Source organism: Rhodosalinus sp. 5P4 (genome assembly GCF_041365695.1).
GTDB lineage: Bacteria > Pseudomonadota > Alphaproteobacteria > Rhodobacterales > Rhodobacteraceae > Rhodosalinus.
Map to the genome: position 1 here is coordinate 109091 of NZ_JBGFSJ010000003.1, position 111182 is coordinate 220272.

110 protein-coding genes and 1 tRNA gene (2 of these 111 running past the window's edge) are annotated in these 111182 nt (G+C 69.2%); 58 read left to right on the top strand and 53 right to left on the bottom strand.

All coding sequences use genetic code 11. The features are described 5' to 3' along the window. Positions 1-281, bottom strand: the 5' end (the start) of a protein-coding gene (gene hemB, locus AB6A69_RS06140) for a porphobilinogen synthase (RefSeq protein WP_371060119.1). Its footprint begins 721 nt before the window's first position; only the first 281 of its 1002 coding nucleotides appear in the window; it begins with the start codon at positions 279-281; its stop codon lies beyond the left edge, outside the window. Positions 282-472: 191 nt separating this feature from the next. Here hemB and AB6A69_RS06145 point away from each other — a divergent pair, with 191 nt between their 5' ends. Continuing rightward, positions 473-964 (top strand): component of SufBCD complex, encoded by a 492-nt coding sequence (locus AB6A69_RS06145; RefSeq protein WP_371038985.1) that lies wholly within the window; start codon positions 473-475, stop codon positions 962-964. 60 nt (positions 965-1024) lie between these two features. Then, a complete protein-coding gene (gene mfd, locus AB6A69_RS06150) occupies positions 1025-4510 on the top strand; it encodes a transcription-repair coupling factor (protein ID WP_371060120.1) in 3486 nt (1161 codons plus the stop codon). Positions 4511-4606: 96 nt separating this feature from the next. Here the strand turns inward: mfd and AB6A69_RS06155 are convergent, their stop codons facing one another. Further along, the gene (locus tag AB6A69_RS06155) at positions 4607-5014 is read right to left on the bottom strand and encodes a hypothetical protein (protein WP_371038983.1); all 408 of its coding nucleotides are present in this window, start codon (positions 5012-5014) and stop codon (positions 4607-4609) included. Continuing rightward, complete coding sequence (locus AB6A69_RS06160) at positions 5014-5667, bottom strand: alpha/beta hydrolase (protein WP_371038982.1); 654 nt, start codon at positions 5665-5667, stop codon at positions 5014-5016. Before AB6A69_RS06160 ends, AB6A69_RS06155 begins: the two co-directional genes overlap by 1 nt. Positions 5668-5822: 155 nt before the next feature. Between AB6A69_RS06160 and AB6A69_RS06165 the strand changes: the two genes are divergently transcribed. The 9 genes from AB6A69_RS06165 (at position 5823) to AB6A69_RS06205 (ending at position 13689) form a co-directional block, all read left to right on the top strand. Further along, entirely contained in the window at positions 5823-6281 is a 459-nt protein-coding gene (locus tag AB6A69_RS06165; RefSeq protein ID WP_371038981.1) for an Rrf2 family transcriptional regulator, read from the top strand. After that, a complete protein-coding gene (locus AB6A69_RS06170; RefSeq protein WP_371060121.1) occupies positions 6278-7321 on the top strand; it encodes a cysteine desulfurase family protein in 1044 nt (347 codons plus the stop codon). Before AB6A69_RS06165 ends, AB6A69_RS06170 begins: the two co-directional genes overlap by 4 nt. 23 nt (positions 7322-7344) lie before the next feature. After that, positions 7345-8868: a Fe-S cluster assembly protein SufB gene (gene sufB / locus AB6A69_RS06175; RefSeq protein WP_371055500.1), complete on the top strand. Its 1524-nt coding sequence runs from the start codon at positions 7345-7347 to the stop codon at positions 8866-8868. A 73-nt stretch (positions 8869-8941) separates the two neighbouring features. Then, positions 8942-9253: a heavy metal-binding domain-containing protein gene (locus AB6A69_RS06180; protein ID WP_371038978.1), complete on the top strand. Its 312-nt coding sequence runs from the start codon at positions 8942-8944 to the stop codon at positions 9251-9253. A 106-nt stretch (positions 9254-9359) separates the two neighbouring features. Beyond that, positions 9360-10118: a Fe-S cluster assembly ATPase SufC gene (gene sufC / locus AB6A69_RS06185; RefSeq protein ID WP_371038977.1), complete on the top strand. Its 759-nt coding sequence runs from the start codon at positions 9360-9362 to the stop codon at positions 10116-10118. Next, complete coding sequence (gene sufD, locus AB6A69_RS06190; protein WP_371060122.1) at positions 10118-11401, top strand: Fe-S cluster assembly protein SufD; 1284 nt, start codon at positions 10118-10120, stop codon at positions 11399-11401. Before sufC ends, sufD begins: the two co-directional genes overlap by 1 nt. Next, the gene (locus AB6A69_RS06195; protein WP_371060123.1) at positions 11401-11889 is read left to right on the top strand and encodes a YIP1 family protein; all 489 of its coding nucleotides are present in this window, start codon (positions 11401-11403) and stop codon (positions 11887-11889) included. The genes sufD and AB6A69_RS06195 overlap by 1 nt, the downstream gene beginning before the upstream one ends. Then, the gene (locus AB6A69_RS06200) at positions 11886-12476 is read left to right on the top strand and encodes a YIP1 family protein (protein WP_371055497.1); all 591 of its coding nucleotides are present in this window, start codon (positions 11886-11888) and stop codon (positions 12474-12476) included. The genes AB6A69_RS06195 and AB6A69_RS06200 overlap by 4 nt, the downstream gene beginning before the upstream one ends. Further along, a complete protein-coding gene (locus tag AB6A69_RS06205) occupies positions 12469-13689 on the top strand; it encodes a cysteine desulfurase (RefSeq protein WP_371060124.1) in 1221 nt (406 codons plus the stop codon). The genes AB6A69_RS06200 and AB6A69_RS06205 overlap by 8 nt, the downstream gene beginning before the upstream one ends. A 9-nt stretch (positions 13690-13698) precedes the next feature. Here the strand turns inward: AB6A69_RS06205 and AB6A69_RS06210 are convergent, their stop codons facing one another. Beyond that, complete coding sequence (locus tag AB6A69_RS06210) at positions 13699-15204, bottom strand: fused MFS/spermidine synthase (protein ID WP_371060125.1); 1506 nt, start codon at positions 15202-15204, stop codon at positions 13699-13701. Between the two features lie 142 nt (positions 15205-15346). Here AB6A69_RS06210 and AB6A69_RS06215 point away from each other — a divergent pair. Then, a tRNA-Arg gene (locus AB6A69_RS06215) sits at positions 15347-15423 on the top strand. An 87-nt stretch (positions 15424-15510) separates the two neighbouring features. On the opposite strand, the gene AB6A69_RS06220 is transcribed toward AB6A69_RS06215, so the two are convergent. The 4 genes from AB6A69_RS06220 to AB6A69_RS06235 all read right to left on the bottom strand — a co-directional run bounded on the left by AB6A69_RS06220 (position 15511) and on the right by AB6A69_RS06235 (position 19125). Further along, on the bottom strand, positions 15511-16248 hold the full coding sequence (locus tag AB6A69_RS06220) for a glutamine amidotransferase (RefSeq protein ID WP_371060126.1): 738 nt from the start codon (positions 16246-16248) through the stop codon (positions 15511-15513). Positions 16249-16312: 64 nt separating this feature from the next. Further along, on the bottom strand, positions 16313-17536 hold the full coding sequence (locus tag AB6A69_RS06225) for a CoA transferase (RefSeq protein ID WP_371060127.1): 1224 nt from the start codon (positions 17534-17536) through the stop codon (positions 16313-16315). Position 17537: 1 nt separating this feature from the next. Beyond that, positions 17538-18395: a MaoC family dehydratase N-terminal domain-containing protein gene (locus tag AB6A69_RS06230; RefSeq protein WP_371060128.1), complete on the bottom strand. Its 858-nt coding sequence runs from the start codon at positions 18393-18395 to the stop codon at positions 17538-17540. A gap of 160 nt (positions 18396-18555) precedes the next feature. Beyond that, entirely contained in the window at positions 18556-19125 is a 570-nt protein-coding gene (locus AB6A69_RS06235) for a YcbK family protein (RefSeq protein WP_371038969.1), read from the bottom strand. A 358-nt stretch (positions 19126-19483) separates the two neighbouring features. Here AB6A69_RS06235 and AB6A69_RS06240 point away from each other — a divergent pair, with 358 nt between their 5' ends. Genes AB6A69_RS06240 through AB6A69_RS06255 form a run of 4 tightly spaced genes read left to right on the top strand, consistent with a single transcriptional unit; the run spans position 19484 to position 23736 of the window. Further along, positions 19484-21094 (top strand): murein L,D-transpeptidase, encoded by a 1611-nt coding sequence (locus tag AB6A69_RS06240; protein WP_371060129.1) that lies wholly within the window; start codon positions 19484-19486, stop codon positions 21092-21094. Positions 21095-21121: 27 nt separating this feature from the next. Next, complete coding sequence (gene lpxD / locus AB6A69_RS06245; RefSeq protein ID WP_371060130.1) at positions 21122-22213, top strand: UDP-3-O-(3-hydroxymyristoyl)glucosamine N-acyltransferase; 1092 nt, start codon at positions 21122-21124, stop codon at positions 22211-22213. 31 nt (positions 22214-22244) lie between these two features. Continuing rightward, complete coding sequence (locus tag AB6A69_RS06250; protein ID WP_371038966.1) at positions 22245-22508, top strand: acyl carrier protein; 264 nt, start codon at positions 22245-22247, stop codon at positions 22506-22508. Positions 22509-22527: 19 nt separating this feature from the next. Next, positions 22528-23736: a beta-ketoacyl synthase gene (locus AB6A69_RS06255; RefSeq protein ID WP_371060131.1), complete on the top strand. Its 1209-nt coding sequence runs from the start codon at positions 22528-22530 to the stop codon at positions 23734-23736. A 160-nt stretch (positions 23737-23896) separates the two neighbouring features. On the opposite strand, the gene mnmA is transcribed toward AB6A69_RS06255, so the two are convergent. Next, a complete protein-coding gene (gene mnmA, locus AB6A69_RS06260) occupies positions 23897-25042 on the bottom strand; it encodes a tRNA 2-thiouridine(34) synthase MnmA (RefSeq protein ID WP_371060132.1) in 1146 nt (381 codons plus the stop codon). A 119-nt stretch (positions 25043-25161) separates the two neighbouring features. Here mnmA and AB6A69_RS06265 point away from each other — a divergent pair, with 119 nt between their 5' ends. The 5 genes from AB6A69_RS06265 to AB6A69_RS06285 all read left to right on the top strand — a co-directional run bounded on the left by AB6A69_RS06265 (position 25162) and on the right by AB6A69_RS06285 (position 30922). Continuing rightward, positions 25162-25440 (top strand): DUF1153 domain-containing protein, encoded by a 279-nt coding sequence (locus AB6A69_RS06265; RefSeq protein WP_371038963.1) that lies wholly within the window; start codon positions 25162-25164, stop codon positions 25438-25440. A gap of 95 nt (positions 25441-25535) precedes the next feature. After that, positions 25536-26258, top strand: a complete 723-nt coding sequence (gene ctrA / locus AB6A69_RS06270) for a response regulator transcription factor CtrA (RefSeq protein WP_371060133.1) — start codon at positions 25536-25538, stop codon at positions 26256-26258. Positions 26259-26333: 75 nt separating this feature from the next. Further along, the gene (gene ligA / locus AB6A69_RS06275) at positions 26334-28610 is read left to right on the top strand and encodes an NAD-dependent DNA ligase LigA (protein ID WP_371060134.1); all 2277 of its coding nucleotides are present in this window, start codon (positions 26334-26336) and stop codon (positions 28608-28610) included. Next, entirely contained in the window at positions 28607-30697 is a 2091-nt protein-coding gene (gene recG, locus AB6A69_RS06280) for an ATP-dependent DNA helicase RecG (RefSeq protein ID WP_371060135.1), read from the top strand. Before ligA ends, recG begins: the two co-directional genes overlap by 4 nt. A gap of 102 nt (positions 30698-30799) precedes the next feature. Further along, positions 30800-30922 carry a hypothetical protein gene (locus AB6A69_RS06285; RefSeq protein ID WP_371038959.1) on the top strand — a complete coding sequence of 41 codons (123 nt, stop codon included), beginning with the start codon at positions 30800-30802 and terminating at the stop codon, positions 30920-30922. Between the two features lie 197 nt (positions 30923-31119). Here the strand turns inward: AB6A69_RS06285 and AB6A69_RS06290 are convergent, their stop codons facing one another. Beyond that, positions 31120-31572: an iron-sulfur cluster assembly scaffold protein gene (locus AB6A69_RS06290; protein WP_371038958.1), complete on the bottom strand. Its 453-nt coding sequence runs from the start codon at positions 31570-31572 to the stop codon at positions 31120-31122. 67 nt (positions 31573-31639) lie between these two features. On the opposite strand from AB6A69_RS06290, the gene hisI reads away from it, so the two are divergent. Next, complete coding sequence (hisI, locus tag AB6A69_RS06295; RefSeq protein WP_371038957.1) at positions 31640-31999, top strand: phosphoribosyl-AMP cyclohydrolase; 360 nt, start codon at positions 31640-31642, stop codon at positions 31997-31999. Positions 32000-32010: 11 nt separating this feature from the next. On the opposite strand, the gene gluQRS is transcribed toward hisI, so the two are convergent. The 4 genes from gluQRS to AB6A69_RS06315 are packed head-to-tail and all read right to left on the bottom strand — an operon-like array spanning position 32011 to position 35726. Continuing rightward, the gene (gluQRS, locus tag AB6A69_RS06300; protein ID WP_371060136.1) at positions 32011-32901 is read right to left on the bottom strand and encodes a tRNA glutamyl-Q(34) synthetase GluQRS; all 891 of its coding nucleotides are present in this window, start codon (positions 32899-32901) and stop codon (positions 32011-32013) included. Further along, complete coding sequence (locus AB6A69_RS06305; protein WP_371060137.1) at positions 32898-33512, bottom strand: class I SAM-dependent methyltransferase; 615 nt, start codon at positions 33510-33512, stop codon at positions 32898-32900. The genes gluQRS and AB6A69_RS06305 overlap by 4 nt, the downstream gene beginning before the upstream one ends. Positions 33513-33534: 22 nt before the next feature. After that, a complete protein-coding gene (gene trmFO, locus AB6A69_RS06310) occupies positions 33535-34890 on the bottom strand; it encodes a methylenetetrahydrofolate--tRNA-(uracil(54)-C(5))-methyltransferase (FADH(2)-oxidizing) TrmFO (protein ID WP_371060138.1) in 1356 nt (451 codons plus the stop codon). Between the two features lie 50 nt (positions 34891-34940). After that, positions 34941-35726, bottom strand: a complete 786-nt coding sequence (locus AB6A69_RS06315) for an enoyl-CoA hydratase (protein WP_371038953.1) — start codon at positions 35724-35726, stop codon at positions 34941-34943. A gap of 57 nt (positions 35727-35783) precedes the next feature. On the opposite strand from AB6A69_RS06315, the gene AB6A69_RS06320 reads away from it, so the two are divergent. After that, positions 35784-36221: a PaaI family thioesterase gene (locus AB6A69_RS06320; protein ID WP_371060139.1), complete on the top strand. Its 438-nt coding sequence runs from the start codon at positions 35784-35786 to the stop codon at positions 36219-36221. Positions 36222-36320: 99 nt separating this feature from the next. Here the strand turns inward: AB6A69_RS06320 and speE are convergent, their stop codons facing one another. Both speE and speD read right to left on the bottom strand, forming a co-directional pair. Next, on the bottom strand, positions 36321-37166 hold the full coding sequence (gene speE, locus AB6A69_RS06325) for a polyamine aminopropyltransferase (protein ID WP_371060140.1): 846 nt from the start codon (positions 37164-37166) through the stop codon (positions 36321-36323). Then, positions 37163-37684, bottom strand: a complete 522-nt coding sequence (speD, locus tag AB6A69_RS06330; RefSeq protein WP_371060141.1) for an adenosylmethionine decarboxylase — start codon at positions 37682-37684, stop codon at positions 37163-37165. The genes speE and speD overlap by 4 nt, the downstream gene beginning before the upstream one ends. 247 nt (positions 37685-37931) lie before the next feature. Between speD and AB6A69_RS06335 the strand changes: the two genes are divergently transcribed. From AB6A69_RS06335 to rpsI, 3 genes are all read left to right on the top strand, one after another. Further along, the gene (locus tag AB6A69_RS06335; protein ID WP_371055480.1) at positions 37932-38918 is read left to right on the top strand and encodes an SLAC1 anion channel family protein; all 987 of its coding nucleotides are present in this window, start codon (positions 37932-37934) and stop codon (positions 38916-38918) included. 180 nt (positions 38919-39098) lie between these two features. Continuing rightward, on the top strand, positions 39099-39563 hold the full coding sequence (gene rplM, locus AB6A69_RS06340; RefSeq protein ID WP_371038948.1) for a 50S ribosomal protein L13: 465 nt from the start codon (positions 39099-39101) through the stop codon (positions 39561-39563). Continuing rightward, positions 39563-40051, top strand: a complete 489-nt coding sequence (gene rpsI, locus AB6A69_RS06345; protein WP_371055479.1) for a 30S ribosomal protein S9 — start codon at positions 39563-39565, stop codon at positions 40049-40051. The genes rplM and rpsI overlap by 1 nt, the downstream gene beginning before the upstream one ends. 157 nt (positions 40052-40208) lie before the next feature. Here the strand turns inward: rpsI and AB6A69_RS06350 are convergent, their stop codons facing one another. From AB6A69_RS06350 to guaA, 8 genes are all read right to left on the bottom strand, one after another. After that, positions 40209-40826 carry a TetR/AcrR family transcriptional regulator gene (locus AB6A69_RS06350; protein ID WP_371060142.1) on the bottom strand — a complete coding sequence of 206 codons (618 nt, stop codon included), beginning with the start codon at positions 40824-40826 and terminating at the stop codon, positions 40209-40211. Then, positions 40819-41688: a polyphosphate kinase 2 gene (gene ppk2 / locus AB6A69_RS06355; RefSeq protein WP_371055531.1), complete on the bottom strand. Its 870-nt coding sequence runs from the start codon at positions 41686-41688 to the stop codon at positions 40819-40821. Before ppk2 ends, AB6A69_RS06350 begins: the two co-directional genes overlap by 8 nt. 47 nt (positions 41689-41735) lie before the next feature. Continuing rightward, positions 41736-42698, bottom strand: a complete 963-nt coding sequence (locus AB6A69_RS06360; RefSeq protein ID WP_371060143.1) for an alpha/beta fold hydrolase — start codon at positions 42696-42698, stop codon at positions 41736-41738. Beyond that, positions 42695-43648, bottom strand: a complete 954-nt coding sequence (gene metA, locus AB6A69_RS06365) for a homoserine O-succinyltransferase (protein ID WP_371060144.1) — start codon at positions 43646-43648, stop codon at positions 42695-42697. Before metA ends, AB6A69_RS06360 begins: the two co-directional genes overlap by 4 nt. A 38-nt stretch (positions 43649-43686) precedes the next feature. After that, entirely contained in the window at positions 43687-44550 is an 864-nt protein-coding gene (locus AB6A69_RS06370; protein WP_371060145.1) for an ATPase, read from the bottom strand. A gap of 124 nt (positions 44551-44674) precedes the next feature. Beyond that, on the bottom strand, positions 44675-45796 hold the full coding sequence (locus AB6A69_RS06375) for an OmpP1/FadL family transporter (RefSeq protein WP_371060146.1): 1122 nt from the start codon (positions 45794-45796) through the stop codon (positions 44675-44677). A gap of 165 nt (positions 45797-45961) precedes the next feature. After that, positions 45962-46813, bottom strand: a complete 852-nt coding sequence (locus tag AB6A69_RS06380) for a DMT family transporter (protein WP_371060147.1) — start codon at positions 46811-46813, stop codon at positions 45962-45964. Between the two features lie 115 nt (positions 46814-46928). After that, positions 46929-48491 carry a glutamine-hydrolyzing GMP synthase gene (guaA, locus tag AB6A69_RS06385; RefSeq protein WP_371060148.1) on the bottom strand — a complete coding sequence of 521 codons (1563 nt, stop codon included), beginning with the start codon at positions 48489-48491 and terminating at the stop codon, positions 46929-46931. Positions 48492-48655: 164 nt separating this feature from the next. Here guaA and AB6A69_RS06390 point away from each other — a divergent pair, with 164 nt between their 5' ends. Then, positions 48656-50203 (top strand): trimethylamine methyltransferase family protein, encoded by a 1548-nt coding sequence (locus tag AB6A69_RS06390; RefSeq protein ID WP_371055474.1) that lies wholly within the window; start codon positions 48656-48658, stop codon positions 50201-50203. Here the strand turns inward: AB6A69_RS06390 and AB6A69_RS06395 are convergent. Beyond that, a complete protein-coding gene (locus tag AB6A69_RS06395) occupies positions 50196-50489 on the bottom strand; it encodes a DUF6477 family protein (RefSeq protein WP_371055473.1) in 294 nt (97 codons plus the stop codon). The two genes, AB6A69_RS06390 and AB6A69_RS06395, sit on opposite strands and share 8 nt — an antisense overlap. Before the next feature lie 290 nt (positions 50490-50779). Between AB6A69_RS06395 and AB6A69_RS06400 the strand changes: the two genes are divergently transcribed. Continuing rightward, complete coding sequence (locus AB6A69_RS06400; RefSeq protein ID WP_371038937.1) at positions 50780-51772, top strand: DUF6456 domain-containing protein; 993 nt, start codon at positions 50780-50782, stop codon at positions 51770-51772. Between the two features lie 81 nt (positions 51773-51853). Continuing rightward, complete coding sequence (gene lipA, locus AB6A69_RS06405) at positions 51854-52810, top strand: lipoyl synthase (protein ID WP_371038936.1); 957 nt, start codon at positions 51854-51856, stop codon at positions 52808-52810. A 22-nt stretch (positions 52811-52832) separates the two neighbouring features. Here lipA and AB6A69_RS06410 read toward each other — a convergent pair whose 3' ends face one another. The 4 genes from AB6A69_RS06410 to hpt all read right to left on the bottom strand — a co-directional run bounded on the left by AB6A69_RS06410 (position 52833) and on the right by hpt (position 55024). Continuing rightward, positions 52833-53723, bottom strand: a complete 891-nt coding sequence (locus tag AB6A69_RS06410; RefSeq protein WP_371060149.1) for a c-type cytochrome — start codon at positions 53721-53723, stop codon at positions 52833-52835. A gap of 9 nt (positions 53724-53732) precedes the next feature. Continuing rightward, positions 53733-54194: a cytochrome c gene (locus tag AB6A69_RS06415; protein ID WP_371038934.1), complete on the bottom strand. Its 462-nt coding sequence runs from the start codon at positions 54192-54194 to the stop codon at positions 53733-53735. A gap of 108 nt (positions 54195-54302) precedes the next feature. After that, positions 54303-54428 carry a hypothetical protein gene (locus AB6A69_RS06420; RefSeq protein WP_371060150.1) on the bottom strand — a complete coding sequence of 42 codons (126 nt, stop codon included), beginning with the start codon at positions 54426-54428 and terminating at the stop codon, positions 54303-54305. Between the two features lie 59 nt (positions 54429-54487). Then, the gene (gene hpt / locus AB6A69_RS06425) at positions 54488-55024 is read right to left on the bottom strand and encodes a hypoxanthine phosphoribosyltransferase (protein ID WP_371055469.1); all 537 of its coding nucleotides are present in this window, start codon (positions 55022-55024) and stop codon (positions 54488-54490) included. Between the two features lie 74 nt (positions 55025-55098). Between hpt and AB6A69_RS06430 the strand changes: the two genes are divergently transcribed. Continuing rightward, positions 55099-55581, top strand: coding sequence for a type II toxin-antitoxin system RatA family toxin (locus AB6A69_RS06430; RefSeq protein WP_371060151.1), 483 nt, complete (start codon positions 55099-55101; stop codon positions 55579-55581). 2 nt (positions 55582-55583) lie between these two features. Here the strand turns inward: AB6A69_RS06430 and AB6A69_RS06435 are convergent, their stop codons facing one another. Genes AB6A69_RS06435 through AB6A69_RS06445 form a run of 3 tightly spaced genes read right to left on the bottom strand, consistent with a single transcriptional unit; the run spans position 55584 to position 57669 of the window. After that, positions 55584-56063, bottom strand: a complete 480-nt coding sequence (locus AB6A69_RS06435) for a CinA family protein (protein WP_371060152.1) — start codon at positions 56061-56063, stop codon at positions 55584-55586. Beyond that, positions 56060-56551 carry a phosphatidylglycerophosphatase A gene (locus AB6A69_RS06440; protein WP_371060153.1) on the bottom strand — a complete coding sequence of 164 codons (492 nt, stop codon included), beginning with the start codon at positions 56549-56551 and terminating at the stop codon, positions 56060-56062. The genes AB6A69_RS06435 and AB6A69_RS06440 overlap by 4 nt, the downstream gene beginning before the upstream one ends. Then, on the bottom strand, positions 56548-57669 hold the full coding sequence (locus AB6A69_RS06445; RefSeq protein WP_371060154.1) for a bifunctional 2-C-methyl-D-erythritol 4-phosphate cytidylyltransferase/2-C-methyl-D-erythritol 2,4-cyclodiphosphate synthase: 1122 nt from the start codon (positions 57667-57669) through the stop codon (positions 56548-56550). Before AB6A69_RS06445 ends, AB6A69_RS06440 begins: the two co-directional genes overlap by 4 nt. 179 nt (positions 57670-57848) lie before the next feature. Between AB6A69_RS06445 and dusB the strand changes: the two genes are divergently transcribed. The 5 genes from dusB (at position 57849) to AB6A69_RS06470 (ending at position 65098) form a co-directional block, all read left to right on the top strand. Then, entirely contained in the window at positions 57849-58829 is a 981-nt protein-coding gene (gene dusB, locus AB6A69_RS06450; RefSeq protein WP_371060155.1) for a tRNA dihydrouridine synthase DusB, read from the top strand. Next, complete coding sequence (locus AB6A69_RS06455) at positions 58826-59902, top strand: nitrogen regulation protein NR(II) (protein WP_371055464.1); 1077 nt, start codon at positions 58826-58828, stop codon at positions 59900-59902. The genes dusB and AB6A69_RS06455 overlap by 4 nt, the downstream gene beginning before the upstream one ends. Further along, entirely contained in the window at positions 59902-61275 is a 1374-nt protein-coding gene (locus tag AB6A69_RS06460; RefSeq protein WP_371060156.1) for a response regulator, read from the top strand. Before AB6A69_RS06455 ends, AB6A69_RS06460 begins: the two co-directional genes overlap by 1 nt. A gap of 63 nt (positions 61276-61338) precedes the next feature. Then, positions 61339-63633 (top strand): ATP-binding protein, encoded by a 2295-nt coding sequence (locus AB6A69_RS06465; RefSeq protein ID WP_371060157.1) that lies wholly within the window; start codon positions 61339-61341, stop codon positions 63631-63633. A 16-nt stretch (positions 63634-63649) separates the two neighbouring features. After that, on the top strand, positions 63650-65098 hold the full coding sequence (locus tag AB6A69_RS06470) for a sigma-54-dependent transcriptional regulator (protein ID WP_371038450.1): 1449 nt from the start codon (positions 63650-63652) through the stop codon (positions 65096-65098). A gap of 39 nt (positions 65099-65137) precedes the next feature. On the opposite strand, the gene AB6A69_RS06475 is transcribed toward AB6A69_RS06470, so the two are convergent. The 4 genes from AB6A69_RS06475 to AB6A69_RS06490 form a co-directional block, all read right to left on the bottom strand. Then, positions 65138-66451 (bottom strand): HlyC/CorC family transporter, encoded by a 1314-nt coding sequence (locus tag AB6A69_RS06475; protein WP_371038449.1) that lies wholly within the window; start codon positions 66449-66451, stop codon positions 65138-65140. 69 nt (positions 66452-66520) lie between these two features. Further along, complete coding sequence (locus AB6A69_RS06480) at positions 66521-67471, bottom strand: site-specific tyrosine recombinase XerD (RefSeq protein WP_371060158.1); 951 nt, start codon at positions 67469-67471, stop codon at positions 66521-66523. Then, positions 67468-69003: a hypothetical protein gene (locus AB6A69_RS06485; protein ID WP_371060159.1), complete on the bottom strand. Its 1536-nt coding sequence runs from the start codon at positions 69001-69003 to the stop codon at positions 67468-67470. Before AB6A69_RS06485 ends, AB6A69_RS06480 begins: the two co-directional genes overlap by 4 nt. Then, the gene (locus AB6A69_RS06490; protein ID WP_371060367.1) at positions 68993-69181 is read right to left on the bottom strand and encodes a hypothetical protein; all 189 of its coding nucleotides are present in this window, start codon (positions 69179-69181) and stop codon (positions 68993-68995) included. The genes AB6A69_RS06485 and AB6A69_RS06490 overlap by 11 nt, the downstream gene beginning before the upstream one ends. A 78-nt stretch (positions 69182-69259) precedes the next feature. On the opposite strand from AB6A69_RS06490, the gene AB6A69_RS06495 reads away from it, so the two are divergent. Together AB6A69_RS06495 and aroB are read left to right on the top strand one after the other, a co-directional pair. Then, positions 69260-69808, top strand: coding sequence for a shikimate kinase (locus AB6A69_RS06495; protein ID WP_371060160.1), 549 nt, complete (start codon positions 69260-69262; stop codon positions 69806-69808). Further along, positions 69805-70935, top strand: a complete 1131-nt coding sequence (aroB, locus tag AB6A69_RS06500) for a 3-dehydroquinate synthase (RefSeq protein ID WP_371060161.1) — start codon at positions 69805-69807, stop codon at positions 70933-70935. Before AB6A69_RS06495 ends, aroB begins: the two co-directional genes overlap by 4 nt. Here the strand turns inward: aroB and AB6A69_RS06505 are convergent. The 3 genes from AB6A69_RS06505 to ssb form a co-directional block, all read right to left on the bottom strand. Then, a complete protein-coding gene (locus AB6A69_RS06505; protein ID WP_371060162.1) occupies positions 70932-71378 on the bottom strand; it encodes a cupin domain-containing protein in 447 nt (148 codons plus the stop codon). The genes aroB and AB6A69_RS06505 overlap by 4 nt on opposite strands. A gap of 154 nt (positions 71379-71532) precedes the next feature. Continuing rightward, entirely contained in the window at positions 71533-72615 is a 1083-nt protein-coding gene (locus tag AB6A69_RS06510; protein ID WP_371060163.1) for a site-2 protease family protein, read from the bottom strand. Between the two features lie 58 nt (positions 72616-72673). Continuing rightward, positions 72674-73162 (bottom strand): single-stranded DNA-binding protein, encoded by a 489-nt coding sequence (gene ssb, locus AB6A69_RS06515; protein WP_371038442.1) that lies wholly within the window; start codon positions 73160-73162, stop codon positions 72674-72676. Between the two features lie 222 nt (positions 73163-73384). Here ssb and AB6A69_RS06520 point away from each other — a divergent pair, with 222 nt between their 5' ends. Continuing rightward, positions 73385-73978, top strand: coding sequence for a lytic transglycosylase domain-containing protein (locus tag AB6A69_RS06520; RefSeq protein WP_371060164.1), 594 nt, complete (start codon positions 73385-73387; stop codon positions 73976-73978). Between the two features lie 49 nt (positions 73979-74027). Here the strand turns inward: AB6A69_RS06520 and AB6A69_RS06525 are convergent, their stop codons facing one another. The 6 genes from AB6A69_RS06525 to miaA form a co-directional block, all read right to left on the bottom strand. After that, complete coding sequence (locus AB6A69_RS06525; protein ID WP_371060165.1) at positions 74028-76112, bottom strand: dipeptide ABC transporter ATP-binding protein; 2085 nt, start codon at positions 76110-76112, stop codon at positions 74028-74030. Positions 76113-76223: 111 nt separating this feature from the next. Beyond that, positions 76224-77693, bottom strand: a complete 1470-nt coding sequence (locus AB6A69_RS06530; protein WP_371060166.1) for an ABC transporter permease — start codon at positions 77691-77693, stop codon at positions 76224-76226. A 16-nt stretch (positions 77694-77709) separates the two neighbouring features. Further along, complete coding sequence (locus AB6A69_RS06535) at positions 77710-78774, bottom strand: ABC transporter permease (RefSeq protein WP_371038438.1); 1065 nt, start codon at positions 78772-78774, stop codon at positions 77710-77712. Positions 78775-78905: 131 nt separating this feature from the next. Continuing rightward, positions 78906-80573 (bottom strand): ABC transporter substrate-binding protein, encoded by a 1668-nt coding sequence (locus tag AB6A69_RS06540; RefSeq protein WP_371060167.1) that lies wholly within the window; start codon positions 80571-80573, stop codon positions 78906-78908. A gap of 232 nt (positions 80574-80805) precedes the next feature. Beyond that, the gene (locus AB6A69_RS06545; RefSeq protein WP_371038436.1) at positions 80806-81672 is read right to left on the bottom strand and encodes a helix-turn-helix domain-containing protein; all 867 of its coding nucleotides are present in this window, start codon (positions 81670-81672) and stop codon (positions 80806-80808) included. Between the two features lie 96 nt (positions 81673-81768). Next, the gene (gene miaA / locus AB6A69_RS06550; protein WP_371060357.1) at positions 81769-82653 is read right to left on the bottom strand and encodes a tRNA (adenosine(37)-N6)-dimethylallyltransferase MiaA; all 885 of its coding nucleotides are present in this window, start codon (positions 82651-82653) and stop codon (positions 81769-81771) included. 117 nt (positions 82654-82770) lie between these two features. On the opposite strand from miaA, the gene pyrH reads away from it, so the two are divergent. From pyrH to lpxB, 13 genes are all read left to right on the top strand, one after another. Next, positions 82771-83499, top strand: coding sequence for a UMP kinase (gene pyrH, locus AB6A69_RS06555; protein ID WP_371038434.1), 729 nt, complete (start codon positions 82771-82773; stop codon positions 83497-83499). A gap of 113 nt (positions 83500-83612) precedes the next feature. Then, on the top strand, positions 83613-84179 hold the full coding sequence (gene frr / locus AB6A69_RS06560; RefSeq protein ID WP_371038433.1) for a ribosome recycling factor: 567 nt from the start codon (positions 83613-83615) through the stop codon (positions 84177-84179). A gap of 13 nt (positions 84180-84192) precedes the next feature. Then, a complete protein-coding gene (uppS, locus tag AB6A69_RS06565) occupies positions 84193-84927 on the top strand; it encodes a polyprenyl diphosphate synthase (RefSeq protein ID WP_371060168.1) in 735 nt (244 codons plus the stop codon). Continuing rightward, on the top strand, positions 84924-85718 hold the full coding sequence (locus AB6A69_RS06570) for a phosphatidate cytidylyltransferase (protein WP_371060169.1): 795 nt from the start codon (positions 84924-84926) through the stop codon (positions 85716-85718). The genes uppS and AB6A69_RS06570 overlap by 4 nt, the downstream gene beginning before the upstream one ends. Continuing rightward, the gene (gene dxr / locus AB6A69_RS06575) at positions 85718-86890 is read left to right on the top strand and encodes a 1-deoxy-D-xylulose-5-phosphate reductoisomerase (protein WP_371060170.1); all 1173 of its coding nucleotides are present in this window, start codon (positions 85718-85720) and stop codon (positions 86888-86890) included. Before AB6A69_RS06570 ends, dxr begins: the two co-directional genes overlap by 1 nt. Before the next feature lie 10 nt (positions 86891-86900). Then, the gene (gene rseP / locus AB6A69_RS06580; RefSeq protein ID WP_371060171.1) at positions 86901-88244 is read left to right on the top strand and encodes an RIP metalloprotease RseP; all 1344 of its coding nucleotides are present in this window, start codon (positions 86901-86903) and stop codon (positions 88242-88244) included. A 108-nt stretch (positions 88245-88352) separates the two neighbouring features. Next, positions 88353-88478: a hypothetical protein gene (locus AB6A69_RS06585; protein WP_371060172.1), complete on the top strand. Its 126-nt coding sequence runs from the start codon at positions 88353-88355 to the stop codon at positions 88476-88478. Positions 88479-88648: 170 nt separating this feature from the next. Continuing rightward, positions 88649-91000: an outer membrane protein assembly factor BamA gene (gene bamA / locus AB6A69_RS06590; protein WP_371060173.1), complete on the top strand. Its 2352-nt coding sequence runs from the start codon at positions 88649-88651 to the stop codon at positions 90998-91000. A gap of 4 nt (positions 91001-91004) precedes the next feature. Then, positions 91005-91664 (top strand): OmpH family outer membrane protein, encoded by a 660-nt coding sequence (locus tag AB6A69_RS06595; RefSeq protein WP_371060174.1) that lies wholly within the window; start codon positions 91005-91007, stop codon positions 91662-91664. A 61-nt stretch (positions 91665-91725) separates the two neighbouring features. Then, complete coding sequence (gene fabZ, locus AB6A69_RS06600; RefSeq protein WP_371038425.1) at positions 91726-92193, top strand: 3-hydroxyacyl-ACP dehydratase FabZ; 468 nt, start codon at positions 91726-91728, stop codon at positions 92191-92193. Then, positions 92193-92990, top strand: a complete 798-nt coding sequence (gene lpxA, locus AB6A69_RS06605) for an acyl-ACP--UDP-N-acetylglucosamine O-acyltransferase (protein ID WP_371055448.1) — start codon at positions 92193-92195, stop codon at positions 92988-92990. The genes fabZ and lpxA overlap by 1 nt, the downstream gene beginning before the upstream one ends. Before the next feature lie 12 nt (positions 92991-93002). Beyond that, on the top strand, positions 93003-93908 hold the full coding sequence (locus tag AB6A69_RS06610) for an LpxI family protein (RefSeq protein ID WP_371060175.1): 906 nt from the start codon (positions 93003-93005) through the stop codon (positions 93906-93908). Continuing rightward, positions 93908-95062 carry a lipid-A-disaccharide synthase gene (gene lpxB / locus AB6A69_RS06615; protein WP_371060176.1) on the top strand — a complete coding sequence of 385 codons (1155 nt, stop codon included), beginning with the start codon at positions 93908-93910 and terminating at the stop codon, positions 95060-95062. Before AB6A69_RS06610 ends, lpxB begins: the two co-directional genes overlap by 1 nt. A gap of 23 nt (positions 95063-95085) precedes the next feature. On the opposite strand, the gene AB6A69_RS06620 is transcribed toward lpxB, so the two are convergent. Beyond that, positions 95086-95673, bottom strand: a complete 588-nt coding sequence (locus AB6A69_RS06620) for an invasion associated locus B family protein (protein WP_371060177.1) — start codon at positions 95671-95673, stop codon at positions 95086-95088. Positions 95674-96091: 418 nt separating this feature from the next. Here AB6A69_RS06620 and AB6A69_RS06625 point away from each other — a divergent pair, with 418 nt between their 5' ends. Further along, positions 96092-97639 (top strand): helicase HerA-like domain-containing protein, encoded by a 1548-nt coding sequence (locus tag AB6A69_RS06625; RefSeq protein WP_371060178.1) that lies wholly within the window; start codon positions 96092-96094, stop codon positions 97637-97639. Between the two features lie 164 nt (positions 97640-97803). Next, positions 97804-99462: an ABC transporter substrate-binding protein gene (locus AB6A69_RS06630; protein WP_371060179.1), complete on the top strand. Its 1659-nt coding sequence runs from the start codon at positions 97804-97806 to the stop codon at positions 99460-99462. Between the two features lie 71 nt (positions 99463-99533). Here AB6A69_RS06630 and AB6A69_RS06635 read toward each other — a convergent pair whose 3' ends face one another. The 5 genes from AB6A69_RS06635 to AB6A69_RS06655 all read right to left on the bottom strand — a co-directional run bounded on the left by AB6A69_RS06635 (position 99534) and on the right by AB6A69_RS06655 (position 104745). Next, positions 99534-100838 (bottom strand): branched-chain amino acid ABC transporter permease, encoded by a 1305-nt coding sequence (locus tag AB6A69_RS06635; RefSeq protein ID WP_371060180.1) that lies wholly within the window; start codon positions 100836-100838, stop codon positions 99534-99536. Next, a complete protein-coding gene (locus tag AB6A69_RS06640; RefSeq protein WP_371060181.1) occupies positions 100835-101845 on the bottom strand; it encodes a branched-chain amino acid ABC transporter permease in 1011 nt (336 codons plus the stop codon). Before AB6A69_RS06640 ends, AB6A69_RS06635 begins: the two co-directional genes overlap by 4 nt. Positions 101846-101848: 3 nt before the next feature. Beyond that, positions 101849-102673, bottom strand: a complete 825-nt coding sequence (locus AB6A69_RS06645; protein WP_371060182.1) for an ABC transporter ATP-binding protein — start codon at positions 102671-102673, stop codon at positions 101849-101851. Continuing rightward, on the bottom strand, positions 102670-103458 hold the full coding sequence (locus AB6A69_RS06650) for an ABC transporter ATP-binding protein (protein ID WP_371055440.1): 789 nt from the start codon (positions 103456-103458) through the stop codon (positions 102670-102672). Before AB6A69_RS06650 ends, AB6A69_RS06645 begins: the two co-directional genes overlap by 4 nt. A gap of 102 nt (positions 103459-103560) precedes the next feature. After that, positions 103561-104745, bottom strand: a complete 1185-nt coding sequence (locus AB6A69_RS06655; protein WP_371055439.1) for an ABC transporter substrate-binding protein — start codon at positions 104743-104745, stop codon at positions 103561-103563. 156 nt (positions 104746-104901) lie between these two features. Here AB6A69_RS06655 and AB6A69_RS06660 point away from each other — a divergent pair, with 156 nt between their 5' ends. Beyond that, positions 104902-106014, top strand: coding sequence for a PQQ-dependent sugar dehydrogenase (locus AB6A69_RS06660; protein ID WP_371060183.1), 1113 nt, complete (start codon positions 104902-104904; stop codon positions 106012-106014). 40 nt (positions 106015-106054) lie between these two features. Here AB6A69_RS06660 and AB6A69_RS06665 read toward each other — a convergent pair whose 3' ends face one another. Then, positions 106055-107059, bottom strand: coding sequence for a GlxA family transcriptional regulator (locus tag AB6A69_RS06665; protein ID WP_371038412.1), 1005 nt, complete (start codon positions 107057-107059; stop codon positions 106055-106057). Positions 107060-107232: 173 nt separating this feature from the next. Between AB6A69_RS06665 and AB6A69_RS06670 the strand changes: the two genes are divergently transcribed. Then, a complete protein-coding gene (locus AB6A69_RS06670) occupies positions 107233-108600 on the top strand; it encodes a class II 3-deoxy-7-phosphoheptulonate synthase (RefSeq protein WP_371060184.1) in 1368 nt (455 codons plus the stop codon). 31 nt (positions 108601-108631) lie between these two features. Here the strand turns inward: AB6A69_RS06670 and AB6A69_RS06675 are convergent, their stop codons facing one another. After that, positions 108632-109357 carry a PAS domain-containing protein gene (locus AB6A69_RS06675; protein WP_371060185.1) on the bottom strand — a complete coding sequence of 242 codons (726 nt, stop codon included), beginning with the start codon at positions 109355-109357 and terminating at the stop codon, positions 108632-108634. A 220-nt stretch (positions 109358-109577) separates the two neighbouring features. On the opposite strand from AB6A69_RS06675, the gene AB6A69_RS06680 reads away from it, so the two are divergent. The 3 genes in view from AB6A69_RS06680 to AB6A69_RS06690 are tightly spaced (at most 5 nt apart) and all read left to right on the top strand, a layout consistent with a single transcriptional unit that may run on beyond the window. Beyond that, a complete protein-coding gene (locus AB6A69_RS06680) occupies positions 109578-110468 on the top strand; it encodes a YicC/YloC family endoribonuclease (RefSeq protein WP_371060186.1) in 891 nt (296 codons plus the stop codon). Positions 110469-110473: 5 nt separating this feature from the next. Continuing rightward, on the top strand, positions 110474-111115 hold the full coding sequence (gene gmk / locus AB6A69_RS06685) for a guanylate kinase (RefSeq protein WP_371038408.1): 642 nt from the start codon (positions 110474-110476) through the stop codon (positions 111113-111115). Next, positions 111112-111182: the 5' end (the start) of a gamma carbonic anhydrase family protein gene (locus AB6A69_RS06690; RefSeq protein WP_371060187.1), read on the top strand. It continues 451 nt past the right edge of the window; only the first 71 of its 522 coding nucleotides appear in the window; the start codon lies at positions 111112-111114; its stop codon lies off the right edge, out of view. The genes gmk and AB6A69_RS06690 overlap by 4 nt, the downstream gene beginning before the upstream one ends.

Here is a 111182-nt window from a genome sequence, read left to right on the forward strand (position 1 = left end):
TTCGTCTTCCTGTCCGGGTCGGTGTAGGGAAAAAGGCAGATCGCGGGGATGCCCAGCGCGTGTGCCTCCGCCGCCGCCTCCACCACCCGGTCCACGCTGCGCCGGAAGACGCCGGGCATAGATGGCACCTCTTCCTCCACGCCCTCGCCATCGCGCAGGAAGACCGGCCAGATGAGATCGTCGGCCGTGAGCGTCGTCTCCCGCGTCAGCGCGCGGGTCGCGGCGCGGGCCCGGCTGCGACGGAAACGCGTGGCGGGGAAGGGGGCCTGGATGGGCTGCATGGGCGGGCCTTTCGGAACGGGAACCTCCCCGCGGGTGTACCGCGCAGGCCGCGCTTGTCCAGCCCCCCCCTCGCGCGTCCTGCGCCCGGGCTATGGGCAAGCGCCGCGTGGCAGGTTAAGGGGGCTTCACGACGAACGACGCGGGGCCCGACGCTGTGGATTGGCATCTTGTGGTTTTCGAAGTGATCGACATGCGATCGTTCTCGAACCTGTGGTACTGGATCGCGCTTGCGGTGGTCTGGTCCTCGGCCAGTCACTGGGTGCTGGGCGTGCCCTTCGACATGGTTGCCCGTGCCCGTCGCCATGGCGGCCGGGCTGAGGCAGACCTGCACGACCTGGTGCGCATCAACTGCGACCGGATGCTCCACATCGTGCATGTGGCGGGTCTGTGGCTCACGATGCTCGTCTTCTTCCTGCTCACCGGGCTGATCGTGATGGGCTTCGGTTACGGGATCGAGTTCGCCCAGGCCACGTTCCTTCTGGTGACGCCGCTGGGGTTCGTCTGGCTTCTGGGCCTGCGGGCCGCAGGCCAGATCCGGCGGGACGGCCTGAAGGGAGAGGCGCTGCGCCGCAAGCTGCGCGTCCTGCGTTTCTGGACGCAGGTGATCGGCCTGCTGTCGATCTTCGTCACCTCGCTCTGGGGCATGTATCAGAATATCGCGATCGGTGCCTTGCCCTACTGACGGTGGCCCCGGCGCTTGCGTCTTGACGAGGCGATGCGCGCGCGACAGATGAGGCGTCTCATGACAGACCCCCGCACGATCACGATGGGCGGCGCGCCCGAAGGCTACGACGCCAGGCTGCTTCTGCGCGAGGTCGCGCGCGCCGAGGGGCCCGTGATCCATGTCGCGCGCGACGACAAGCGCATGGCCGCCACCGAGGCCGCGCTCGCCTTCTTCGATCCGGGAATTCCGGTGCTGCGCTTTCCGGCCTGGGATTGCCTGCCCTATGACCGGGTGTCGCCCAACCCCGACATCTCGGCCGCGCGGATGGCGACACTCGCCGCGCTCGTGCACGGTGCGCCCTCGCGCTTCGTGCTCTTGACCACGATGAGTTCGGCCACCCAGTTTCTGCCGCCCCGCGAGGTGCTGCGCGAGGCCGCCTTCACCGCGCTGGTCGGCCACCGCCTCGACGAGGCGGCGCTGCGGGGCTTTCTCGCGCGGATGGGTTTCGCGCAGGCGCCCACCGTGACCGAACCGGGCGACTACGCGATCCGCGGCGGCATCATCGACATCTATCCGCCCGGCGAGGGCGGGCCGGTGCGCCTCGACCTCTTCGGCGACGTTCTCGACGGGGCGCGCCGGTTCGACCCGGCAAGCCAGCGGACCACCGAAGCGCTGGAGCGGGTGGAACTCGCCCCAGTCTCCGAGGTGATCCTGGACGAGGCGTCGATCCTGCGGTTCCGCCAGAATTACCGGATCGAGTTCGGCGCGGCGGGCAGCGACGATCCGCTCTACGAGGCGGTGAGCGCGGGGCGCAAGCACCAGGGCGCCGAACACTGGCTGCCGCTGTTCCACGAGAGGCTGGAGACGCTTTTCGACTATCTGCCGTGCGCGCCGGTGACGCTCGACGACCAGACCCGTCCGGCGCACCTGGCGCGATGGGAGGGCATCGTCGACCAGTACGAGGCGCGCCGCGAGGCCATGAGCCAGAAGGGCCGCATCGACACCGTCTACAAGCCCGTCCCGCCGGGAGAGCTCTACCTCGACGAGGCGGCGCTCGACACGGCGCTCGACGACCGGCGGGTGGTGCAGTTCTCCCCGCTTCCGCGGGCGTCCGGCCCGGGCATCGTGGACGCAGGCGGCCGGATCGGGCGTAGCTTCACGCCCGAACGACAAAACGAGAAGGTGAACCTTTTCAGTGTTCTGGCCGATCATATTCGCGCCAAGATGCAGGATGGCCCGGTGCTCGTCGCGTCCTATTCCGAAGGCGCGCGCGAACGGCTTTCCGGGCTTCTGGAGGACGAGGGCCTCGTGGGGGCCGTGCCCGTCACCGACGCCTCGCGCCTTGGCAAGACGGGCCTGCACCTGGCCGTCTGGCCGCTCGAGCAGGGGTTCGAGACGACCGACATGACCGTGATCGCCGAGCAGGACGTGCTGGGCGACAGGCTGATCCGCGCCCCGAAGAAGCGCCGCCGCGCAGAGAATTTCCTGACCGAGGCGCAATCGCTTTCGCCGGGCGATCTGGTGGTCCATGTGGAGCATGGGATCGGGCGCTACATGGGCCTCGAGGTGATCACCGCGGCGGGCGCCGCGCATGAGTGCCTGCGCCTGGAATACGCCGAGGGCGCCAAGCTCTACCTGCCGGTCGAGAACATCGAGCTTCTGAGCCGCTACGGCCACGAGGAAGGGCTTCTCGACAAGCTGGGCGGCGGCGCGTGGCAGGCCAAGAAGGCGCGGCTCAAGGAACGCATCCGCGAGATGGCCGACCGGCTCATCCGCGTGGCGGCCGAGCGTGCGCTGCGCAAGGCGCCGGTGCTCGACCCGCCGCCCCACGCCTGGGAGGAGTTCTCGGCGCGCTTTCCCTACCAGGAAACCGACGACCAGCTTTCCGCCATCGAGGCGGTGCTCGACGACATGACCTCCGGCCATCCGATGGACCGGCTGATCTGCGGCGACGTGGGCTTCGGCAAGACCGAGGTGGCGATGCGCGCGGCCTTCGTGGCGGCCATGTCGGGCGTGCAGGTCGCGGTGATCGCGCCCACCACGCTGCTGGCCCGCCAGCATGCGCAAAGCTTCCGCGAGCGGTTCCGCGGCTTTCCGCTGGAGGTGCGCGCGCTCTCGCGCTTCGTGTCGCAGAAGGACGCGGCCGCCACGCGCGAGGGGCTTGCCAAGGGCACGGTGGACATCGTGGTGGGTACCCACGCCCTGCTGGCCAAGAGCGTGCGGTTCCGGAACCTCGGTCTCCTCGTCATCGACGAGGAGCAGCATTTCGGCGTCTCTCACAAGGAGCGGCTGAAGCAATTGCGCTCGGACGTGCATGTGCTCACGCTCACCGCGACGCCGATCCCGCGCACGCTGCAACTGTCGCTTTCGGGTGTGCGGGATCTCAGCATCATCGGGACCCCGCCCGTCGACCGGCTGGCGATTCGCACCTATGTGAGCGAGTTCGACGCGGTGACGGTGCGCGAGGCGCTTCTGCGCGAGCATTACCGCGGCGGGCAAAGCTTCTTCGTGGTGCCGCGCATCAAGGACCTGCCCGAGATGGAGGCGTTCCTTCAGGAGCAGGTGCCGGAGGTAAGCTACGTCATAGCCCACGGCCAGATGGCCGCCGGCGAGCTCGACGACCGGATGAACGCCTTCTACGACGGCAAGTACGACGTGCTGCTGGCCACCACGATCGTGGAATCCGGCCTCGACATCCCCACGGCCAACACGATGGTGGTGTGGCGCGCGGACCTCTTCGGACTCGCGCAGCTCTACCAGATCCGGGGGCGGGTGGGGCGTGCCAAGACGCGCGCCTATGCCTACCTCACCACCAAGCCGCGCGCGCCGCTCACGCCCGCCGCGGAGAAGCGACTGAGGGTGCTGGGCAGCCTCGACACGCTCGGCGCGGGCTTCACGCTGGCAAGCCAGGATCTCGACATCCGCGGCGCGGGCAATCTTCTGGGCGAAGAGCAGTCCGGGCAGATGCGCGATGTGGGCTACGAACTCTACCAGACCATGCTGGAGGAGGCGATCGCCAAGATCCGCGCGGGCGAGATGGAAGGCCTTTCGGAGGCCGATGAGCAATGGGCGCCGCAGATCAACCTCGGCGTTCCGGTCCTCATTCCGGAGGATTACGTGCCGGACCTCGACGTGCGGCTGGGGCTTTATCGGCGTCTGTCGTCGCTCACGACCAAGGTGGAGCTCGAAGGCTTCGCCGCCGAGTTGATCGACCGCTTCGGCAAATTGCCGAAGGAGGTGAACACGCTTCTGCTGGTGGTGCGGATCAAGGCGATGTGCAAGCGCGCGGGCATCGCGAAGCTGGACGGCGGGCCCAAGGGCGCGACGATCCAGTTCCACAACGACAAGTTCGCCAACCCCGAAGGGCTGGTGGAATTCATCAAGGCGCAGGACGGCCTGGCGAAGGTCCGCGACAACAAGATCGTGGTCCGGCGCGACTGGGCAAGAGAGGCCGACAAGATACGCGGCGCCTTCGCGATCGCGCGCGATCTGGCGGAAAAGGTCGCGGAAAAGAAGAAAGCCGCCAAGGCGCAAGCTTCTGCGGCGCGGTCCGAAAGCGCCTGAGGCGTGGCCCCGGGCAGGCGTGATCCACAGGATCTTCCTCTTCTTTGCAGCGCGTGGGTGCGGCGCCGCGCCACGCGGCCGGCCGACTGTTCCGGTCTAGCGGTCGCCGTCGGTTTTCGGCCGCGGCGTTGCGGGCGGGCGCGGGATGCGCGGCCCCGACCGCCGCGTGTCCGCGCGCTTGGGCGCCGGGGCCGGGGCGGGGCCTGGCGCCGAGCTGCCCTTGGTCGCGGGCGTGGCGCCACTTTCCGCGCTGCCGTCCTTCGGGGCGGGCGCGGGCGTCGCGCCCTCGGCGCGCCGGCGCGCCACGGCCTTTTCGAGCACGCGCCGCGCGCGGCGTTCCGCGATGCGCACGCGCACCGATGTCATGAATGCCTCCTCCGTCGTGGTGGAGGATTGGCCAAGCGCCTTGGCGACCTCGTCGATGACCGTGTCGTCGCCCAGCTCTTCGGCCGCCGCGATCACGTCGCGCGCCAGCGCGTCGGCGAGATCCTCGGCGACGCCCATCAGCGCGTCGTTTCCGTCAGCCGGCGTTTCACGTAGCCGGTCACGGTGTCTATCATGCTGTCCATGTGCGGGCCCTCGAAGAAGTGGCCCGCGCCTTCGATCTCTTCGTGGGTGATGGTGATGCCCTTCTGGTCCTTGAGCTTCGCGACCAGCGCGGCGGTGTCGGCAGGCGGGGCCACGCGGTCGGCCGAGCCGTTGATGATGAGGCCCGAGGACGGGCAGGGCGCGAGGAACGAGAAATCGTACATGTTGGCCGGCGGCGAGACCGAGACGAAGCCCGTGATCTCGGGGCGGCGCATCAGAAGCTGCATCCCGATCCAGGCGCCGAAGGAGAAGCCCGCGACCCAGCAATGCTTGGAGTTCGCGTTCAGCGACTGAAGGTAGTCAAGCGCGGAGGCCGCGTCGGACAGCTCTCCCACGCCCTGGTCGTACTCGCCCTGGCTGCGGCCCACGCCGCGAAAGTTGAAGCGCAGGACGGTGAAACCCATGCGATGGAACGCGTAGTGAAGGTTGTAGACGACCTTGTTGTTCATCGTGCCCCCGAACTGCGGGTGCGGGTGCAGCATGATCGCGATGGGCGCGTCGCGTTCCTTCTGCGGATGGTAGCGGCCTTCCAGGCGGCCCTCCGGTCCTGCGAAAATCACCTCGGGCATGTCGGGAAGACTCCTTGCGATGCGGGAATTGTTGACGAATTCCCTCGCATACTTTAGAACTGTTCTAAGCCTATGATGCTGGGCATGGCTTCGGGCTGGCGGTCAGTTAAGCGCTGGCGCGCATCAGGTCAACATTGTCGCAGGGGCGCAATCCAGTGAAACTCTCCACGAAGGGGCGCTACGCCATGGTCGCGCTGACCGACATCGCGCTGCAGCCGCAAGGCGAGCTCGTGTCCCTCGGCGACATATCACGGCGGCAGTCGATCTCGCTTCCCTATCTCGAGCAGCTTTTCGTGAAGCTTCGGCGCGCCGGTCTCGTCGAGTCGGTGCGCGGCCCGGGGGGCGGCTACAGGCTGGCCCGCCCGGCGACGGAGATCACCGTGGTGGACGTGCTGCAGGCCGTGGACGAGACGGTGGACGCCATGCACAAGGGCGCCGGCGCCAAGGGCGGGCTGTCCGGCAGCCGGGCGCAGTCGCTGACGAACCGGCTCTGGGAAAGCCTGTCGGCGCAGGTCTACGTCTTCCTGCACCAGACGCGGCTTTCCGACGTCGTGGAGAACGCGCTGGCCCCGTGCCCCGCGGTGCCGGACATCTTCGCGCTGGTGGACGAATGATCCGGGCCTTCCTCGACTGGAACGCCACCGCGCCGCTGCGCCCCGAGGCCCGCGCCGCGATGATCGCGGTGATGGAGGTGACGGGCAACCCGTCCTCGGTGCACGCCGAAGGCCGCGCGGCGAAGGCGCTGCTGGAGCGGGCCCGCGCGCAGGTGGCCGCGGCCTTCGGGGCCGAGGGCGCGGACATCGTGTTCACCTCGGGCGCGACGGAGGCCGCGGCGCTGGCCTGTGCCGGGCGCGGCCTCGTGGCGGGCGACGTGGAGCATGACGCCGTCGCGGCCTGGGTCGATCCCGTCCTGCCGGTGGATGGCGCAGGGCAGGTCGCGGTCGAGAATCCCGGGCGCACCGCCCTGCAACTCGCCAATTCCGAGACCGGCGTGGTGCAGGATCTGCCCCGGGGGATCGCCGTGAGCGACATGACCCAGGCCTTCGGCAAGCTTCCCGTGGCGTTCAACTGGACGGGCGCGGAGATGGCGCTCGCCTCGGCGCACAAGCTGGGCGGGCCCAAGGGCGTGGGCGCGCTCTTTCTGCGGCAGGGCCTCGACGTGGGCGCGCAGATGCGCGGCGGCGGGCAGGAGATGGGGCGCCGGTCCGGCACGGAGAACCTGATCGGGATCGCGGGGTTCGGCGCCGCCGCCGAGGCGGCCGCGCGCGATCTGGCCGACGGTGTCTGGGACCGGGTCGCAGAACTTAGAAATATTCTAGAAAACGCTCTTGCTGCCCATTCAAGCGAGATTATTTTTGTCGGGAACTCGGGGCCGCGGCTGCCCAACACCAGTTGTTTCGCCGTGCCCGGATGGAAGGGCGAGACGCAGGTGATGCAGATGGATCTGGCGGGCTTCGCGGTATCGGCCGGGTCCGCGTGTTCTAGCGGCAAGGTCCGCGCGAGCCGCGTGCTCCGGACGATGGGATACGACGACGCCGTGGCCGGCGGCGCGCTGCGCGTCAGTCTCGGCCCGGATACGACAGAAGAGGATATCCTGCGCTTCGCCGAGGCGTGGGGACGACAGCACCGGAAGTTTCGCGCCCGCGCGGCGTGAGCCATCAAGGACAGGAGACCGTCATGGCCGCACTGGACAATGCCGAAGTGAAGGAAGGCGTGGACCGCGAGACCGTCGAGGCCGTTCGCGAGGTCGGCGGCAAGTACAAGTATGGCTGGGAAACCGAGATCGAGATGGATTTCGCGCCGAAGGGTCTGACGTCCGACATCGTGCGCCTGATCTCGGAGAAGAACGAAGAGCCCGGCTGGATGACGGAATGGCGGCTTCAGGCCTACGAGCGCTGGCTGGAGATGAAGGAGCCCTCCTGGGCGTTCATCGACTATCCCGACATCGACTTCCAGAACCAGTATTACTATGCCCGGCCGAAGAGCATGGCGGAGAAGCCCAAGTCGCTGGACGACGTGGACCCGAAGCTTCTGGCCACCTATGAAAAGCTCGGCATCCCGCTCAAGGAGCAGATGATCCTCGCGGGGGTCGAGGGCGCCGAAGAGGCACCTGCCGAGGGCCGCAAGGTCGCCGTGGACGCCGTTTTCGACAGCGTGAGCGTGGGCACCACCTTCCAGGCGGAGCTGAAGAAGGCAGGCGTGATCTTCTGCTCGATCTCCGAGGCCATCAAGGAGCATCCGGATCTCGTGAAGAAATATCTGGGGTCGGTCGTGCCGGTCTCGGACAATTTCTACGCCACGCTGAACTCGGCCGTCTTCTCCGACGGCTCCTTCGTCTACATTCCGCCGGGCGTGCGCTGCCCGATGGAACTCAGCACCTATTTCCGCATCAACGCCGAGAACACGGGCCAGTTCGAGCGGACGCTCATCATCGCCGACAAGGGCTCCTATGTCAGCTACCTCGAGGGCTGCACCGCGCCCCAGCGCGACGAGTCGCAGCTTCACGCCGCGGTGGTCGAGATCATCGCCGAGGAGGACGCGGAGGTGAAATACTCCACGGTCCAGAACTGGTACCCGGGCGACGAGGACGGCAAGGGCGGCATCTACAACTTCGTGACGAAGCGCGCCGACTGCCGCGGCGACCGCTCCAAGGTGATGTGGACGCAGGTCGAGACCGGCTCCTCGGTGACGTGGAAGTATCCCTCCTGCATCCTGCGGGGCGACGACAGCCAGGGCGAGTTCTACTCGATCGCGATCACGAACAACCACCAGCAGGCCGACACCGGCACGAAGATGGTGCACCTGGGCAAGAACACCCGCTCGCGGATCGTGTCCAAGGGCATCTCGGCGGGGCATGCGCAGAACACCTATCGCGGCCTCGTCTCGATGCACCCCAAGGCCAAGAACAGCCGGAACTACACCCAGTGCGACAGCCTGCTCATCGGCAACAAGTGCGGTGCGCACACGGTTCCCTACATCGAGGTGAAGAACAACTCATCCCGGGTGGAGCACGAGGCCACCACCTCCAAGGTGGACGACGACCAGATGTTCTACTGCCGCCAGCGCGGCATGGACGAGGAGGAAGCCGTGGCGCTCATCGTCAACGGGTTCGCCAAGGAGGTGCTGCAGGCCCTTCCGATGGAGTTCGCGATGGAGGCGCAGCAGCTCGTGGCCATCTCGCTCGAAGGGTCGGTTGGGTGAGCCGAAAGGGATCGACGGGGCCCGGGCGGGGCGCGCGGACGCGCCCCGCCGTCTCCGGCAGGAGCGGCGCGGCATGATCGTGACCACCACGAACAGCGTCGAGGGTTACCAGATCGCCCGATACCACGGCATCGTCACCGGCGAGGCGATCCTCGGCGCGAATGTCTTCCGGGACGTTTTCGCCGGGATCACCGACATCATCGGCGGCCGCTCGGGCGCCTATGAGGCGAGCCTTGCCGAGGCGCGGGAGACCGCGCTGCGGGAGATGGAGGATCGCGCCGCGGCCAAGGGGGCCGATGCCGTGGTCGGCGTCGATATCGATTACGAGGTCATCAATTCCATGCTGATGGTGTCGGCCTCGGGCACGGCGGTAAAGCTGGGCTGAGCACGAAACGGCCCGATCGGCCTTGTCGCGCGTCGGGCGCGCGACGCGAGCGGCTATAGGGCGAGGAAAGAGGATCGGCGCGCAAGCCGACGGAAAGGAAGAGAGAATGCTTGAAATCCGAAATCTTCACGCGCGCCTCGAGGACGAAGAGGCGAAAGAGATCCTGAAGGGCGTGGACCTGACCGTCGAGGCGGGCAAGGTGCACGCGATCATGGGGCCCAACGGGTCGGGCAAGTCGACGCTGTCCTACGTGCTGGCCGGCCGCGACGGCTACGAGGTGACCGAGGGCAGCGCGACGCTTCTGGGCGAGGACATTCTCGGGATGGAGCCCGAGGAGCGCGCCGCCGTCGGCCTTTTCCTCGCCTTCCAGTATCCCGTGGAGATCCCGGGCGTCGGCAACATGACCTTCCTGCGTACCGCGGTGAACGCCCAGCGCAAGGCCCGCGGCGAGGAGGAGATGAGTTCCACCGATTTCCTCAAGCTCATCCGCGAGAAGGCCAAGGAGCTCGACATCGACGCCGAGATGCTGAAGCGGCCCGTCAACATGGGCTTCTCGGGCGGCGAGAAGAAGCGCAACGAGATCCTGCAGATGGCGATGCTCGAGCCCAAGATGTGCATCCTCGACGAGACCGATTCGGGCCTCGACGTCGATGCCATGAAGCTCGTCGCCCAGGGCGTGAACGCGCTGCGCGACGCGGGGCGCGGCTTCCTCGTCATCACGCACTACCAGCGTCTTCTCGACCATATCGTGCCCGACGTGGTGCACATCATGTCGAACGGCCGCATCGTGAAGACCGGCGGGCCCGATCTCGCGCTCGAGGTCGAGAAGAACGGCTACACCGATCTGCTGAGCGAGGTGGCGTGATGGCGCTTGCGCAACCCAAGACCGATCCGACCGAAGCGCGGCTGGCCGCGCTCGACGTGCCCGCGGGCGGCTGGAGTGCGGCCGCGCGCTCCGACGCGCTCGCGCGGGTGCGCGAGATGGGCCTGCCGGGGCGGCGCGACGAATACTGGAAGTTCACCCGCCCCGACACGCTAGTGGCCCCCGAGGCCCCCGAGGCCGCGCTTTTCGACGCCGGCGAACCGCCGATGTTCGACGCCTTCGACCGGCTGAAGATCGTTTTCGTCGATGGCGCGTTCGACGCCGAGGCCTCTGACGATCTCGCGCTCGAGGGCATCGAGATCGAGCGGCTGGCCGCGGCCGGTGTGGCGGACATTCACTGGGCGCAGGGCCTTTACGGCGCGCTCGAGGCGCGGGGCCATGCGCCGGTGCCGCGCCCGCTCGCCGCGCTGAACACCGCCGTGGCGCGCGACGGGCTCCTGATCCGGGTGACGGGCAAGCCCTCCAAGCCCGTCAGTCTGATCTACCACCACCGCGACACGGCATCGGACGCCTATCTGCATCATGTCGTCCGGGTGGAAGAGGGGGCCGAACTCACGCTGCTGGAAAACGGGCCGGCGGCGGCTCGGTTCAACAAGGTGCTCGAGGTGGATGTGGCCGATACCGGCGCGTTCCACCATGTTCGCGCACAGGGCCGCGACCACGAGCGTCGCACCGCCACCCACACCTTCGCGCGGCTGGGCCGGGAAAGCGTCTTCAAGACCTTCACGCTCACGGTGAACGGGGTGATGACCCGCAACGAGACGGTGGTCGAGCTGACCGGCGACGACGCCGTGGCCCATGTGGCGGGCGCCGCGGTGGGCGATGGCGATTTCCACGGCGACAACACGGTCTTCGTCACCCATGACGCGCGGAATTGCGAAAGCCGCCAGGTCTTCAAGTACGTTCTGCGGAACGGCGCCACCGGCGTCTTCCAGGGCAAGATCCTAGTGAAGGCCGATGCGCAGAAGACCGACGGCTACCAGATCAGCCAGTCGCTGCTTCTGGACGACGACAGCCAGTTTCTCGCCAAGCCCGAGCTCGAGATCTATGCCGACGACGTGGCCTGTTCGCACGGGTCCACCTCGGGGGCGATCGACGAGGACGCGCTTTTCTACCTGCGCGCCCGTGGCGTGCCGGAGGGCGAGGCCACCGACATGCTGACCCTCGCCTTCCTCGCCGAGGCGGTGGATGAGATCGAGGACCGTGCCCTCGCCGACGACATCGTGGCGCGTCTTGAAGGCTGGTTCGCCCGGCGCAGGGACTGATGGCGGTCACGAGCGACATCGCGGCCACCTACCGACGGGGGCCGGCCGCGGTGATGCGCCGGCTTCTGGACATGGGGCCGAACGAGGGCAGGGCGCTCGCGATCCTGATCGCCGCGTGCCTTGTCGTCTTCGTCTCCCAGTGGCCGCCGCTCGCGCGGCAGGCGCATTTCGAGGGAAGGGACGTGCAGCCGCTTCTCGGCGGGGCTCTGATGGCGTGGCTGTTCGTCGCGCCGCTCTTGCTCTACGGGCTGGCCGCGCTCTCTCACATTGTGGCGCGGGCGCTTGGCGGGCGCGGCGGATGGTTCGGGGCGCGGCTTGCGCTTTTCTGGTCCCTGATGGCGTCTTCGCCGCTCATCCTGCTGCACGGGCTCGTGAAGGGGTTCGTCGGCGAAGGACCGGGCTTGCAGATCGTGGGGCTGTTATGGTTTCTCGCTTTCACATGGTTCTGGATCGCCGGCCTCAGAGAGGCGGAGAAAGGCCCCGCATGACCACGGCCGCGCTCTGGCAGCTGGCCCTCGACACGATCCGGGACCCGCGCGAGGCGGGACGGCGAATCCTTGCGATGGAGGTGCCGTCCGACGCGTTGTGGATGGCGCTCGCCCTCGCGGTCGTGCTCAATGCCGGGCTCTTCGGGCTTTCGAACGAGCTTGCCCCGCCGCCGCCCGATGTTCCGGTGGGAACGGTGTCACCGGTGGCGTTCGCGCTTTTCCTCTTCACGGGGGTGCTGGCCACGGTTTTCGCGGTCTATCGTGTGGGCCGCGCGCTTGGTGGAGAGGCAAGCTTTCACGGCACGATGGCGCTTCTCGTGTGGTTGCAGTTCCTGCGCGTGCTGGTGCAGGCCGCGCTTCTGGTGCTGGTGCCGCTCGTGCCCGTGCTCGCCGCGATCGTGGTGATCGCGGCGGCGGTGATCGGGTTCTGGATCCTGCTGAATTTCATCGACGTGGCCCATGGCTACGACAACATCTTCAAGTCGCTCGGAGTGCTCGTGCTCAGCGTGCTGGCCATGGCTTTCGGCCTGTCGCTTCTGCTCGCGCTCTTCGGCGGCTCCTTCCTCGGAGTGTCAGGCAATGTATGACGTGTCCGCCATCCGCACCGAGTTCCCGATCCTCTCGCGGGAGGTGAACGGCAAGCCGCTCGTCTACCTCGACAACGGGGCCTCGGCGCAGAAGCCGCGCTGCGTGATCGACGCGGTGACGGAGGCCTACAGCCACGAATACGCCAACGTGCACCGGGGCCTGCACTATCTCTCGAACCTCGCCACCGAGAAATACGAGGGCGTGCGCGGCATCGTGGCGCGCTTCCTCGGCGCGCCCTCGGAGGACGAGATCGTGCTGAACTCCGGCACCACCGAGGGCATCAACCTCGTGGCCTATGGCTGGGCCATGCCGCGCATGGAGGCGGGCGACGAGATCGTTCTTTCGGTGATGGAGCATCACGCCAACATCGTGCCGTGGCACTTCCTGCGCGAACGGCAAGGCGTCGTGCTGAAATGGGTGGACGTGGACTCCACCGGCGCGCTCGACCCGCAGGCGGTGATCGACGCGATCGGGCCCCGCACCAAGCTCGTGGCGGTGACGCACCTGTCGAACGTGCTCGGCACCCGCGTGGACGTCAAAAGCATCTGCGAAGGCGCCCGCGAAAAGGGCGTGCCCGTGCTCGTCGACGGCAGCCAGGGCGCGGTCCACATGCAGGTGAATGTTTCCGACATTGGCTGCGACTTCTACGCGATCACCGGCCACAAGCTCTACGGGCCCTCGGGCTCGGGCGCGATCTACATCCGCCGCGAGCGGATGGAAGAGATGCGCCCCTTCATCGGCGGCGGCGACATGATCCGCGAGGTTCACAAGGACGAGGTGATCTACAACGATCCCCCGATGAAGTTCGAGGCGGGCACGCCCGGGATCGTCCAGCAGATCGGCCTCGGCGTGGCGCTCGAATGGCTGATGGAACTGGGAATGGACAATATCGCCGCGCATGAGGACCGGCTGCGCGACTACACCCGCGCGCGGCTCGACGGGCTCAACTGGCTTCACCAGCAGGGCACGACGCGCGACAAGGCGGCGATCTTTTCCTTCACGCTGGAAGGCGCGGCCCACGCGCACGACATCTCGACCATTCTCGACAAGAAGGGCGTGGCCGTTCGCGCGGGTCAGCATTGCACCGGGCCGCTGATGGATTTCCTTGGAATTCCGGCGACCTGCCGGGCGAGCTTCGGGCTTTACAACACCGAGGAGGAGGCCGACGCGCTGGTCGATGCGCTGGAGCTGGCCCACGACCTCTTCGCCTGAGCGTGATCCCTAGCCCTCCGGGCTCGCGTCGTGTCCGACAAGCCGGTCGATGGGGGAGTAGTCGTCGGTCAGCACCCCTGCGCCCGTCTCGCGCAGCAGATTATCGAGGAACGCGTCGGACAGGACGGCGAAGCGGGTCGGCGCGGGCGCGGGCACCGTGAAGGCCGAGAAGGCGGAGGGCGCCGCGCCTGCCGCCAGCACGAAAACCCGTCGCTCGCCCGGTGCGGGCGGGGTGGCCTCGGTCCAGATCTCGACCGACGGGAAGACGGCGCGCAGCGTGGCCACGATCGCGGCCAGCGCGTCGAGACGGTGCTCGAAATCCACGACATTCATCAGGTAGACCCCGCCGGGCGTCATGCGCTCGCGGACCAGCTCGAAGAATTCCCGCGTCACGAGATGGGCCGGCACCGCGATGTCGGTGAAGGCATCGCCCACGATCACGTCGTAGCGCGCGGGATCCTCGCGCAGCGCGCGGCGCGCGTCGGCATGAAGGATGCGCGCGCTCTCGGGGTCGAACCAGAAATCGCGCGCCGCGGTGCGGGTCACCGCGGGGTCGATCTCGGCCACGGTGATCGGCCCCGCGGCGCGCGCGGCCCAGGCGCGCGGCACCGAGTAGGAGCCGCCGCCGATGAAGAAGCTCGAGAATTCCCGGCCCTCCATGCGCCCCCGCGCGATGCGGTCGAGCATTGCGGTGTACTCGGTGAACATCACCAGCGGCGCGTCGCGCGCGCTGATGCCGTGGGCCAGGTGGTCGAGCACCATCAGGTTCACGGGGCGGGCGGCGTCGGCGGCGATATCCACGGTGCGGATGCAGTAATACTGGCTTTCCGTGTCGCAGACGGCGGCGCGCGCGAGGCCGGTCGCGGCCAGCGCCACGGCCGCGGCGCCGGCGAGGGTGGAGCCCGCGCCGGGACGCACGCGCCCCATCCAGAAGCAGAGCGCGGCGGATCCCACGTAGAAGACCGTGACCACGGCGAGGGTGAGCGTCGAGCCGAGCCAGGCGATGAAGACGAACCCCGCAAGCAGCGTGCCCGCGATCGCGCCGATGGCGCCCGCGGCGAACATCGCGCCGAGCGCGGGGCCGGACCGGTCGCTTTCGCTCACGGCGATCTGCGCGAGCACCGGCGCGGGGATGCCCGCGAAGAGAGACGGCAGGAAGAAGACGGCCGCCGCGAGCGCGGTGATCCCGGCAACCGGGTGGCCGGAGAGCGCCAGCACGGGATCGGCCACGAGCCGCAGCAGCGCGACCGCCGCGCCCGTGGTGAGCGCCGCTGCGATAAGCGCCCAGCCCGTGCGCCGCAACGCCCCGGGCGCCGGGTGCTCGGCGATCCGCCCGCCCCACCAGTGCCCGGCAGAGAACCCTGCGAGCACGACCGCGATGATCGCCGTCCAGGTGTAAAGCGACATGCCGACATAGGGCGCCAGCATCCTCCCGGCGACAATCTCGACCACGAGGCTCGCGGCCGACACCCCGGCCTGCAGGATCACAAGAAGGGACAGCGGCGCACGGATCATCGGCACGAACCTCGTCTTCGGGGGAGTGGCCGACAGTTACGCGGTCGCCGCGCCTCGCGGCAAGGGCAAACCGGTGGGCGGCCCCGGGGGTCAAGTTTGGGTTTGCAGGGCCGCGCGGTTTTGCCTATACGGCTCGTCGCAGGCACCCGTAGCTCAGCTGGATAGAGCGCTGCCCTCCGAAGGCAGAGGCCATAGGTTCGAATCCTATCGGGTGCGCCACCTTTCCCGCCTTTCAGTTTGGCCGGCCCCGGCTCGCGCCTGGCACGACGCGCTGCTTGCGGGCGCTGTCGGCGCGTGCCGCGCGCGTCAGACGCCGTATCGCGCGACGAAGTTCCGCAGTATGCGCTCGGGCCAGGTGACGGCGGCCGCGCGGCAGGCGATGGTCAGGGCATCGGCCTCCTCGGGATGGAAATAGCCGCGCTCGCGGTAGATCCTGATCCTCAGCGCGAACACCTCGCCGTCGGCTTCGGGGTGGAATTGCGTGGCGTAGACGTTGCGGCGGTGCCGGACCATCTGGAACGGGCAGGGGCCCGACGTCACCAGCGCCGCCGCGTCGTTCGGAAGCGCCTCCATCGCTTCCTTGTGGCCCACGAGCGCGGCGAAGCTGTCGGGCAGGCCGTCGAGCAACGGATCGCCCCGCCCGTCGGGCGTCACCTCGCAGGCCACGGCGCCGACCGGCTCTGCGTAAAGACCCTTGCCCACCGGGGCGCCGAGATGCCGGCCGAGGATCCCGATCCCGTAGCAGCAGCCAAGAAAGGGCAGGTCGCGCGCGCAGATCTCCGGCATGAGGCCAAGGACCGCGGCCTCGATCCGCGCCTCGACCGGCGCCTTCTCCTCGGGCGGGTCGCTCACGCAGCCGGGCCCCCCGCCCACGATCACGCCGGCATAATCGTCGAGGTCGAGGTCGGCCGGAAGCGCCTCCTGGTCGAGCCGGACGCGCCGCGCGCGGTCGGGCGCGATCCCGCCCTTGTCGAGGAAGGCGCGGTATTCGTCGTCGGCGACCTCGGTCTCGGGGCGAAGCTGGAGGATCAGGAAGGGTTTCATCGGGCTCTCCTGGCGCGGGGAACGAGAGTGCCGCGTGCCGGTCCGGCAGGCAACCGCATGCCGTTCAGGCGGCGGGCACGGGGCCGCCCACCACGCCCTTGTCGAACAGCCGTCCGATCTCGCCCGAAGAAAGCCCGGCCACATCGGCGAGCACCTCTTCGGTGTGCTGGCCCAGCTGCGGGGCCGGCGCGGGATCCGCGCGCCGTGCGGCCGAGAACGCGAAAGGGCTTTGCGGCGTCAGAAGCTCGCCGATGCCCGGCTGATCGATCCGGGTGAAGAGCGGGTTCTCGGTGGAAAGGTCGGGGTCTTCCTCCATCGCGGTACGGAAATCGCGGAAGACCGACCAGGCGACGCCCGCCTTGTCGAAGGCATCGGCGAAATCGGCCACCTTCCGCGCCGCGAACCAGGGTTCGAGGATCGCGGTGATCTCGTGGCGCGCATGCCAGCGCTCGCCTTCCTGCGACAGGTCGCGGCCGAGTCTCCGGCCGAGCGCGTCCATCTCCTCCGCGGTTCCGGTGACGTCGAGCAGGCCGCGCCACTGGCGCTGCGTCAGCCCGACCACCATCACCCGCCGCCCGCAGGCACAGACGAAGTCCTGCCCGTAGGCCCCGTAAAGCGCGTTGCCCGCCTTTGGCCGGCTCTGGCCGGTCAACTCCGTCTCGCCGAGAATGCCGAGATTGCCGAGCATCGCCGCGGCCACGTCCTTGAGCGCGATCTCCACCTGCTGGCCGCGCCCCGTGCGCAGCCGCGCCCGTTCCGCCGCGAGAAGCCCCGCCACCGCCATGTTGCCCGCGATGCAGTCCCAGGCCGGGAGGACATGTGCGACCGGATCGGTCGAGCCCTCGGGCCCGGTGGCGTCGGGAAAGCCGAGCGACGGGTTGACGGTGTAATCCACCGCCGCGCGCCCGTGGCGGTCGCCGGTGAGCGTCAGCATCACGAGGTCGGCCCGGTGCCGGGACAACGTCTCGTAGTCCATCCAGCCGCGCACCCGGAGATTAGTCAGGAAAAGCCCCGCATCCTCGCCGGGCGCGGTGACGATGCGGGTGATGAGCTCCCGCCCCTCGGGGCTTTTCATGTCGACCGCGACCGAGCGTTTGCCCTTGTTGAGCCCCGCCCAGAAGAGCGAGCGCCCGTTCGGCGCCACCGGCCAGCGCCGCGCGTCGAGCCCGCCCTCCAGCCGGTCGAAGCGGATCACGTCCGCACCCATCTGCGCCAGTGTCATGCCCGCGAGCGGGATGGCGACGAAGGCGGAGCCCTCGACCACCCGCATGCCATTCAGGATCGCCATGTCATTCCTCCCATTCGGCGGTGGCCTGCATCCCCTGGTGGCCGGCGGCCGCCACGGTGCAGAGGCTCAGCCCCGGCGCGTCCTCCCCGCGCCAGGCGCAAAGCCCGATGTCCTCCCCGGCGAACATCGGATGCACGCCGCGAAAGCTGAAACGGTCGGGTGCGCGGCCCGCGACCTCTGTGGCGAGCGCCATGAGGCACATGGCCTGCATGGGCCCGTGCACCACGAGGCCGGGATATTTTTCCACCCCGGTGGCGTAGGGCAGGTCGAAGTGGATGCGGTGCGCGTTGAAGGTCGCGGCGGAGTAGCGGAAAAGCCGCGCCTCGGTCATCGGCACTGTCAGCTTCGCCTCGCATCGCGTTGGGGCCGGGATCTTTTTCGGGGGAGAGAACGCTGTCGGCATCGGCATGTAGACGATGTCCTGCCGCTCTTCCACGGCCAGGCCCGACGGTCCGGAGAGGCGGTGCTCCACCGTGACGAAGATCATCTCGCCGCGCTCGTTCTCGACCTGCCGGATGCGCGCGATGCGCGACTGGCGCCGCACCTCGTCGCCGACGGCGAGCCCGGCGTGGAAGCGCAGCGCCCCGCCTGCCCACATGCGCCGTTCCAGCGTGATGGGCGGCAGGAAGGCCCCGCGCTCGGGGTGGCCGTCGGGGCCGAGGCGGTCCATCGGTGCCGCGGGATGGAAGAGACCCCAGTGCCAGAGCGGGGGCAGCGGCGTGCCGGGGGCGGGATCGGGCGGCGGCGTGCCGGGCAGGTCGGAGAGCGTGCAGGCCATCATCGACACGGCGGCCGGGCTTGCGGTGTCACGGTCTTCGCGCGTGCGCCCGACCCAGGCGTCGTAATCCGGTTCGCTCATCCTGCCGACGCTCCTCCCTTCGTCGTGGCGCCCGGCATAGCGAAGATGATTGGCCTTTCCTACGAATACTTATGTGCACAATTCCGCGGCCGGGCTGCCCCGAAACGAGAAGGGGCGCCCGCTGGCGCCCCTTGCGATACCGGCTTTCGCGTGCGTCGCCTCAGCTGCCCCAACTGCGCACCGGGCCGCAGTCCATGTGCACGAAGTTGGAGCCCGTGTAGCGCCCCACGCCGCCGCCCTTGCAGGCAAGCGCCGCGCGCGACAGCTGGCTGACCGAACGGGAGTTCAGGCGCACGTCCGCCGCTTCCCCGCGCAGGTGGCGCGAATTCTTGGCGACGCCCGATCCGCGCGAGCGCAGCATGGCGTTGGTCTGCGGGCTGCGGTAGCCCGAGATCAGCATGTAGGGTTCGGAGGTGTCCATCATGTTGTGCGCGGCGGCAAGGATGTCGAGCGTGCGAAGGTCGATGGCCTTCACGTCGTTGCTCCGCCAGTCGCGCATGAACAGGTTGATCTCTTCCACGGCGTCGCGGATGTAGTTCCCGTCGATCCAGTAGATCATGTCGATCCGTTCGCCGGTGCGTCCGGAATACATCCGCAGCCGGCGGACGTCGCCGCCGCCGCGCAGGAAGCCCGCCGCGCTGGAATAGGTGGGCGCCGCCGCGACTGCCGTCGCCGCGAAAGCCGCCAGAACGCCGCGCCGCGAGAAAGTGCCGTTCGGTTTTTCCGTCATGTTAAGCCGCCTGTCCGTCGCCTCGTGCCGGGCGCGTCGTTGCGCGCCCGATCTTGCCCAGTTCTTTCCCCAGTAAGGTTCGTATCGCATGGCGGGGATGCGCCACCAAGGGGTGATTCTGGCTAAGCTCTTGTAAACAGGGATTTCGGCAAGTTTTCGCTCAGCCCTTGCGTCAAGCTGCGTCGGCCCGCCCGTGCAAGGCCACGACATCGCAAGGGATTTTTCGTCCGGCCACGCGAATGTGTCTGGACAGGGCGCAGCCATCCCGCATCCTGCGAGCCGGGATCTGCGGCGCGCGCCCGCGGGTCCCGATATGATTGAAGATGCCTGCGATTTCACGACGCGAGGAGCCTCGACGATGACCCTGACCTGCCTTCGCAAACGCCTTGCAGAGGCTGCCCTCGCCGTTCTTCTGGCCGCCGCGCTCCCGGCAGCGGCGGAACCGCTTACCGCCTACAAGCAGGCGCTCGCCGAGACGGCGTCGCGCGACGGCGACCTCGCGGCGGTCTACCGCGCGCGGGATTACGCGCCGATCTGGACGGGCCGCGAAGAGATCCATGCCGCCCGCCGCGCCGCGCTTCTCTCCGCGCTGGAGAACGCGCATCTTCACGCGCTTCCCGCCGCGGCCTACCGCGCCGACGAGGTGCGCGCCCGTCTCGCCGACACGCGGTCGGCGCGCGACCTGGGCGAGATCGAGGCGATGCTGTCGCGGCTGTTCCTCGTCTATGCGCGCGACGTGCAGACAGGCGTCGTCGAGGATCCCTCCGACATCGACCGCGCGATCGTGCGCGACATCGCCCGGCGCGACCGGCAGGAGTTGCTGAACGCGCTCGCCGAAGCGGAGAACCCGCGCGCCTTCTTTCGTGGCCTGCCGCCGCAAAGTGCGGACTACGCGCGCCTGATGAAGGCGCGGATGCAGCTTCTGGGCACCGTCGCGCGGGGCGGCTGGGGGCCGGCCGTGCCCGAGGGCGCGAAGCTCGAACCCGGCGACACCGGGCCCGCGGTGGTCGCGCTGCGCGACCGGCTCGTCGCCATGGGCTACCTCGACCGCACGCCCGCGCGGGACTATACCGCCGCACTCGCCAAGGCCGTCCGCCGCTTCCAGCAGGATCACGGGCTGGAGCCCGACGGCATCGCCGGCCCCTCGACGCTGGAAGAGATCAACGTGCCGCCTGCCCGGCGGCTGAGGTCCGTGGCGGTGGCGATGGAGCGCGAGCGCTGGCTCGACCCCGACCGCGGCGCGCGCCACATCCTGGTGAACCTCACCGATTTCTCGGCGCGCATCGTGGACGATGGCAAGGTCACCTTCGAGACCCGCGCCGTCGTGGGCGCGAGGAACGCCTCCAAGCCGACCCCCGAGTTCTCGGACGCGATGGAGTACATGGTCGTCAACCCGTCCTGGAACGTGCCGCGCTCGATCATGGCGCGCGACTACCTGCCGAGACTGCAGCGCAACCGCAACGCGGCCTCCTACATGCAGCTCGTCGACAGCCGGGGGCGGGTGGTGAGCCGCAGCAGCGTGAACTTCAACGCCTACAGCGCGCAGAGTTTCCCGTTCCGCCTGCGCCAGCCGCCCTCGCCGCGCAATGCGCTGGGGCTGGTGAAGTTCATGTTCCCCAACCCTTACGCCATCTATCTGCACGACACGCCCGACAAGCACCTGTTCGACCGCGAGGTGCGCACCTACTCGAGCGGCTGCGTACGTCTTCAGCAGCCCTTCGAATTCGCCTACGAGCTTCTGTCGCGGCAGACCGACGATCCCCGGGGCCTTTTCCACGCAAGGCTCGACACGGGCAACGAAACGCGGATCGACCTCGAGACGCCGGTGCCCGTGCACCTCGTCTACCGGACGGCCGTGACCACGGCCAAGGGGGGCCTGCAGTTCCGCCGGGACATCTACGGGCGCGACGCGCGGATCTGGGACGCGCTCGCGGCCGCGGGGGTGGCGCTCGGCGCGGCGGAGGGCTAGAGAAGCCGGGCAGGGCCCGGAGGAGTCATGAGCCACACAATTGCCGATATCGCCGCCGCGCTCGGGCTGGAGGCCTTCGGCGATACGGCCATCGCGGTGACCGGGGCGGCGGAGCCCGCGGATGCGGGCCGCTCCGACATCGCCGTCGCCATGAACCCCGCCTATGCGGAGCGCCTTGCCGAAGGCGCGGCGCGGGCCGCGATCCTCTGGTCCGGCGCGGACTGGCAGGCGCTGGGGCTGGAGGCCGCGATCGCCGCCCCGCGTCCGCGGCTCGCGATGGCGGGTCTGACCGCGATACTCGACCGCGGGCAGGGCTATGCCCCCGGCATCCACCCGAGCGCGGTGATCGATCCCTCGGCGGAAATCGGCGCCGAGTGCAGCATCGGCCCGCTTGCCGTCATCGGCCCCGGGGCGCGCATCGGGCGCGGCACGACCGTGGGGCCGCAGGCCTTCGTCGGGGCGGAGGCGGTGCTGGGCGAGGGCTGCGCGCTGCGCGAGGGCGTGCGGATCGGGGCGCGGGTGCGCCTGGGCGCCCGCGTGATCCTGCAGCCGGGCGTGGTGATCGGCGGCGACGGGTTTTCCTTCGTGACGCCCGAGGTTTCCGGCGTGGAGCGCGTGCGGGAGTCCCTCGGCGATCAGGGCGAGATCGCGCCGCAAAGCTGGGTGCGCATTCATTCCCTGGGCGGGGTGAGCATCGGCGACGACGTGGAGATCGGCGCCAACTCCTGCATCGATCGCGGCACGATCCGCGACACCGCCGTCGGCGCGGGCACGAAACTCGACAATCTCGTGCAACTGGGCCACAACGTCGTGATCGGGCGCGACTGCCTGATCTGCGGCCTCGTCGGCGTGGCAGGGTCATCGGTGGTCGGCGACAACGTGGTGCTGGGCGGGCAGACGGGCATCAGCGACAACCTGACCGTGGGCGACGGCGTGATCACCGGCGGGGGCACCAAGGTTCTGTCGAGCATCCCGGCCGGGCGGGTGATGCTTGGCTACCCGGCGACGAAAATGGATGCGCAGATCGAGACCTACAAGGCGCTCCGCCGGCTGCCGCGTCTCGCCCGGGAGGTCGCGGCGCTGAAGAAAGCGGTTTCAAAGCTCGGAGCGAACGACTAGATCGGCGCCGAGCGCAAGGAAGGGGCGTGCCATGAGCGGTGTGCGGGACAAGGTGATCGAGATCATCGCCCAGCAGGCGGTGCTGGAGCCTTCCGACGTGTCGATGGACAGCACGCTCGAGGAGCTCGGGATCGACAGCCTGGGCCTTGTCGAGAGCATCTTCGCGATCGAGGAAGCCTTCGACATCTCCGTCCCCTTCAACGCAAACGATCCCCGGGAAAGCGATTTCGACATCTCGTCGGTGGCCTCCATCGTGGCCGGGATCGAGCGGCTCGTCGCAGAGCAGCACGCGTGAGCGGCCGGGACGGCGCGCGATGAACCGGGTGGTCATCACCGGGGCGGGCACGATCAATCCGCTCGGGCACTCGGTGCCGGAGACGCTCGAGGCCATGCGCGAGGGACGTTGCGGGATCGGCCCGCTCGAGTTCCGCGACGTCGAGCGGCTTTCGATCCGGATCGGCGGGCAGGTGAAGGGGTTCGAGGCGGAGGGGCATTTCAACCGCCAGCAGATGGCGCTTTACGACCGCTTCACGCAATTCACCCTGATCGCCGCGCGCGAGGCGATCGGGCAGGCGGGGCTGGAATTCGCCGGCGAGATCGCGGCGACTGCGGGGGTGGTGCTCGGCACCGCCGGGGGTGGCGTGTCCACCTGGGACGAGAATTACCGCAGCGTCTACGAGGACGGAAAGAACCGCGTGCATCCCTTCGTGGTGCCGAAGCTGATGAACAACGCGGCCGCCTCGCATGTGTCGATGGAATACAATCTGAAGGGGCCTTCCTTCACCGTCTCGACCGCCTGCGCCTCCTCGAACCACGCCATGGCGCTGGCCTTCCAGATGGTGCGGCTCGGCATGAGCAAGGTGATGGTGACCGGCGGCTCCGAATCGATGATGTGTTTTGGCGGCGTGAAGGCGTGGGAAGGCCTGCGCGTGATGAGCCGCGACGCCTGCCGTCCGTTCTCGGCCAACCGCAACGGCATGGTGCAGGGCGAGGGCGCGGGCGTGTTCGTGCTGGAGGAGTACGAGCACGCGCGCGCGCGCGGCGCCGAGATCCTCGCCGAGGTCGTGGGCTTCGCCATGACCTCGGACGCGGCCGACATCGTCATGCCTTCCAAGCAGGGGGCGGCGCGGGCCATGTCGGGGGCGTTGCGCGACGCGCGCGTCCCGTTGGAGAGCGTGGGCTACATCAACGCCCATGGCACCGGCACCGCCGCCAACGACAAGACCGAGTGCGCCGCCGTCGCCGACGTCTTCGGCCCGCACGCCGATCACCTGATGATCTCTTCGACGAAGTCCATGCACGGCCACCTGATCGGCGGCACCGGCGCGGTGGAACTGCTGGCCTGCATCATGGCGCTTCGGGACGGGGTGATCGCGCCCACCATCGGCTACGAGGAGCCCGACCCCGAATGCGCCCTAGACGTGGTGCCCAACGTCGCGCGCGAGGCCGAGGTCGAGGTCGCGGTGTCGAACGCCTTCGCCTTCGGCGGTCTGAACGCCGTGCTGGCGCTGCGCAGGGTGTGACGCCGGCGCGCGCGTGCCGCGCGCATCGTGTCGAGGCGCGTTCCGCGCCGGCGAGGGGCGCTGCCCCTCGCGCTCCCCGGAGTATTTTCACCAAGAAGAAGCAGGAGCGGTGCGTTTTCGATGGTCTGCCGGCACGGCCCGTGCGGCCGGACCCTGCCCGTCAGCGTCCGCGCCAGATCCAGCCGCCGCCCAGCACGCGGGTGCCGCCCGTTTCGTAGAAGACACAGGCCTGGCCGGGGCTCACGCCTTCCTCGGGGGCGAGAAGCTCCACCTCCGCCTCGGTCTCGGAGACCGGGCGCAGGATCGCCTCTGCCGGCGGGCGGGTGGAGCGCACGCGCACGGACACCGCGCGCTCCGCCTCGTCGGTGAAGGCGCCGTCGCCGATCCAGTTCACCTCGCGCACGGGCACCTTGCGGGTGGCGAGCATGGTTTTCGGGCCCACGATCACGCGCCGCCCGTCGACGTCGAGCTTCACGACGTAGAGCGGCTCGTCGAGGCCGCCGATGCCGAGGCCGCGGCGCTGGCCGATCGTGTAGTGGATCACCCCGCGATGTTCGCCGAGGACGCGCCCGTCGGCGTGCACGATCTCCCCGGGCTCCGCCGCGCCGGGGCGGAGCTTCTCGATCACCGCGGCGTAGTCGCCGTTCGGCACGAAGCAGATGTCCTGGCTGTCGGGCTTGTCGGCCACGGGAAGGCCGTAGCGCGCGGCGAGCGCGCGGGTTTCGTCCTTGGAGGTGAGATGCCCGAGCGGGAAGCGCAGATAGCCGAGCTGCTCCCGCGTGGTGGAGAACAGGAAGTAGCTCTGGTCGCGCGCGCCGTCGGCGGCCATGTGAAGCTCGGGCCCGCCGGGGCCGGTCTTGCGCCGGATGTAATGGCCCGTGGCCATGCAGTCGGCGTCGAGGTCCTTCGCGGTCTCCAGCAGGTCGCGGAACTTCACCCGCTCGTTGCAGCGGATGCAGGGCACGGGCGTGGCGCCGGCAAGGTAGCTGTCGGCGAACTCGTCGATCACCGCCTCGCGGAACGTGTTCTCGTAGTCGAGCACGTAGTGCGGGAAGCCCATCGCCTCGGCCACGCGGCGCGCATCGTGGATGTCGCGGCCGGCGCAGCACGCGCCCTTCTTCGCGAGCGCCGCGCCGTGATCGTAGAGCTGCAGCGTCACGCCCACGACGTCGTAGCCGTCCTCGGCGAGGCTGGCGGCCACGACGGAGCTGTCGACGCCGCCGGACATGGCGACGACCACGCGCGTCTCGGCCGGCGCCTTGGGCAGACCGAGGGAGTTCAGCTCTGGGTGACGGTCGAGGGGCATAATGCGCTCCTTTGAAGCCTGCGAAATATAGGAAAATGCGCCGTACTCGCAACCCTCGCGTTTCACCGGCTGTTAAACGCGCCCGCGCGAAGTTAGCCGCGTCAAGGAGAGTGAGGCGGATGTATCTGAAAAAGGTGGATGGCCCGCGAGCCGTGACGCTTCCCGACGGGCGCGTGATGACCCGCGCCGACCTGCCACCCGCCAACACGAGCCGGTGGGTCGCGTCGCGCAAGGCCGCCGTCGTCCGGGGCGTGACCTGTGGGCTGATTTCGCGCGCTGACGCGCTGCGGCGCTATGGCCTCAGCGACGAGGAGTTCGACGGCTGGGTGGCCGCGGTGAAGGAACATGGCGAAAGCGCCCTCAAGGCGACGGCGCTCAGAAAATACAGACAACTTTAGATTGCGGGCGCGCGCGTCATGCTTATGATAACGGTACATTAACCTTTCTTGTTCACGGTGCGTTTCATCCGGAGCGAAGGAATGGAGCCTGGCCGATGCGCGTGTTGCTGGTGGAAGACGATCCGACGACGTCGAAGAGCATCGAGATGATGCTGACCCACGCGAACCTGAACGTCTACTCCACCAACCTGGGCGAGGAGGGCATCGATCTCGCGCGGCTTTACGATTACGATCTCATCTTGCTGGATCTCAACCTGCCGGACATGACCGGCCACGAGGTCCTGCGCCAGCTTCGCACGGCGCGCATCGCCACGCCGATCCTGATCCTGTCGGGCTCCGACGATACCGAGAGCAAGATCAAGGGCTTCGGCTTCGGGGCGGACGACTACATGACGAAACCGTTCCACCGCGACGAGCTCGTGGCGCGCATCCACGCCATCATCCGCCGCTCCAAGGGCCATTCCCAGTCGGTGATCCGGACGGGGAAGGTGGCGGTCAACCTCGACGCCAAGACGGCGGAGGTGGACGGCAAGCCCGTCCACCTGACCGGCAAGGAATACCAGATGCTCGAGCTCCTCTCGCTCCGGAAGGGCACGACGCTTACCAAGGAGATGTTCCTCAATCATCTTTACGGCGGCATGGACGAGCCCGAACTCAAGATCATCGACGTGTTCATCTGCAAGCTGCGCAAGAAGATCGCCGAGGCGACGGGCGGGGCCACCTACATCGAAACGGTGTGGGGGCGGGGCTATGTCCTTCGTGACCCCCAACCCGAGGCCAGTGACGTCGTGGCCCGGTCGTTCGCCGCGAACGCCTGATCGCGCGACGCCCCCACTGGACCGCGCGGGCCTGCGCGCCTATCACTTCTCCCGGATTGCAGTCGGGAGGCGCGGGTGGCCCCGAAAGACCCTGAAGCGACGCCGGTCGAGGCGCTGAGCCGGGACGAGGCCGCGACCGAACTCCAGCGCCTTGCGCAGGCGATCGCGCGGGCGGATGCGGCCTATCACCGCGACGACGCTCCCGAGATCAGTGACGCCGACTACGACGCGCTCAAGCGGCGCAACGCCCGGATCGAGGCGCGTTTTCCCGACCTCAAGCGCCCCGACAGCCCCAGCGAGCGGGTGGGCGCGCCCCCCACCGAAGGCTTCGCCAAGGTCGTTCATTCGGTGCGGATGCTTTCGCTCGCGAATGCCTTCGACGACGAGGAAATCACCGAGTTCGACGCCCGCATCCGGCGCTATCTGGGGCTCGCCGCCGACGCGCCGCTGGCCTACACCGCCGAGCCCAAGATCGATGGGCTGAGCCTTTCGCTGCGCTACGAGGCCGGGGGGCTCGTGCAGGCGGCGACGCGCGGTGACGGCACCGAGGGGGAGGACGTGACCCGCAACGTCCGCACCATCGGCGAGATCCCAGAAAGGCTGGAGGGCGGCCCCGATCTCCTCGAGGTGCGCGGCGAGGTCTACATGGCGCATGCCGATTTCGAGGCGTTGAACGCGCGCCAGGAAGCGGCGGGCCAGAAACGCTTCGCCAATCCGCGGAACGCCGCGGCGGGCAGCCTGCGCCAGCTTGACCCTTCCGTCACCGCCGGCCGCCCGCTCCGCTTCTTCGCCTATGGCTGGGGCGCGCTCTCGGCGCCGCTCGCCGAGACGCAGATGGGCGCGATCGAGCGTCTCTCGGCGCTTGGCTTCCCGACGAACCCTCTCACCGCGCTCTGCGACGGACCCGGCGAGATGCTTGCCCGCTACCGCGAGGTCGAACGGCGCCGCGCCGCGCTTGGCTATGACATCGACGGCGTCGTCTACAAGGTGAACGACCTTGCGCTGCAAGAGCGGCTCGGCTTCCGGTCCACCACGCCCCGCTGGGCCATCGCCCACAAGTTTCCCGCCGAACTCGCCTGGACGCAGCTCGAGGCGATCGACATTCAGGTGGGCCGCACCGGCGCGCTTTCGCCCGTGGCGCGGCTGGTCCCGGTCACGGTGGGCGGGGTCGTCGTGTCAAACGCGACGCTGCACAACGAGGATTACATCGCGGGGCGCGATTCGCAGGGCAACCCGATCCGCGACGGAAAGGACATTCGCGTGGGCGACTGGGTGCAGGTCTACCGCGCCGGCGACGTGATCCCGAAACTGGCGGACGTGGATCTCTCGCGCCGGCCGGAGGGCGCCACCGCCTATGTCTTCCCGACGAGCTGCCCCGAATGCGGCTCGGACGCGATCCGGGAGGAGGGGGATTCGGTGCGCCGCTGCACGGGCGGGCTGATCTGCCCCGCTCAGGCCATCGAGAAGCTGAAGCATTTCGTCTCGCGCGCGGCCTTCGATATCGAGGGGCTGGGCGCGAAGCAGGTGGAGCAGTTCTACCTCCTGGGCTGGATCCGCGAACCCGCGGACATCTTCACCCTCGCCGCGCGCGACGCGGCGGGCGAGAAGGCGCTGGTGGCGCCGCAAGAGGTTCTCGCGGGCCTTCACGACGAAGAGCGCGGCGAAGCGCGGGAGCGCCTCGCCGATGCGCTGGGGCTCGAGGGATTCGACCGCGAGGAGGTCGCACGGACCTTCGAGCGCCGCAGCCGCACGCCCCTCTCCGAGCAACTCGGCTGGGGTGAAAAGAGCGTGAGAAATCTCTTCGATGCCATTGAAGAGCGTCGTGAAATTCCCATCGAACGAATGATTTTCGCGTTGGGCATCCGGCATGTCGGCGAGACGGCGGCACAGCTTCTGGCGCGCCACTATGGCCGCTGGGAGGCGTTCCTTGCGGCCATGGACGCGGCGACGGACCAGGCCGGCCCGGCCTGGGACGATCTGCTGTCCATCGACGGGGTGGGCGCGGTGCTCGCCCGCTCGCTCGTCACCTCCGTGACCCAGGATGCCGAGCGCGCCTCCATCGACCGGCTGGCCCGGGAACTGACCGTGCTGGAGGCGGAGCAGCCCGACACGGAGGGCAGCCCGGTCGCGGGCAAGACCGTCGTCTTCACCGGCACGCTGGAGAAGATGACCCGCGCCGAGGCCAAGGCGCGGGCGGAAAGCCTGGGCGCCAGGGTGTCGGGCTCGGTCTCGGCAAAGACCGATCTTCTGGTTGCCGGCCCGGGCGCGGGCTCCAAGGCGAAGAAGGCCACCGAGCTCGGCGTCGAGATCATCGACGAGGACGATTGGCTGAAGCTGATCGGCGCCGCATGAGCACGCGGCCCGAGCCGCTCTTCCCGCTTTTCGCAGAGCTCGAGTCGCTGGACGGGGTCGGCCCCAAGACCGCCCGGGCCCTGGCGCAGATGGGGGTGGAGCGGCCGCGCGACCTGCTCTTCGCGCTGCCGCACTCGGTGATCGACCGGCGCCGCCGCGACACGGTGCAGGGCGCGGAACTGCCCGCGGTTCTGACGGTCGAGGTGACGGTGGGCACGCATCGCGCGCCGCGCCAGCGCTCGGGCGCCTACCGCGTGCAGGTCGAGGACGCGGCGACGGGCTTTCAGCTCGTCTTCTTCCACGCCCGGCCGGATTACCTGCAACGCGTCCTTCCGCCCGGAAGCCGCCGGATCGTCTCCGGCAAGGTGGAATTGTTCGACGGCATCGCGCAGATGGTCCATCCCGACCACATCCTGCCGCCCGAGGAGGCGGGCGAGATGCCGGAGTTCGAGCCGGTCTATCCGCTCACCGCCGGGGTGACGCAGAAGACGATGGCGCGCGCCGTGCGGGCCGCGCTCGCCCGCGCGCCGGACCTGCCCGAATGGATCGACCCGGTGCAGAAGGCGCGCGCGGCCTGGCCCGGCTGGCGCGACGCGCTCGCCGCCGCCCACGCGCCCGAGGGGCACGTGGATCTCGCGGCCACCGCGCCCGCGCGCGAGCGGCTCGCCTATGACGAGTTCATGGCCCATCAGCTGACCCTCGCGCTGGCCCGGGCGCGGCTGCGGCGCGGCAAGGGGCGGGAGACCCACGGCACCGGAGCCTTGCAGGCGAAGGTTCTGGAAAACCTGGAGTTTCGCCCGACCGCGGCCCAGACCCGCGCGGTCGAGGAGATCGCCGCCGACATGCGCGCGCCGCGGCGGATGAACCGGCTTCTCCAGGGCGACGTGGGCGCGGGCAAGACGCTGGTGGCCTTCCTCGCCCTGCTGATTGCGGTGGAGGCGGGCGGGCAGGGCGTGATGATGGCGCCGACCGAGATCCTCGCCCGCCAGCACCTCGAGGGGCTGCGCCCGCTCGCCGAGGTGGCGGGTGTGCGGCTGGAGATCCTCACCGGGCGGGACAAGGGCGCGACACGCCAGGCGAAGCTCGTCGCGCTCGCCGAGGGCGGGATCGACGTGCTGGTGGGCACCCACGCCGTTTTCCAGAAGGATGTGGCGTTCCACGACCTGCGGCTCGCGATCGTGGACGAGCAGCACCGCTTCGGCGTGCGCCAGCGGCTGGAGCTTGGCCGCAAGGGCGCGCGGGCCGATGTTCTGGTGATGACCGCGACGCCGATCCCGCGCAGCCTGTCGCTGGCGCAGTACGGCGACATGGACATCTCGCTGCTTGACGAGAAGCCGCCGGGCCGCCAGCCGATCCGCACCGCCATGGTTTCCACCGCGCGGGGCGAGGAGGTGGTGGACCATCTGCGCCGCGCCGTGGCCGATGGGCGGCAGGCCTACTGGGTCTGCCCGTTGGTTGAAGAGAGCGAGGCGGTGGACCTCATCGCCGCCGAGGACCGGTTCGGCCGGCTCCGCGCCGCGCTCGGTGAGGGGGTGGTGGGCCTCGTCCACGGGCAGATGCCGCCCGAGGACAAGGACGCGGCGATGGCGCGGTTCCAGTCGGGCGAGACGAAGGTGCTGGTCGCCACCACCGTGATCGAGGTGGGCGTGAACGTGCCCAACGCCACGATCATGGTGATCGAGCGCGCGGAGATCTTCGGCCTTGCCCAGCTTCACCAGCTGCGCGGCCGGGTGGGGCGGGGGAGCGGGGCCTCGACCTGCCTTCTGCTCTACCAGGCGCCGCTTTCGGACTCCGCGGCGCGGCGGCTCACCACGCTGCGCGACACCGAGGACGGCTTCCGGATCGCCCAGGTGGACCTCGAGATGCGCGGGGCGGGCGACCTTATCGGGACGGCGCAATCCGGCCTGCCGCGGTTTCGCGTGGCGGAGGTGGAGCGGCAGGCCGCGCTGATGGCGATCGCCCAGTCCGACGCAAGGCGCCTGCTGGCCGACGACCCGACGCTGGAGACGGCGCGGGGCCAGGCGGCGCGGACGCTTCTGTGGCTGATGGGGCAGGACGAAGCGCTTCGCCTGATCTCCGTGGGCTGATGGCCGCGAGCGGAATGTTCGCGAATGTTCCTAAAAAGTTCTTTACAAGGCGGGTGGGGTGTGAGAACAAAGGGTCAACGAAGCCATGCAGGAGGCACCGCCATGATGACCCAGATCGCCGACATTCTTCGCCGCCAGCCGGCGGCCGTCGTCGAGGACATGGCCGGTGTCGTCGCGCTCGCCGTCATTCTTGTCGGCGCGCTGCACCTGCCGGGGCTCGTCTGATCTGCCTCGCGGTCCGCGAATGAAAGGCTCCCTGCGCATCCTGTCCCCAAAACGCGCGCCTGCCGACTAAATCCAGTCGCGGAAGAGACGCACTCTTCCGGCCAGAGCCTGACCTGTCCCCAAGCACGCGGACTGCACTTCACCGCCGCCTTCCTCATGGAAGCGCGGCGGTTTTTTTAAGGGGGTCGCCTGCGCGCTCAGGCGCAGTGGGCCGCTTCGGCCTGCGCCGCCGCCTCGGCTGCGGCCTCGATCGCGAGAAGGATCGAGGCGTGGCGGTTCTTGTAGTCGCGGGCGGGGCGCAGCACCTCGAACCCGTCGAAGGGCGCGTCCGGCACGGGACCGTCGGATTTCAGCATGGTCCGGAGCGCGTCGCGCGCGGCCTCCAGCTCCGGCCGGCTGCGCCCGATCACCGCCGCGCCCAGCACGGCCGCCGCCGCCTGGCCGAGCGCGCAGGCCTTCACGTCCTGACCGAAATCGGAGACGCGCCCGTCGGTCATGGTCAGGTCCACCGTCACCGTGGAGCCACAGAGCGGCGACCGTTTCCTGACGCTCGCGTCCGGGTGATCGAGCCGCCCCCGGTGCGGAATATCCGCTGCGAGCGCGAGAATGCGCCCGGAATAAAGCTTCATCAGGTCGTCGTCGCCAGCCATGGCCTTCCTCTTCGGCGCTTTCGGAAATAATTAGGTCCCCGCGCCAGAGATGCAAAGGATTTGCGCCATGCCCTTCGATCCCGCGACGCTTCGCTACAACGAGGCCGGCCTCGTTCCCGCCATCGCGCAGGAGGCGCGGACCGGCGAGGTGCTGATGCTGGCCTGGATGACCGCGGAGGCGGTCGCCCGCACGCTCGAGACGGGGCGCGTCACCTACTGGTCGCGCTCCCGCGGAGAATTCTGGGAGAAGGGCGCGACCTCGGGCCATGTGCAGGAATTGGTGGAGATGCGGGTGGATTGCGACCGTGACTGCCTGCTGCTTCTGGTGAACCAGACGGGGCCGGCTTGCCACACGGGGCGGCGAAGCTGCTTCTACACGGCAGTGCGCGACGGGGACGAGGTCGAGATCCTGACGCCGCAAGGCTGAGGGCGCTCAGCTCACGGGCGTCTTTCCGCCAATGCGATCGACGGTTGCAGGCCGACCATCATGCGAATGTCCGCGGGGCTGCGGCCGTCGGCGCGGTAGGTCGCGATGGCGCGCGCGTCGTCGCGCTTGGCGAGGCGGCGGCCGGCCTCGTCGCGGATCAGGCGGTGGTGATGGTAGACCGGCGTGGGCAGCCCGAGAAGCCGCTGGAGGAGCACGTGGATCGCCGTCGCGGGGGCGAGGTCCGCGCCGCGGATCACATGGGTGATCGCCTGGTCCGCGTCGTCGAGCACGACCGAGAGGTGATAGGACGCGCCCATGTCCCGGCGCGCGAGCGCCACGTCGCCGATGCCCGCGATCAGACTCTCGGGGTCGAGGGAAGGCGGCTCCGCAAGGCCCGTTTCCTCGAAGCCGAGCGGGCGCGCCGCGACACCGGCGAGGTCGAGCGCGCGCGCCATGTCGAGGCGCAGCGCCGGGCCTTCGGGCAGCGGTCCCGCGCGCGGCGCGTCGGCTCGGCAGGTGCCCGGATAGACCCGCCCGTCCGGCCCGAGGAGCGGCGCGCCCTCCTGCGGTGCGGCGGCCGCGGCCTCGATGTCGCGCCGGGTGCAGGTGCAGGGGTAGAGAAGCCCGCGCGCCCAGAGATCGCCAAGCGCCGCGCGGTAGCGCGGGATGCGGTCGGACTGGCGCATCACGGGCGCGTCCCACGTGATGCCGAGCCAGCCGAGGTCGTCCTCGATCTGGCGGGCCCAGTGCGCGCGGGCGCGGGCCTGGTCGATGTCGTCGAGGCGCAGCAGGAAGGCGCCGCCCGCCGCGCGCGCACGATCATGGGCCAGCAGCGCGGAATAGGCGTGGCCGAGATGCAGCGGGCCTGTCGGCGATGGGGCGAAACGGGTCCGAAAGCTCACTTTCGTTCAAGCACATAGACGCGGGAGTTGAGATCGCGCGCCGGCAGGTGCGGGCCGTAGTCGCTGACCAGAAGCCGCGCTGCGCCCGTGTCCGTCCACTCGGAGACATGGGCTTCGTAGGATCGATTCTCGAGCGTGTGATCGTTGAAGGAAAACGTGAAGAGCCCCCCGGGCTCTAGCAGCGCCATCAGCCGATCGAAGACCGCCAGCGGCGCCGCGCCCGCCCCGATCACCCCGATGGCCGCCACGGCAGCGTAGCGGCCGCGGCGGTCCGACAGGTCGTCGTCGAATCCGATGCGGTCGAGGCACCTGTAGGCGCCTTTCCCTTGCGCCTCGGCCAGCATCTCGTCGGAGACGTCCACGCCGTCGATCGTCGTGAGGCCCGCCGCCCGCAGCGCCGCGCCCGACAGCCCCGTGCCGCAGCCGAAATCGAGCACCGGCGCGGAGCGGTCGCCCATATGCGCGGCGAGCGCCTTTGCGGTGCGGGCGGGCGTGGCGTAGCCGGCCGAGCCCAGCTCGGTATCGTAACTCGCGGCCCAGTCGTCGTAGAGGGCGCGGGTCTCTTCCATGCCGGAAACGTCGTAGACCTTGTCGAGAAACTTCTCGGGCATGGCGCAAGGATAACCTGCGCGATCAGGCCGCGTCCAGCGCCGTCTGGGTCAGCCAGGCAGTCCAGGCCGCCTTGGCGCGGTCCGTGTAGGCCTTGTAGCGGTCGCGGCGCCCGCGACGTCCGCCCTTCACGCCGTCGAGAGGCCGGAAGAGCCCGAAATTCACGTTCATTGGCTGGAAGCTTTTCGCTTCCGCACCCCCGGTGATGTGGTGCACGAGCGCGCCCACGGCGCTGTCGGGCGGCGCGGCGGGCAGCCGGCGGCCCAGGATTTCCGCAGCGGCGAGCTTCCCCGCGAGAAGCCCCATGGCCGCGGATTCGACGTAGCCCTCCACCCCGGTGATCTGGCCCGCGAAGCGGATGTGGGGCCGCGCACGCAGGCGCAGTTCCGCGTCAAGCAGCGTGGGCGCGTTCAGGAAGGTGTTGCGGTGGATGCCGCCGAGACGCGCGAAGCGGGCGTTTTCCAGGCCTGGAATCATGCGGAATACATCGGTTTGCGCGCCGTACTTCATCTTCGTCTGGAAGCCCACCATGTTGTAGAGTGTGCCCAGCGCATTGTCGCGGCGCAGCTGGACCACCGCCCAGGGCTTCTTTTCGGGCTTGTGCGGATTGGTCAGGCCGACGGGTTTCATCGGCCCGTGGCGCAGCGTCTCGCGCCCGCGCTCGGCCATCACCTCGATGGGCAGGCAGCCGTCGAAATAGCCCGCCGTCTCGCCTTCGTGGAACTCGGTCTTGTCCGCGGCGACGAGCGCGTCGATGAACGCCTCGTAGCGCTCGCGGTCCATCGGGCAGTTGAGATAGGCCTGCCGCTCCTCCTCCGTCTCGCCCTTGTCGTAGCGGGACTGCCGCCAGGCCACCGACATGTCCACCGAATCGGCATGCACGATGGGCGCGATCGCGTCGAAGAAGGCCAGCGCGTCCGCCCCCGTGATCCGCGCGATCGACTGGCCGAGCGCGGAGGATGTCAGCGGCCCGGTCGCCACGATCCAGCGGCCCTCGGGCGGCAGTTCCGTGATCTCGCCCGTGGCGAGCGTGACATTGGGGTGCGCGGCGAGAGCCGCCGTCACGTCCCTGGCGAAGGCATCGCGATCCACGGCGAGCGCGCCGCCCGCGGGCAGGCGGTGGCGGTCGGCCATCGCCATGACGAGACCGCCCGCCTCGCGCATCTCCCAGTGGAGGAGCCCCACGGCGTTCTGCTCGTCATCGTCGGAGCGGAAGGAATTCGAGCACACCATCTCTGCCAGGTGGGCCGTGCGGTGCGCGAATGTGCCGGTCTCGGGGCGCATCTCGTGGATCACCACGGGAACGCCCATTCGGGCGGCCTGCCAGGCGGCCTCTGATCCGGCCATGCCGCCGCCGATGATGTGAAGCGTCTCGGTCATGGGCATCGATCTAGGCGCTCTGGCGCGCGATGTCACGGGGCGCGGATCGTTTACTGCGCCCAGTCCGGCGCGCGCTTTTGCAGGAAGGCGTTGATCCCCTCGTCGGTATCGCGGTCGAGCATGTTCTCCACCATCGCCGCGCCGGTGAAGGCGTAGGCCTCGTCGAGCGGCATCTCGGACTGCGCGTAGAAGCCGCGCTTGCCGATTTTGACCGCGGTGCCGAGCTTGGCCGCCACGGTCCCGGCGAGCGCGGCCGTCTCCTCGGCGAGCGAGTCCTGCGGCACGACGCGGTTGACAAGGCCGAGTTCCCGGGCACGGGTGGCGTCCACGAACTCGCCGGTCACCAGCATCTCGAAGGCGTGTTTCAGCGGCACGTTCCGCGTGAGAGCCACCATCGGCGTCGAGCAGAAGAGCCCGATATTTACTCCGTTCACGCCGAAGCGCGTGCCTTCGGCCGCCACGGCCATGTCGCAGGACGCGACGAGCTGGCAGCCCGCGGCGGTGGCGATGCCGTGGACCTGCGCGATCACCGGCTGGGGCACGTCGCGAATCGTCTGCATCATGCGGCCGCACCGCTCGAAGAGATCGCCGAAATAGCCCGCGCCGCCATCCTCGGACTGGCGGCCGGCCTGCATCTCCTTCAGGTCGTGACCCGCGCAGAAGGCCTTGCCCGCGCCCGAAAGCACCACCGCGCGCACGCCACGATCCTCCTTCAGCGCGTCGAACTCCGCCTGAAGGGCGGCCAGCATCGCGTCGGACAGCGCGTTCAGCCGTTCGGGCGCGTTCATCGTCAGATGCGCGACGGCGTCACGGTCGGTACGATCCAGAAGTGCCATCTTGTCCTCCTCGCCTCTTCGCGGGAACTCTATGCGCCAAAGGGGCAGGAGGAAAGCATGGCGGTCAAGATGGACGCGGGCGCGCTCACGCAGTTTTTGCGCCGCGAGTTCCCGCAGGTGGCGGAGGAGTTCGTGATCGAGCGGGTGGCCGAACGCGAGATCGACGTCCGCCTCGCCGTGGCCGAGCGGCATCTGCGCCCCGGCGGCACCGTCTCGGGGCCGTCGATGTTCGCGCTGGCCGACGTGTCGGTCTACCTCGCGCTTCTGGCGATGATCGGGCCGGAGGCGCTGGCGGTCACCACCGGCTGTTCGATGGATTTCATGCGCAAGCCCGCGGCCGGGCGCGACATGATCGCGCGCTGCCGCCTGCTGAAGCTGGGGCGCACGCTGGCGGTGGGCGACGTGCTGCTTTTCTCGGAAGGCGCGGAAGAGCCCGTGGCGCGCGCGAGCATGACCTACTCGATCCCGCCGCGACAGGGGCGCGCCGCGGGGTAGGGGGGCCGTCGGCCCCCCTCGCCCCTCGCGGGGCTCACCCCCCCGAGAGTATTTGGGCCAAGAAGAAGCGGGGGCGGGGGCGCGCGCCCGGCGTCGGGCTCAGGCCAGCAGGCGCCGGACGTAGCCCGGCAGGGCGAAGGCCGCCTTGTGCACCTCGGGCGTGTAGTAGTCCGTCGCGATCCCGCTCTCGGCGAAGCGCCCCTCGAGCACGTCGAGCGGCGTGGCGCGCGCGTCCCCGTCGCTGCCCCAGCCGAAGGCCATGGGGCCGCCGGCATAGGTCGGGATCGTGGCGAGGTAGCAGGCCGGGTCGGCGAAGAGCGCCCGGAAGGCGCCCATCGTGCCGATCAGCTCGTCCGGTTGCAGGAAGGGCACGCCGTTCTGGGTGACGAGGATGCCGCCCTCCGCCAGGCGCCGCTTGGCGTGGCCGTAGAAGCTGTCGGTGAAAAGCACATCGCCGGGTCCCACGGGATCCGTCGAATCGATGATGATGACGTCGTAATCCGGGCCGTCCGCGCGCATGAATTCCGCGCCGTCGGCGATCACCAGCTCGAGCCGCGGGTCGTCGAAGGCCCCGGCGGAGAGCATCGGCAGGTATTCCTTCGAGAAGGCCACGACGCCGGCGTCGATCTCGACCATGGTCAGCCGGGCGACGCCGGGGTGCTTGAGCACCTCGCGCGCCATTCCGCCGTCGCCGCCCCCCACGATGAGCACGCGCCGCGCCGCGCCATGGGCGAGGATCGGCACATGCGTCAGCATCTCGTGGTAGATGAAATTGTCGGCCTCGGTGGTCTGCACCACCCCGTCGAGCGTCAGCACGCGGCCGAAGGTTGCGTTCTCGAAGACCTGGAGGCGCTGGTGGTCGGTTTCGCTGTCGTAGAGCAGCCGCTCCACGCGCAGGGCCTGCGCGTGGTCCCGGTGCAGCGTCTCGCGCATCCAGCCGGTCATGCCGCGATGCCCGCCTCGGCCACCACGCCCTCGCCGCGGCGCAGTTCCCTCACGCGGACGTCCGACGTGGCGAAGGCCGCCTTCAGGACATCGACCGCACGCCATGGCCGGGCGTCGCCGCACATGAAGACGTCGAAGGCGCCGTAGCCGATCTCGGGCCAGGTGTGCACGCTGATGTGGCTTTCGGCCAGCACCGCCACGCCGCTCACGCCCTGGGGGCTGAACCTGTGCGTGTGGATGTGCAGCAGCGTCGCGCCGCAGCGGTCCACGCAGTCGTGGAACGCCTGCGCGATCCGCGCCTCGTCGTCGAGGCCATGGCCGTTCACCACCTCGATGATGAGATGCGTGCCCGCGAAGACGGCGCCGTCGTGGCGGATGAAATGGTCCTCGCGCGTCTCGTCGAAGAGATCCCGCGCGGGTGTTTGGATGAAAGGCACATTGGTGCCTGTGTCGGTGTCTTCCGCTTGGGCGCCTGTCTCCAGACCGATCCCCAGTTGGAAGAGGTTGGCGTCCTTCATGGCGCTCCCCTTCTAGCCAGCAGATTGAATCCAGCGGTCCCTTAGCGCCCCCCCGGTGGCCCGGAGTTGGGATCGGTCCCGATATCTGTAGCGCGCGCCTAGGGATGATTGGCGAGTCGCGCAACAGGCAATCGCCGCATCGCCGCATGAACGTGGCAAGCGCAGTTGATCTGCGTCATGGAAGCGACACCGCGCCGCGCGCAGGCAGGGGCGGCAGCATGCGAAACGGTCACGGGGAGCGCGGATGATGACGACAGGCAAGGCAGGGCAGGCCGGGGAGCAGGCGGGCAACCGTCTCGAACATTTCCCGATCACGTTTTTCGCGATCGTCATGGGGATCATGGGCCTCAGTCTCGCCTGCCATGCCGGCACGGGGCTCTGGCCGGGCCTTGCCCGCGCGTCGGAGGCCGCGATGTGGCTGGGCATCGCGATCTTCCTGGCGATCGCCGCCATCTACGCGCTCAAGATCCTGCGCCATCCCGGCGCGGTCGCGGCGGAGTGGCAGCACCCGGTCAAGCTGGCCTTCTTTCCCACCGTCTCGATTTCGCTGCTGCTGATGGCGACGGCGCTTCTGCCGCACCACCCCGGCGCCGCGCGGACGATCTGGTGGCTGGGCGGGGCGGGGCAGGCGGTCCTGACGCTGGCCGTGGTCTCCGGCTGGATCGGCCACCGCCCCTTCCAGGTGGGTCACCTCACGCCCGCGTGGTTCATTCCCGCGGTGGGCAACGTGATCGTGCCGGTGGCCGGCGTGCCGCTCGGCTACGCGGAATTGTCGTGGCTGTTCTTTTCGGCGGGGCTCGTGTTCTGGGGCGTGCTGCTGACGCTCGTCATGAACCGCCTCGTCTTCCACGACCCGGTTCCGGCGCGACTTTTCCCGACGCTCGTGATCCTGATCGCGCCGCCCGCGGTGGCGTTCCTGGCCTATGTCCAGCTTGCCGGCGGGCTCGACGCGTTCGCGCGGATCCTCTTCTACGCCGCCTGCGTCTTCGCCGCCCTGGTCGCGGTGCAGGTGCCGCAGCTTGCCAGGCTGTCCTTCGCGCTTTCCTTCTGGGCGCTGTCCTTCCCGGTCGCGGCGTTCTCGATCGCGGCGTTCCGCTATGGCGCGCTGGCGGACTCCGCCGCCCATGGCTGGATCGGCGCGGCGGCGCTCGCGCTGCTCGGCGGGCTCGTGGCGGGGCTGCTCGTCCGCACGGGGCGCGCGATCGGACGCGGCGAGATCTGCCGGCCCGAGTGAGGCGATGGCGGGCAGAAATATGGGGTATCTTTATACCTATTTTCCAAGTTGCTGAAACGCATGAATTAAATGGGGTGGGCGCGCCTTGACTGCACGCGCGCTGCGCGTATAACCCGGCCATTCAGACGCGGTGGGCGCTGTCCCGCCGTCGAACAGTTCCAGACCCTGAGGGCGACCCGAATGAAAACCTACTCTGCCACCCCGGCGGAGATCGACAAGAAGTGGATCGTGATCGACGCCGAGGGCGTCGTTCTAGGCCGCCTCGCCTCGATCGTCGCCACCCGGCTGCGCGGCAAGCACAAGCCGTCCTTCACCCCGCACATGGATTGCGGCGACAACGTCATCGTCATCAACGCCGACAAGGTGCAGCTGACCGGCAAGAAGCGCACCGAAGAGCACTTCTGGCACACCGGCTATCCCGGCGGGATCAAGTCGCGCACCAAGGCGCAGATCCTTGACGGCGCCCATCCCGAGCGCGTGGTGACACTGGCGGTCAAGCGGATGCTTCCCGGCAACCGGCTTGCGCGGAAGCAGATGACCAACCTGCGTGTCTACGCCGGAACCCAGCATCCCCACGAGGCGCAGCAGCCCGAGGTGCTGGACGTGAAGTCGATGAATTCCAAGAACACGCGGGTGGCGAAGTGATGGCGGACGAAATCAAATCGCTCGAGGACCTCGAGACCGTGACCGGCGGCGAAAGCGCCGTGGCAGCGCCCGCGCCGACGCGCGAGGCGATCCGCGACGACCTGGGCCGGTCCTACGCGACGGGCAAGCGCAAGGATGCCGTGGCGCGCGTGTGGATCAAGCCGGGCTCCGGCAAGGTCAGCGTGAACGGCAAGGACATGAGCAAGTACTTCGCGCGGCCGGTGCTGCAGATGATCCTGCGCCAGCCGTTCCAGGTGGCGGGCGTCGAGGACCAGTTCGACGTGATGTGCACCGTGAAGGGCGGCGGGCTTTCCGGCCAGGCGGGCGCGGTGAAGCACGGCATCTCGCAGGCGCTGCAGTTCTACGACCCGGCCCTGCGCGGGCCGCTCAAGGCGGCGGGCTTTCTCACCCGCGACAGCCGCGTGGTGGAGCGCAAGAAATACGGCCGCGCCAAGGCGCGCCGGAGCTTCCAGTTCTCCAAGCGCTGAGGCGTATCGCACCGGATGGAAAGGGCCCCGCGAGGGGCCCTTTCTCGTTTCGGCAGTGGTTCGACGGCCGGAACGACCCTTTGTTCCGGTTGGCGGCGTCATGGGCTGAACGCAAGCGGGTCGATCCCCGGCCGTCGGGATGCTCGTTACGCGCCGCTCACGCGTCGGGCGGGATGAGGCCCAGGCCGCGAAGGTAGATGCCGATCCCGCTTTCCAGCAATTCCTCGGGCGGAAAGGGCGACGCGCGGCCCGGGGCCTGCCGTGCGAAGAGTTCGACGACGCCGTGGCTCATCGCCCAGACATGGGCGGAGAACATCGCCGCGGGGGGGCGCTTTTCGGGCGGGATATGCCGCGAAAGATCCTCTGCCGCGCGTTCCAGAACGCCACGGGCCCGCGCGGCCGCGGCGGCCAGTTCGGGGGTGCGGTTCACGCCGACCCCGCTTTCGAACATCGCGATGTAGTGACCGGGATGCTTCCGCGCAAAGGCAAGATACGCGCGTCCCGTCGCCTCGAAGGCGGCGAGCGCCGAGGGCTGGCCGCTGTCATACGCATGCTGCATCACGTCGGCGAAGATCTCGTAGCCCTGCCGCGCCGCCTCGGCGATGAGATCCGCGCGGCCCTCGAAATGCCGGTAGACCGCGGCGGGCGTCACGCCGGCCTGTTTCGCCGCTTCGCTGAGGGTGAACCCCTCGGGTCCTTTCGCCTCGATCAGCTCCAGCGCGGCATCCACCAGCGCCTGGCGAAGGTTGCCGTGGTGGTAACCCCGTTTAGCCACGCCAAAGCTCCGGTCCGCCGCGTATCTTCGGATCGCCCGTCCCGATCGCCGCGTCGTCGCGTCCGGGATAGTCGAGCCGCTCCAGCACGGCGCGGATCGCCTCCAGCCGGGCGCGACGCTTGTCGTCGGAGCGGATCACCACCCAAGGGGCGATCGAGGCATGGGAGCGCGCGAAGGTCTCGGCGATGGCGTCGGTATACGCGTCCCAGAGGGAGAGCCCTTCCACGTCGATGCGCGAGAGCTTCCACCGCTTCAGCGGATCGGCCTCGCGGGCGAGGAAACGGCGCAGCTGTTCCGCGCGGCCGACGTTGAGCCAGATCTTCACGAGCACGATACCCTCGTCCACGAGAAGCTTCTCGAACTCGGGCACCTGGCGGAAGAACGTCTCGCGCTCGGCCTCGGTGCAAAAGCCCATGACCTTTTCCACCACGCCGCGATTGTACCAGGACCTGTCGAAGAGCACGATCTCGCCCGCGGCGGGAAGCTGTTCGACGTAACGCTGGAAGTACCATTGCGTGGCCTCGCGGTCCGACGGCTTTGGCAGTGCCACGAGCCGCGCGACGCGCGGATTGAGGTTTTCGCGGAACCGCTTGATGGAGCCGCCCTTGCCGGCCGCATCGCGGCCCTCGAAAACGACGGCGACGCGCGCGCCCGACGCCTTGGCCCAGGCCTGCAGCTTGGCCAGTTCGATCTGAAGCGTGCCGAGCTGGCGCTTGTAGCTCTTTTTCTCCATGCGGCTGTCGTGCGGGTAGTCGGGGTCGAGGATATCGCCCTTGCGGCCCCGTGCGATCGCGGCGCGGATCTCTGAAGGCGCGGAGGTTTCGTAGTAGCGGGTGATGGCCTCGTCGAAAGGCAGGCTCAGCGGCATGGTCGTCCCTCCTTTCGGGGGATCATGACGGGCAGGGTGGATCAGCGCAATCCGGCGCTGGCGGCGGCGCGGTCCACGGCCTCGATCACGGCTTCGGGCTCGGCGTGGTGCGGCATGTGGCCCACCCCGGCAAGGCGCGTCAGCCGGGCATGGGTGATCTGGCGGGCGAGCGGTTCGGAATGGATCCGCAGACCCACGGTCCGGTCCGCGGTGCCGTGCAGGATCTCCGTGGGAACGGTGATCGCGTCGTAGCGCGGGACCATGCCGATGATCTCGTCCTTGATCGCGGCGCGCTGAAGCGCGTTCTCGCGCAGCGTCGCGCGGCGCAGCGCAAGGCCCGGGCCGAAATGCGCGGCGTATCCCCGCGGCGGGGGCTGCGGCTCGAACACCTCGGCCACCGCGTCGGTCACCACCCGGTCGGGGACCCAGGCGGCGATAAGCGCCACCGTCACGGGGCCGAGCCAGGGATGCGAGGCGAGACGGTAATAAAGACTCAGACCTGCCTCCCACGGGTTCGAGGCCGCACCGAGAAGCACCAGGGCGGAGAGGCGGTCGGGCACATGCACCGCCCAGGCCAGCGCCACGGCGCCGCCGTAGGAATGGCCCAGCACCAGCGGCCGCTCGGCGCCGAGTGCCGCCGCCGCACCGGAGAGGAGGCGTGCCTGCGCCTCGAGGCTCGCCGGCTCCGGTCCGGGCAGGCGCGGGGTGTAGCCGAGGCCGGGACGGTCCAGCGCGATCACCCGGTAGTGCCGAGACAGCCGCCCGGCGAGGTCGAAGGTATAGTCGCGCAGGTTCCCGCTTGCCCCGTGGATCAGAACGACATCCGGCCCCGCGCCCGAGACGTAGGCGTGTACCGGGTGGCCGTCCACCGTCACGATCCGGCCCTGGGGCGGGTAGGTCGCCTCTGTCCGGGCCTCGTGCCGGGCCGCCTTCACGAGGGTCGCGAGCGTGCCGCCGCCGAGGACGAGCGCGAGGACGACGAGGCCGGTGGCGAGGGGGCTCACACGCGTTCCCGCCGAAGATCGGTGACGCTTTGCCCGATCTCAGAAAGGTCGAAGGGGGTGGTCAGGTAGATCTCGGCGATCCAGTTCCCGTATAGCAGGTGCGCGTGGCTGCGCCAGCGGTTGGCGGGCGGGCGCGTCGGGTCGTCGCCGGGATAATAGTTCACCGGCACCGCGATATCGGTCCCCGCCGCCGCGTCGCGGTCGTATTCCTGCTTCAGCGTATCGCTGTCGTATTCGAGATGGTTGAAGATGTAGAGCGCCCTGTGCGCGGTATCCTCGACAAGGCAGGGGCCCACCTCGTCGCTCGCGATCAGCGTGCGAAGGCCGGGCGCGGCGTCGATCTCGGCCTGGCGCATCTCTGTCCAGCGGCTCACCGGGATCAGGAGGTCGTCGGAAAAACCGCGCAGGTAGGGAGAGGCGGGGGCCAGGTTGCGGTGGCGGAAGCATCCGAACGCCTTTTCGGGCAGCATGTGCTTCTCGACCCCGTGGAAATGGTGGATCATCGCCATGCCGCCCCAGCACACGCCGAAGGTGGCGTGGACGTGGCTCTGCGTCCACTCGAAGACGCGGCGGAGCTCTTCGATGTAGGTCACCTCGTCGAAGGGCAGATGCTCGATCGGCGCGCCGGTGATGACGAGGCCGTCGAACTTCTCGCCCGACGCCTCGACCTCGGCGAAGGGGCGGTAGAAGCTTTCCATGTGCTCGGGCGCGGTCGTCTTGGTCTGGTGCTCGGTCATGCGGATCAGGCTGAGCTCGATCTGCAGCGGCGTGGCCCCGATGAGCCGCGCGAACTGTGTCTCGGTCTGGATCTTCTGCGGCATGAGGTTGAGCAGCCCGATGCGCAGGGGCCGGATGTCCTGCCGCGCCGCAAGCTCTTCCGACATGACCATGACGCCCTCGCGCGAGAGGATGCCGTAGGCGGGCAGGTCGGACGGGATCTTGATCGGCATGGTCGGTCGGCCTTCTGGGGAAAAGGGCGGGGATACGCCTATTCGGCGCGGCGCTCAAGCGCGCGGGCCAGCAGCGCCTCGAAGCCCGCGGCGTCGCTGACGGCGGCGACCTCGTCGGCGCTTACCGTGACGCCCCAGCGCGCCATCGCGGCGTAGCGCGGCTGCCGGTGCGCGAGCGCGCGCGCATAGGTCCGCCGCACGAAGGCGTCCGGGTCCACTTCGGTTTCGGGAAGGGCCGTTTCCTCGAGGTGCTCCCTCCAGGCCGCGCGCAGGAAATCGGGCTGGTAATACATCGGCTTCGGGGCCCGGTCGAACCGGCGGACGAGCTCCGCGGTGTGGGCCTCGGATCCCTCGATCCACACCAGCAGGGCCGTTGCGGAGAGCGCCGCAAGGATCGCGTCGGCCGGGTTCTCGGGATCGACGATCTCGCAGATCGAGCCCGAAGTGTCGCAGACGAAGTTCCGGTAACCATAGATCTCGCGGGCGCGCGTCACGAAATGGCCGGTGTCGAGCATCGCCGCACGCTCGGCGGCCCGGTGCTGCGCCTGCCGGCGCATGTATTCTTCGAACTCCAGCCCGCCCTTCGCCGGATCCCCCGGTTTTCCAAGGTATTTCGACAGCGGCGCGAGGTTGTCGAAGCGGATCTTCGAGTCGATCGTGATCGAGTCGGACATCAGCAATTCGCGCAGGAACGGGACCTTCATCGCCTCCAGCTTGAAAAGGTCGGCGATGTGCTCACCCATGTAGCGTGTGCCGATGCGGTAATCGACGGAGTAATGGAACCAGCCTCCCTGCTCGCGCAGCAGGGCCGAAAGCCGTGTCTTGCCAAGCCCGGACATGCCGAAAAGCACCACGCGCTTTTCGGGCGCATCAAGCCAGTCCGTCGCGGTCTCGTAGATCATGCCGGGGGCCGTCCCATCGTTCCAGAAGCGCCTTAGCCAGAGCGCGAGCCCCGGTCAAACCCCCTCGCGCAGCAAAAGGCCCCGCCCGGGATGGGGCGGGGCCTTGAGCGGGGATGAAGGAATGTCAGAAATTGAACGAGACGCGCAGCCCCACGCCGACGACGTCATTGTCGGAAAAATCGGCGCGCGCGACGTCGGGCGTTCCCGTCTCGGGCTTGGCGTCGCCGAGGACGGTGTAACTCACGCCGCCCGCGATCTGCATCATCTCGGTCGCTTGGTAGGCCGCGCCGAGCGCGACCTGCGTATATCCCGTGGACGGGGCGAGCGGCGAGACGAGATCGTCGCCCGGCGCCTCGTACGCGAGGGTGACGGAGCCCGTCCACTTGTCGCTGAAGCGCCGCCCGAGGCCGAGCCGGTAGGTCGTCGTGTCCTCGAGGTCGATGAGGCCGTCGCCCGTGGCGCCGACGAACCCCTGCGGATCCACCCGGAAGGCCGAGTGCTCCACCCAGCGGACCGAGCCGAACAGCAGCGTGTCCTGCGCGATGCCGGTCTGGAAGTCGAGGTTGACGCTTTGCGGGGTCTTGACCTCTGTCACCGAAGGAGGCGCAATGGGGGTGCCGCCAATCGTCTCGCGCGTTCCCATCTCGTGGGTGATCTCGGAGTTGTAGGTCAGCGCCACGCGAAGCGCGATCTCCGGCACCTCGTAGGCGACGCCGAGGACATAGCCGGCCGCGGCGTCGCGGTCGAGCGAGACCTCGTAGCCGGAGACTGGCCCATACGCGGCGCCTTGCAGGCCGATGTCACCCTCGGCGGTCTGATATCGCAGGCCGCCGAAGGCCGAGACGCGTTCGTTGATCTGGTATTTCAGAAGTGCGGTGAGCGCGTTGGTCGAGGCCTGCGCCGAGGTGCCGCCGAGGACGGGATTGAGCGGGTCGTACTTCACGTCCGCGCCGAAGGGACGATCGTAGATAAGCGCGGCGGAGAGATTGTCGCCGAGATCCATCTTCAGGCCGAAGCCCGGCAGGAAGTAATCGTCCGCCACGTTGTCGATTTTCTGGGCAGGGAAAGGCCCGAGCGCGCGGCTCGTCCCGCTCACGCTGGGCGAGGCGCTGCCAAGGCTCAGCTCCCCGTAATTTCCGTCCTCGTAGAGGATCATCGCCGATTGCGTCGTGCGCTCGATGCCCCCCGCAAGCGCCCCGCCGGCGGCAAGCGCGAGCGCGGATGCCGCTCCGATCAGTGTCTTCATTGCATTCCTCCCCTGACGCGCCGACCGCAACAGCCCTCGGTAGCAGCGCAACCTCCTGAGTAGGAACGGGCTTCGACGGCTGTCAATATTGGCGGAACGTTAACATGGGGTAAGCAACGCAACGTCAACCTAGGGCTGAACCCCCGCTGGGACGGGCCGCCGGCCTCACTCCGGACGCAGGGCCTGCGTCGTTTCCCGCGTTTGCGCCCGGATGTTGATCCAGTTGGCCGCGAAGATCACCAGCGCGCCGACGAGAACCGCCCATTCCAGCGGCTCGGCGTAAAGTGCCATTCCGACGAAGGCGATCACCGGCAGCCGCGCGAAATCCATCGGCATGACCACCCCCGCCGGTGCCAGCCGCAGCGCGTTGGTCAGGCAGAAATGGGCCGAAAGCCCCGCGACACCCACCAGCGCGACAAAGGGCAGCGCGCCCGGACCGGGCAGGGCGATGTCGCCGTCCACCCCGGCCGCGGCCAGCCCGAGAAAGGCCTGCATCAAAGTGAGCCAGAACATGATGCAGGTGATGCTCTCGGTGCGGGTCAGCGCGCGGGTGGCGAGCGCAGTCAGCGCGAAGCCCAGCGCCGCCCCCGCGGCGGTGACCTGCCCGGCCTCGAGCGGTGTCACGCCGGGGCGCGCGACGATCAGGATGCCGACGAAGCCCAGAAGCGCGGCAAGCGCGCGGACGGGCGTCAGACGCTCACCGAGGACGAGCGGCGCCAGCAGCACGACCCAGAGCGGCGAGGTGAACTCCAGCGCCACCACCTGCGCGAGCGGGATGGTCGCGATCGCGTAGAACCAGAGGTTCTGCGCGGTGAAATGGGTGACGTTGCGGATGACATGCAGGCGGAACCGCAGCACGCTCACCTGCGATAGCGTGCCCGCCGCGGCGCCGACCGCCAGCACGATCCCCACGCCCACGAGGCTGCGGTAGAGCATGATCTCGAAGGTATCGAGACCCGCCGACAGCTCCCGCCCCGCCACCGCCATCGATGTGAAAGAGAGGACCGTCCCGACCATCCAGAAACCGGCGAGGAGGGTCGGCGATCGGACCGGGGCAGGGGCGTCGCGCGTGGCCATGCCTTCGCTTAGCAGCCCGTCCGGCGGCGCGCCAGAGCGCCCCGGCGCGCCCGGGTCATTCCCACTCTATCGTGCCCGGGGGCTTCGACGTGATGTCGTAGGTCACCCGGTTGATGCCGCGCACCTCGTTGATGATGCGCGTCGCCGTCTCGGAGAGGAACTCGTGGCTGAACGGGTAGACGTCGGCCGTCATGCCGTCCACCGAGGTCACGGCGCGGAGCGCGCAGGCGTAGTCGTAGGTCCGCCCGTCGCCCATCACGCCCACCGTGCGCACGGGCAGGATCGCGGCGAAGGCCTGCCAGATCTCGTCGTAAAGCCCGTGCTTGCGGATCTGGTCGATGTAGACCGCGTCGGCCTTGCGCAGGATCTCCAGCTTGTCGCGGGTGATCTCGCCCGGGCAGCGGATGGCGAGGCCGGGGCCGGGGAAGGGGTGGCGGCCGATGAAGTTCCCGGGCAGGCCAAGCTCGCCGCCGAGGACGCGCACCTCGTCCTTGAAAAGCTCGCGCAAGGGCTCCACGAGCTTCAGGCCCATCTTCTCGGGCAGGCCGCCCACGTTGTGGTGGCTCTTGATCGTCACCGACGGACCGCCCGAGAAGGAGACCGATTCGATCACGTCGGGGTAAAGCGTGCCCTGGGCCAGGAATTCCGCCCCCTCGATGCCGTCGGCATGCTCCTGGAAGACGTCGATGAACAGTCCTCCGATGATCTTGCGTTTCGTTTCCGGATCGGACACGCCTTCCAGCGCCGACAGGAAGCGCTCCGTCTCGTCCACGTGGACGAGCGGGATGTTGTAGTGATCGCGGAACATCGAGACGACTTCCTCGGCCTCGTTGAGGCGCAGAAGCCCGTGATCCACGAAGACGCAGGTCAGCTGGTCGCCGATCGCCTCGTGGATGAGGACGGCGGCCACCGAGGAATCGACACCCCCGGAAAGACCGCAGATCACCTTGGCGTCGCCCACCTGCGCGCGGATCTTCTCGATCGCCTCGTCGCGGTAGGCGCCCATGGTCCAGTCGCCGGTGAAACCCGCGATCTTCAGGAAGTTGGCGTAAAGCCTGCCGCCGTTCGGCGTGTGGTGCACCTCCGGGTGGAACTGCACGGCGTAGAAGTGGCGTTCGGGGTCGGCGGTCACGGCGAAGGGGGCGCCGGGCGAGGTGCCGAAGACCTCGAAGCCCGGAGCGAGCGCGGCCACGTGATCGCCGTGGCTCATCCAGACCTGCTCGCGCCCCGTGTCGAACCAGCCCTCCAGCAGATCGAGACGCGTCGCGGTGGGCACGACATAGGCGCGGCCGAACTCCGCGGTGCCGTCGCCGCGCTCCACCCGGCCGCCCAGCATCTGCATCATCACCTGCTGTCCGTAGCAGATGCCCAGCACCGGCACGCCGAGCGCGAAGACGGCCTCGGGCGGGCGCGGGCTCTCCGGATCGGTGACTGAGGCCGGTCCGCCCGACAGGATCACCGCCTTGGGGCGGAACTCTTCGAGAAACGCCTCGGTGACGTTCTGGAAGGGGTGGATCTCGCAATAGGTGTCGAGTTCGCGCAGGCGCCGCGCGATGAGCTGCGTCACCTGGGACCCGAAATCGACGATGAGCAGGCGGTCATGGGCAGGCTGTGTCATGGCTGCCCTCTAAGCCGCGCGATGCGGACGCGCAAGCGCGTGCAAGGGCGCATGATGCCGCGCCATGTCGTTTTCGTCCGAAACTGGCCGCAAACGATCACCGCAGGAGGACGGGCGCGGCGTTACACCCTGTCCACCCGAAACCCTGGCGCGCGAGGTGAGACATGACCGAGGCAGCAACCCGCAGACGGGCCCGAGGCGGTGGCGGCGGCGCGGCGCGGCGTGCGGAGCGGACCTCCGTGCGCATCGAGACCGCGCGCTTCATCGAGCGCAACATCCCGCTTTTCGAGATCCTGAACGCCGAGGCGCTGGAGATCATCGAGGCGAACGCCGAGATCCTCCTCGAGGAGATCGGGGTCAACTTCGTGCAGAACCCCGAGGCGCTGGCGCGCTGGCGCGAGGCGGGGGCGGACGTGCAGGGCGAGCGGGTGCACATTCCGCGCGGGCTGGCCCGCGAACTCTGCGCGAAGGCGCCCGCGCGCTACACCCAGATGGCGCGCAACCCGGAAAAATCGGTGGAGATCGGCGGCAACACGCTGGTCTGCGCGCCGGTCTACGGCCCTCCCTTCGTGCGCGATCTCGCCGGCGGCCGACGCTACGCCACGATGGAGGATTTCCGCAAGTTCGTGAAGCTGGGCTACATGTCGAAATGGCTGCACCATTCGGGCGGCACGGTCTGCGAGCCGACCGACGTGCCGGTGAACAAGCGCCACCTTGACATGCTGCTTGCGCACATGACGCTGTCGGACAAGCCCTTCATGGGCTCGGTGACCGAACCCTCGCGCGCGCAGGACAGCGTGGAGATGTGCGAGATCCTCTTCGGGCAGGAGTTCGTGCAGCAGAACACGGTGATGACCTCGCTCATCAACGTGAACTCGCCCATGACCTTCGACGACGTGATGATGGGCGCGCTCGAGGTCTATGTGCGCAACAACCAGGCCTGCATCGTCTCGCCCTTCATCGTGGGCGGCGCCATGGCGCCGGTCTCGGTGGCGGGCACGCTCACGCAGGTGCTGGCCGAGGTCATGGCCGGGATCGGCTACGCGCAGCTCGTGCGGCCGGGCGCGCCGGTGATCTTCGGCGCCTTCGTCACCTCGATCGACATGAACTCGGGCGCGCCCACCTTCGGCACCCCGGAGGCGAGCCAGATCCTCTACGGCGCGGGCCAGCTCGCGCGGCGGATGAACCTGCCCTTCCGCTCGGGCGGCGGGCTCTGCGGCTCCAAGCTGCCCGACGCGCAGGCCGCCTACGAGACGACGCAGACGCTGAACGCCGCGCTGCTCGGCGGCGTGAACTTCATGCTGCACTCCTGCGGCTGGCTCGAGGGCGGGCTCGTCGCCTCCTTCGAGAAGTTCGTGATGGATGCCGACCAGCTCGGCGTGCTGCACAAATTCGCCCAGGGCATCGCGATGGACGAGAACGCGCAGGCCCTCGACGCGATCCGCGAGGTCGGGCCGGGCGGTCATTACCTTGGCTGCGCGCACACCCAGGGCAACTTCAAGTCGGCGTTCTGGCGTACCGAGCTCTTCGACTACAAGCCCTTCGAGACCTGGGACGAGGAAGGCGCGCGCGACACGGTCTCGCTCGCCTCCGAGCGGGTCGACAAGCTGATGGGCCAGTATCAGCAGCCCGCGCTCGATCCGGCCGTGACCGAGGCGCTTTCGGCCTATGTCGCCGAGAAGAAGGCCTCGATGCCCGACGCCTTCAGCTGACCCCGGGCGCGGCGCGCAACATCCGCGCCTCGCCCATGAGCGCGATCAGCACCTCGACATGGCGCGCGGGGCTGTAGTCGGCGCGCGCGTCGCGGCGCGCCGCCTCCAGTTCGCCCTCGAGCGTGAAGAGCCTCAGGGCCGCCTCGGCGCTGCGCGGCAGCGCCCCGTAGCCCAGCACGCGTGGCAGATGCGCCTCGCGGCGGTACTCCGCGGCGCCGATGCGCGCGGTCCGCACGAGCAGCGCCGGGCGGCGCAGATCGGCGAGCATTCTGGTGATATCCTGCATGGTATGTTCCCCTCTGCCTTGGCGAGACGGGACTGTGACACAACCTGAACGCGTGTTGCGCCGCGGCATGGAAGATCGCGCGGCCGCGTTGCAATTGTTTATCAATTGGAAACAATACTGCTTTGACGATCTGGAAATTTACGAATGGGTAACCAATTCTCGCAATGGTTGTGGACAACTCTGTGGAACGACGGGGGCGCGCGGAAACCGTGGGGGGATCGACGCCGATAGCGCGGAGCGAAGGCCGCTCCTTTCCGGTCGCCTGTCCGGACTGGGTTCCGGCGGCGGCCGTGCATTATCTCGCCCATACCGAGGCAGGACTCACGATCCGCCATCTCGCCCGAAGCGCGGGGTGCCACGCATCGACGGTGCTGCGGCAGGTGCGCCGCATCGAGGCGCGGCGCGACGACCCGCTGACCGATGCGGCGTTGCGCGGGCTGGGCACCGCGCTTTTCCCGGACCGCGGCGCAGCCCGCGCGGCCCAACTCCGGGGCGCGCCGCTCATGGACGGAGACACCCTGACGCGCGAGGCGCGGCGCGTGCTGTCCCGCATGGCCGAAACCGGCGCGCGTCTCGCCGTGGCCGAGGGGATGGAGAAGGCCGTGGTGGTGCGCGACACGCCGGACGGCACGTCGATCCGCACCGCGGTGCTGGATGCCGAGGTGGCGCAGGCGCTCGCCCTCAAGGAATGGATCGAGTGTCTGAAGCCCGGGCGCATCGCGCAATACGCGCTGACCGCGGCAGGCCGGAGCGCGCTTCAGGAGTTCGCGGGCGAGCGCGACGACGACGCGACCGGGTTCGGCGAGGCGCAGGCCCGCTACCGCGCGAGCGCGGCGCGGCGCGGGCGCTATTGCGCGCAGGATACCCCGCTTGTCGCGCTTGCGCGGCGGCGCGACCGCGACGGCGCGCCGTTCCTGCCGGAGGCACTGCTGCGCGCGGGCGAGCGCCTGCGCGAGGATTTCGAGCTTGCCCAGGTGGGCAGCGCCGTCACCCAGAACTGGCAGCGCTTCCTGACGGCCGGTTGCACCGGGGCGCCGCCTGCGGGCGGCCGCGGCGCGTCGGAAGCCGCGCGCGAACGTGTCGCCGCGGCGTTGCGCGATCTCGGACCGGGGCTCGGCGACGTCGCGTTGCGGTGCTGTTGCTACCTCGAAGGGCTCGAAAGCGCCGAGCGCCGGCTGGGCTGGTCCGCGCGCTCGGGCAAGATCGTGCTGCGCATCGCGCTGCAACGGCTCAAGCGGCACTACGACGAAACGCAGGGGCCGGGCGGGCCGATGATCGGCTGAGACGGGGCGCGGCGTTGCTGCACTGGTCACCGCCCGTCGCGAAGACTATGCTTCCCTGTGAAGCAAACGCCCGGAGGCATGATGCGCGACCTCGCCGACCCCGCCCAGCGCCACCCCGAAAAGGCGCACCGCCCCGATACCGAGCGGCCGCGCAAGCCCGACTGGATCCGCGTCAAGGCGCCGGTGAGCGAGGGCTACAAGGAAACCCGCGACATCATCCGCGAGAACCGCCTCGTCACCGTCTGCGAGGAGGCGGGCTGCCCCAATGTCGGCGAATGCTGGAGCCAGGGTCACGCCACCATGATGATCATGGGCGAGATCTGCACTCGCGGCTGCACGTTCTGCAACGTGGCGACCGGGCGGCCCGAGGCGCTCGACGTGTTCGAGCCGGGGCGCGTGGCCCACGCGGTCGAGAAGCTCGGCCTCAACCATGTCGTCATCACAAGCGTGGACCGCGACGACCTCGAGGATGGCGGGGCGGAGCATTTCGCGCAGACCATCCGCGCGATCCGCCACCGCAGCCCCGAGACCACGATCGAGGTGCTGACGCCCGATTTCCTGCGCTGCGCCGACTCCGCCCTCGAAACCGTGGTCGAGGCGCGGCCGGACGTCTTCAATCACAACCTCGAGACGGTGCCGGGGCTCTATCCCGAGGTGCGGCCCGGCGCGCGCTACTTCCATTCCCTGCGCCTCTTGCAGCGGGTGAAGGAGATCGATCCGACGATCTTCACCAAGTCGGGCGTCATGGTCGGCCTCGGCGAGGCGCGCGCGCAGGTGCTGCAGGTGATGGACGACATGCGCTCGGCGGACGTGGATTTCCTGACGATCGGTCAGTACCTCCAGCCCACCTCGAAGCATCACCGGGTCGATCGCTTCATCACGCCGGACGAGTTCCGCTCCTACGAGAAGGCGGCCTGGGGCAAGGGGTTCCTGATGGTGTCCGCGACCCCGCTCACGCGCTCGTCCTACCACGCGGGCGAGGATTTCGCCCGGCTTCGGGAGAATCGGCTGGCCCGCCTGGGGCAGGACGCGTCCTGAACGGCCCGGCCCCGGCGGCCTTTCACCCGTCGCGGGGCAGGGCCAGCAGATAGGCCGCGATCGCCGCGCGATCCTCGTCGGGCAACTTTGAAAGGCCGGTGACCACCTTGGCCATGCTGCCGCCCGCGCTGTCGTAGTCCGGCGTGAAACCCGACTCGAGATACCAGGCGATTTCGGACGCGTCCCAGCCAAGCTCGTCGGGCGTGATCGCGGGAATGCGCCCGCGCCCCGAAGGATTGGGAGCTCCCGTCATCCAGCGCCCGATGTCGAGCGCGCCGGCGAAGTTTCGCGGGGTGTGGCATTCGGCGCAATGGCCCAGCGCCTCGACAAGGTAGCGGCCGCGCTCCAGTTCCGCGCCGGGCGCATCCGTCACGACCCACCCCTCGTCGAGAAAGGCGCGTTTCCAAAGCCCGATCCCGCGCGTCAGGGTGAAGGGAAACCCGACCTCGTGCGGCGCGCTTCCGGCGTCCGAGGGGGGCAGCCTGTCCATGTAGGCCTTCAGATCGGCCACGTCCTGCGGCGCCATCTTGGCGTAGGCCGTGTAGGGAAAGGCGGGGTAGTAATGCCGCCCGTCCGGCGCAACGCCCTTCGTCAGCGCGGTGGCGAACGCTTCGAGGCTCCATCCGCCGATGCCCGCGTCCGGATCCGGAGAGATGTTGGGCGCGACGAAGGTTCCGAAATCGCTTTCGAACCGCGCGCCGCCGGCCAGCACCAGCCGGGCCTCGCCCTCCGCGTCCGGGGCGGCATGGCAGGACGCGCAGCCCGCGGCGTGAAAGATCCTCTCGCCCGCGGCCGGGTCGCCCTCCAGCCCGGCATAGAGCGCGGCGTCGGCGCGTTGCGGGGCGCTCAGAAACCAGCCCGCCGCCCCGATCAGGGCGGCGAGCACGATGAAACCTGTCAGGAGGCGGCGCATGGCGCGGGATCAGTCTTCGGGCGCGCGATACTCGTCGTGGCACGCCTTGCAGGTGCCGCCGAGCTGCTGCAGGGCGGGGCCCACGGCGTCCAGCCCGTCGCCGGCGACCGCCTGCATCGCGGCGGCCTGTTCGCCGAAATCCCCCCATTTCGAGGCGAAATCGTCGAAGTTTTCCCAGATCGCCGCCTTGGCGCGCGTGCCGTCCAGCATCACCTCGTCGGTGCCTTCGGGCCAGAGCTTGCCCTGGTGCACCCCGCTGATCGCCACCAGGGAATCGGCCGCGATCTGCGCCGCCTCGGCGTCATAGTCGATCTTGCCCTGGGCCATGCCGCCCAGAACGCCGATGTTCAGCGCCATGATGCGGAACTGGCCTTGCCGCGCCTTGAGCTGCGCCGAAAAGTCGTCTTGCGCAAAAGCGGCGGGCGCGACAAGCGCGGCCGCGGCGGCCAGAGCGATCACCTTGGTCTTCATGACGTGTCTCCCTATTTGGACATGCGCGGTCAGTATGCCTGAGATGCGTAACAAATCATCAACCATTTCTGCGCGCAACGTCTGCGCGCTCCCGCACGGCCCGGCGGTTCAGCGGGGCATCGGGGTGAGGCGCGGCGGGCGGTCCATCTGCATCCAGTCGGGCAGGCCCAGCCATGTCTCGAGCGCCCAGATGACCGCGGCGAGTGCCAGCACACCCCCGACGGTCCAGCGCAACGCGCGAGAGGGCGGACGACGGGACCACCTGTAAAGCCGAAGCAGCCAGCCCAGATACATCAGGTGAAGCGCACCGCGCCGATATAGGGCAGGTTGCGGTTTCGCTGAGCGTAATCGATGCCGTAGCCCACCACGAAGGCATCTGGGATCTCGAATCCAGTCCAGTCGGCCACCACCTCCACTTCGCGTCGCGCGGGCTTGTCCAGAAGCGCGATGCTCTTGAGCCGTGCAGGCCGGCGGGAGGTCAGAAGGTTGAGAACGTGGGCCAGCGTGTGGCCCGTGTCCACGATATCCTCGACGACCAGCACGTCGCGCCCCGCGATCTTGCCGCGAAGGTCTTTCAGGATACGCACCTCGCGGCTCGATTCGGTGGAGTTGCCGTAAGAGGACGTCTCCATGAAATCGACCTCCACCGGCAGATCGAGTTCGCGCACGAGATCGGCGATGAACACGAAGGAGCCGCGCAAAAGCCCCACGACCACCAGCTTGTCGGTGCCCGCGAAGGCGCGCTCGATCTCGTGGGCGAGCGCCTCGATGCGCGCCGCGATGGCCTTCGCCGAGATCAGCTCGTCGATGACATAAGGCCGCTCCGCCATGCCTGCCCCTTGATTTTCCGGCCGCACCATACGACATGGGCGGCCACTGTCACGGAGGAAATCGGCCCCAAGGCATGCCAACCCATTCCGAAACCCGCACGCTGCCCTACAGCGCAGCGCAGATGTACGACCTGGTGGCCGACGTCGCGCGCTATCCCGAGTTCCTGCCATGGACGGCCGCGGCCCGGGTGCGCTCGCGCCGCCCCGTGACGTCGCCCGACGGCGAGACGGGCGAGATCATGGAGGCCGATCTCGTCATCTCGTTCAAGGTGTTCCGGGAGCGGTTCGGCAGCCGCGTGACGCTCTGGCCCGACACGCGGCGGATCGACACGGAATATCTCGACGGCCCGTTCCGCCACATGCACTCCAACTGGAAATTCCGCGACAGGCCCGAGGGGTGCGAGGTGAGCTTCCAGGTGGATTTCGAGTTCAAGAACCGGATCATGCAGCGTGCCGCGGGGCTCTTCTTCTACGAGGCGATGCAGCGGATCGTGCGCGCGTTCGAGGCGCGGGCCTATGACCTTTACGGCAGCCCCGGCACGGCCACGGTGGGCTAGGGTCAGGGCGCGCCGTCGACCACCGCGTCGAGCATCGACATGGCGTGATCCACCGACGCGCGGCGCACGTTCTCGCGACCGAGCGGGCCGAACTCCACCGTCTGGATCAGCGTTTTGCGCCCCTCCACGGCGAGCGCGAAACAGACGCGGCCCTCGGGCTTCGTCTCGGATCCGCCCGGCCCGGCGATGCCGGTGATGGCGATCGCGACATCGGCGTGCGCCCGTGCGAGCGCGCCTTCGGCCATCTCGCGCGCCACCGCCTCGCTCACCGCGCCCTGGGCCGCGAGCGTCTCGGCCTCCACGCCCAGCATCTCCTGCTTGGCGCGGTTGGAATAGGTGACGAAGCCCCGTTCGAAGACGTGGGAACTGCCCGGCTGCTCGGTGATGCGCGCCGAAAGCAGGCCCCCCGTGCAGCTTTCCGCCGTCGTGACGCGACGGCCCGCATCGCGGTAGCGCATGACGAGGGTCTGCTGCGTGATCATCGCATCATCACTCCATGGGCGAAGGCGGCAAGAAGGACCACGCCGAGCCCGGCAAGGACGCCTGCGAGGATGTCGTCGAGCATGACGCCCGTCGCGCCGTGGCGCCGGTCCGCCCAGCCGACCGGCCCGGGCTTCAGTATATCGAAGAAACGGAAAAGGAGGAAGGCGGCGAGCCAGCCCGGCCAGAGCGCCGTCACCGGCAGGCCGAGAAGCGTGGCGCCCGCCGAGACTGGCCAGATTGCGATCCATTGGCCCACGACTTCGTCCACGACGAATTCCGAGGGGTCGTCCTCCGGCCGGCCCGAGAGCTCCGCCGCCACCGCGCGCCATCCCAGCGCGGCCACGGCGACCGTGGCCAGCGCGAGCAGGGCGAAGCCGCCCAGCGCGTGAAGCGCCCAGGCCATGGGCAGGGCCGCGGCAGAGGCCCAGGTGCCCGGGCCCGGGCGCAGGTGGCCCAGCCCGAAGACGGTGGCGACGAGCCGGTTCATGGCCGCACCAGGGCGGCCGTCGCGATCGCGGCGATGCCCTCCTCCCGGCCGGTGAAGCCCAGCCCCTCGCTGGTGGTGGCCTTCACGCTCACGCAGACGGGATCCATCCCCGCGATGCGCGCGAGTTCGGTCTGCATTTCAGTGGCATGCGGCCCGATCTTCGGGCGCTCGCACACCAGCGTGCAATCGATGTTGGCGATCCGCCAGCCGCGCTTCGCCACGAGATCCGCGGCATGGGCGAGGAAGATGTGGCTCGCCGCGCCTTTCCATTGCGGGTCCGATGGCGGGAAATGCCGGCCGATGTCGCCCTCGGCCAGCGCGCCGTAAAGCGCGTCGGTGACCGCGTGCATCCCCACATCCGCATCCGAATGGCCCTCCAACCCCTTGCCATGCGGCACTTTCACGCCGCACAGCATCACGTGGTCGCCGGGGCCGAAACGGTGCACGTCGTAGCCATTCCCGAGCCGAAGCTGCATTCCCGTCATCTCCCGTTCGGCCCGCGCGAAATCCTCGGGCGCGGTGATCTTCAGGTTGGCCTCCTCGCCCGGGACGATCGCGACCTCGAGGCCCGCGGCGCGCGCAACCTCCACATCGTCGGCGGCCGTGCCGTCATGGTGCCGGTGGGCGGCCAGGATCGGAGCGAGGCGGAAGCCCTGCGGCGTCTGCGCCCGCCAGAGGCCCTCGCGAGATGCGGTTCCCGCGACCCGGCCCGCCGCCCCGCGCCACAGCGCATCGGTCACGGGCAGGGCGGGTGCCGCGGCGTCCGCGGTCGCAAGGGCCGCGATCACCCGGTCGATCACCGCGGCCGACACGCCGGGGCGCGCGACGTCATGGATCAGCACATGGGTGACATCGCTGCCGCCGAGCGCCTCGAGCCCCGCCCGGACGGAGGCCGCGCGCGTCGCGCCGCCCTCGACGAGCCGGACGCCCCCGGGGGCGAGCGCCCGGTCCCCGTGATGGATGACGAGCATGGTTTCGGCGACGCGGGGATGGCGTGCGAACGCGGCGACGGCCCAGTCGACAACGCGCCGCCCGGCGAGCGGGCGCCATTGCTTCGGCGTCCCCCCGCCCGCGCGCGAACCGCGTCCCGCGGCGACGATGATGGCGGCGATGCGCATGGCGTCTCCCGGCTTTGCCTGCCGGTTGTCTAGGCGCTGCTTCGACGCAAGGCAATGTCCCGGCGTCGAGCGCCCAAGAAATGGGCAGACGGCGGGTGGCACGGGTCAAAAGCGTCGCGGGCAACTTGTCCATCGCCTTGGCACGGGTTAGCTGGAGGGCGTGCACAAGGATTAGGCAGTTGAGCATTACTCTGGCAGGGCGCACCCTCGACCCACCCGTGTTCCTCGCCCCCATGGCGGGCATCACCGATCGGCCCTATCGCGATCTGGTGGCCTCTTTCGGCGCGGGCCTCGTGGTGAGCGAGATGGTGGGCAGCCAGGAAATGGTGCAGGCGAAACCGGGGGTGCGCGAGCGTGCGGAACTGGGCTTCGACCGGGCGGGCACCGCCGTGCAGCTTGCCGGGCGCGATCGCCGGTGGATGGCGGACGCCGCGCGGATGGTGGAAGCCAACGGCGCGCGCCTGATCGACATCAACATGGGGTGTCCCGCCAAGAAGGTGGTGGGCGGGCTGTCGGGCTCTGCGCTTCTGCGAGAGCCCGAGCGCGCGCTCCGCCTGATCGAGGCGGTTGTCGGCGCGGTATCGGTGCCGGTCACGCTCAAGACCCGTCTGGGCTGGGACGAGCAGTGCCTCAACGCGCCGGAGATCGCGCGGCGGGCCGAGGCGGCGGGCGTGCAGATGATCACGATCCACGGGCGCACGCGGTGCCAGTTCTACAAGGGACGTGCCGACTGGCGCGCCATCGCGCACGTCCGGGCCGCGGTTCGCATCCCGGTGATCGCCAACGGAGACATCACCGGGGCGGAGAGCGCGCGCGCCGCGCTCCGCGCCTCGGGCGCGGACGGCGTGATGGTGGGGCGCGGCGCGCAGGGGCGGCCCTGGCTTCTGGCGCAGATCGCCGCGCGCCTGGCTGGGCGGCCGCTGCCGGCGGCCCCCGACGGGCGGGAGCTTTCCGATCTGGTGGCAAGGCATTACGAGGCAATGCTGAGCTTTTACGGCAACGAGATCGGCGGGCGTGTCGCGCGCAAGCATCTGGGCTGGTACATGGACGGCGCCGGAACCGCGCCCGCCCTGCGCCGCGCCGTCCTGACCGGTGCGCCGCGAGAGGTGCTGGCGTATCTGCCCGAGGCGCTCGCCCCGCGCGAAAGGCGCGCGGCATGAGCCTCGACGGGCCGATCTGGAACTCGCTGCCGGTGCCCGCCGTCCTGATCGACGCGGCGGATCGGATCAGCGCGGCAAATCCCGCCGCCGAAGGGTTCTTCAACACCTCCGCGAAGTCCCTGTCCGGCCAGCCGGTCTGGGACAGGCTGGCCGTGGACGCCCCGATCGAGGAAAGCTTCCAGCGGGCGCGCCGCGACAACGCCACGCTTTTCGTCAACGACGTCGACGTCGGCACGGGCGAGCGGCCTCCGCTTCAGTGCAACCTCCAGATCGCGCCGCTGTCGGGCGCGCCGGGGGCGATGGTCCTGCTGATCGCGCCGCGCGAGCTGGCCGGGCGCATGACCGTCAGCCATTCGGTGAAGTCCGCCGCGAAATCGGCCATCGGCATGGCCGAGATGCTCGCCCACGAGATCAAGAACCCGCTGGCCGGGATCGCCGGGGCCGCCCAGCTTCTGTCGATGAACCTCGGCGCGGACGACCTTGAACTTACGGATCTTATCGTTGCCGAGACACGCCGCGTCGTGAAGCTGCTCGAACAGGTCGAACAGTTCGGAAACGCCACGCCGCCCGATCTCAGGCCGCTCAACATCCACGACGTGCTCGATCGCGCGCGGCGCTCGGCGCTTCTGGGTTTCGGCGCCCACATGACGATCGTCGAGGATTACGACCCCTCGCTGCCGCAGGCGCTCGGCGATCCCGACCAGTTGCTTCAGGTGTTTCTCAATCTCCTGAAGAACGCCTCCGAGGCCGCCGGGCGCGAGGGCGGCACGATCCGTCTGCACACCTATTTCGAGCACAGTTTCAAGTTGCGCCGGGCCGATGGCGGCGGCCAGGCGCTGCCCCTGCAGATCGAGGTGATCGACGACGGCCCCGGCCTGCCCGGAGAGCTGGCCGGCGACATCTTCGAGCCCTTCGTCTCGGGCCGCGACAACGGCACGGGGCTGGGCCTCGCCCTCGTCAGCAAGATCGTCTCGGATCACGGCGGCTGGATCTCGGTCAGCTCCGTGCCCGGACGCACCGTCTTTCGCATATCGCTCGCCCGCGCGCCCCAACCCAGGAAGGAGACCCCCTGATGGACGGCACCGTTCTCGTCGCCGACGACGACCGCACGATCCGCACCGTGCTGACGCAGGCGCTGACGCGCGCGGGATGCAAGGTGCACGCCACCTCCTCGCTGACGACGCTCTTGCGCTGGGTGAGCGAGGGGAAGGGCGACGTGGTCATCTCGGACGTGATGATGCCCGACGGGAACGGGCTCGAGATGCTGCCGAAGATCGCCCAGGATCGCCCGGATCTGCCGGTCATCGTGATCTCGGCGCAGAACACGATCATGACGGCGATCCAGGCCGCGGAGGCGGAAGCCTACGACTACCTGCCGAAGCCCTTCGACCTGCCGGACCTGATGAAGCGCACCGCCCGCGCGCTCGAGACGCGCCGCCGCGCTCCGTCGGTGCCGGTGGACGACGTGCCCGCCGAGGACGGCGAGCTGCCGCTGGTCGGGCGCACGCCCGCCATGCAGGCACTCTACCGCCTGGTGGCGCGGGTAATGAACGCCGACATACCGGTCCTCATCACCGGCGAATCGGGCACCGGGAAATCGCTGATCGCCCGGGCCATCCACGATTTCTCGGACCGCCGCACGCTGCCCTTCGTCACCGTCGCCGCGGCAGACCTGCGCGAGCTCGAGGGTCCGGCGCGGGTGCTTGCGCGGGTCAAGGGCGGCACGCTTCTGCTCGACGAGATCGCGGATTTCGAGGACGACGTGCAGGCGCGCATCGTGCGCATGATGGATGCGCCGGGCGAGCATGTGCCGCGGTTCATGGCCACCTCGCAGGCGGACCTGGCCGCCGCGATGGAGGAGGGCGGGCTGCGCCGGGATCTCTATTACCGCCTCACCGGGGCCACCCTGCACGTCCCGGCGCTGCGCGAGCGGGTGGAGGACATCGCGCTGCTGGCCGAGCATTTCCTTGCCCGCGCCGAGCGCGAAGGTGCGCCGCGGCGGCGATTTTCCGAGGACGCGGAAGAGCTTGTCCGCCTCTACAGCTGGCCGGGGAACGTGCGCCAGCTCGAGAACGCGGTCCGCAGGCTGAGCCTGACCTCGCGCGCCGAGGAGATCTCGCGCGCCGAGGTCGAACAGGTCCTTGGCGATCAGCCGGGCACCGAGCCGGTCCTGCAAGGCCGGGGGGCCGACGGCGAGAAGCTCTCGGCCTCGGTGGCGCGCCACCTGCGGCGCTATTTCGACCTGCATGGCGCGATGCTGCCGCCGCCCGGCCTTTACCAGCGCGTCCTGCGCGAGGTGGAGGCGCCGCTCATCGAGATCGCGCTCGACGCCACGGGCGGAAACCAGGCCAAATGCGCCGACCTTCTCGGCATCAATCGCAATACGCTTCGCAAGAAGGTCAACGACCTCGAGATTCGCGTGACACGGCGCCGCAAATTGATGTAAAAGGGCAACAGACCCGTGGCCCCGGCGCGGCAGCCCCGCTGTCCGCACCGGCAGGACCACAAAATGTGGCGGTGCGGTGCCCTGTGGCGCCGAGAGCAGGCGAGGACAGTCGTGGCCTTTGGGGCACAGCGCTTGAGTTGGAGCCGGGTGAACCGGCTGCGCCGTCAGCGGCGGGTGCAGAATGCCGCGACGCTCGGCCTGGTGATCCTGGGCCCCGTGCTCGCGCTGGTCACCTTCCTCGTTCTGGGGCCGTTCGACCAGGGCGCGGCGTCGCTCGGCCTGCGTCTCGTGCTGCTGGCCGATCTCGTCTACGTCCTCGTCGTGGCCGCGCTGGTGCTGCAGCGTGTGGTGCAGATGATCGCGGCACGGAGGGCGCAGTCGGCCGGATCGCGGCTGCACCTGCGGCTGACCGGCGTCTTCGCGCTGATGGCGCTCATCCCGACGGTCAGCGTGGCCGTCTTCGCCGGCCTCACCGTCAATATCGGCCTCGAGGGATGGTTTTCCGACCGGGTGCGCAGCGTGCTGGGCTCGAGCCTCGCCGCCGCGCAGGCCTACGAGGAAGAGCACCGCCGCGACCTTGCCGAGGATGCGGGCGCGCTCGCCCGTTATCTCGAATCCGACAATCGCGCCACCTTCCTCATGAGCGACGGCGACCTGCGCGTTCTGCTCGCCCAGGGGCAGGCGCAGATCCAGCGCGGGCTGCGCGAGGCCTACGTGATCGACGGCGCGGGAGAGATCCGCGCCCGGGGCGAACGCTCCTACCTCTTCGATTACGAAGAACCGGCGCGCGCGGCCTTCGACATGGCGGCCGCGGAAGGCGTGGCGATCGTGGAGGACTGGGACAACAACGAGTTCCGCGCCCTCGTGCCGCTGACCCGTTTCGCCGACCGCTATCTTTACGTCAGCCGCGAGGTGGACGGGGAGCTTCTGAGCCTGCTCGACGAGACGCAGGAGACCGTGCGGCTCTACCAGCAGCTCGAAAGCGAACGCGGCCGGGTGCTCTTCGAGTTCGGGCTTCTCTACCTCGGCTTCGCGGTAATCCTCATCCTGGCGTCGGTCTGGCTGGGGCTCTGGTTCGCCGAGCGGCTGTCGCGGCCGGTGGGCCGGCTTGCGGGGGCGGCGCAGCGTGTGGGCTCCGGCGATCTGGACGTTCAGGTCCGGGAGGAAGAGGGCGACGACGAGATCGCCATGCTGGGGCGGTATTTCAACCAGATGACCCGGCAGCTCAAGATCCAGCGCGAGAAGCTGCTCGACAACACGCGCCAGATCGAGCGTCGCCGCCGGTTGTTCGACTCGGTTCTGAGCTCGGTCACCTCGGGCGTCGTCGGCGTGGACGCGACGGGCCGCGTGGCCTTCGTCAACCGCTCCGCCGAGCGGCTTCTGGGCTGGGAGGAAAACCGCCGCCTCGTGCCCATTTCCGTCGCGGTGCCGGAATTCGGCGAGCTGTTCGAGCGGGTGCGCTCGGGCCGCGCCGAGGTGGCCCAGGAAGAGATCAAGGTCTCGCGCGGGGGCCGGCTGGAGAACCTGCTGGTCCGCATCGCCCCCCGGCGCCGGGAGGATGGAAGCCTGGAAGGGTTCGTGGTGGCCTTCGACGACGTGACGGATCTCGTGGCGGCGCAGCGTCTCGCCGCCTGGGGCGACGTGGCGCGCCGCATCGCCCACGAGATCAAGAACCCGCTCACCCCGATCCAGCTCTCGGCAGAGCGCATTCGCCGCAAGTTCCGCAAGGGGTTGTCGGAGGAGGAGGCCGCGCAGCTCGACGCGATGACCGAGGTGATCGTGCGCCAGACCGACGATCTGAGGCGCATCGTCGACGAGTTCTCGAAATTCGCCCGGATGCCGGAGCCAGAGCGGCGCAGCGAGGACCTTGTCGCGCTGGTGCGCGACGCCGCGCTGTTGCAGGAGGCCGGTCAGCCGGGCGTGCGCTTCGACATCGCGCTGCCCGAGACGCCTTTGATCGCCGAGCTGGACGCCACCATGATCGGGCAGGCGCTGACGAACCTGATCAAGAACGCCGGTGAAGCGATTGAAACACTGCAGGAAACAGGCGCGCCCGACGGGCACGTTCCGGAAATCCGCGTGTCGCTGGAGGCCAAGGGCGGCTGGGCGACGGTGCGCCTTGCCGACAACGGGGTGGGGCTGCCGGAGGACCGTGCGCGGCTTTTCGAGCCTTACGTGACCACCCGCGAGAAGGGCACCGGCCTCGGCCTGCCCATCGTGAAGAAGATCATCGAGGAGCATGGCGGCACCCTCACGCTGGAGGACGCGCCGGCCTTCGACGGCTCGGAGCACCGCGGCGCGATGGCCGTGATCCGCCTGCCGCTGGCCGGGGGCGCGCGGGCGGCGGCCGCAGAATAAGAGGAGAGGCAAGGGCATGAGTGACATCCTGATTGTGGACGACGAGCGCGACATTCGCGAACTGATCGCGGACATTCTGGAGGACGAGGGCTACGCGACCCGGCGGGCGGGCAACTCCGAGGAGGCGATGGCGGCGATCAACGCCGAGCCGCCCGGGCTTCTGATCCTCGACATCTGGCTGAAGGACAGCCGGATGGACGGGATCGACATCCTGAAAAGCGTGCGGCGCGACAACCCGGACGTGCCGGTGGTCATCATCTCGGGTCACGGCAACATCGAGATCGCGGTGGCGGCGATCAAGCAGGGCGCCTACGACTTCATCGAGAAGCCGTTCAACATCGACCAGCTCATGGTGGTGATCCGCCGCGCGATGGAAACCTCGCGGCTGCGCCGCGAGAACCAGAGCCTGAAGCGCCGCGACGCCCGCGAGACGCAGATGATCGGTGAAAGCCCGGCCTTCCGCGCGCTGCTGGGCCAGCTCGACAAGGTCACGAAATCCAACGGGCGGGTGATGCTGACCGGCCCCGCGGGTGCAGGCAAGGAGGTGGCCGCACGCTATGTCCACGCCCGGTCGGGCCGCGCGCAGGCGCCGTTCGTCACGGTGAATTGCGCCTCGATCGCGCCCGAGCGCATGGAAGAGGTGCTTTTCGGCCGCGAGACCACCGACCGCGGGGTGGAGCCCGGCCTGCTGGAGCAGGCGCATGGCGGCGTTCTATACTTCGACGAGGTGGCGGACATGCCGCTCGGCACCCAGTCGAAGATCCTGCGCGTCATGGTGGACCAGACCTTCCAGCGCGTGGGGGGCGCCGACAAGGTGCGCGTCGATCTGCGCGTGATCTCCTCCACCAACCGCGACCTCGAGGCCGAGATCGGCGCGGGCCGCTTCCGGCAGGAACTCTATCACCGCCTCAACGTGGTGCCGATCTCGGTGCCCGCGCTCGAGGACCGGCGCGAGGATATCCCGCTGCTCGCGCGGCATTTCGTGGACGAGATCCACCAGGCGCAGGGCCTTCCGCGCCGCGAGCTCACCGACGAGGCGGTGGCGCTCATGCAGACGATGATCTGGCCCGGAAACGTGCGCCAGCTCAAGAATCTGGTCGAGCGGGTTCTCATCCTCGGCGACGGGTCCGGGCCCATCGCCGCGCACGAACTGCCCCAGGAAGTTGCGCCGGGCACCGCCGAGGACGGGCGCGTGGTGCTTTCGGGCGCGGTGGCCACGATGCCGCTGCGCGAGGCGCGCGAGGCGTTCGAGCGCGAGTATCTTCTGACCCAGATCAATCGCTTCGGTGGCAACATCTCGCGCACGGCGAGCTTCGTCGGGATGGAACGCAGCGCGCTGCACCGCAAGCTGAAATCCCTTGGCGTGGTCACCGGATCCAAGTCCGGCGCCCGGGTGGCGCATGTGAACGACGAGGACGAGTTGGAGGAGGACGCGCCGAGCGCTGCCGCGAGCAGGGCAGGCTGACGCGCGCGGTCCCGCCCATGGCCGCCGCCCGGAGCGGGCTCAGAGCGGGCGGATCTTGAGTTTCGTGATGCGGTTGTCCTTGCGGCCGGTCACTTCGAAGCGGAAGCCGTGGAAGGAAAAGACCTGTCCCACGGTGGGGATCATCTGCGCCTCGTGGATGACCAGCCCCGCCACGGTATTGGCCTCTTCGTCGGGCAGCGACCACTCCGTGGCGCGGTTCAGGTCGCGGATCGTCATCGAGCCGTCCACGATGTAGTTGCCGTCCTCGGCCTTGCGGATCGTGTGGTCGCCGTCGGGATCGAACTCGTCTGTGATCTCGCCCACGATTTCCTCGAGGATATCCTCGAGCGTGATCAGCCCCTCGATGGAGCCGTATTCGTCCACCACCAGCGCGAAATGCGACCGCCGCCGCAGGAATTCCCGGATCTGGTCGTCGAGCGCCGTGGTGTCGGGAATGAAGTAGGGCTCCATCATCACCTCGGCGATGTCGAAGGACTGGAGCGTCGTGGTCAGCGTGGCCTCTTCGGGGGCGGACATGCGCTTGTAGAGCGTGCGCAGCAGATCCTTGGCATGGACGACGCCCACGATGTTTTCGGGCTCGCCGCGATAGACGGGCAGGCGGGTGTGGCTGCTTTCGAGGCACTGGCGCAGAACCTCGGAAGGCTCCGCCTCGGCGTCCAGCATCTCGATGCGCGACCGGTGGAGCATGATCTCCTCCACCGTGCGTTCTCCCAGATCGAGCGCGCCCAGGATGCGGTCGCGGTCCTCCTTCTCGACCACGCCCTCGGAGTGGCCGAGATGGAGCGCGCCGGCGATCTCCTCGCGCACGGCGAGGATATGGCTGTCGGGGTCGGTCTTCACGCCGAACAGGCGCAGCACCCCGCGCACCAGCAAGCGCACCGCGGACACGATCGGCGAGAACACCCGTACGATCACGCGGATGATCGGCGCCACGAGCGACGCCGCCGCCTCGGAGTTGGTGATCGCGTAGGTCTTGGGCAGCACTTCCGCGAAGATCAGCACCAGCAGCGTCATTACCAGCGTGGCCAGCGCCACGCCGGACTCTCCGAAAAGCTTGGTGAAGAGCGCGGTGGCGAGCGAGGCGGCCAGGATGTTGACGAGGTTGTTGCCCAGCAGCACCGACCCGATCAGCCGCTCGTTGTCCTCGGTGATCTCGAGCGCGAGTTCGGCCCCGCGAGAGCCCTTGTCGGCGCGCGCGCGGAGCTTCCCCCGCGAGGCCGCCGTCAGCGCCGTCTCGGAGCCCGAGAAGAAGGCCGACAGCATGAGCAGCAGGATGATGCCCCCGGAGGTCAGCCAGAAGGCGGTGTCGATCATGGATTGTGCGGGATCCATCCTCGGGTCCGTTGATGCGTGGTGAAGCGATGTCTCTTATGAGGCCCGCGGCGTGACCGTGCAAGCCGCTCAGCTGTCGCGGGCGAGCGGGTGATGCTGCAGCACAAGGCTCCGCAGGCGCTCCTCCAGGACATGGGTGTAGATCTCGGTGGTCGACAGGTCCGCGTGGCCCAAAAGCGTCTGGATCACGCGCAGATCCGCCCCGCCCTCGAGCAGGTGCGTGGCGAAGGCGTGACGCAGCGTGTGTGGCGACACGCGCTCGGCCGGCACGCCGGCGGCGCGGGCAAGTTCCTTCACGATCAGGAAGAACCGCTCGCGCGTGAGGTGCCCCGACCTGGCGCGCGAGGGAAAGAGACAGGGCGAGTCCGGCTGCCCGGCCTCGGCGCCCCGCGCCGCCGCCGCGTCGCGCAGCGCGAGCCAGCGGGCGAGCGCGTCGCGCGCGGGCGGCGAGAGCGGAACCATGCGTTCCCGCCCGCCCTTGCCACGCACCAGCAGCATCCGCGGGTCCCCGCGCGCCGCGGCGACGGGCAGCGCCACAAGCTCGCTCACCCGCATGCCCGTGGCGTAGAGAAGCTGCATCAGGCAGGCGTTGCGGGCGCGTTCCGCCGCGTCGCGGCCGGTGGTATCGGCGGCCGCGAGCATCCGGTCGACCTCGTCATGCGACAGCGTCTTGGGCAGGCGGCGCGCCCGGGCAGGTCCATCGAGGCGCAGCGCGGGATTGTCGCCGCGCCAGCCTTCCTCGTGGATGAAGCGAAAAAGCTGCCGGATGGACGAAAGCCTGCGGGCGCGGGTCGCGGCGGAAAGCCCCTCGGCCTCGCAGGCAACGAGGTAGGCCTCGATGTCGGCCTTCTCCGCACCGGCCGTGTCGGTGCCCCGCCCCGCCAGCCACCCGGCGAAATCCCGCAGGTCGCGGTCGTAGGCGCGAAGCGTGTTCGGGGCGGCGCCCCGCTCCGCCGCCTGCGCGTCGAGAAACGCCGAGATCCGGCGCCGATCCCTTTGGGCGGGGGCGGAGCCCGTCATCGCGCGGGCGCCAGCAGCATGGCCTGCAACGCGGCCTGCCGCGCCGTGTCCTCGAGGCCGACCGCGCGCAACGTCGCCAGCGCGTCGGCGAGATCGGGCAGGTCGCCCGCGATCCCCGCGGAATAGAGCGCCATGGCGCGCAGGATGGCCTCTCCGAGGCGCCCCTCGGAAAGCTGCCGCGCGAGCGCGTCCGGCGGCGCCCGGTCGAAGCCACGCGTCACCGCTTGGGCGCGCGACGAGGGGGCCGCGACGCGCGCGGGTCTGCCCTCGGCCAGGGCGGCGAGGAACCGCGCCTCGTCCGTGTCCGGCACGCGGCCCCGCGCCACCGCCTCGTAATCGGGCGAGAGCAGTCCCGCGGAAAACGCGATCCGGCCGGCCGCGCCGTCGAGCGACAGGGCGGCAAGGCGCGCCCCGAAGAGCCGCGCGAATGGCACCGCGAGATCCGCGTCGCGCATCGCGCGCCACGCGGGCGGTAGCGCCGCGCCGACGGCCGCCACCTCGCCCGTCTCGAGCGCCGCGTCGAGCCGTTGCACCGCCGCGACGCGATCCCAGACCCCGCCCGAGGCGGCCGGCTGGTGACGCATGTAGATGCCGATGAGCCGGTTCTCGGAAATCGCCCCCATCCGTGCGAGGCGTTCGGCGGCGTCAAGCTGCGCCTTCCAGCCCAGATCCCCCGAAAGCGCCGCCACCGAGAACGGGCGGGGCAGGGCCGAGGGCGGCAGCGGCGCGCCGATCGCCTCGCGCAGGCGGTAGTCCAGCGCGTCCGGCTGCGGCCCCGGCGGCAGCTCCGGCGCCGCCAACGCCTCGGGATCGAGGAAACGGCGCAGGAGATCCGCCTCGACCGGCGTGAGGGCATCGAGCACCGCCGCCGCCTCCAGCGTGGCCGACGCGCTGTCCCAGCGCCCCTGCCGGGCGAGGCAGAACACGCGCGCCCCGTAGTCGGGCGCGGCGGCGGCGTGACGCTCAAGGCCGCCGCAGGCCGCCACCGGATCGCCGGCCAGAAGCGCGAGGTCGAACCACCGCGCGGCCAGCGCCGGCGAGGACGGACCTGCACGCTCGACGAGTGCGAGCGCGGGCTCCACCGCGCCGAGCGCGTGGAGCTTGTCGATCCGCGCGAGAAGCAGGCGCGCCTCGGGCCCCGCGTCGGCGGGCGGCGCGGCCTCGGCCAGGAGCAGCGAATAAAGCAGCGCCTGCATGGCGGGCTGACCCTCGACGCGCTGCGCGGCGATCAGATCGATCAGGGTTCGGGTGGCGCTGGCCTGCCACAGCGTCGCGGGAAACCCCGTGACGTTGGTCGGCAGAAGGCCCACGGCGTCGGGTGACAGCGCGCCGAGCGGGCTGACCGCGATGTCGGGCACGCCGGCGCTGCGTGCGATCGGCGGTTCGCCGCCCATGGGGCCGGACGAGCGCTCCATCGGGGCGCGGGTCATCTCCTCCAGCCATTCGATCGCCGCCATGGGCTCCTGCGCCGCGCCCGGCATGGGCGCGAGCAGCGCAAGCGCGGCAAGGGCGCCGGCGACCCTATTGCACATCGATGATCACCGGTTCGCGCCGTTCCTTGGCGGGCGCGGAGAAGTCCGCGCCGAAGAACGGCCCGATATAGGCGTATGCCACCACGCCGATCGCCGCGAGCACCGCGAGATAGACCAGCCATTTGAGAAGACGCCACATGCCCTTGACCTGCCTGCCTGTTCGGGTGTTGTGGAACATATATGGCAAATTCGGCAGGCACACGACAGTGCCCCTGAGCGATTGCGTTTCGGCGAGGGATGGCTGAAAGGGGCGCAGATGGGCAGGACACTCGGCAAGACGGTGGTCATGGTCGGCATGATGGGCGCGGGCAAGACCGCGGTCGGCAAGGCGCTCGCGCATCGGTTGGGCGTGCCCTTCCGCGATTGCGACGCCGAGATAGAGGCCGCCGCGAACCGCACCGTGGCAGAGATCTTCGCCCGCGACGGCGAGCCGTTCTTCCGCGAGAAGGAAAGCCGGGTGCTCGAGCGGCTGCTTCAGGACGCCCCGGGCGTCCTGTCCACCGGCGGCGGCGTGTTCCTGTCCGCGCGCAACCGCGCCCTCATTGCGGCGCAGGGCGTGTCCGTCTGGCTGCGCGCCGACCGGGCGCTGCTCTGGCAGAGGGTGCGCAACAAGGACACCCGCCCGCTTCTGCGCACCGCGGATCCGCGCGCGACGCTCGATGATCTTTGCGCGCGCCGCGAGCCCGAATACGCCAAGGCCGACGTGGTCGTCGACAGCGCCGCCGACCGCTCCATCGAGGAGATGGCCGCGCGGGTGGAGGCGGCGCTGCTGGACCGGCCCGATCTCTGGGAGGATCCCGAATGAGCAGGATCGAGACCGTTGCCGTCGCGCTCGGCGCGCGAAGCTACGACATCCGCATCGGTCCGGGCCTCGTCGCCCGCGCGGGAGCGGAGATCGGCCCGCTGCTCGCGCGCCCGCACGTTGCCGTCATCACCGACGAGACGGTGGCCGCGCATCATCTCGACGCGCTTCGCGCGGGGCTCGCGGCGTCCGGCATCGGCTGCACCGCGCTCGCGCTGCCCCCCGGCGAGGCGACGAAAGGCTGGGAGCAGCTTCGCCGCGCGGTGGAGTGGCTGCTCGACGAGCGGGTGGAGCGGCGCGACGTCGTGGTGGCGCTCGGCGGCGGCGTCATCGGCGATCTGGCGGGCTTCGCTGCCGCGATCCTGCGCCGGGGCGTGCGCTTCGTGCAGGTGCCCACGACGCTGCTGGCGCAGGTGGACAGCTCCGTGGGGGGCAAGACCGCTATCAACACCGGCCATGGCAAGAACCTCGTGGGCGCGTTCCACCAGCCGAGCCTCGTGCTGGCCGACACCGGGGCGCTGTCGACCTTGCCCGCGCGCGATTTCCTCGCGGGCTACGGCGAGGTCGTGAAATACGGCCTTCTGGGCGACGCCGACTTCTTCGAGTGGCTGGAGGGCGCGGGCCCCGCCCTCGCCGCGGGCGACGAGGCCGCGCGCATCCGCGCCGTGCGCCGTTCCTGCGAGATGAAGGCCGGGATCGTCGCGCGCGACGAGACCGAGCAGGGCGATCGCGCGCTGCTCAACCTCGGCCACACCTTCTGCCATGCGCTCGAGGCGGCGACGGGCTATTCCGACCGGCTGCTCCATGGCGAGGGGGTTGCGGTGGGCTGCGCGCTCGCCTTCGAGCTCTCCGCCCGGCTCGGCCTTTGCAGCCAGGAGGAGCCAGGGCGCGTGCGCGCCCATCTTCGGGCCATGGGCATGAAGACCGATCTTTCAGACATTCCCGGGCCGCTGCCCGACGCCGATGGCCTGCTCGCGCTCATGGCGCAGGACAAGAAGGTGGTGGACGGGCGGCTGCGCTTCGTGCTGGCCCGCGGCATCGGCCGCGCCTTCGTCACCTCGGACGTCCCGCCGGAGGCGGTGCGCGGTCTCCTGGACGAGGCCCTGGCCGCGCGGGCGGCGTCGGCTTAGCCCTCTTCCACCTCGCCGTCCCAGTAGCCTACCGCCGAGTCGCGGCGGAACCAGTGCGAGAATCGCGCGAGATTGCCCGAGGCGAGGTCGCGGAAGGGCGTGCCGGCCGCCATGACGCCGTACTTGTCACCGTCGGGGTAGTGGAAGACATCCGCGGGGATCAGGGTAGAGAGCGCGAGATAGCGCCTCTCCCGATCGCCCGTATTCTCGATCTGGAAGGGGATGCCGGTACCGGCGCGGATGAACACCACGTCGAGGGGCTTCAGCGCGTGATCCTCCTCCCCGTGGTGGAGCACGCCGATGCCGTCGAAAATCACGAAGAGGTCATGGTTCACGTAGTGGTAGTGCCGCGGGAAAGCCTTGGAGCGTGGCGGCACCACGGTGAGGTTGATGCCGAGGCCCTCGGTGGCGAGAGCGTCCGATGAAGGCGAAGCGCGCCTCAAACTCGCCGCGCCGCGGGTTTGCGTCGGTGAGCCCCGGATCGGCGAGCACGTCCTCGATCGAGACGACGGGAGGCGGGAAGTCGGTCATGGCGGGGTCTCCTCAGCGCGTTCCGCCGCCGACTGTCCCCTGCCCGTGCGACATGCGCGTGACGCCTCAGGAACCGCGCCGCCCGTTCAACATCATCAGCTCGCCCACGTTCTCGCGCGTGATGTAGCCCACGAACTCGCCCGTGCGGCGCGTGACCGCCACGGCGGGCGCGTTCTGGCGGTACATCGCGTCGAAGACGCCCTCCAGCCCCTCGCCAAGGCCCACCTTCGGGATCTCGGTCTCCATCACCTCGTGCACGGGGCGCGTGGTCCGGCCCTCGGCCGTCTCGGCGAAGATGGCGTTCCGGGTGAGCAGCCCGACGAACTGCCCGTCCGCGTCCAGAACCGGGAATTCGTGCTGGGTGGTACGGATCAGCGCCGCGCCCGCCGCCGACACCGTGTCGTCGGGCGAGAGCGCGTCGAAGGTGGTGATCATCGCCTCCCGCGCCATCATCCGGCGCGAAAGGTCGCGCATCGCCACGTCGTTGCTTTCCGCGCCCGCGGCGATGAAGACGAAGAAGGCGATCAGCAGCAGGATCGGGTTGCCGGAGGTCAGACCCAGAAGCCCGAGCGCGAAGGCCAGGACCTGTCCGCCGGTCGCGGCGACCCGCGTGGCGCGCACGCGGTCCATGAAGATGCTGAGCGTCGCGCGGAAGACCCGGCCCCCGTCCATCGGGAAGGCGGGCAGCAGGTTGAAAACCGCGATGAACAGGTTCACGAGGGCGAGCCGGCCCAGGAACCCCTCGGTCGTGTGCTCGATCTGGGCGAGCTTCTCCAGATCGGTCTCGGCGCCCAGGACGACCACGAGGATCGCCCAGATCGCCACGTTGACCGCGGGACCGGCGAGGGCCACGAGGATCTCCTGGCCGGGTTTTTCGGGCATGGACTCCAGCCGGGCGAGCCCGCCGATGGGCAGCAGCGTGATGTCGGGCGTGCGGATGCCGTAGCGCCGCGCGGTGAGCGCGTGGCCGAACTCATGCGCCACGACACAGGCGAAGAGCGCCGCCACGAAGAGGATGTTTTCCAGCGCGGCGGGCCAGCCGCCGTCGGAGAAGGCCACCCAGCCCACCCAGAGAAGGAGCAGGAAGAAGGTGGCGTGCACGCGAAGCTCGGAGCCGAAAAGCCGGCCGATTGGGAAAGACCAGGTCATGTGATGTATCTAGGGGGTCGGGTGTGTCGTCCCAAGGCCCGGTGTCCGGCGCGGCGGCTCAGAACGGGATCTCGTCGTCGAAATCGCGGCTCGATCCTCCCGCGGGCGCGGGTTCCGGCGCGCCTCGGTCGCCGCCATACCCCCCGCCGTAGCCGCCGCCGTAATCGCCGCCACCACCGCCGCCTCCGCTGCCCTCGCGACCGTCGAGAAAGGTCATCTCGCCCTGGTAGGGACGCAGCACGACCTCCGTGGTGTAGCGATCCTGCCCGGACTGGTCCTGCCACTTGCGGGTTTCGAGCTTGCCCTCGAGATAGACCTTGGAGCCCTTGCGGAGATATTGCTCGGCCAGGCGCACCAGCGCCTCGTTGAAGATGGCGACGTTGTGCCACTCCGTGCGTTCGCGGCGCTCGCCGGTGTTGCGGTCCTTCCACGTCTCGGAGGTAGCGACGCGGAGATTGCAGACCTTGCCGCCGTTCTGGAACGACCGCACCTCCGGGTCGCGGCCGAGATTGCCGATCAGGATCACCTTGTTCACCGAGCCTGCCATGTCCGCCTCCGTCGCTTGCGTGCCTCGCGCAGGTTACATCACCCGGCGGGGCTGAAGAAAAGGTAAAACTTGAAACGACCCGCGCCAGTCCCCTGCCCGGGGCCGGGAAGACCGCGCTGTTGCCGGCAGGGCGCATCCGTCGTAGCCTTTCGACGGCAACGGGGCGCCGAGATCCTTCGGATATGATATCGTCTTTCTGTCCGGGAAAAGGGAGGACACGCGATGAGACGGGCAGGGAACCTTTGCGTCGCCGCGATCGTTGCGTCGCTGCCGACCCTCGCGGTGGCAGATGTGCTGTCGTCCAAGAGCCGGGCGCACATCTTCTCGTCGCAGACGAAGCTGCTCGATACGCGGCTTGCAAGGCAATACAACGACTCCGTGCGCCTCCAGCCGCCGCGCGCAAAGGTGCCCACGAAGTGGGACGAGGCGGCGCCGCGTTTCGAAGGGCGCTATGACGGTCCCTATCTTGCCGTCGCACGGCAGGCCGCGCGCCGGCACGGGGTGCCCGAGGATCTGTTCCTGCGCCTGGTGCAGCAGGAATCGGGCTGGAACCCGCGGGCCGTCTCGCACAAGGGCGCGATCGGCCTCGCGCAGCTCATGCCCGGTACCGCGCGACTTCTGGGCGTCGACCCGGCGGACCCGCACGAGAACCTCGACGGTGGCGCGCGCTATCTCGTCGAACAGTACCGCGCGTTCGGCGACTGGCGTCTCGCGCTCGCGGCCTACAATGCCGGCCCCGGCGCAGTGAAACGCCACGGAGACGTCCCCCCTTTCGTCGAAACGCAGACCTACGTCCGGGCGATCCTGGGACGCTGAGCGCCCCTGAGGCAGCGCCGGGCCGAGGGGCCCGGTCGCCGTCTCGCGCTCACTCCGCCGCGATGGTGATGACCGGCTCCATCTGGCGGAATTCCTCTTCCGGCAGATGGCATTTCACCTGGTGGCCCGAGGCCAGCTGGATCATCGGCGGCACCTCGGTCTCGCACTTGTTCCCCGGCACCTTGGATTTCCAGCGGCACCGGGTCTGGAACGGGCATCCGGGCGGCGGGTTCATCGCCGAAGGGATCTCGCCCTCGAGCACGATGCTCTTCTTCTCGACATGGGTGTCGGCGATGGGCACGGCCGACAGAAGCGCCTCGGTGTAGGGGTGGTAGGGCGGGGCGAACACCTGCTCGGTGTCGCCGATCTCGACGACATGGCCGAGATACATCACCATCACCCGGTCCGCGAGATAGCGCACCAGCGACAGGTCATGCGCGATCACGATGAGCGTCGTCTTGTGCTCGTTCTGGATCTCCATCAGCAGATCGGTGACCGCGGCCTGCACGCTCACGTCGAGCGCCGACACCGGCTCGTCCGCGACCACGATGCGCGCATCGCCGGCGAAAGCGCGCGCGATGCCGACGCGCTGCTTCTGCCCGCCGGAGAGCTGGCGCGGCATCCGGTCGGCGAATTCCCGCGGCAGTTTAACGAGGTCGAGCAGCCTGAGCATCCGCTCGCGCCGGTCCTTCTCGGAGCTGCCGATCTTGAAGATCTCCAGCGCCCGGATGAGCTGCCGCCCGACGGTCATGGAGGGGTTCAGCGTGTCGAACGGGTTCTGGAACACCATCTGCACGTCGGCGATGGTCTTGGTGTCGCGCTGCTCGATGGGCGTCTGTTCGATGTTGCGGTTGTCGAGCAGGATCTGCCCGTCGGTCGCGGTCTCGAGCCCCATGAGCACCTTGGCGAAGGTCGACTTGCCGCAGCCCGACTCTCCCACGATCGCGAGGGTTTCGGATTCCCGTGCCTCGAAGGACAGCGTCTCGTTGGCCTTGACGACGCGTTTCTCGCCGCCCCCGAAAAGCGCGCTGGCCGCGACCTCGTAGTATTTCTTCAGGTTCTCCATCTTGAGCACGACGGGCCCGATCTCGGCGCGGCCCTTGTGCGCCTCGGCCTGCATCGGGGCGTCCCAGTCGATGTCCTTCCAGCGCAGGCAACGCGTCTCGTGGGTGCCTTCCTTGTCCACGTCCTCCATGTAGATGTGGCCCTGGTCGCAGACGCCCTCCTCGAAGTAGTCGCAGCGCGGACCGAAGTTGCAGCCCCTGGGACGCTCGTGGGGCAGGGGGAAGTTGCCCGGAATGGCCTTGAGCGGACGTTCGGTCTTGTTCGCGCCGGGCAGCGGGATCGTGCGGAAGAGCGCCTGGGTGTAGGGGTGGCGCATCTTGTTGAAGACGGTGTCGATGTCGCCACGCTCCACCGCCTCGCCGGAATACATCACGCAGATCCGGTCGCAGGTCTCGAGCACGAGCCCCAGATTGTGGGAGATGAAGAGCATCGAGGTGCCGTACTTGCGCCCGAGATCCTTCACCAGCTCGACGACCGCGGCCTCCACCGTCACGTCGAGCGCGGTGGTGGGCTCGTCCAGGATCAGCAGAGAGGGGTTCGCCATGAGCGCCATGGCGATGACGATGCGCTGCTGCTGCCCGCCCGAAAGCTGGTGCGGATAGCTTTTCAGGATGCGCTCGGGGTCGGGAAGCTTGACGTCGCTGACCACCTCCAGCGCCCTCTGGTAGGCCTCCTTCTCGGAGACGCCCTCGTGGATCATCGGCACTTCCATGAGCTGCTTGCCCACCCGCATCGCCGGGTTGAGCGAGGCCATTGGCTCCTGGTAGATCATCGCGATCTCGGAGCCGCGGATCTTGCGCAGATCGTCGGCGGACATCTCGCCCATGTCCCGGCCCTTGAACTTGATGGTGCCGCCCACGATCTTGCCGTTGACGCCGAGGTCCTGCATCACCCCCAGCGCCACGGTGGACTTGCCGCAGCCCGACTCGCCCACCAGGCCGACCGCTTCGCCCGGCTGGACCATCACGGAGAAATCCATGACCGCCGGGATCTCGCGCAGCCGCGTGAAGAACGAGATCGAAAGCTTGTCGATCTCGAGGATCGGACCGTCATAGTCCCGTTTCGCCATGTCTTCCTCCCCGTTCGGAGCTGGTCTTGTTTTTCAAGGGACACCCGGGGGCGCCGCCCCCGGACCCCCGGAGTATTTTCAACCAAGAAGAAGCAGGGGCTTCTTCTGGGCCTAGTCGCGCAGCGACTCCTCCCGCAAACCGTCGGCGAGCAGGTTGAGGCCCAGCACGAGGCTCAGGAGCGACAGCGCCGGCGGCAGGGCCGGGTGGAGGTAGATCGACAGGAGCTTGCGCCCCTCGTTGATCGTCGAGCCCCAGTCGGGAGATTCCGGCGGCAGGCCGAGGCCGAAGAACCCGAGCGTGCCCAGCAGGATGGTGGTGTATCCGATGCGCAGGCAGAAATCGACGATCAGCGGCCCGCGTGCGTTGGGCAGGATCTCCCACAGCATGATGTACCACTTGCCCTCGCCGCGGGTCTGCGCCGCCGCCACGTAGTCGCGCGTCTTGATGTCCAGCACGAGCCCGCGGACGATGCGGAAGACGGTGGGCGAGTTCACGAACATCACCGCGACGAAGACCACGAGGATGCCGCCGGGGATGTCGAAAAGGTCGAACCAGGAGAGCGAGGCGGGCAGGAAGTCGATCTTCGTGTCCTGCTGATGGACGAGGGACAGGTAGAGCCAGCCCAGCAGGACCAGCACGACCGCCAGCACCGGCGTGCGCACGCCCGGTCGCGTGTAGAAGCGGGAATTGATCATCACGGCCACGAAGAGGATCGGGAAGAGGAAGAGGACCGCGGCCATGAAGACGGGGATGCCCGTTTCCACGATCTCGGGCGTCACCAGGAGGTAGAAGAGCAGGATCACCGGGAAGGCGAGGATCAGGTTGGCGAGGAAGGACAGGAAGGTGTCCAGCCGGCCGCCGTAGTAGCCCGCGGGCAGCCCCAGCGTGATCCCCACCATGAAGGCGAAGAGCGTGGCGAAGGGCGCGATCTTCATCACCTCCCACGCGCCCTTGATCATGCGCGAGAACACGTCCCGCGCGAGGTTGTCGCCGCCCAGCAGGTAGTAGGGGTAGAGCCCGCTCTCGGCCGCGCCCGGCACCGGCGAGCCGGGCGGCTCGTTCTTCATACCCGAGACCTGCTGAAGTTCGCCATGGGTCACGATCATGTCGAACGGGCCGCCGAAGATGGCCGCGAAGACCCAGAACATGACGATGCCGAAGCCGATCATCCCGATCATGCTGTCGAAGAGCTTGCCGTAAAGCCCCAGCCGGCGCTTGTAGGTGATCGACAGCGCGAAGGTCAGGACGAGCGCGATCCAGACCGGGGTCAGGCGGCCCGCCATCGCGCCGATGATCCCCACCGTCTCCAGGTTCCCGATGACCATGCCCGCCACCACATAGGCGGCGCAGCAGGCCAGGAAGAGCAGGATCGCGAATTTCATCGCCATGAGCGTGTAGTCGAGCGGCGCGCGGCTGAGCATCACCGCCTCGCCGTTCTCGTAGGCGATCTCGCCCGACTTCGCGCCCACGAGCGACAGGGCCCAGTTGCCCAGGAGGGCCAGCGCGAAGACCGCGACGGCGGCCATCATGGTCGGGGTGAGGACGGAGCCGAGATCGCCGGTCCAGGTAAGCGGTTCCATGTTCCTGCCCTCCCTCTCAGGCGACGCTGATGCGCGGGTTGAGATAGACGTAGCCGATGTCGGAAATGAGCTGGGTGACCAGCACCACAACCACCGACACAACCGAGACCGCGAGCAGCAGCTCGATGTCGTTGTTGCCCGCCGCCTGCACCAGCGTCCAGCCGAAGCCCTTGTAGTTGAAGAGCGTCTCGACGATCACGACGCCGTTCAGCAGCCACGGGAACTGAAGCATGATGACGGTGAAGGGCGCGATGAGCGCGTTCCGGAGCGCGTGGCGCAACACGATGTTGGGAAAGGACACGCCCTTCAGCCGCGCGGTGCGGATGTACTGCGCCGTCATCACCTCGGCCATGGAAGCGCGCGTCATCCGCGCGATGTACCCCATCCCGTAAAGCGCGATGGTCAGCACCGGCAGGAAGAAGTTCTCGAAATTCGGGTTCTCCATCGCGGAGGTGGCGGTGCCCTTGAACCATCTGAGCCCGACGGCGGAGGAGGCGAAGACCGCGATCAGGATCACGCCCGAGACGTATTCCGGGGTGGCCGTCGTGGTGATCGCGACCGTCGAGAGCGTGCGGTCGGTGCGCGAGCCCTCGCGCATCCCGGCCAGAACGCCCAGAACGAGCGCCGAGGGCACCATCAGGATCATCGTCCACAGCATCAGCCGGCCGGTCAGCCCCAGCCGCTCGCCGATGATGCCAGCGACGGGCTGGCGGAACACGGTGGAATAGCCCCAGTCGCCCTGCAGCACGCCGCAGAAGCGCGGCGCCTCGGCCGCTTCCTCGGGCGTGACCGCGCCGTCGATGCACCGCCCGCGCACCACCGCCTCGCCGTTGCGGGTGTCGTCGCGCGTCCAGCCCGGCGCCACGCCGAGCCACTGGGCGTATTTCACCGGCACCGGCGCGAGATAGCCGCGGTTGTCGAGCCACTGCGTGACCTCGGCGTCGGTCATGCGCATGTTGCCCTGGGTTTTCGCGAGCTTCTCGAGGTTGGGGTAGAGGTTCGTCAGGAAGAAGACGATGAAGGTCAGGCACAGCGCCGTGAGGATCATCACCCACAGCCGCCTCAGGAAGAAAAGTCCCATCCAATCCCCTGTCGGTCGGACCTTCGCGAACCTTGTGCCGGTCCGTCTCGGTCAGTCTTGTTGAGCGCGGACGCGCCATGAAAGAGCGTGGCCGCGCCCCGTCGCCGGGGGCGCGGCCCGATGCGCCAGCCTCAGGCGGCGAGGCCCAGCTGGTAGGTGTGGATCTCGAAGGTCGGGTGCATCTCGGCCCCCACCACCCGGTCGGTGTAGTGCCGGTAGATCGAGCGCCAGTAAGGCTGGATGATCACGCCGTCGTCGCGCAGCATCTGCTCGACCTCCGCCATCACCTGCCGCCGCTGGTCGGCGTCGGCGATCGACATCGCCTCGGCCAGCTTGGCGTCGAAGTCGGGGTTCGCGTAGGCCGTTTCGTTCCACGCCTCGCCCGAGCGGTAGGCGAGCGCCAGAACCTGCACGCCGAGCGGGCGCATGTTCCAGTTCGTGGAGCTGAACGGGTACTGCGCCCAGTCGTTCCAGAAGGTCGAGCCCGGAAGCACCACGCGCGTGACGTTGATGCCGGCGTCGCGCAGCTGCGCGGCGACCGCGTCGGTGGTGTTCTTGCGCCAGTCGTCGTCGATGGAGATCAGTTCGTGTTCGAAATCGGCCATGCCGGCCTCTTCCATCAGGGCGCGCGCCTGCTCGGGATCGTGGGGCGCGGGACCGATATCGGCGTATTCGGGATGGATCGGGCAGACGTGGTGGTTCTCCGCCACGGTGCCGAGACCTGCATAGCCGAGCTCGAGGCAGACCGCATTGTCCACGGCGAGCGCGAGGGCGCGCCGCACGCGCGCGTCGGCGTAGGGCTTGATGTCCCCGACCATCGCCTCCTGGTTGGGACGGATCGTGATGGTGTTGGCCGTCACCGCCTCGGACTTGGTCCAGCCGATGGCGTCGAGGATGTCGATGAACTCGCCCACGGATTCGTACAGCATGTCCACTTCCTCGGACTCGGCCGCGGCCAGCCAGGAGGCCGGGTCGGTGCCGAAATCGATGAATTCGACGCGGTCCAGATAAGGGCCGCCGTAGACGTCGGTCCCCCACCAGCGGTGATCCTCGTTGCGCACCAGGACGGAGCGGATCCCCACCTCGTGGCTTTCGGGCAGGAAGGGGCCGGTGCCGATCGGCACATCGGTCGGGTTCTCGCCGTTGTAACTCGGGTGAACGACAGCCGCGGGATAGTCGGCGAAACCGGCGATGAGGGTGATGTCGGGCACGCTGGGGCGAAGGGTCAGCGTATGGGTGCCCGTCACCTCGATCGCACCCTCGCGGATCTGGCCGGTCTCGTCGTCGATGAGCGAGGCCACGCGCGCGGCCATCGAGTTCGCCTCGACCTCCTTGTCGCCCCAGCGGCGGATGTTGTGGGCCACGTCCTCGGCGGCGAAGGCGTCGCCGTTGTTCCAAGTCACGCCCTCGCGCACCTTGATCTGGTATTCGGTGGCGTCCTCGTTGATCTCCCAGCTTTCGAGGAGCATAGGGCGGAACGTGCCGTCGGCCTGGTACTCGACGAGGTAGTCGAGCCAGCCGCGGTAGACGTTGGCGATCTGCGACCAGTCCGCCGTGCGCGGATCCTTGAGCGCGCGCACCTCCATCTGGACGCGCAGCGTGCCGCCGTCCTGTGGCGTGGCCTGCGCGGCGGCCGGGCGGCCGAGCCCGCCGAGCGCATAGGCGCCCGCCGCCGTGACGCCGAGCGACGAGGCCCGCGCGAGGAATTCCCGCCGGCTGAGCTTGCCGGCCTTGAACTCCTCGGCGTACATGATCGCCGCGGGATGCACCGGTTTGCCGTTGATCGTCGGATGGGTCATGGAACTCTCCTGTCTGCGGTCTGGATAGACACTTTTGTTCATTCTTGGCGGCGTACGATCCGGGCACCTCCCGGCCGCGTTCGATCACGGCCTTCGATCCGCCGGATCGACCCCTTGACGAAGCATTGGGCACGAGCCGAGCGCCCGCGTCAACGCCTGCTTTCGGCAATTCGCTGCCGGAAAGCGACATCGATCTGGTCCAAACGCGACATAACGGGCCGCCGGCCTCGGGTCAACGCGCCCGGGCGGGATTTGCCTGCTGGGACGCGCGGCGCAGTGCGGTGGGCGTCTGCCCGGTGTGATGCTGGACGAAGCGCGTGAAGTAGGCCGCGCTGGAGAACCCGAGCGCCTGCGCGATCTCCTGCACGCTGGGCACGGGCTCGGCAAGCGCGCTTCTGGCGGCGTGGAGCGTGCGCTGGGTCAGCAGGTCCGCCGCGCTCAGCCCCGCGCACTCCTTGCATACGCGGGACAGGTGGGTGGGCGTGACGTCGAGCTGCGCGGCATAGTCGGCCATCACACGCTCGGAGCGGAAGCCCTGAACGAGGAGCCGGCAATAGCGCCGGACCAGCCGCTGCGCGGCCGTTTCGGGCGCGGGCGTCTCCTGCGCCGCGAGCTGGCGACGCAGCCAGACGGAGACGAGCGCGGCATGCGCGGAGAGCGCCTCGGCCGCGAAGGCGCGCCCGCCGGACTGTTCGCGCTGCATCGCCTCCAGCAGCGCGGTCAGCTCGCTCTGGGCGAAGGCGTCGCGGATGCGCAGATGCGACGGCGCGTCGGGCAGCGCCGCATCCGCGCGCGGCGTCATCGCGACCGCCTGTCCGAAGCCCTGGGCGCCGATCTCGAAGGAAAAAAGCGTGCCTGCCGGCAGGAAGATCGCGTTGTGCACCGAAACGCCCCGGCGCAGGCCGTCCACCGTCACGCGGCCCTGGCCCTTCGTCGTCCAGAGCAACAGGTGCTCGGGCCGGTCATGCATCAGTCCGAGCTGCCAGCCCCCGCGGGGCGCGAGCTGCGCGATCGTCATGCAGCGGGGCGACGCGGGCGGCGCGGCGGGCGTCATCGGCTGGGCGAAACTCGTCGGGCGCGGAGCGTTCGAAGGGGTCAAGCGGGGCGGTCCTTCTCGAGGGCGATTTCGGGCAGCCGGCGAGCCCGGTGGTATCCGCATCCGGCGCGGGGATGCAAACCCCGCGCTCCGGCCGCCTCAGGCGTCAGCGGATTCGGGCCGGTGTCGCGTCCAGCCCCGCATGCGCGCGCGGAACCAGGTCCGCTGGCGCTTCGCGAAGCGCCGCGTGGCCACGGTGGCCGCCGCGCGCGCCGCGTCGAGCGACATCTCGCCCCTGAGGTGGGCGACGAGTTCGGCCGCGCCGATGGCTTTCGCCGCCGGCAGGTCCGGCGACCACACCGGCAGAAGCGCGCGCGCCTCCTCGAGCGCGCCTCCTTCGAGCATCGCGTCGAAGCGCGCCTCGATCCGGGGCGTGAGCCAGGCCTTGGGCGCATCGACGAGGATCGGCACCGTGCGCGACAGCGCAAGCCGCGGCGGCGGGGTGTCGTCCTGCCAGTCGGCAAGGCCGCGCCCCGTCGCCCGCAGCACCTCCCACGCCCGCGTGACGCGGCGCGGGTTCGCGGTGTCGATCCGGGCCGCCGTCGCGGCGTCGAGTTCGGCCAGAAGCGCGCCGAGCCCCCCCTCGGCAAGGCGGGCTGCCGCCTCCTGACGCAGCTCGGGCGGCACCTCGGGGATCTCCGCCAGCCCCTCGGTCAGCGCCGAGAAATAGAGCCCGGTGCCGCCCACCACGATCGGCCGGTCGGGGCCGGCGAGGATCGGTTCGAGGTCGCGCAGCCACTGGCCCACCGAGTAATCGGACCCCGGCGGCAGGAAGCCGTAGAGCGCGTGCGGCACCTCCGCCTCCTCCGCCGTCGAGGGCCGCGCGGTCAGCACGCGCCAGCTGCGATGGACCTGGATCGCATCGGCGTTCACGATCACGCCGCCCTGCCGGCGCGCGATCTCAAGCGCCAGCGTCGACTTGCCCGACGCGGTAGGCCCGGCGATGAGCACAGGCAGATCGGCGGGAATATCCTTCAGTTCCAGTGTCCTGCCGCCTCTTTTTCAGGTTCGCCTCCGGCCGCGCGCAGGGCGCATTGAACCCGGCCGCGATTTCCGACATTTTGCGCCCGACCCTATGCCACCAGCCGGAGCGCGCGCAACATGGCCCCATCCCCCGTCCGACCCAGTTTCCAGCGCGTCATGCTCAAGATCTCCGGCGAGGCGCTGATGGGCCCGCAAGCCTACGGTCTGCACCCGCCCACGGTCGAGCGCGTCGCGCGCGAGGTGCAGTCGGTCCACGAGATGGGCGTGGAAATATGCATGGTGATCGGGGGCGGCAACATCTTCCGCGGGCTGCAGGGATCGGCCCAGGGGATGGAGCGCACGACGGCGGACTACATGGGCATGCTCGCCACCGTGATGAACGCGCTCGCCATGCAGTCGGCGCTGGAGACGCTGGGCGTCTTCACGCGGGTGATCAGCGCGATCCGGATGGACGAGATCTGCGAGCCCTACATCCGCCGGCGCGCGGTGCGCCACCTCGAGAAGAAGCGCGTGTGCATCTTCGCCGCGGGCACCGGCAACCCCTATTTCACCACCGACACCGCGGCCACGCTGCGCGCCAACGAGATGGCCTGCGAGGCGATCTTCAAGGGCACCAAGGTCGATGGCGTCTATGACAGCGACCCGCTCACCAACCCCGGGGCCCGGCGCTTCGACCGCATCACCTACGACCAGGTGCTGTCCGACCATCTCAAGGTGATGGACGCCTCGGCCATCGCGCTGGCCCGCGACAACAATCTTCCGATCATCGTCTTTTCGCTCGACGAGCCGGGCGGCTTCCGCGGGGTGCTCGCGGGCGAGGGGACCCACACCCTCGTCACCGACTGACGCGGGCGCGCGCAAGCGGCGGCGGCGCAACTTTTCGCGCCGACGCCTATACAAAACGGCGCGTGGCGGAGTATACGCGTCGAGCATCAGCTTCCAGCGAAGAAGAAGAGCACATGTCCGAAGAAGACCTAGAGATCGACATCGCGGACCTCGAACGCCGCATGGAGGGCGCGATGTCCTCGCTCCGCACCGAATTCGCGAGCCTGCGCACCGGGCGCGCCTCGGCCTCGATGCTGGAGCCCGTGATGGTCGAGGCCTACGGCCAGAAGACGCCGATCAACCAGGTCGGCACGGTCAACGTGCCGGAATCGCGCATGATCACCGTCAACGTCTGGGACAAGTCGCTTGTCGGCAAGGTGGAGAAGGCGATCCGCGAATCCGGCCTCGGCATCAATCCGCAGCTCAACGGCACGATCATCATGCTGCCGATCCCCGAACTCAACGAAGAGCGTCGGCGCGAACTGGGCAAGGTGGCCGCGCAGTATGCCGAGCACGCGCGCGTCTCGATCCGCAACATCCGCCGCGACGGCATGGACCAGATCAAGAAGGCCAAGGCGCAGGGCATGCCCGAGGACGACCAGAAGCTCTGGGAGGACGAGGTGCAGGGCCTCACCGATCGCTACACCAAGGCCGTGGACGAGGCGCTCGAGAGCAAGCAGTCCGAGATCATGCAGGTCTGAGAGAAGAGGGCGCATGGCCGAGGACGCCGCAGACAGCGCCCTGATGCCGGGCCCGCACCACGTCGCCATCATCATGGACGGCAACGGCCGGTGGGCGACCATGCGCGGGCGCCCGCGCCTTTACGGGCACCACGCCGGTGCCCGCCGGGTGCGCGAGATCGTCGAGTCCTGCCCGCGTTACGGGGTGAAATACCTGACGATTTTCGGGTTTTCCACGGAGAACTGGAAGCGGACCCAGATCGAGGTCTCGGGCCTGATGAACCTGTTTCGCGGCTACATCCGGCGCGAGGCGCGCGCGCTTCTGGCCAATGACGTGCGCGTGCGGTTCATCGGCGACCGGGTGCGGCTCGACGACAAGCTGGTCGAACTGATGGACGAGCTCGAGCTTCTGACCGCGGGCTGCACCGGGACCAACCTGACCATCGCGCTGAATTACGGCGGGCGCGACGAGGTGGCCCGCGCCACGCGGCGGCTGGCCGAGGACGTCGCGGCGGGACGGCTGAAACCCGCGGACGTCGACGAGGAGACGCTGCCGCGATACCTCGACACCTGCGTGCTGCCGGATCCCGACCTGGTGATCCGCACCTCGGGCGAGGCGCGCATCTCCAACTTCCTGCTGTGGCAATCGGCCTATTCCGAATACGAGTTCATCGACACGCTCTGGCCGGATTTCACTGCGGCGGAGTTCGGGCGGCTGATCCGCGCCTTCGCCGCGCGGGATCGCCGTTTCGGTGCGGTGCGGGCATGAGCGGCACCGCCGGTATCTGGGACGACCTGTCCGCCCGGATCGGCACCGCCGCCGCGCTGGCCGCAGCCGGCGCGGTCGCGCTCTGGGCGGGTGGCGTGCTTTTCACGCTTCTGGTCTCGGTTCTCGCGGGCGGCATGACCTGGGAGCTTGCGCGCATGCTGGCGCCCGGTCGGCCGGGCACCGCCTCGGCGCTTGGCGCGGCCGCGGCGCTCGCGCTTGCCGCGGCGGACACGGCGCTGCCGGGCTGGGCTACGGCGGCGCTGCTTCTCGCGCCGCCCGTCGCCATCCTTGCGCTTCTCGGCCCGCGTGGCCCGCTCGCGGCAGTGTTCACGCTGCTTTTCATGCTGGCCGGGGCGAGCCTGCTTCATCTGCGGGCCGACGGGGGCGCGAACGCGGTCTTCTGGCTCGTCGCTGTCGTCGTGGCGAGCGACGTGGCAGGCTATTTCGCCGGGCGGCGGCTTGGCGGGCCGAAGCTCTGGCCGCGGGTGAGCCCGAAGAAGACCTGGTCCGGCACGGTTGCCGGCTGGGCGGCCGCTGCGCTCGCGGGGCTGGCCTTCGCCGGGTCGACGGGCGCGGGGGCGGCGCTCGCCGCCGTCTCGGTCGCCGTCGCCGTCGCGGCGCAGGCCGGCGACATCGCCGAAAGCGCGCTGAAGCGCCATGTCGGCGTCAAGGACAGTTCCGCGCTCCTGCCGGGGCATGGCGGGCTCATGGACCGGTTCGACGCGATGATCGGCGCGGCGGTCATGGTCCTTGCCCTCAGGGCCCTGACGGCGCTTCCGGGGGGCTTGTGATGCGGCGGATCAGCGTTCTGGGCGCCACGGGCTCGATCGGGCAGAACACGCTCGATCTGGTAGCGCGCGCGCCCGGGGAATTCGATGTCGTGGCGCTTACCGGCGGGCGCAACGTCGCGCGGCTGGCCGAGGATGCGCGGCGGCTCGGGGCCGAGATCGCGGTGACGGCCCACGAGGATCTTCTGGAGGACCTGCGCGCCGCGCTTGCGGGCTCGGGCGTGGAGGCCGCCGCGGGGCAGGGCGCGCTGGTGGAGGCCGCGTCGCGGCCGGCGGACTGGGTGATGTCCGCCATCGTGGGCGCGGCGGGGCTTGCTCCCGGCCTTGCGGCGCTGGGGCAGGGCGCGACACTGGCGCTGGCCAACAAGGAAAGCATGGTTTGCGCCGGCCCGCTGGTGATGGCCACGGCGCAGCGCCACGGCGCGCGCGTCCTGCCGGTGGACAGCGAACACTCGGCAGTCTTCCAGGCGCTCGTGGGCGAGGACATGGCGGCGGTGGAGCGCGTCATCATCACCGCTTCGGGCGGCGCGTTCCGGGACTGGCCGCTCGAGCGGCTGGCCCACGCCACGCCTGCCGAAGCGGCGACGCATCCCAACTGGGACATGGGCCAGCGCATCACCATCGACAGCGCGTCGATGTTCAACAAGGCCCTAGAGGTCATTGAAACGAAGGAATTCTTCGGCATGCCGCCCGAGCGGATCGAGGTCGTGATCCACCCGGAATCGCTCATCCATGCGCTGGTGGGCTTCGCGGACGGGGCGCTCATGGCGCATGTCGGCCCGCCCGACATGCGCCACGCCATCGGCTATGCGCTCAACTGGCCCGAGCGGCGCGCGCTGCCGGTCGCGCGGCTGGACCTGGCCGCGATCGGGCAGATGACCTTCCGGGCGCCGGATCTTGCGCGCTACCCCGCGCTGCGTCTCGCGCGCGACGTGATGGCGGCGGGCGGCCTTTCGGGCGCAGCCTTCAACGCGGCCAAGGAATGCGCGCTCGACGGGTTCCTCGCGGGGCGGATCGGCTTCACCGGCATGGCGGGCGTCGTCGAAGAGGTTCTCGACAGGGTTTGTGCCCGTCTTGGTCACAATGACGCCGCGATGGACCTTGATAAGGTGCTCGCGGCAGACCATCTCGCCAGGCATGAGGCCGAGAGGGTCATGACGGAACGAGCGGCATAGGGGCTGATACGTGGATTTGATCTCTCTCGTCCCGCAATTCGGCGGGCTTCTCTGGACACTTCTGGCCTTCGTGGTGGCGCTTTCGGTGATCGTGGCGATCCATGAGTACGGCCACTACATCGTCGGCCGCTGGACCGGGATCGAGGCGGAGGTCTTCTCGCTGGGGTTCGGCCCCGTGCTTTTCACGCGCATGGACCGGCGCGGGACGCGCTGGCAGATCGCAGCCTTGCCGCTTGGCGGATACGTCAAGTTCAAGGGCGACGCCAACGCGGCGAGCGGCACCGATCCCGAGAAACTGTCCCGGATGAACGAGGAAGAGAAGCGCCACACGATGGCCGGCGCGCCGCTCTGGGCGCGCTCGCTCACCGTGGCGGCGGGGCCCGCGTTCAACTTCGCGCTCTCGATCCTCATCTTCACCGGCGTCTTCATGCTGCGCGGCGCGCCGATGGAGCCCCTCACGGTGGGCGAGATGCGCGAGCTTCCGGTGGCCGGCGCGCTGCAGGAGGGCGACGAGATCCTCGCGATCGCGGGCACGCCTCCGCCGGCCTTCGACACCCCCGAGGGGTTCCAGTCCTTCGCCGACAACGTGCCCCGCGAGGCGCTGATCGATTTCCGCGTGCGCCGCGACGGGTCGGACATGGTCGTGGAGGGGCCCTATCCCTATCCGCCCGTGGTCACGCAGGTGATACCGCGCTCGGCCGCCTTCGAGACCGGGTTGCGCGCCGGCGACGTCATCACCGCCGTCGAGGGTGAGCCGATCGTCGCCTTCGAAGAGCTCAGGGAGGTCGTCGAAAGTTCCGACGGCGCGGAACTTTCGCTGACCGTCTGGCGCGGCGGCGAGACCATGGAGATGACCCTTGCGCCCAAGCGCATGGACGAGCCGCAACCCGACGGCGGCTTCGTCACGCACTGGCGTATCGGAATCGTCGGCGGGCTGGCCTTCGAGCCGGCGACGGAAATCGTCGGCCCGGTGGAGGCCTTCACCTCGGGTGTCGCCCAGACCGCGACCATCATCCAGGGGTCGCTTTCCGGCCTGTGGCACATGATCACGGGGGCGATCTCGACCTGCAATCTCTCGGGGCCCGTGGGGATCGCCGAAACCTCGGGCGCCATGGCGGCCCAGGGCGCGACGAGCTTCATCTGGTTCATCGCGGTGCTGTCGACGGCGGTCGGGCTGCTCAACCTTTTCCCGATCCCGGTGCTGGATGGCGGTCACCTCGTCTTCTACGCCTACGAGGCCGTGGCCGGGCGTCCGCCGAGCGATCAGGCATTGCAGGTCCTGATGGGGGCCGGGTTGGTGCTGATCCTGGGGCTGATGGCGTTCGCGCTGACCAACGACATCTTCTGCCCCTGATCCCTGCGGTCGGGGCGGCCTGTTGAAAAGCCGCCCCGAAACGGTCCAACTCCTGCCAGATTTTCCTGATCTTCTGCGGAGGCTTGAAACCTTGCAAGGAGCGGACCCATGCACTTGCACACCATCGATACGCGCGGGCTTGGCCTGCTTCTCAGACTCAGCTGGGATCGCCTGCTGTTCCCGGCGGCGATTCTTCTCGGCCTGATGCTGGGGGCGTTTCTCGCAACTCTCTGACAGCTTTGGACGGCGTGTTCGATGCCCCGCGCCGGCGCGTTCCGACGCCGGGCGCGCCCTTGCGGCAACGCTTGCGCCGGGCTGTCACCGAAACAGGTTCCGCGCTTTGACAACATCCCGCAATCGCTATACCCACAACTACCAAATGGGGCGTCTGGACGGGTGGCGGCATGAGCGTGACACGGGTGTTCGCTGTAAAGGGCGATAAAGCGACGGGCAGCGGCAGAATCCCCGCCCTCAAGGCGTCTATCGCGCTGCCTTTGACGCTTGCGGCCGCGCTTCTCGTCGCGCCGTTGCCGGCGGGCGCGCAGACCTACAGCTTCGCCTCGGTGACGATCGAGGGCAACCAGCGTATCGAGCCCGGCACGATCCTGAGCTACGCGGGGATTGCCCGCGGCGAGACCGTCACCGCCGGAGAGATCAACGCCGCCAATCGCCGCCTTCTTCAGACCGGTCTGTTCGAAAGCGTTGAAATCATCCCGCGGGGCAGCGAGCTCGTGATCGTGGTGGACGAATACCCGACGATCAACCGCATCGCCTTCGAGGGCAACCGTCGGCTCGACGACGAGGCGCTTGCGCAGGCCGTGGAATCGCAATCCCGCCGGGTCTACAGCCCTGTGCAGGCGGAACGCGACGCGGCGCGCATCGCCGAAGCCTACGCCGTCGACGGGCGCCTGGCCGCCACGGTGCGCCCCCGCCTGATCGAGCGCAGCGACAACCGCGTCGACCTCGTCTTCGAGATCTTCGAGGGCGGCGTGATCGAGATCGAGCGGATCGGGATCGTCGGCAACGAGGCCTATTCCGACCGCCGCCTGCGGCGGGTGCTGAGCACGAAGCAGGCGGGCCTTCTGCGCGCGATCATCCGCTCCGACATCTTCGTGGAAGACCGGATCCAGTTCGACCGGCAGCTCCTGAACGATTTCTACCAGTCGCGCGGCTACGTCGATTTCCGCATCACGGCCGTCAACGCCGAGCTGTCGCAGGAGCGCGACGCCTATTTCGTGACCTTCAACGTCGAGGAGGGACAGCAGTTCCGCTTCGGTGAGTTGACCGTCTCGTCGGACCTGCCCGATGTCGATCCGGACCTGTTCCAGGCGGCGCTTCGGACACGCCCCGGCTCCGTCTATTCGCCGCTCGACGTCGAGCGCGACATCGCCCGGCTGGAGCGGCTCGCGGTGCAGGAGGGGCTCAACTTCGTGCGGGTCGAGCCGCGCGTCGTCCGCAACGACCGCGACCTGACGCTCGACATCGACTTCGCGCTCGTGCGCGGCGAACGCATCTTCGTCGAGCGTATCGACATCGAGGGCAATACCGCCACGCTCGACCGCGTGATCCGGCGGCAGTTCCGCGCGGTGGAGGGCGATCCGTTCAACCCGCGCGAGATCCGCCAGAGCGCCGAAAGGATCCGCGCGCTCGGGCTTTTCGCCGACGCCGAGGTGGAGGCCCGCGAGGGCAGTTCCGAGGATCAGGTCATCATCGACGTGAACGTCGAGGAGCAGCCGACAGGCTCGATTTCCTTCGGCGCCAGCTACTCGACGGAGGGCGGGCTGGGCGCGACCGTCGGCTTCCGCGAGCGCAACTTCCTGGGACGTGGGCAGAGCATCGGCTTCCAGCTGTCCACCACCGACGAGAACCAGGAATATTCCTTCACCTTCGGCGAGCCTGCCTTCCTGGGCCGCGACCTGCGCTTCGATCTCGAACTCTCCTACCGGGAAACGGACAGCTTCCTGTCCAGCTACGACACCGCGATCGGGCGGTTTCAGCCGTCCTTCACTTTCCCCGTCTCCGAGAACGGGCGGCTTCAGGTGCGCTACACCGCCGAAAGCTCGGACATCTCGCTCGATGATCCCTCCGCGGTCGGACCGCTCATCCAGGACGAGGCGGATCGCGGCGAGGTCTTCAACAGCTCCGTCGGCTACACCTACAGCTACGATACCCGCCGCACGGGGCTCGACCCGAACTCGGGCATCCTTCTGCAATTCGGCCAGGACTTCGCCGCGCTCGGCGGCGACGATACCTTCGTGCGCACCACGGCGCGGGCGGTGGCGCAGACCCGCATCCTGCGCGAGGAAGTGACGCTGCGGGCCACGCTGGAAGGCGGCGTGCTGAACTACAGCGACGGGTCCAGCCGCGTGACCGACCGCTTCTTCCTCGGCCCCCGGCGCCTGCGTGGCTTCACGACCGACGGCATCGGTCCGCGCGAAGTGACGGCCACGACAGATGACGCGCTTGGCGGCGACAAATACGCCGTTGCGCGCTTGGAGGCAGAGTTTCCGCTTGGCCTGCCCGAGGAATACGGCATCTCGGGCGGCGTGTTCTACGACGTGGGGTCGCTCTGGGGGCTCGACACCAGCTCGCCGGATGTCCTCTACGAGGATTTCACGGTGCGGTCCGTCATCGGCGTCTCGATCTTCTGGGACACGCCGATCGGTCCGCTGCGGTTCAACATCTCGGAGCCGTTGCAGAAGAAACCCTTCGACGAGACGCAGAACTTCGATTTCACCATCCAGACCCAGTTCTGAGGGCATGGCCCGCGGGCTGAGCCGCTCCCTCGCCGCGCTGCTCGTGGCGGCGCTGGCCTGGGTGCCGTGGGCCACGGCGCAGCAACAGCCCTTTTCTGCGCCCGCGCGTCTTCAGAGCCCGATCCTGACGGTGGAACCGGAGCGACTTTTCGCGGAGTCTGCCTTCGGTCGGCGAGTGACGGAAGAGCTCGAGCGGCAAGGCGCGGACCTTGCCGCCGAGAACCGCCGCATCGAGACCGAACTCACCGCCGAGGAACGACGCCTCACCGAGCAGCGCGAGACGCTTGCGCTCGACGAGTTTCGCGCGCTGGCCGATGCGTTCGACGAGAAGGTGCAGCGCATCCGCCGGGAGCAGGACGGAAAGGCGCGGATGCTCTCGCTGCGCAACGAGGAGGCGCGCCGGGCGTTCCTGGCCGCCGCGCAACCGGTGCTGGAACGGCTGATGCGCGAGGCCGGAGCGGCGGTGATCCTCGAGCGTGGATCCATCTTCATGAGCGCGGAGGTGATCGACGTCACCGATCAGGCGATCGCGCGTATCGACGCGGAAATCGGTGACGGGCTCTCTGCCGATGACGCGGCGGCGCCGTCCGCGCCCGAGGCGCCGCCGCCCGGGGACACCTCCGAGACGCCGTCCGCTCCCGGCGCCGACGGCGACGGCGACTAGCCCAGCTTGTCCCGCCACGCCCCCCTTGCTAGGGGAGGAACAAATCGCCCGGGGAGAGAGAATGACCGAGCTCGCGACTGCCGACATCCAGCTGATCCAGCGCATCCTGCCGCACCGCTACCCGTTCCTCCTGGTGGACCGGGTCGTGGAGATCGACGGGACCAGTTCGGCGCTCGGGCTGAAGAACGTCACCATGAACGAGCCGCATTTCCAGGGCCATTTTCCCGGCCAGCCGATCATGCCCGGCGTCACGATCATCGAGGCGATGGCGCAGACGGCGGCGGTGATGGTGGGCACGTCGCTCGACCTCGCGGACAAGGAAATGCTCATCTATTTCATGGGGATCGACAAGTGCAAGTTCCGGCGCAAGGTCGTTCCCGGCGACGTGGTTGAAATGCGCCTGCGCACGCTGCGCGGCCGGCCCGGCGGCAAGGTCTGGAAATTCGAGGGCCGCGCCGAGGTGGCGGGCGAACTGGCCGCCGAGGCCGAGTTCTCGGCCATGATGGACATCGAGGGGAGCGCGGGCTGATGTCGATCTCGCCCGAGGCGCGCGTCCATCCCTCCGCCGTGGTGGAAGAGGGCGCGGTGATCGCCGCCGGCTGCGCGATCGGACCGTTCTGCCATGTCGGCCCCGAGGTGCGCCTCGCCGAGGGGGTGGAGCTGAAGTCCCATGTCGTCGTCACGGGCGACACGCGCATCGGCGCCGGGACGTCGATCTTTCCCTTTGCCGTGATCGGCGAGATCCCGCAGGATCTGAAGTTCAAGGGCGAGCGCACGCGGCTCGAGATCGGGGCACGGAACCGGATCCGCGAGCATGTCACCATGAACGCCGGCACCGAGGGCGGCGGAGGCGTCACGCGCGTGGGCGACGACGGGCTTTTCATGGCCGGCGCCCACGTCGCCCATGACGTCCAGGTGGGCGACCGGGTGATCCTCGTGAACCATGCCGCGCTCGCCGGGCATTGCGTGCTCGAGGACGACGTGATCGTGGGCGGGCTTTCGGGCGTGCACCAGTGGGTGCGCATCGGCCAGGGCGCGATCATCGGCGCGGTCACCATGGTGACGAACGACGTCATCCCCTACGGCCTGGTGCAGGCGCCGCGGGGCAGGCTCGACGGGCTGAACCTGGTCGGGCTGAAGCGCCGCGGCGTGTCGCGCGACGACATCACCGCGCTGCGGGCGGCGTTCCAGATGCTCGCGCAGGGCGAAGGCGCGTTCCAGGACCGCGCGCGCCGGCTGGGCGACGAAACCGCGAGCGACTATGTCCGCCAGATCGTGGATTTCGTCCTGGCCGGCAGTGACCGGTCCTTCCTGACACCGGGCTGAGAGGGCGCGAGGATGCTGGCACTGATCGCGGGGGAGGGGGCGCTGCCCCGGGCCGTGGCGGAGGCGCAGGCAGAGCGCCCGCTGGTCTGCGCGCTGGAGGGGTTTCCGCCCGACGGGATCGCCGCCGACATCACCTTCCGGCTGGAACATCTCGGCACGCTGCTGGAAACGCTCCGGGGCAAGGGCGCGACGCAGGTCTGTTTCTGCGGCGCGATCCGCCGTCCGCGCATGGACCCCGCGGCCATCGACGCGGCGACCATGCCGCTCGTGCCCGTCATGATGGAGGCGCTCGGCCGCGGCGATGACGGGGCGCTGCGCGGCGCGGTGGCGATCTTCGAGGCGCAGGGCTTCACCGTGCTCGGCGCCCACGAGGCCGCGCCGTCGCTTCTGCCCGAGGCGGGTGTCCCGACGCGGTCGCGCCCCGCCCCCGGCACCGAGGCCGAGGCGCGGATCGGTGCGCGCGTCGTGGCCGAAATGGCCGTGGCGGATGTGGGCCAGGCCTGCGTCGTGGCCGGAGAGCACGAGATCGCGCGCGAAGGGCCGGACGGCACCGACGCCATGCTGGCGCGGCTCGCGCGGCCGATCCCTCCGCCCACCTCCGAGGCCGTCGATCCGCTGAGCTGGGGCGCCGACGTGGTGGGCGACGCGCTCGGCGTGGCGGCCGACTGGCTGGGCGGCGAGGACGGGCGCCCGCCCGGCGCGCGGGCCGGCATCCTCTACAAGGTGCCGAAGCCGCACCAGGATCGGCGGGTGGATCTTCCCACCATCGGCCCGGCCACGGCCGAGGGCGCGGTGCGCGCGGGCCTTTCCGGCATCGTGATCGAGGCCGACGGCGTGCTGGTGCTGGAGCGCGACCGGGTCGTGGAGATCCTCGACGCGGCGGGGCTGTTCCTCTGGGTGCGCGAAAGGGCCGCCTGATGCGCGTCTTCGTGACTGCCGGGGAGCCCTCGGGCGACCGGCTCGGGGCCGCGCTGATGGACGGTCTGCGCGAGCTTGTGCCGGAGGTGCGCTTCGAGGGGATCGGAGGCGAGGGTATGCTCGCCCGCGGGCTGCAAAGCCTCTTTCCCATGGACGAGATCTCGATCATGGGGATCGTCGAGATCCTGTCGCAATACCGCCAGCTGAAACGTCGCATCCGCGAGACCGCCGAGGCCGTCGTTGCCGCGAAGCCTGACGTGCTGGTCACGATCGACCTGCCCGAGTTCAGCCTGCGCGTGGCAAAGCTCGTCAAGGAGATGAGCGATATCCGCGTGGTCCACTATGTCGCGCCCACGGTCTGGGCGTGGCGGCCGGGCCGGGCCGCGAAGATGGCCGCCCATGTCGACCAGGTGCTTGCCCTCTTCCCGTTCGAGCCGCCTTACATGGAGGCTGCGGGAATGCGCTGCGATTTCGTGGGCCACCCGGTCGTGACCGACCCGCAGGCCGCGCCCGAGGAGGCCGCGGAATTCCGTACCCGCCACGGCATCGGCGCGGCGCCCTTGCTTCTGGTGCTGCCCGGCTCGCGCAGAAGCGAAGTGGCGCGGCTCGCGCCCGTCTTCGGCGAGGTGCTGCGGCGCGTGACGGCGGCGCGGCCCGGCACGCGCCTCGTGGTCCCCGCCGCGGGCGCGGTCGCCGAGATGGCCGCCGCGACCGTGCGGGACTGGCCGGGCGCGCCGGTGTTGCTCGACCCCCGCCGCTCGGACGATCCGGCGGCGGAGAAACGTGCGGCCTTCGCGGCGGCGGACGCGGCCCTGGCCGCCTCGGGCACGGTGTCGCTGGAACTGGCCGCCGCCGATACGCCAATGGTCGTGGCCTATGACATGGGCCTTGTCTCGCGCGCCATCATCCAGCGCATGCTGGTCACCGACTCCGTCAACCTCGTGAACCTCGTCTCCGAGACCCGCGTGGTGCCGGAATTCATCGGCACGCAGTGCAGGCCCGGGCCGATCGCCGACGCGCTTTGCACCGTGCTCGACGATCCCGAACCGCAGCGCGCGGCCATGGCGGTGACGATGGACCGGCTTGGCCGCGGCGGTCCCCCGCCGGGGCGCCGCGCGGCGCGCGCCGTTCTGGAGGGGCTCGGTGCCGCCTGAGCGGCGGCGCGCGCCCTGGGGGCTCAGTTGTCGATGGCGGGCAGCGCGTCGAAGCTTGCCGTGAATCCCGACAGCGACATCTCGACCGACACCGTCTGGTCCGGCGCCTGGAAGGGCACGATCGAGAGCGTCGCCGCCGCGCCCCGCTTGAAGGCGGCGACGTCCGCCTCGGTGAAGCCGATGCGCGCGTAGCATCCGACCTGGGTGCAGACCGAGAACGGGTAGCGCTTGGCCTCGCCCGCATCGACCGAGATGCGCAACTGCTCCGTCAGGAGCGTTTCCAGCGGCACCACCACCGTCGCGCCGGCGACCGCGCGCCCGCCCTCGGGCAGGCGGAAGAGGCTGATCTCGGCAACCGCGTTGTCGTTGGGATCCATCAGAAGCTGGTACATCGTGCAGGGATCTTCCTGACCCTCGGTGCGCACGCACTGCACTTCCCAGGCGTCGTTCGTCGCGGCGACATAGGTCTGCCCGGCGTCGGACTCCCCGAGGCTCAGGTCGGCGCCGGGCTGGGCGCTCTCGCCGCCGGCGTCCGCGTCCTCCTGGGCGGCCAGCGGCGCGGCGAGCGCCATGAAAGCCAGTAAGGGCAGGGTGCGGAAGTAGTCTGGCATGAAGGGATCCCCATGTTGCGTCGGTTTCTGCGTCGGCGCATAGCACGCTCCCCGTGCCCTGTCAGGGGGCATCGCGGGCCGCCCGGCCCCATGGCGCGGATTTCCGCAGCCTGCCCGCCCACGCGAAAAGGGGCCCGAAGGCCCCTTCCCAGTTCACTCCCCGTCGGACTGGCCGACTTAGTCATTGGGATGGACGCTACGAAGTAACCGGGCTTCCGTCAACAGACAATCCGGGGCGGGAAAACGTTCCAAGGAAATGAAAAAAGCCGCGCCCGAGGGCGCGGCCAGTCTGACAGGGAGGAAGTCCGCCGAAGCCCCGGGGGAGCCAGGGCCTCGGACGCTTCCCACTATGCGGGGGAATGGTTAAGACACTATGGCCGCAAATGACAGTTTTCGGGGCAGCGGAGGTGACGGCGCCATGGGAGGAAAGATCTTCATGGGCGGCGGCGGGGCGGGGCACGCCGTGCGGCAGTATCTCGATCTCGGCTATGCGAACCGTCACGGGCTCGTGGCCGGGGCCACCGGCACCGGCAAGACCGTGACGCTTCAGATCATGGCGGAAGGGTTCTCGGCGGCGGGCGTGCCGGTCTTCCTCGCCGATGTGAAGGGCGATCTGGCGGGGCTTTCGCAGGCGGGCTCCGAGACGGCGAAGCTGCACGGCCCCTTCACCGAGCGTGCCGCGACGATCGGGTTTTCCGACTACCGCTACGAGGCCTTCCCGGTGACGTTCTGGGACCTTTACGGCGAGAAGGGCCATCCGGTCCGAACCACCGTGGCCGAGATGGGGCCGCTGCTGCTGTCCCGGCTTCTCGATCTTTCGGACGCGCAGGAAGGGGTGCTGAACATCGCCTTCCGTCTGGCCGACGAGGAGGGGCTGCCGCTTCTCGACCTCAAGGACCTGCAATCGATTCTCGTCTTCGTGGGCGAGAACAGGGCGGCGCTTTCGCTGCGCTACGGCAATGTCGCGCCGGCCTCCATCGGGGCGATCCAGCGGCGGCTTCTGGGGCTCGAGGATCAGGGCGGCGCGCAGCTTTTCGGCGAACCCGCGCTGGACCTCGCGGAGCTGATGCGGGTGGATGCGGACGGGCGCGGGCGGATCTCGATCCTGACGGCCGACCGGCTGATGCGCGCGCCCCGGCTTTACGCGACCTTCCTGCTCTGGCTTCTGTCGGAGCTTTTCGAGGAACTGCCCGAGGTCGGCGATCCCGAGAAGCCGCGCCTCGTCTTCTTCTTCGACGAGGCCCATCTTCTGTTCGACGACGCCCCCCGCGCGCTGGTCGATAAGGTGGAGCAGGTGGCGCGGCTCATCCGGTCGAAGGGCGTGGGCGTCTATTTCGTGACCCAGAACCCCGACGACATCCCCGAGGACATCCTGGGCCAGCTCGGCAACCGGGTGCAGCACGCGCTGCGCGCCTTCACCGCGCGGGACCGGCGCGCGCTCCGGCACGCGGCGGAGACCTACCGCGAAAACCCGGCCTTCGACACCGCCACCGCGATCCGCGAGGTGGGCGTGGGCGAGGCGGTGACGTCGTTTCTGGAAAGGAAGGGTGTGCCCGGCATGGTGGAGCGCACCCTGATCCGGCCGCCATCCTCGCGCCTCGGCACCATCACGGAGGCCGAGCGCGCCGCGACGATCGCCGCGTCGCCGGTGGCCGGGCGCTACGACAGGGCGGTCGACCGCCGCTCGGCGCACGAGATGCTGGCCGCGCGCGCCGCAGCCGCGGCGGCGGAGGCGGAGGCGGCCGAGAGCGCCGCGGACCGGGAGGACGCGCAGGCGCGCGAGTTCAACGCCGCGCGACGCTACAAGGGCGGCGGGGTGAGCCGCTCCACCTCGCGTCCCGCCCGGCGGGCCGCGCCGGACACGCTTGGCGAGGCGCTCCACCGCGCGGTGATCGACGAGCTTTCGGGCACCAGCGGCCGGCGCATCGTGCGCGGCCTGTTGGGCGGGCTCTTTCGGGGCCGCTGAGGCGCGCCAGCGCTTGCACCCGACCGGCGATTTCTGCTTAGCTATCCACGCATCGCCTTTCGTCCGACATGTTGGTCGGGCCGCAGCCGAAAACCATGTGCGATGCCCGCGCCCCGAGGGGCGCATTCCCCGATTTTTCGTCAATGACCCGGAGGTCTTGTGCCATGATGCACACCACGTCCCGTTCCGTTCATCCCGCAGCGCACATGCACGCGCGGGAGGTTGCGGAAGGCAAGCTCTCACGCCGCGAGTTCCTGACCCGCGCCACCGCGCTCGGCGTGGCCGCGCCGACGGCCTACGCGCTCCTGGGCCTCGATGCGCCGGCGGCCGCCCAGCCGGCGGTGCAGGAGGGCGGCACGCTCCGCATCGAGAGCACGGTCAAGGCGCTAAAGGATCCGCGAAGCTACGACTGGCCGCAGATGTCGAACTTTACCCGCGGATGGCTCGAATACCTTGTCGAGTATAACCGCGACGGTACGTTCCGCGGGATCCTGCTGGAAGACTGGGAGGTGAACGAGGACGCCACCGAATACACGCTCCGCGTCCGCCCCGGCGTGACCTGGAACGACGGCAGCGCCTTCACCGCAGAGGATGTGGCCTTCAACATCCGCCGCTGGGCCGAACGCAATGTCGAGGGCAATTCGATGGCCAGCCGCGTCTCTTCGCTGATCGACGACGAGACCGGCGAGGCGCGCGACGGCGCGGTCGAGGTGGTGGACGAGCTGACCGTGCGGCTCAACCTCCAGACGCCGGACATCACGCTCATCGCGGGCTTCTCGGACTACCCCGCGGCCATTGTCCCGCAGGATTTTTCCGGCGATCCGCTGGATCCCCCCAAGGGCACCGGCCCCTACCTGCCCGAGGAATTCCAGGTGGGGATACGGGCCGTCATGGTGAAGAACGAGACCCACGACTGGTGGGGCAAGGGGGTCATCGGCGAGGCGGCCCTCGACCGGATCGAGTACATCGATTTCGGCACCGACCAGTCCTCCATCGTCGCCGCGGCGGATTCCGGCGAGGTCGACATGCTGTATGAAAGCCTGGGCGACTTCATCGAGATCCTCGACGCGATCGGCTGGGTGAAATCCGAGGCGGTGACGGCGAACACCCTTGTGATCCGGCCGAACCAGCAGGCCGTGGTGGACGGGGCCACGCCCTATGGCGATGCGCGCGTGCGGCGCGCGCTCGCGCTCGCGGTGGACAACAGCGTGTGCCTGTCGCTCGGCTATTCCGACCGGGGCACGGTGGCGGAAAACCATCACGTCTGCCCGATCCACCCCGAATACGCGGATATCGGTCCCTCGACCCATGATCCCGCCGCGGCCGCCGCTCTGATGGAAGAGGCGGGGATGATGGATTACGAGCATGAGCTCATCTCCATCGACGACGACTGGCGCCGCAACACCTCCGACGCGGCGGCGGCACAGCTGCGCGACGCGGGGATCAAGGTCCGGCGCACGATCCTGCCGGGCAGCACGTTCTGGAACGACTGGGCGAAGTATCCGTTCTCCACCACGGACTGGGCGCAGCGCCCGCTCGGCGTGCAGGTGCTCGCGCTGGCCTACCGGTCGGGCGAGCCGTGGAACGAGTCGGGCTTTTCGAACGCCGAGTTCGACGCGGCCCTCGCCGAGGCGCTGTCGATCGCGGATGCCGAGACCCGGCGCGAGACGATGGCGAAGCTCGAGACGATCATGCGCGACGAGGGCGTCATCATCCAGCCCTACTGGCGCTCGACTTTCCGCCATTACCGTGAAGGCGTCGTGGGGGCAGAGCAGCACCCCACCTTCGAGATCCACGTCTACAAGCTGGGCCTCGCCGCCTGACATCGGCCTGGCGTCATGATGCCAAGGCCACCCGCAACGCCCGGACCGATCGGTCCGGGCGTTCGCGTTTCTCAGCGCTCCGGCAGCAGGCCCCGCGGCGCGAAGCGCAGCATCACCAGCATGACGACCCCCATGGTCAGCAGCCGCATATGCGCCACGCTGTCCATCAGATGCGCGCGGACCGGGCTCGTCTCGTCCATGCCGGAGGTCACCGCCTCCATCACGAACTGGCCCATCGGCTCCACCTGCACCCACAGGAACCATATCACGAAGCCGCCCAGCACGGCCCCGAAATTGTTGCCCGAGCCGCCCACGATCACCATCACCCAGATCAGGAAGGTGAAGCGCAGCGGCTGGTAGCTTCCGGGCGTGAGCTGGCTGTCGAGCGTTGTCATCATCGCCCCGGCCACCCCGCAGATCGCGCTGCCCAGCACGAAGACCTGCAGGTGGCGGCGGGTCACGTCCTTGCCCATGGCGCGGGCGGCCGTCTCGTTGTCGCGGATCGCGCGCATCATCCGGCCCCAGGGCGAGTTGAGCGCGAGCTGCGCCAGCACGAGCAGGATCACCAGCACCACGGCGAAGAGACCCCCGTAAAGCAGCTTCACGTAAAGCGAGGAGGCCGTCGTCGGGTCGAGGCCCATCGACATGGCGCGGTCGACGAAGCCGGGATCGTTCTGCAGGTCGATCTCGTAGGGCACCGGGCGGGGCAGGCCGATCACGTTCTTGACGCCGCGGGCCAGCCAGTCCTCGTTCTTCAGGATGGCGATGACGATTTCCGCGATGCCCAGCGTCGCGATGGCAAGGTAGTCCGAGCGCAGCCCCAGCGCCGTCTTGCCGATGAGCCAGGCCGCGCCCGCGGCGAGCAGACCGCCCGCGGGCCATGCGAGCAGGACCGGAAGACCCAGCCCGCCGAGATAGCCGGTGGCGGCGGGGTTCACCGCCTCCACCGCCTCCTTCGCCGGATCGAAGATCCCGCGATAGACGAAGAAGGAGACGATCAGGATCGCGAAGACGGTGAAGGCGCGGAGTTGCCCCGGCTTCATCCGCTGCCATGCCAGCACCGCCGCGGCGATGGCCGCCGCCGCGAATGCCAGCGCACCGAGGATGCGCAGGCCCCCCGCCGCCCAGGCCTCGCCCACCGGCGGCATGGAGACCAGAACAGCGGCCAGCCCGCCAAGCGCCACGAACCCCATCACGCCCACGTTGAAGAGCCCGGCGAAGCCCCATTGCAGGTTCACGCCGAGCGCCATGACGGCCGAGACGAGCCCCATGTTGAGGATGATGAGCGCGCTGTTCCAGCTTTGCACGAAACCGGTGCCGAGGATGAGCACGGCCACCCCAAGGAACATCGCCACGGTGCGGGTCGTGTCCCTCATACCGCTTTCCCCCTGAAGAGGCCCGTGGGCCGGAACAATAGAACGATCACCAGGATCACGAAACTGACCGCGAACTTGTAGTCCACGACCAGAAGCTGGACGAGCCCGTCGGGCGCCAGGGGCTCCGGCAGGAGATAGCCAAGCACCTTCTTCCAGGCATAGGTGATCATCACCTCCGAGAAGGCGATGATGTAGCCCCCCGCGATCGCGCCCACCGGGCTGCCGAGACCGCCCACGATGGCGGCGGCGAAGATCGGCAGGAGAAGCTGGAAGTAGGTGAAGGGCTTGAAGGACTTGTCGAGCCCGTAAAGCGTGCCCGCCACCGTGGCGAGCGCCGCCACGAGGAGCCAGGTGACCATCACCACGCGCTCGGGATTGATGCCCGACAGAAGCGCGAGGTCCTCGTTGTCGGAATAGGCCCGCATGGACTTGCCGGTGCGGGTGTGGTTCAGGAACCAGAAGAGCGCCGCCACGACGACGATGGCGGTGAGCACCGTGATGCCCTGGCTCGTGCGGATGGCGAGCCCCTCGTCGAGGCCCGTCATGTCGCGGAAGTCGCGCGCCGAGATGATGAAACGCGCCCCGTCGGCGAAGCGCTGGTCGTCGGGGCCGATGACGAAGCGGGTGAGCCCGTTGTAAACGAACATCACCCCCATGGAGACGATCACGAGGATCACCGGCGTCACCCGCTGCGCCCGGTAGAAGCGGTAGATCACCCTGTCCGTGGCGAGCACCAGCGCCGCGCAGGCGGCGATGCCGAAGGGCAGGGCGAGGAGCGCCGTGGGCAGCGGGCCAAGGCTCACGCCCAGCCCTTGCAGCCACCAGGTGGCAAGGATCACCCCCATCGTGCCGAAGGCCATGGTGTCGCCATGGGCGAAGTTGGAGAAGCGCAGGATGCCGTAGATCAGCGTCACCCCCAGCGCGCCGAGGGCGAGCTGGCTTCCATAGGCGATGGCGGGGACCAGGACGAAGTTGGAGAGCGCCACGAGCGCGTTCAGGAAATCCATCGCTCAGCCCCCCAGGAAACTGCGCCGCACCTCGGGGTCGGCGAGAAGCTCCTCGCCGGTCCCGGTATAGGCGTTCCGGCCCTGCACCAGCACGTAACCGCGATCGGCGATGGCGAGCGCCTGGCGGGCGTTCTGCTCCACCATCAGGATGCTGATGCCGGTGCGCGCCACCTCGATGATGCGGTCGAAAAGCTCGTCCATCACGATGGGCGAGACGCCCGCCGTGGGCTCGTCGAGCATCAGCACCTTGGGCTCGGTCATGAGCGCGCGGCCCACCGCGACCTGCTGGCGCTGCCCGCCCGAGAGCTCTCCGGCGGGCTGGCGGCGCTTCTCCTTCAGGATGGGGAAAAGCTCGTAGACCTGTTCCATGGTGCCCGAATAGTCGTCCTCGCGGATGAAGGCGCCCATCTCCAGGTTCTCCTCCACGGTCATGGAGGTGAAGATGTTGGCGTTCTGCGGCACGAAGCCCATGCCCCGGCGCACCCGCGCCTGCGGCGTCAGCCGCGTGATGTCCTCGCCGTCGAGCCGGACGGAGCCCGTGTGGATGTCGAGCATGCCGAAGACGGCCTTCATCGCGGTGGACTTGCCCGCGCCGTTCGGCCCCACGATCACCGCGATCTGGCCCTTGTCCACGGAGATGGTGCAGTCGTGCAGGATGTCCGCGCCGCGCCCGTAGCCGCCGGTCATCCCGTCCCCGATCAGGAAGGCGTCGCGGCTGTGGACCGGGGTGGCGCCACGGTTGTCGGCCACGTCCGAGCCCACGGGCTCGGCAGTCTTGGTGATCGAGCGGTCGCGATTGCCGCGTCCGTCGTAGCCCGCGCCGCTCATGCCTGCGCCCCCGCGGCGGCCTTGTTCTTGAGGCCGGTGCCCAGGTAGGCCTCGATCACCCGCTCGTCGGCCTTGATCTCGTCGAGCGTGCCCTCTGCCAGCACCTTGCCCTCTGCCATGCAGATGACCGGCTCGCAGATGCGGCCGATGAAATCCATGTCGTGCTCGATCACCACGAAGGTATAGCCGCGCTCGGCGTTCAGCCGCTCGATCGCGTCGGCGATGGTGTTGAGAAGCGTGCGGTTCACGCCGGCCCCTACCTCGTCGAGGAAGACGATCTTCGCCTCAACCATCATCGTGCGGCCGAGCTCGAGAAGCTTCTTCTGCCCGCCGGACAGGTTGCCCGCGCGCTCGTCGGCGAGGTGGTCGATCGTCAGGAAGGCGAGCACCTCGTCGGCCTTTTCGCGCAGCGCACGCTCTTCCGCGGCGATGCGGCCGCGACGGAACCAGGTGTTCCAGAGCGCCTCGCCCGACTGCCCGCCCGGCACCATCATCAGGTTCTCGCGCACGGTCATGGAATGGAACTCGTGGGCGATCTGGAAGGTGCGCAGAAGCCCCTTGTGGAAAAGGACATGCGGCGGCAGCCCGGTGATGTCCTCGCCGTCCATCGTCACGCGCCCGGACGTCGGAGAAAGAACGCCTGCGATCACATTGAAAAGGGTGGTCTTTCCGGCCCCGTTCGGCCCGATGAGCCCCGTGATGGACCCCGGGCGGATCCCCAGCGATGCGCCGTCGACTGCGTGAAAGCCGCCGAAATGCTTGTGCAGGTTCTCGACCTTGATCATGGGAGGTGTCCCTCCGGCCGCGCGGTCGCGGCTCTCGCGTTATTGGAACAGCCCGGAAGCGCAGGCTCCCGGGCTGTCCGTCCGGTTATCAGGCTTTTCGGCTCAGCGGAACTGTACCGTTTCGTAATCGCCGTCGGTCACGGTGTATTCGCGGTAGGTGCCCGCGGCCTCGCCGGGGCCGATCAGCTCCACCGCCGACGCGCCGACATAGTCCACCTCGCCGCCGTCGGCCAGGATCTGCAGACCCTTGGCCAGTTCGCCGGGCAGGATCGGCTCGCCCGGTGCGTTGGCCACATCCATCAGGTTCGCGGCCACGGCCTCGGCGGTCGCCGCGCCGCCGGCCTGCATGGCCAGCGCGATGAGCGCCGCGGCGTCGTAGGATTCGCGGGTGAAGGAGCTTTCGCCGTTGATGCCCGCGGCCTCGGTGATCGCGTTGAAGGCTTCGGTGCCCTCGCCCTCGGCCCACGGCACCGCGCCGAAGGAACCTTCCATGTCCCGGCCGAGATCGTCCATCAGGCTGTCGGCGAACATGCCGTCGCCCATCATGAAGGTGTCGAAGGCACCCGAGTCGAGCGCGGCCTGGATCACGCCCTTGCCGCCCTGGTCGGCGTAGCCCAGCACCGCGAGCACCTCGCCGCCCGCGGAGGCGAGCGCCCCCACCTCGGCCGAGTAGTCGGCCTTGCCGTCCTCGTGGGGCGCGGCCAGCGTGATGGTGCCGCCCGCCTCCTCGAAGGCCGCGGCGAAGGCGTCGGCGAGGCCCTTGCCGTAATCGTTGTTGGTGTAGGTGACCGCGACCTCGGTGATGTCCTTGTCGGCCAGAATGTCGGCGAGGACCTGGCCCTGCCGCGCGTCGGAGGGCGCGGTGCGGAAGAACAGGCCGTTGTCTTCCGCCGTGGAAAGCGCGGGCGAGGTGGCCGAGGGCGAGACCATCGGGATGCCGTTGGCCACGGCCACGTTGGACAGGATCGCGCCTGTCACGCCCGAACAATCGGCGCCCATGATCGCCACCACGCCGTCGGTGGTGATGAGGCGCTCTGCCGCGGCGGTGGCGGCGGCGCTGTCGATGCAGGTCGAATCCGCGCGCACCGGCACGAGGGTGTGGCCGCCGAGGAAGGCGCCGCTCTCGTTGACCTCGGTCATCGCCAGTTCGGCGCTTTCCGCCATGTGAGGGGTGAGCGATTCGATCGGCCCGGTGAAGCCCAGGATCACGCCGATCGGAACATCCTCGGCTGCAGCCGCGCCCGCGGCCAGCGCCGCGGCGGCCGTCGCCATCACAAGCTTTTTCATGTCCGTCTCCCTTGCTGGACCAGTTTGTCCGCGCGCAATCTAGGGACCCTGAAACCAAAAGGAAAGCGGGATCGGCGAGGCGTCCGCCGCCGCGACGACCGGTTGGTCCCGGCGCCGGGCGCGCCTATATCCTCGCGGGCAGGACAGGAGGCTCCCATGCGTCGGACAATCGCCCTTTCCCTCGCCCTCGCTCTGGGCCTCGCGGCCCATGCCGGTGCGGAACGCACCGACACCGCGGCCGGCCCCGCCGACATCGCCCTCGTGGCGGACGGTCTCGCAACGCCCTGGTCATTCGATTTCCTGCCGGGCGGCGCGTTCGTGGTCAGCGAGCGCGAGGGGCGGCTCTGGATCATCGGTGCGGACGGAACCCGCCGCGAGGTGACGGGCCTGCCGGAGATCGCGGTGACGGGGCAGGGCGGGCTCCTCGACGTGATGGTGCCGCGTGATTTCGCCCAGACGCGCGAGCTTCTTTTCACCTACGCGGCGCCGCAGCGGGGCGGCGCGGGCACGGCCGTGGGCGCCGGGCGGCTTTCCGAGGACGGCACGCGGCTCGAGGACGTGCGGACGCTGTTCGAGCTTACGCCGGGCAGCAGCGGCGGGCGGCATTTCGGTTCGCGTCTCGTCGAGGCGCCCGACGGGCACATCTTCGTGACCGTGGGCGATCGGGGGGATCGGCCCTCTGCCCAGGATCTGTCCGTCGAGAACGGCTCGGTCCTCCGCATCGCGCGCGACGGCAGCATTCCGGCCGACAACCCGTTCGTCTCGGTCGAGGGCGCGCAGCCCGAGATCTGGTCCTATGGCCACCGGAACCCGCAGGGCGCGGCGCTCGACCTCGACGGCACTCTATGGGTGCACGAGCACGGCGCGCGTGGCGGGGACGAGATCAACCGCATCGAACCCGGCGCCAATTACGGCTGGCCGGTGATTTCCTACGGGCGGCATTACTCGGGCGCGAAGATCGGCGAGGGCACGTCGAAGCCGGGCATGGAACAGCCCGAATTCTACTGGGATCCCTCCATCGCGCCGTCGGGCATGGCCATCTATTCCGGCGCGCTCTGGCCCGAATGGCGCGGGCACATCTTCGCGGGCTCGCTCAATTCGGACTTCCTGGTGCGGGTGGGCGGCCGCCCGCTCGCCGAGGCGGAGCGCGTCGCCACGCCCCAGACGCGGCGCGTCCGCGACGTGACCGAAGGCCCCGACGGCGCGATCTGGTTCATTTCCGAGGCGAACGGCGCCATCTACCGCATGACGCCCGCGCCGGGGGAGTGATCCCGGCAAGGGTGCGTGCCGGGCACGCGCCTCAACGGTTTCAGATCGACAGGCGCGCCGCGTGGGTGCCGCGCTCGCGGTAGGGCGTGGTGTCGTAATGCGCCCGGTAGCATTTCGAGAAATGCGAGGGCGAGGCGAAACCGCAGGCCAGCGCCACGTTGATCACGCTCATGTCGGTCTGCATCAGCAGGTTGCGCGCCTTCTGGAGGCGCAGTTCCATGTAGTAGCGCTTGGGCGAGCGATTGAGGTAGCGCCGGAACAGCCGCTCGAGCTGCCGGGTCGACATGCCGACCTCGCGCGCGAGGAGCGCGGGGCTGATCGGCTCCTCGATATTGGCCTCCATCATCTGGATGACCTGGCTGAGCTTGGGGTGGCGCACGCCGATCCTGGTGGGGATCGACAGGCGCGGCGTGTCCTGATCGGTGCGGATCGAGGAGTAGATCAGCTGATCCGCGACCGCGTTGGCCAGTTCCTCGCCGTGATCGTTGGCGATGAGCTTGAGCATCAGGTCGATGGACGCGGTGCCGCCCGCCGTGGTCATGCGGTTGCCGTCGATCACGAAGATCGACTTCGTGAGCGCGACCTCGTCGAACTCCTCGGCGAAGCTGTCCTGGTTCTCCCAGTGGATCGTGGCGCGCTTGCCATCGAGAAGCCCCGCCGTGGCGAGCGTGTAGCTCGCCGTGCAGAGCCCGCCTACGGGCAGGCCCTTGCGCGCCTCCCGGCGCAACCAGTTGAGCAGCCGCCGTGTCGTCGCGTCGCGCACGTCGAGGCCGCCGCAGATCATCACGGTGTCGTCGCGCGAGAGTTCCTCCAGATCGCCCTCGAGCCGGAAGCTGATGCCGGCCGAGCAGGTCACCGCCTCTCCACCCTCGCCGATCACCTTCCAGCTGTAGAGCGTTCGGTTGGCCATGCGGTTGGCGATGCGCAGGCAGTCCACCGCCGAGGAAAAACAGTGCAGCGAGAAATTCTCGAGCGGGACGAAGACGAACCGCCGCGGTTTCGCGGGAACGGTTTCAATCGCAACTATCTGGCGGGACGTCTGCATGATGGCGCTTCGGCTGGTTGGCTGGCGCGACAGCGACTGTCGCGTTCGTCGGTCCAATTGGCCGGTTTCGCGAGCGAGCGTCAAGAGAGGCCCGCCGGATTTCGTCACTGGCCTTGGTGTCACCGGGCATGTAAGTATCCCCAACTGCGATGCAAGCGACGTGGAGAGAGACCATGGCGGACTGGCGGAAATCCGGCTGGCGCGAGAAGCCCCGGGTGCAGATGCCCGACTACACCGATCCCGAGGCGCTGGCCGCGGTGGAGGCGCAGCTCGCGAAATATCCGCCGCTCGTCTTCGCCGGAGAGGCGCGGCGCCTGAAGGCCCAGCTCGGCGCCGCGGCCCGCGGCGAGGCATTCCTGCTTCAGGGCGGCGACTGCGCCGAGAGCTTCGAGCAGTTCAGCGCCGATCTCATCCGCGACACCTTCAAGGTGATGCTGCAGATGGCCGTGGTGCTGACCTACGCCGCCCGTGTGCCGGTGGTGAAGGTGGGCCGGATGGCCGGCCAGTTCGCCAAGCCGCGCTCCGCGCCGGTCGAGGTGCAGGACGGGGTGGAGCTGCCCTCCTACCGCGGCGACATCGTCAACGAGCTTGCCTTCACGCCCGAGGCGCGGGTGCCCGATCCGCAGAAGATGCTTCAGGCCTACACGCAGGCCGCGGCCACGCTGAACCTGTTGCGCGCCTTCTCGACCGGCGGCTACGCGGACGTGCACCAGGTGCACCAGTGGACCCTTGGCTTCACGGAGTCGGAGAAGTCCGCGAAATACCGCGATATGGCCGCCAGGATTTCCGACGCGCTCGATTTCATGAGCGCCGCGGGGGTGAGCAGCGACCAGGCGCACACGCTGCACACGGTGGATTTCTACACCAGCCACGAGGCGCTGCTGCTGGAATACGAGGAGGCGCTCTGCCGCCAGGATTCGACCTCCGGCAACTGGCTTGCCGGCTCCGGCCACATGATCTGGATCGGCGACCGCACCCGCCAGCCCGACGGCGCGCATGTCGAGTTCGCGCGCGGCGTGCTGAACCCGGTCGGGCTCAAGTGCGGCCCGACGATGACCGACGACGATCTGAAGCGGCTCCTGTGGACGCTGAACCCCGAGAACGAACCCGGCAAGCTGACGCTTATCGCGCGCTTCGGCGCGGGCAAGGTGGGCGAGCACCTGCCGCGTCTCGTCCGGACGGTGGAGGAAGAGGGCGCCAAGGTGCTCTGGGTTTGCGACCCGATGCACGGCAACACCATCAAGTCGGCCTCGGGCTACAAGACGCGCCCCTTCGACGCGGTGCTGCGCGAAGTGCGGGAGTTCTTCGGCGTGCACGCGGCCGAAGGCACCGTCCCCGGCGGGGTGCATTTCGAGATGACGGGCCAGGACGTGACGGAGTGCACGGGCGGCGTGCGCGCAGTGACGGAAAGCGATCTGTCCTCGCGCTATCACACCGCCTGCGATCCGCGGCTGAACGCGAGCCAGTCGCTCGAACTGGCCTTCCTCGTCTCCGAGGAGTTGACCCGCCTGCGCGACCCGGAGCGCGTGCGCGCGGTCTGACGCGGCCTTGGGTGCCCGCGCCGGCCCGCTCTCAGTCCTCGCGCTCTGTCTTGACGAGCCGCAGATGCGGTGCGCCGTGGCGTCGCGGCGGCGGGGTGTAGGCGCCCGCGTCTTCCGACAGGCCGTGACCGTCCGTATCCGGCGGGGCGGCTTCGGTCCACGCGTCCGGCGCGGCGGGCGCGGGATCGCCCTCGCGGGGCAGGGGCGTTCCCCCCAGAAGCGGCTCCAGCACGGTGTCGGCGATGTCGAAGCGCCGGGGCGCGCGGCCGATCCCGCCATCGGCCTCCAGGCTGCCGAGCACGCGGCTCGGCTCTCCGAGGTCGCTTTCGAGGGGCAGCAGCCTGAGCTGCGCGTCGAGCCGGGGCCGCCCGAACCCGGCGGCGGACACCAGCGTGACGGTTGCCATGGCCGGCGTGTCCAGCACACGCGCGAGGACGTCGACGAGGGCGGGCCGGGCAGCGGCCGAGAGGAAGCTCGACAGCGGCATGCCGCGCACCTCCATGCCCATGAGGTCGCTCAGATGGCTGCCGGCCACGCGAAGCCGGACATGGCCCGGTGCGATGCGTTCTCCGATGAAGGCGTAATCGAGGGCGTCCTCGATGCCGCGCGGGTCGATCTCGGCCCGGGCGGGCATCACACGGGGCCCGCGCAGGGCCTGCCAGTAGCTTTCGACGATCCCGCCCGCCCGAAACCGTCTTGCCGCGAGAAAACGCTCCATCGAGATCACGTCGCCCGTCCTGCAGTCGTCGCCCGGCATGGCTCCTCCACGGTCGTCCGGAGCGCCGCCAGCGTTCCGGTAAGCTTGTGGTCATAAAGGTTTCCAGAACCTTAACATGCCATGTTTCGACGAAAATTCCCTGCAAATTTGACTCGATTGGTTAACCCCTGCGCGCGGCACCCGTCGCCGCCGTCCGGACGGGGTTGCTCCCGGGCACCGAATTGCCGTAGCTGCGGCGCAGGACGGGCAGGAGGGGTGGATGATACGCTCCATGACAGGCTTCGCCACGGGGCGGGGCGCGGGCGAGGGCCAGGATTGGACCTGGGAGCTTCGCGGCGTGAACGCGCGCGGGCTCGACCTGCGCCTGCGCGTGCCCGACTGGATCGAGGGGCTGGAGCCCGCGCTGCGCGCCCGTCTTTCGGCCGCCATGGCCCGGGGCAGCGTGACGCTCGCGCTTCGGATCGCGCCTGCGCCGGGCCGGGCGGCGGCCCCCGCGCTCGACGCGGCGCGCCTCGACGCGGCGCTCGCCGCGCTGGCCGAGGTGGAGGCGCGGGCGCGGGAGACGGGCGTCGATCTCGCACCCGCGAACGCCGCCCAGGTCCTCGCCCTGCGCGGCGTGATGGCCGAGCCCGCGCCGGAAAGCGCCGGGCCCGGGCTGCGCCAGACACTGCTGGCCGATTTCGAGGCGGTGCTGGACGCCTTCCTGGCGATGCGCGCGGCCGAGGGGCGGGAGCTCGAGACGGTGTTGCGCCGGGAGATCGACGAGATCGCGCGGCTGACGGAGGCCGCCGCGGGCGCGGCAGAAGCCCGGCGCGAGGACGCGGCGCGCGGCCTGAAGGACGCGCTCGCCCGCGTCGCGGAAGCGGTGGATGTAGACGAGGGGCGCGTCGCGCAGGAGCTCGCGCTCCTCGCGGTCAAGGCGGACATCACCGAGGAACTCGACCGCCTGCGCGCCCATGTGGCCGCGGCGCGCGCCCTTCTGGACGAAGACGCGCCCGCCGGCCGGCGGCTGGATTTCCTGACGCAGGAATTCAACCGTGAGGCGAACACCGTCTGCTCCAAGTCGGGTCACCCTGACCTCACCCGCATCGGGCTCGAACTGAAGGCGGTGATCGACCGGATGCGCGAGCAGGTCCAGAACGTGGAGTGAACGACATGGACGACCGGCGCGGCCTGCTGATCATCCTCTCCTCGCCCTCGGGTGCGGGCAAGTCCACCCTCGCCCGGCGCCTGCGCGCCTGGGATCCGTCGATCATCTTCTCCGTCTCGGCAACCACGCGCCCGCCCCGCGAGGGAGAGGTCGACGGGCAGGACTATCACTTCCTGTCCGAGCGCGACTTCAAGTCCGATGTCGCCGAGGGCGGGATGCTGGAGCACGCGCATGTCTTCGGGAACTTCTACGGCTCTCCGCGCGCCCCCGTGGAGGCCGCGATCGCGGAAGGCAAGGACGTGCTCTTCGACATCGACTGGCAGGGCGCGCAGCAGATCCGCAACTCGGGGCTCGGCCAGCACACGCTGTCCATCTTCCTGCTGCCGCCCTCCATCGCCGAGCTGCGCCGGCGGCTCGAAAGCCGCGGCAAGGATTCCCACGACACCATCGCGGGGCGGATGCAGAAAAGCTGGGACGAGATCAGTCACTGGGACGGCTACGACTTCGTGCTGGTCAACGACGATCTTGACGCGACCGAGGAAAAGCTGCGCACCATCGTGACCGCGACACGGCTGCGCCGCACGCAGCAGCCCGGGCTCACGGATCATGTGCGCCGCTTGCAGTCGGAATTCGAGGAGCGCCGATGACACTCTACTCTCTCGACGGCCACGCGCCGCAGATCGCCGCCGATGCATGGGTCGCGCCCGACGCCAA

Coding starts and splice junctions, on each gene's coding strand:
- metA (WP_371060144.1), bottom strand. CDS start 43,648: ATGCCGATCAAGATCCCGTCCGACCTGCCCGCCTACGGCATCCTCTCG.
- AB6A69_RS06320 (WP_371060139.1), top strand. CDS start 35,784: ATGGCGGTCAAGATGGACGCGGGCGCGCTCACGCAGTTTTTGCGCCGC.
- AB6A69_RS06440 (WP_371060153.1), bottom strand. CDS start 56,551: ATGAACCGGCTCGTCGCCACCGTCTTCGGGCTGGGCCACCTGCGCCCG.
- AB6A69_RS06235 (WP_371038969.1), bottom strand. CDS start 19,125: ATGACGGAAAAACCGAACGGCACTTTCTCGCGGCGCGGCGTTCTGGCG.
- AB6A69_RS06465 (WP_371060157.1), top strand. CDS start 61,339: ATGTGGCGGTGCGGTGCCCTGTGGCGCCGAGAGCAGGCGAGGACAGTC.
- AB6A69_RS06210 (WP_371060125.1), bottom strand. CDS start 15,204: ATGATCCGTGCGCCGCTGTCCCTTCTTGTGATCCTGCAGGCCGGGGTG.
- AB6A69_RS06640 (WP_371060181.1), bottom strand. CDS start 101,845: ATGGATTTCCTGAACGCGCTCGTGGCGCTCTCCAACTTCGTCCTGGTC.
- mnmA (WP_371060132.1), bottom strand. CDS start 25,042: ATGCCCCTCGACCGTCACCCAGAGCTGAACTCCCTCGGTCTGCCCAAG.
- AB6A69_RS06510 (WP_371060163.1), bottom strand. CDS start 72,615: ATGACCTGGTCTTTCCCAATCGGCCGGCTTTTCGGCTCCGAGCTTCGC.
- AB6A69_RS06250 (WP_371038966.1), top strand. CDS start 22,245: ATGAGCGGTGTGCGGGACAAGGTGATCGAGATCATCGCCCAGCAGGCG.
- AB6A69_RS06470 (WP_371038450.1), top strand. CDS start 63,650: ATGAGTGACATCCTGATTGTGGACGACGAGCGCGACATTCGCGAACTG.
- AB6A69_RS06180 (WP_371038978.1), top strand. CDS start 8,942: ATGATCGTGACCACCACGAACAGCGTCGAGGGTTACCAGATCGCCCGA.
- AB6A69_RS06200 (WP_371055497.1), top strand. CDS start 11,886: ATGACCACGGCCGCGCTCTGGCAGCTGGCCCTCGACACGATCCGGGAC.
- sufC (WP_371038977.1), top strand. CDS start 9,360: ATGCTTGAAATCCGAAATCTTCACGCGCGCCTCGAGGACGAAGAGGCG.
- AB6A69_RS06595 (WP_371060174.1), top strand. CDS start 91,005: ATGGCCCGCGGGCTGAGCCGCTCCCTCGCCGCGCTGCTCGTGGCGGCG.
- AB6A69_RS06680 (WP_371060186.1), top strand. CDS start 109,578: ATGATACGCTCCATGACAGGCTTCGCCACGGGGCGGGGCGCGGGCGAG.
- ctrA (WP_371060133.1), top strand. CDS start 25,536: ATGCGCGTGTTGCTGGTGGAAGACGATCCGACGACGTCGAAGAGCATC.
- hisI (WP_371038957.1), top strand. CDS start 31,640: ATGCCCTTCGATCCCGCGACGCTTCGCTACAACGAGGCCGGCCTCGTT.
- trmFO (WP_371060138.1), bottom strand. CDS start 34,890: ATGACCGAGACGCTTCACATCATCGGCGGCGGCATGGCCGGATCAGAG.
- AB6A69_RS06155 (WP_371038983.1), bottom strand. CDS start 5,014: ATGGGCGTCGCCGAGGATCTCGCCGACGCGCTGGCGCGCGACGTGATC.
- lpxA (WP_371055448.1), top strand. CDS start 92,193: ATGTCGATCTCGCCCGAGGCGCGCGTCCATCCCTCCGCCGTGGTGGAA.
- lpxB (WP_371060176.1), top strand. CDS start 93,908: ATGCGCGTCTTCGTGACTGCCGGGGAGCCCTCGGGCGACCGGCTCGGG.
- AB6A69_RS06315 (WP_371038953.1), bottom strand. CDS start 35,726: ATGGCACTTCTGGATCGTACCGACCGTGACGCCGTCGCGCATCTGACG.
- AB6A69_RS06410 (WP_371060149.1), bottom strand. CDS start 53,723: ATGCGCCGCCTCCTGACAGGTTTCATCGTGCTCGCCGCCCTGATCGGG.
- AB6A69_RS06435 (WP_371060152.1), bottom strand. CDS start 56,063: ATGATCACGCAGCAGACCCTCGTCATGCGCTACCGCGATGCGGGCCGT.
- AB6A69_RS06390 (WP_371055474.1), top strand. CDS start 48,656: ATGACCGAGGCAGCAACCCGCAGACGGGCCCGAGGCGGTGGCGGCGGC.
- AB6A69_RS06335 (WP_371055480.1), top strand. CDS start 37,932: ATGACGACAGGCAAGGCAGGGCAGGCCGGGGAGCAGGCGGGCAACCGT.
- AB6A69_RS06460 (WP_371060156.1), top strand. CDS start 59,902: ATGGACGGCACCGTTCTCGTCGCCGACGACGACCGCACGATCCGCACC.
- mfd (WP_371060120.1), top strand. CDS start 1,025: ATGACAGACCCCCGCACGATCACGATGGGCGGCGCGCCCGAAGGCTAC.
- rplM (WP_371038948.1), top strand. CDS start 39,099: ATGAAAACCTACTCTGCCACCCCGGCGGAGATCGACAAGAAGTGGATC.
- AB6A69_RS06415 (WP_371038934.1), bottom strand. CDS start 54,194: ATGAAGACCAAGGTGATCGCTCTGGCCGCCGCGGCCGCGCTTGTCGCG.
- AB6A69_RS06195 (WP_371060123.1), top strand. CDS start 11,401: ATGGCGGTCACGAGCGACATCGCGGCCACCTACCGACGGGGGCCGGCC.
- pyrH (WP_371038434.1), top strand. CDS start 82,771: ATGGCCCCATCCCCCGTCCGACCCAGTTTCCAGCGCGTCATGCTCAAG.
- AB6A69_RS06380 (WP_371060147.1), bottom strand. CDS start 46,813: ATGGTCGGGACGGTCCTCTCTTTCACATCGATGGCGGTGGCGGGGCGG.
- AB6A69_RS06395 (WP_371055473.1), bottom strand. CDS start 50,489: ATGCAGGATATCACCAGAATGCTCGCCGATCTGCGCCGCCCGGCGCTG.
- AB6A69_RS06285 (WP_371038959.1), top strand. CDS start 30,800: ATGATGACCCAGATCGCCGACATTCTTCGCCGCCAGCCGGCGGCCGTC.
- AB6A69_RS06430 (WP_371060151.1), top strand. CDS start 55,099: ATGCCAACCCATTCCGAAACCCGCACGCTGCCCTACAGCGCAGCGCAG.
- AB6A69_RS06220 (WP_371060126.1), bottom strand. CDS start 16,248: ATGAAACCCTTCCTGATCCTCCAGCTTCGCCCCGAGACCGAGGTCGCC.
- AB6A69_RS06530 (WP_371060166.1), bottom strand. CDS start 77,693: ATGGAACCGCTTACCTGGACCGGCGATCTCGGCTCCGTCCTCACCCCG.
- AB6A69_RS06225 (WP_371060127.1), bottom strand. CDS start 17,536: ATGGCGATCCTGAATGGCATGCGGGTGGTCGAGGGCTCCGCCTTCGTC.
- speD (WP_371060141.1), bottom strand. CDS start 37,684: ATGAAGGACGCCAACCTCTTCCAACTGGGGATCGGTCTGGAGACAGGC.
- AB6A69_RS06520 (WP_371060164.1), top strand. CDS start 73,385: ATGAGACGGGCAGGGAACCTTTGCGTCGCCGCGATCGTTGCGTCGCTG.
- AB6A69_RS06635 (WP_371060180.1), bottom strand. CDS start 100,838: ATGAGGGACACGACCCGCACCGTGGCGATGTTCCTTGGGGTGGCCGTG.
- dxr (WP_371060170.1), top strand. CDS start 85,718: ATGCGGCGGATCAGCGTTCTGGGCGCCACGGGCTCGATCGGGCAGAAC.
- AB6A69_RS06625 (WP_371060178.1), top strand. CDS start 96,092: ATGGGAGGAAAGATCTTCATGGGCGGCGGCGGGGCGGGGCACGCCGTG.
- aroB (WP_371060161.1), top strand. CDS start 69,805: ATGAGCAGGATCGAGACCGTTGCCGTCGCGCTCGGCGCGCGAAGCTAC.
- AB6A69_RS06620 (WP_371060177.1), bottom strand. CDS start 95,673: ATGCCAGACTACTTCCGCACCCTGCCCTTACTGGCTTTCATGGCGCTC.
- AB6A69_RS06290 (WP_371038958.1), bottom strand. CDS start 31,572: ATGGCTGGCGACGACGACCTGATGAAGCTTTATTCCGGGCGCATTCTC.
- sufD (WP_371060122.1), top strand. CDS start 10,118: ATGGCGCTTGCGCAACCCAAGACCGATCCGACCGAAGCGCGGCTGGCC.
- hpt (WP_371055469.1), bottom strand. CDS start 55,024: ATGGCGGAGCGGCCTTATGTCATCGACGAGCTGATCTCGGCGAAGGCC.
- AB6A69_RS06675 (WP_371060185.1), bottom strand. CDS start 109,357: ATGCCGGGCGACGACTGCAGGACGGGCGACGTGATCTCGATGGAGCGT.
- ssb (WP_371038442.1), bottom strand. CDS start 73,162: ATGGCAGGCTCGGTGAACAAGGTGATCCTGATCGGCAATCTCGGCCGC.
- AB6A69_RS06650 (WP_371055440.1), bottom strand. CDS start 103,458: ATGATCAAGGTCGAGAACCTGCACAAGCATTTCGGCGGCTTTCACGCA.
- AB6A69_RS06230 (WP_371060128.1), bottom strand. CDS start 18,395: ATGAGCGAACCGGATTACGACGCCTGGGTCGGGCGCACGCGCGAAGAC.
- AB6A69_RS06660 (WP_371060183.1), top strand. CDS start 104,902: ATGCGTCGGACAATCGCCCTTTCCCTCGCCCTCGCTCTGGGCCTCGCG.
- AB6A69_RS06370 (WP_371060145.1), bottom strand. CDS start 44,550: ATGATCTACGAGACCGCGACGGACTGGCTTGATGCGCCCGAAAAGCGC.
- AB6A69_RS06585 (WP_371060172.1), top strand. CDS start 88,353: ATGCACTTGCACACCATCGATACGCGCGGGCTTGGCCTGCTTCTCAGA.
- AB6A69_RS06495 (WP_371060160.1), top strand. CDS start 69,260: ATGGGCAGGACACTCGGCAAGACGGTGGTCATGGTCGGCATGATGGGC.
- sufB (WP_371055500.1), top strand. CDS start 7,345: ATGGCCGCACTGGACAATGCCGAAGTGAAGGAAGGCGTGGACCGCGAG.
- AB6A69_RS06170 (WP_371060121.1), top strand. CDS start 6,278: ATGATCCGGGCCTTCCTCGACTGGAACGCCACCGCGCCGCTGCGCCCC.
- lpxD (WP_371060130.1), top strand. CDS start 21,122: ATGAGCCACACAATTGCCGATATCGCCGCCGCGCTCGGGCTGGAGGCC.
- AB6A69_RS06630 (WP_371060179.1), top strand. CDS start 97,804: ATGATGCACACCACGTCCCGTTCCGTTCATCCCGCAGCGCACATGCAC.
- AB6A69_RS06525 (WP_371060165.1), bottom strand. CDS start 76,112: ATGGCGAAACGGGACTATGACGGTCCGATCCTCGAGATCGACAAGCTT.
- AB6A69_RS06570 (WP_371060169.1), top strand. CDS start 84,924: ATGAGCGGCACCGCCGGTATCTGGGACGACCTGTCCGCCCGGATCGGC.
- AB6A69_RS06145 (WP_371038985.1), top strand. CDS start 473: ATGCGATCGTTCTCGAACCTGTGGTACTGGATCGCGCTTGCGGTGGTC.
- AB6A69_RS06445 (WP_371060154.1), bottom strand. CDS start 57,669: ATGCGCATCGCCGCCATCATCGTCGCCGCGGGACGCGGTTCGCGCGCG.
- AB6A69_RS06665 (WP_371038412.1), bottom strand. CDS start 107,059: ATGCAGACGTCCCGCCAGATAGTTGCGATTGAAACCGTTCCCGCGAAA.
- guaA (WP_371060148.1), bottom strand. CDS start 48,491: ATGACACAGCCTGCCCATGACCGCCTGCTCATCGTCGATTTCGGGTCC.
- recG (WP_371060135.1), top strand. CDS start 28,607: ATGAGCACGCGGCCCGAGCCGCTCTTCCCGCTTTTCGCAGAGCTCGAG.
- bamA (WP_371060173.1), top strand. CDS start 88,649: ATGAGCGTGACACGGGTGTTCGCTGTAAAGGGCGATAAAGCGACGGGC.
- speE (WP_371060140.1), bottom strand. CDS start 37,166: ATGACCGGCTGGATGCGCGAGACGCTGCACCGGGACCACGCGCAGGCC.
- rpsI (WP_371055479.1), top strand. CDS start 39,563: ATGGCGGACGAAATCAAATCGCTCGAGGACCTCGAGACCGTGACCGGC.
- AB6A69_RS06645 (WP_371060182.1), bottom strand. CDS start 102,673: ATGAGCGGCGCGGGCTACGACGGACGCGGCAATCGCGACCGCTCGATC.
- AB6A69_RS06670 (WP_371060184.1), top strand. CDS start 107,233: ATGGCGGACTGGCGGAAATCCGGCTGGCGCGAGAAGCCCCGGGTGCAG.
- lipA (WP_371038936.1), top strand. CDS start 51,854: ATGCGCGACCTCGCCGACCCCGCCCAGCGCCACCCCGAAAAGGCGCAC.
- AB6A69_RS06655 (WP_371055439.1), bottom strand. CDS start 104,745: ATGAAAAAGCTTGTGATGGCGACGGCCGCCGCGGCGCTGGCCGCGGGC.
- AB6A69_RS06540 (WP_371060167.1), bottom strand. CDS start 80,573: ATGACCCATCCGACGATCAACGGCAAACCGGTGCATCCCGCGGCGATC.
- fabZ (WP_371038425.1), top strand. CDS start 91,726: ATGACCGAGCTCGCGACTGCCGACATCCAGCTGATCCAGCGCATCCTG.
- AB6A69_RS06305 (WP_371060137.1), bottom strand. CDS start 33,512: ATGCCCGAGAAGTTTCTCGACAAGGTCTACGACGTTTCCGGCATGGAA.
- AB6A69_RS06610 (WP_371060175.1), top strand. CDS start 93,003: ATGCTGGCACTGATCGCGGGGGAGGGGGCGCTGCCCCGGGCCGTGGCG.
- AB6A69_RS06455 (WP_371055464.1), top strand. CDS start 58,826: ATGAGCCTCGACGGGCCGATCTGGAACTCGCTGCCGGTGCCCGCCGTC.
- AB6A69_RS06535 (WP_371038438.1), bottom strand. CDS start 78,774: ATGGGACTTTTCTTCCTGAGGCGGCTGTGGGTGATGATCCTCACGGCG.
- AB6A69_RS06240 (WP_371060129.1), top strand. CDS start 19,484: ATGACCCTGACCTGCCTTCGCAAACGCCTTGCAGAGGCTGCCCTCGCC.
- AB6A69_RS06160 (WP_371038982.1), bottom strand. CDS start 5,667: ATGCCCGAGGTGATTTTCGCAGGACCGGAGGGCCGCCTGGAAGGCCGC.
- uppS (WP_371060168.1), top strand. CDS start 84,193: ATGGCCGAGGACGCCGCAGACAGCGCCCTGATGCCGGGCCCGCACCAC.
- AB6A69_RS06475 (WP_371038449.1), bottom strand. CDS start 66,451: ATGGATCCCGCACAATCCATGATCGACACCGCCTTCTGGCTGACCTCC.
- AB6A69_RS06490 (WP_371060367.1), bottom strand. CDS start 69,181: ATGTTCCACAACACCCGAACAGGCAGGCAGGTCAAGGGCATGTGGCGT.
- AB6A69_RS06255 (WP_371060131.1), top strand. CDS start 22,528: ATGAACCGGGTGGTCATCACCGGGGCGGGCACGATCAATCCGCTCGGG.
- AB6A69_RS06375 (WP_371060146.1), bottom strand. CDS start 45,796: ATGAAGACACTGATCGGAGCGGCATCCGCGCTCGCGCTTGCCGCCGGC.
- frr (WP_371038433.1), top strand. CDS start 83,613: ATGTCCGAAGAAGACCTAGAGATCGACATCGCGGACCTCGAACGCCGC.
- AB6A69_RS06205 (WP_371060124.1), top strand. CDS start 12,469: ATGTATGACGTGTCCGCCATCCGCACCGAGTTCCCGATCCTCTCGCGG.
- gmk (WP_371038408.1), top strand. CDS start 110,474: ATGGACGACCGGCGCGGCCTGCTGATCATCCTCTCCTCGCCCTCGGGT.
- AB6A69_RS06485 (WP_371060159.1), bottom strand. CDS start 69,003: ATGTGCAATAGGGTCGCCGGCGCCCTTGCCGCGCTTGCGCTGCTCGCG.
- AB6A69_RS06265 (WP_371038963.1), top strand. CDS start 25,162: ATGTATCTGAAAAAGGTGGATGGCCCGCGAGCCGTGACGCTTCCCGAC.
- AB6A69_RS06480 (WP_371060158.1), bottom strand. CDS start 67,471: ATGACGGGCTCCGCCCCCGCCCAAAGGGATCGGCGCCGGATCTCGGCG.